96 protein-coding genes and 2 pseudogenes (2 of these 98 cut by a window edge) are annotated in these 115,343 nt (G+C 54.0%); 53 read left to right on the top strand and 45 right to left on the bottom strand.

Annotated elements, in window-relative coordinates; translation table 11 throughout:
• The 5 genes from dhaL to CSC3H3_RS24130 all read right to left on the bottom strand — a co-directional run.
• Positions 1-25 carry the 5' end (the start) of a dihydroxyacetone kinase subunit DhaL gene (gene dhaL, locus CSC3H3_RS24150; RefSeq protein ID WP_245881419.1) on the bottom strand. 1,760 nt of this gene lie to the left of the window's left edge, so the window shows 25 of its 1,785 coding nt (coding positions 1-25); its start codon is at positions 23-25; its stop codon lies beyond the left edge, outside the window.
• Entirely contained in the window at positions 25-783 is a 759-nt protein-coding gene (locus tag CSC3H3_RS24145; protein WP_101286838.1) for a GolD/DthD family dehydrogenase, read from the bottom strand. Before CSC3H3_RS24145 ends, dhaL begins: the two co-directional genes overlap by 1 nt.
• 92 nt (positions 784-875) lie before the next feature.
• Positions 876-1,874: a substrate-binding domain-containing protein gene (locus CSC3H3_RS24140; protein WP_101286837.1), complete on the bottom strand. Its 999-nt coding sequence runs from the start codon at positions 1,872-1,874 to the stop codon at positions 876-878.
• A 96-nt stretch (positions 1,875-1,970) separates the two neighbouring features.
• Positions 1,971-2,990: an ABC transporter permease gene (locus tag CSC3H3_RS24135; protein ID WP_245881418.1), complete on the bottom strand. Its 1,020-nt coding sequence runs from the start codon at positions 2,988-2,990 to the stop codon at positions 1,971-1,973.
• Between the two features lie 67 nt (positions 2,991-3,057).
• A complete protein-coding gene (locus tag CSC3H3_RS24130) occupies positions 3,058-4,539 on the bottom strand; it encodes a sugar ABC transporter ATP-binding protein (protein ID WP_101266749.1) in 1,482 nt (493 codons plus the stop codon).
• Positions 4,540-4,777: 238 nt separating this feature from the next.
• Between CSC3H3_RS24130 and CSC3H3_RS24125 the strand changes: the two genes are divergently transcribed.
• Positions 4,778-5,545 (top strand): triose-phosphate isomerase, encoded by a 768-nt coding sequence (locus tag CSC3H3_RS24125; RefSeq protein WP_101286836.1) that lies wholly within the window; start codon positions 4,778-4,780, stop codon positions 5,543-5,545.
• A gap of 319 nt (positions 5,546-5,864) precedes the next feature.
• Here the strand turns inward: CSC3H3_RS24125 and CSC3H3_RS24115 are convergent, their stop codons facing one another.
• The 3 genes from CSC3H3_RS24115 to CSC3H3_RS24105 are packed head-to-tail and all read right to left on the bottom strand — an operon-like array spanning position 5,865 to position 9,099.
• Positions 5,865-6,815 (bottom strand): efflux RND transporter periplasmic adaptor subunit, encoded by a 951-nt coding sequence (locus tag CSC3H3_RS24115; protein WP_101286834.1) that lies wholly within the window; start codon positions 6,813-6,815, stop codon positions 5,865-5,867.
• On the bottom strand, positions 6,812-7,027 hold the full coding sequence (locus tag CSC3H3_RS24110; RefSeq protein ID WP_101286833.1) for a DUF1656 domain-containing protein: 216 nt from the start codon (positions 7,025-7,027) through the stop codon (positions 6,812-6,814). Before CSC3H3_RS24110 ends, CSC3H3_RS24115 begins: the two co-directional genes overlap by 4 nt.
• On the bottom strand, positions 7,024-9,099 hold the full coding sequence (locus CSC3H3_RS24105) for an FUSC family protein (protein ID WP_281262547.1): 2,076 nt from the start codon (positions 9,097-9,099) through the stop codon (positions 7,024-7,026). Before CSC3H3_RS24105 ends, CSC3H3_RS24110 begins: the two co-directional genes overlap by 4 nt.
• Before the next feature lie 108 nt (positions 9,100-9,207).
• Here CSC3H3_RS24105 and CSC3H3_RS24100 point away from each other — a divergent pair, with 108 nt between their 5' ends.
• From CSC3H3_RS24100 to CSC3H3_RS24040, 13 genes are all read left to right on the top strand, one after another.
• A complete protein-coding gene (locus CSC3H3_RS24100; RefSeq protein ID WP_101286832.1) occupies positions 9,208-9,999 on the top strand; it encodes an AraC family transcriptional regulator in 792 nt (263 codons plus the stop codon).
• A 217-nt stretch (positions 10,000-10,216) separates the two neighbouring features.
• Entirely contained in the window at positions 10,217-11,257 is a 1,041-nt protein-coding gene (locus CSC3H3_RS24095; RefSeq protein WP_101286831.1) for a LacI family DNA-binding transcriptional regulator, read from the top strand.
• A 30-nt stretch (positions 11,258-11,287) separates the two neighbouring features.
• The gene (locus CSC3H3_RS24090; RefSeq protein WP_245881417.1) at positions 11,288-12,547 is read left to right on the top strand and encodes an ABC transporter substrate-binding protein; all 1,260 of its coding nucleotides are present in this window, start codon (positions 11,288-11,290) and stop codon (positions 12,545-12,547) included.
• 103 nt (positions 12,548-12,650) lie between these two features.
• Positions 12,651-13,550, top strand: a complete 900-nt coding sequence (locus CSC3H3_RS24085; RefSeq protein ID WP_101266764.1) for a carbohydrate ABC transporter permease — start codon at positions 12,651-12,653, stop codon at positions 13,548-13,550.
• Complete coding sequence (locus CSC3H3_RS24080) at positions 13,547-14,389, top strand: carbohydrate ABC transporter permease (protein ID WP_101286830.1); 843 nt, start codon at positions 13,547-13,549, stop codon at positions 14,387-14,389. The genes CSC3H3_RS24085 and CSC3H3_RS24080 overlap by 4 nt, the downstream gene beginning before the upstream one ends.
• Before the next feature lie 2 nt (positions 14,390-14,391).
• Complete coding sequence (locus CSC3H3_RS24075) at positions 14,392-16,011, top strand: FAD-dependent oxidoreductase (protein ID WP_101286829.1); 1,620 nt, start codon at positions 14,392-14,394, stop codon at positions 16,009-16,011.
• Between the two features lie 3 nt (positions 16,012-16,014).
• Entirely contained in the window at positions 16,015-17,046 is a 1,032-nt protein-coding gene (locus tag CSC3H3_RS24070; protein ID WP_101286828.1) for an ABC transporter ATP-binding protein, read from the top strand.
• A 284-nt stretch (positions 17,047-17,330) separates the two neighbouring features.
• A complete protein-coding gene (locus tag CSC3H3_RS24065) occupies positions 17,331-17,774 on the top strand; it encodes an RrF2 family transcriptional regulator (RefSeq protein ID WP_101266773.1) in 444 nt (147 codons plus the stop codon).
• Positions 17,775-17,906: 132 nt separating this feature from the next.
• Entirely contained in the window at positions 17,907-18,941 is a 1,035-nt protein-coding gene (locus CSC3H3_RS24060; protein ID WP_101266775.1) for a sulfate ABC transporter substrate-binding protein, read from the top strand.
• A gap of 2 nt (positions 18,942-18,943) precedes the next feature.
• The gene (gene cysT, locus CSC3H3_RS24055; protein WP_101286827.1) at positions 18,944-19,786 is read left to right on the top strand and encodes a sulfate ABC transporter permease subunit CysT; all 843 of its coding nucleotides are present in this window, start codon (positions 18,944-18,946) and stop codon (positions 19,784-19,786) included.
• A 16-nt stretch (positions 19,787-19,802) separates the two neighbouring features.
• The gene (gene cysW, locus CSC3H3_RS24050) at positions 19,803-20,660 is read left to right on the top strand and encodes a sulfate ABC transporter permease subunit CysW (RefSeq protein WP_245881415.1); all 858 of its coding nucleotides are present in this window, start codon (positions 19,803-19,805) and stop codon (positions 20,658-20,660) included.
• A gap of 14 nt (positions 20,661-20,674) precedes the next feature.
• Positions 20,675-21,727, top strand: a complete 1,053-nt coding sequence (locus CSC3H3_RS24045) for a sulfate/molybdate ABC transporter ATP-binding protein (protein ID WP_101286825.1) — start codon at positions 20,675-20,677, stop codon at positions 21,725-21,727.
• Positions 21,728-21,748: 21 nt separating this feature from the next.
• Positions 21,749-23,494, top strand: a complete 1,746-nt coding sequence (locus CSC3H3_RS24040; RefSeq protein ID WP_101286824.1) for an SLC13 family permease — start codon at positions 21,749-21,751, stop codon at positions 23,492-23,494.
• A 196-nt stretch (positions 23,495-23,690) separates the two neighbouring features.
• On the opposite strand, the pseudogene CSC3H3_RS25195 reads toward CSC3H3_RS24040, so the two are convergent.
• Both CSC3H3_RS25195 and CSC3H3_RS24030 read right to left on the bottom strand, forming a co-directional pair.
• Positions 23,691-23,822: pseudogene (locus CSC3H3_RS25195) on the bottom strand (IS5/IS1182 family transposase); the annotation flags it as partial.
• Positions 23,823-23,849: 27 nt separating this feature from the next.
• Positions 23,850-24,797, bottom strand: a complete 948-nt coding sequence (locus CSC3H3_RS24030; RefSeq protein WP_101286822.1) for a LysR family transcriptional regulator — start codon at positions 24,795-24,797, stop codon at positions 23,850-23,852.
• A gap of 183 nt (positions 24,798-24,980) precedes the next feature.
• Here CSC3H3_RS24030 and CSC3H3_RS24025 point away from each other — a divergent pair, with 183 nt between their 5' ends.
• From CSC3H3_RS24025 to CSC3H3_RS24010, 4 genes are all read left to right on the top strand, one after another.
• Positions 24,981-26,027: a TRAP transporter substrate-binding protein gene (locus CSC3H3_RS24025; protein WP_101267177.1), complete on the top strand. Its 1,047-nt coding sequence runs from the start codon at positions 24,981-24,983 to the stop codon at positions 26,025-26,027.
• A 97-nt stretch (positions 26,028-26,124) separates the two neighbouring features.
• Positions 26,125-28,197 (top strand): TRAP transporter large permease subunit, encoded by a 2,073-nt coding sequence (locus CSC3H3_RS24020; RefSeq protein WP_101286821.1) that lies wholly within the window; start codon positions 26,125-26,127, stop codon positions 28,195-28,197.
• Between the two features lie 221 nt (positions 28,198-28,418).
• Positions 28,419-29,393 (top strand): alpha/beta fold hydrolase, encoded by a 975-nt coding sequence (locus CSC3H3_RS24015; protein ID WP_101286820.1) that lies wholly within the window; start codon positions 28,419-28,421, stop codon positions 29,391-29,393.
• Between the two features lie 255 nt (positions 29,394-29,648).
• Complete coding sequence (locus CSC3H3_RS24010) at positions 29,649-30,581, top strand: 3-hydroxyacyl-CoA dehydrogenase NAD-binding domain-containing protein (protein WP_101286907.1); 933 nt, start codon at positions 29,649-29,651, stop codon at positions 30,579-30,581.
• A gap of 95 nt (positions 30,582-30,676) precedes the next feature.
• Here CSC3H3_RS24010 and kce read toward each other — a convergent pair whose 3' ends face one another.
• The 7 genes from kce to CSC3H3_RS23975 all read right to left on the bottom strand — a co-directional run bounded on the left by kce (position 30,677) and on the right by CSC3H3_RS23975 (position 37,494).
• The gene (kce, locus tag CSC3H3_RS24005; RefSeq protein ID WP_101286819.1) at positions 30,677-31,612 is read right to left on the bottom strand and encodes a 3,5-dioxohexanoate:acetyl-CoA acetone transferase; all 936 of its coding nucleotides are present in this window, start codon (positions 31,610-31,612) and stop codon (positions 30,677-30,679) included.
• 22 nt (positions 31,613-31,634) lie between these two features.
• Entirely contained in the window at positions 31,635-32,423 is a 789-nt protein-coding gene (locus CSC3H3_RS24000) for an SDR family oxidoreductase (protein WP_101286906.1), read from the bottom strand.
• A gap of 33 nt (positions 32,424-32,456) precedes the next feature.
• Entirely contained in the window at positions 32,457-33,167 is a 711-nt protein-coding gene (locus CSC3H3_RS23995; RefSeq protein ID WP_101286818.1) for an ABC transporter ATP-binding protein, read from the bottom strand.
• Complete coding sequence (locus CSC3H3_RS23990) at positions 33,164-33,931, bottom strand: ABC transporter ATP-binding protein (protein WP_101286817.1); 768 nt, start codon at positions 33,929-33,931, stop codon at positions 33,164-33,166. Before CSC3H3_RS23990 ends, CSC3H3_RS23995 begins: the two co-directional genes overlap by 4 nt.
• Entirely contained in the window at positions 33,928-35,226 is a 1,299-nt protein-coding gene (locus CSC3H3_RS23985; RefSeq protein WP_101286816.1) for a branched-chain amino acid ABC transporter permease, read from the bottom strand. The genes CSC3H3_RS23990 and CSC3H3_RS23985 overlap by 4 nt, the downstream gene beginning before the upstream one ends.
• Position 35,227: 1 nt before the next feature.
• Positions 35,228-36,169: a branched-chain amino acid ABC transporter permease gene (locus CSC3H3_RS23980; RefSeq protein WP_101286815.1), complete on the bottom strand. Its 942-nt coding sequence runs from the start codon at positions 36,167-36,169 to the stop codon at positions 35,228-35,230.
• A 74-nt stretch (positions 36,170-36,243) separates the two neighbouring features.
• Positions 36,244-37,494 (bottom strand): branched-chain amino acid ABC transporter substrate-binding protein, encoded by a 1,251-nt coding sequence (locus CSC3H3_RS23975; protein WP_217351138.1) that lies wholly within the window; start codon positions 37,492-37,494, stop codon positions 36,244-36,246.
• A 321-nt stretch (positions 37,495-37,815) separates the two neighbouring features.
• Between CSC3H3_RS23975 and CSC3H3_RS23970 the strand changes: the two genes are divergently transcribed.
• The 7 genes from CSC3H3_RS23970 (at position 37,816) to CSC3H3_RS23940 (ending at position 46,321) form a co-directional block, all read left to right on the top strand.
• A complete protein-coding gene (locus tag CSC3H3_RS23970) occupies positions 37,816-38,550 on the top strand; it encodes a GntR family transcriptional regulator (RefSeq protein ID WP_101286814.1) in 735 nt (244 codons plus the stop codon).
• 301 nt (positions 38,551-38,851) lie between these two features.
• Positions 38,852-40,453, top strand: coding sequence for a nickel ABC transporter substrate-binding protein (gene nikA, locus CSC3H3_RS23965; protein WP_101286813.1), 1,602 nt, complete (start codon positions 38,852-38,854; stop codon positions 40,451-40,453).
• 2 nt (positions 40,454-40,455) lie between these two features.
• Positions 40,456-41,400: a nickel ABC transporter permease subunit NikB gene (nikB, locus tag CSC3H3_RS23960; protein ID WP_101286905.1), complete on the top strand. Its 945-nt coding sequence runs from the start codon at positions 40,456-40,458 to the stop codon at positions 41,398-41,400.
• A 38-nt stretch (positions 41,401-41,438) separates the two neighbouring features.
• Positions 41,439-42,272, top strand: coding sequence for a nickel ABC transporter permease subunit NikC (gene nikC, locus CSC3H3_RS23955; protein WP_425444990.1), 834 nt, complete (start codon positions 41,439-41,441; stop codon positions 42,270-42,272).
• Positions 42,272-43,057, top strand: a complete 786-nt coding sequence (locus CSC3H3_RS23950) for an ATP-binding cassette domain-containing protein (protein ID WP_101286811.1) — start codon at positions 42,272-42,274, stop codon at positions 43,055-43,057. The genes nikC and CSC3H3_RS23950 overlap by 1 nt, the downstream gene beginning before the upstream one ends.
• Positions 43,057-43,905, top strand: a complete 849-nt coding sequence (gene nikE / locus CSC3H3_RS23945) for a nickel import ATP-binding protein NikE (protein WP_101286810.1) — start codon at positions 43,057-43,059, stop codon at positions 43,903-43,905. Before CSC3H3_RS23950 ends, nikE begins: the two co-directional genes overlap by 1 nt.
• Positions 43,906-44,161: 256 nt before the next feature.
• Complete coding sequence (locus CSC3H3_RS23940) at positions 44,162-46,321, top strand: TonB-dependent receptor (RefSeq protein ID WP_245881414.1); 2,160 nt, start codon at positions 44,162-44,164, stop codon at positions 46,319-46,321.
• Between the two features lie 103 nt (positions 46,322-46,424).
• Here the strand turns inward: CSC3H3_RS23940 and CSC3H3_RS23935 are convergent, their stop codons facing one another.
• The 16 genes and pseudogenes from CSC3H3_RS23935 to CSC3H3_RS23865 form a co-directional block, all read right to left on the bottom strand.
• Positions 46,425-47,042 (bottom strand): RraA family protein, encoded by a 618-nt coding sequence (locus CSC3H3_RS23935; RefSeq protein WP_101286809.1) that lies wholly within the window; start codon positions 47,040-47,042, stop codon positions 46,425-46,427.
• Complete coding sequence (locus CSC3H3_RS23930; protein ID WP_157832005.1) at positions 47,035-47,841, bottom strand: IucA/IucC family C-terminal-domain containing protein; 807 nt, start codon at positions 47,839-47,841, stop codon at positions 47,035-47,037. Before CSC3H3_RS23930 ends, CSC3H3_RS23935 begins: the two co-directional genes overlap by 8 nt.
• Complete coding sequence (locus tag CSC3H3_RS23925) at positions 47,828-48,670, bottom strand: ABC transporter ATP-binding protein (protein WP_101286902.1); 843 nt, start codon at positions 48,668-48,670, stop codon at positions 47,828-47,830. The genes CSC3H3_RS23930 and CSC3H3_RS23925 overlap by 14 nt, the downstream gene beginning before the upstream one ends.
• A gap of 11 nt (positions 48,671-48,681) precedes the next feature.
• Positions 48,682-49,719: a FecCD family ABC transporter permease gene (locus CSC3H3_RS23920; RefSeq protein WP_101286808.1), complete on the bottom strand. Its 1,038-nt coding sequence runs from the start codon at positions 49,717-49,719 to the stop codon at positions 48,682-48,684.
• Entirely contained in the window at positions 49,712-50,740 is a 1,029-nt protein-coding gene (locus CSC3H3_RS23915; RefSeq protein WP_101286807.1) for a FecCD family ABC transporter permease, read from the bottom strand. Before CSC3H3_RS23915 ends, CSC3H3_RS23920 begins: the two co-directional genes overlap by 8 nt.
• Positions 50,741-51,790 (bottom strand): ABC transporter substrate-binding protein, encoded by a 1,050-nt coding sequence (locus tag CSC3H3_RS23910; RefSeq protein ID WP_245881413.1) that lies wholly within the window; start codon positions 51,788-51,790, stop codon positions 50,741-50,743.
• Positions 51,791-51,813: 23 nt separating this feature from the next.
• Positions 51,814-53,685 carry an IucA/IucC family protein gene (locus CSC3H3_RS23905; protein WP_101286806.1) on the bottom strand — a complete coding sequence of 624 codons (1,872 nt, stop codon included), beginning with the start codon at positions 53,683-53,685 and terminating at the stop codon, positions 51,814-51,816.
• A gap of 1 nt (position 53,686) precedes the next feature.
• Positions 53,687-54,463, bottom strand: coding sequence for an HpcH/HpaI aldolase family protein (locus CSC3H3_RS23900; protein WP_101286805.1), 777 nt, complete (start codon positions 54,461-54,463; stop codon positions 53,687-53,689).
• On the bottom strand, positions 54,453-56,309 hold the full coding sequence (locus tag CSC3H3_RS23895) for an IucA/IucC family protein (RefSeq protein ID WP_101286900.1): 1,857 nt from the start codon (positions 56,307-56,309) through the stop codon (positions 54,453-54,455). Before CSC3H3_RS23895 ends, CSC3H3_RS23900 begins: the two co-directional genes overlap by 11 nt.
• A gap of 44 nt (positions 56,310-56,353) precedes the next feature.
• Positions 56,354-57,772, bottom strand: coding sequence for a DHA2 family efflux MFS transporter permease subunit (locus CSC3H3_RS23890; protein WP_101286804.1), 1,419 nt, complete (start codon positions 57,770-57,772; stop codon positions 56,354-56,356).
• On the bottom strand, positions 57,759-59,207 hold the full coding sequence (locus CSC3H3_RS25070; protein ID WP_281262550.1) for a diaminobutyrate--2-oxoglutarate transaminase: 1,449 nt from the start codon (positions 59,205-59,207) through the stop codon (positions 57,759-57,761). The genes CSC3H3_RS23890 and CSC3H3_RS25070 overlap by 14 nt, the downstream gene beginning before the upstream one ends.
• Positions 59,208-59,282: 75 nt before the next feature.
• A pseudogene (locus CSC3H3_RS25065) lies at positions 59,283-60,422 on the bottom strand (type III PLP-dependent enzyme); the annotation flags it as partial.
• Positions 60,415-62,235, bottom strand: coding sequence for an IucA/IucC family protein (locus CSC3H3_RS23880; RefSeq protein WP_101286802.1), 1,821 nt, complete (start codon positions 62,233-62,235; stop codon positions 60,415-60,417). The gene CSC3H3_RS23880 and the pseudogene CSC3H3_RS25065, both read right to left, overlap by 8 nt.
• Before the next feature lie 430 nt (positions 62,236-62,665).
• A complete protein-coding gene (locus CSC3H3_RS23875; protein WP_101286801.1) occupies positions 62,666-63,898 on the bottom strand; it encodes a metallochaperone AztD in 1,233 nt (410 codons plus the stop codon).
• A 202-nt stretch (positions 63,899-64,100) separates the two neighbouring features.
• Positions 64,101-65,174 carry an HPP family protein gene (locus CSC3H3_RS23870; RefSeq protein WP_101286899.1) on the bottom strand — a complete coding sequence of 358 codons (1,074 nt, stop codon included), beginning with the start codon at positions 65,172-65,174 and terminating at the stop codon, positions 64,101-64,103.
• Between the two features lie 193 nt (positions 65,175-65,367).
• Positions 65,368-66,303 carry a LysR family transcriptional regulator gene (locus CSC3H3_RS23865; protein WP_101286800.1) on the bottom strand — a complete coding sequence of 312 codons (936 nt, stop codon included), beginning with the start codon at positions 66,301-66,303 and terminating at the stop codon, positions 65,368-65,370.
• Between the two features lie 195 nt (positions 66,304-66,498).
• Between CSC3H3_RS23865 and CSC3H3_RS23860 the strand changes: the two genes are divergently transcribed.
• From CSC3H3_RS23860 to CSC3H3_RS23820, 8 genes are all read left to right on the top strand, one after another.
• A complete protein-coding gene (locus tag CSC3H3_RS23860; RefSeq protein WP_101266824.1) occupies positions 66,499-67,548 on the top strand; it encodes an amino acid ABC transporter substrate-binding protein in 1,050 nt (349 codons plus the stop codon).
• A 74-nt stretch (positions 67,549-67,622) separates the two neighbouring features.
• On the top strand, positions 67,623-68,855 hold the full coding sequence (locus CSC3H3_RS23855; RefSeq protein WP_245881411.1) for an amino acid ABC transporter permease: 1,233 nt from the start codon (positions 67,623-67,625) through the stop codon (positions 68,853-68,855).
• The gene (locus tag CSC3H3_RS23850; RefSeq protein WP_101286799.1) at positions 68,856-70,199 is read left to right on the top strand and encodes an amino acid ABC transporter permease; all 1,344 of its coding nucleotides are present in this window, start codon (positions 68,856-68,858) and stop codon (positions 70,197-70,199) included.
• Positions 70,199-70,969 carry an amino acid ABC transporter ATP-binding protein gene (locus CSC3H3_RS23845; RefSeq protein WP_101286798.1) on the top strand — a complete coding sequence of 257 codons (771 nt, stop codon included), beginning with the start codon at positions 70,199-70,201 and terminating at the stop codon, positions 70,967-70,969. Before CSC3H3_RS23850 ends, CSC3H3_RS23845 begins: the two co-directional genes overlap by 1 nt.
• A gap of 48 nt (positions 70,970-71,017) precedes the next feature.
• Positions 71,018-72,328: an NAD(P)/FAD-dependent oxidoreductase gene (locus tag CSC3H3_RS23840; RefSeq protein WP_101286797.1), complete on the top strand. Its 1,311-nt coding sequence runs from the start codon at positions 71,018-71,020 to the stop codon at positions 72,326-72,328.
• 241 nt (positions 72,329-72,569) lie between these two features.
• The gene (locus tag CSC3H3_RS23835; RefSeq protein WP_101286796.1) at positions 72,570-73,934 is read left to right on the top strand and encodes an MmgE/PrpD family protein; all 1,365 of its coding nucleotides are present in this window, start codon (positions 72,570-72,572) and stop codon (positions 73,932-73,934) included.
• A gap of 208 nt (positions 73,935-74,142) precedes the next feature.
• Positions 74,143-75,228: an NAD/NADP octopine/nopaline dehydrogenase family protein gene (locus CSC3H3_RS23830; RefSeq protein ID WP_245881410.1), complete on the top strand. Its 1,086-nt coding sequence runs from the start codon at positions 74,143-74,145 to the stop codon at positions 75,226-75,228.
• A 490-nt stretch (positions 75,229-75,718) separates the two neighbouring features.
• Positions 75,719-77,278 carry an ABC transporter substrate-binding protein gene (locus CSC3H3_RS23820; RefSeq protein WP_101286794.1) on the top strand — a complete coding sequence of 520 codons (1,560 nt, stop codon included), beginning with the start codon at positions 75,719-75,721 and terminating at the stop codon, positions 77,276-77,278.
• A 142-nt stretch (positions 77,279-77,420) separates the two neighbouring features.
• Here CSC3H3_RS23820 and CSC3H3_RS23815 read toward each other — a convergent pair whose 3' ends face one another.
• Positions 77,421-78,323, bottom strand: coding sequence for a LysR substrate-binding domain-containing protein (locus CSC3H3_RS23815; protein ID WP_101286793.1), 903 nt, complete (start codon positions 78,321-78,323; stop codon positions 77,421-77,423).
• 94 nt (positions 78,324-78,417) lie between these two features.
• On the opposite strand from CSC3H3_RS23815, the gene CSC3H3_RS23810 reads away from it, so the two are divergent.
• From CSC3H3_RS23810 to CSC3H3_RS23775, 8 genes are all read left to right on the top strand, one after another.
• Positions 78,418-79,515 carry an NAD(P)/FAD-dependent oxidoreductase gene (locus CSC3H3_RS23810; protein ID WP_101286792.1) on the top strand — a complete coding sequence of 366 codons (1,098 nt, stop codon included), beginning with the start codon at positions 78,418-78,420 and terminating at the stop codon, positions 79,513-79,515.
• Positions 79,508-79,807 (top strand): (2Fe-2S)-binding protein, encoded by a 300-nt coding sequence (locus tag CSC3H3_RS23805; RefSeq protein WP_101266840.1) that lies wholly within the window; start codon positions 79,508-79,510, stop codon positions 79,805-79,807. Before CSC3H3_RS23810 ends, CSC3H3_RS23805 begins: the two co-directional genes overlap by 8 nt.
• Positions 79,804-81,177: an FAD/NAD(P)-dependent oxidoreductase gene (locus tag CSC3H3_RS23800; protein ID WP_101286791.1), complete on the top strand. Its 1,374-nt coding sequence runs from the start codon at positions 79,804-79,806 to the stop codon at positions 81,175-81,177. The genes CSC3H3_RS23805 and CSC3H3_RS23800 overlap by 4 nt, the downstream gene beginning before the upstream one ends.
• 2 nt (positions 81,178-81,179) lie before the next feature.
• On the top strand, positions 81,180-82,304 hold the full coding sequence (locus tag CSC3H3_RS23795) for an NAD(P)/FAD-dependent oxidoreductase (RefSeq protein WP_101286790.1): 1,125 nt from the start codon (positions 81,180-81,182) through the stop codon (positions 82,302-82,304).
• Positions 82,298-83,239, top strand: a complete 942-nt coding sequence (locus CSC3H3_RS23790; RefSeq protein ID WP_101266845.1) for an ABC transporter permease — start codon at positions 82,298-82,300, stop codon at positions 83,237-83,239. The genes CSC3H3_RS23795 and CSC3H3_RS23790 overlap by 7 nt, the downstream gene beginning before the upstream one ends.
• The gene (locus tag CSC3H3_RS23785; protein WP_101266847.1) at positions 83,236-84,114 is read left to right on the top strand and encodes an ABC transporter permease; all 879 of its coding nucleotides are present in this window, start codon (positions 83,236-83,238) and stop codon (positions 84,112-84,114) included. Before CSC3H3_RS23790 ends, CSC3H3_RS23785 begins: the two co-directional genes overlap by 4 nt.
• Before the next feature lie 84 nt (positions 84,115-84,198).
• Positions 84,199-86,046 carry an ABC transporter ATP-binding protein gene (locus tag CSC3H3_RS23780; RefSeq protein ID WP_101286789.1) on the top strand — a complete coding sequence of 616 codons (1,848 nt, stop codon included), beginning with the start codon at positions 84,199-84,201 and terminating at the stop codon, positions 86,044-86,046.
• A 425-nt stretch (positions 86,047-86,471) separates the two neighbouring features.
• On the top strand, positions 86,472-87,404 hold the full coding sequence (locus CSC3H3_RS23775; RefSeq protein ID WP_101286788.1) for an AraC family transcriptional regulator: 933 nt from the start codon (positions 86,472-86,474) through the stop codon (positions 87,402-87,404).
• A gap of 80 nt (positions 87,405-87,484) precedes the next feature.
• On the opposite strand, the gene CSC3H3_RS23770 is transcribed toward CSC3H3_RS23775, so the two are convergent.
• From CSC3H3_RS23770 to CSC3H3_RS23760, 3 genes are read right to left on the bottom strand one after another with little or no spacing between them, the layout of a single operon-like run.
• On the bottom strand, positions 87,485-89,704 hold the full coding sequence (locus CSC3H3_RS23770; RefSeq protein WP_101286787.1) for a xanthine dehydrogenase family protein molybdopterin-binding subunit: 2,220 nt from the start codon (positions 89,702-89,704) through the stop codon (positions 87,485-87,487).
• Between the two features lie 3 nt (positions 89,705-89,707).
• Positions 89,708-90,160: a (2Fe-2S)-binding protein gene (locus tag CSC3H3_RS23765; protein WP_101286786.1), complete on the bottom strand. Its 453-nt coding sequence runs from the start codon at positions 90,158-90,160 to the stop codon at positions 89,708-89,710.
• 29 nt (positions 90,161-90,189) lie between these two features.
• Complete coding sequence (locus tag CSC3H3_RS23760; protein WP_245881409.1) at positions 90,190-90,615, bottom strand: c-type cytochrome; 426 nt, start codon at positions 90,613-90,615, stop codon at positions 90,190-90,192.
• A 137-nt stretch (positions 90,616-90,752) separates the two neighbouring features.
• Here CSC3H3_RS23760 and CSC3H3_RS24760 point away from each other — a divergent pair, with 137 nt between their 5' ends.
• The 6 genes from CSC3H3_RS24760 to glyA all read left to right on the top strand — a co-directional run bounded on the left by CSC3H3_RS24760 (position 90,753) and on the right by glyA (position 97,581).
• Positions 90,753-90,911, top strand: coding sequence for a hypothetical protein (locus CSC3H3_RS24760; protein ID WP_157832004.1), 159 nt, complete (start codon positions 90,753-90,755; stop codon positions 90,909-90,911).
• A gap of 252 nt (positions 90,912-91,163) precedes the next feature.
• Positions 91,164-92,417: a sarcosine oxidase subunit beta family protein gene (locus CSC3H3_RS23755; protein WP_101267200.1), complete on the top strand. Its 1,254-nt coding sequence runs from the start codon at positions 91,164-91,166 to the stop codon at positions 92,415-92,417.
• An 11-nt stretch (positions 92,418-92,428) separates the two neighbouring features.
• On the top strand, positions 92,429-92,731 hold the full coding sequence (locus CSC3H3_RS23750; RefSeq protein WP_101266858.1) for a sarcosine oxidase subunit delta: 303 nt from the start codon (positions 92,429-92,431) through the stop codon (positions 92,729-92,731).
• The gene (locus tag CSC3H3_RS23745) at positions 92,728-95,721 is read left to right on the top strand and encodes a sarcosine oxidase subunit alpha (protein ID WP_101286784.1); all 2,994 of its coding nucleotides are present in this window, start codon (positions 92,728-92,730) and stop codon (positions 95,719-95,721) included. Before CSC3H3_RS23750 ends, CSC3H3_RS23745 begins: the two co-directional genes overlap by 4 nt.
• Positions 95,722-95,736: 15 nt before the next feature.
• Positions 95,737-96,285 (top strand): sarcosine oxidase subunit gamma family protein, encoded by a 549-nt coding sequence (locus tag CSC3H3_RS23740; protein ID WP_101286783.1) that lies wholly within the window; start codon positions 95,737-95,739, stop codon positions 96,283-96,285.
• A gap of 27 nt (positions 96,286-96,312) precedes the next feature.
• A complete protein-coding gene (gene glyA, locus CSC3H3_RS23735; protein ID WP_101286782.1) occupies positions 96,313-97,581 on the top strand; it encodes a serine hydroxymethyltransferase in 1,269 nt (422 codons plus the stop codon).
• Between the two features lie 162 nt (positions 97,582-97,743).
• Here the strand turns inward: glyA and CSC3H3_RS23730 are convergent, their stop codons facing one another.
• The 4 genes from CSC3H3_RS23730 to CSC3H3_RS23715 form a co-directional block, all read right to left on the bottom strand.
• Positions 97,744-100,305 carry a GcvT family protein gene (locus tag CSC3H3_RS23730; RefSeq protein ID WP_101286781.1) on the bottom strand — a complete coding sequence of 854 codons (2,562 nt, stop codon included), beginning with the start codon at positions 100,303-100,305 and terminating at the stop codon, positions 97,744-97,746.
• A gap of 187 nt (positions 100,306-100,492) precedes the next feature.
• Complete coding sequence (purU, locus tag CSC3H3_RS23725; RefSeq protein ID WP_101266867.1) at positions 100,493-101,350, bottom strand: formyltetrahydrofolate deformylase; 858 nt, start codon at positions 101,348-101,350, stop codon at positions 100,493-100,495.
• A gap of 35 nt (positions 101,351-101,385) precedes the next feature.
• The gene (locus CSC3H3_RS23720) at positions 101,386-102,321 is read right to left on the bottom strand and encodes an electron transfer flavoprotein subunit alpha/FixB family protein (RefSeq protein WP_101286780.1); all 936 of its coding nucleotides are present in this window, start codon (positions 102,319-102,321) and stop codon (positions 101,386-101,388) included.
• Between the two features lie 24 nt (positions 102,322-102,345).
• The gene (locus tag CSC3H3_RS23715; RefSeq protein WP_101286779.1) at positions 102,346-103,095 is read right to left on the bottom strand and encodes an electron transfer flavoprotein subunit beta/FixA family protein; all 750 of its coding nucleotides are present in this window, start codon (positions 103,093-103,095) and stop codon (positions 102,346-102,348) included.
• A gap of 443 nt (positions 103,096-103,538) precedes the next feature.
• Here CSC3H3_RS23715 and CSC3H3_RS23710 point away from each other — a divergent pair, with 443 nt between their 5' ends.
• Positions 103,539-104,549, top strand: a complete 1,011-nt coding sequence (locus tag CSC3H3_RS23710) for a GlxA family transcriptional regulator (RefSeq protein WP_101267201.1) — start codon at positions 103,539-103,541, stop codon at positions 104,547-104,549.
• A gap of 191 nt (positions 104,550-104,740) precedes the next feature.
• On the opposite strand, the gene CSC3H3_RS23705 is transcribed toward CSC3H3_RS23710, so the two are convergent.
• The 4 genes from CSC3H3_RS23705 to CSC3H3_RS23690 form a co-directional block, all read right to left on the bottom strand.
• Entirely contained in the window at positions 104,741-106,393 is a 1,653-nt protein-coding gene (locus CSC3H3_RS23705) for a BCCT family transporter (RefSeq protein WP_172963492.1), read from the bottom strand.
• A 147-nt stretch (positions 106,394-106,540) separates the two neighbouring features.
• A complete protein-coding gene (locus tag CSC3H3_RS23700; protein WP_101266873.1) occupies positions 106,541-107,629 on the bottom strand; it encodes an FAD-binding oxidoreductase in 1,089 nt (362 codons plus the stop codon).
• Between the two features lie 39 nt (positions 107,630-107,668).
• Positions 107,669-108,943, bottom strand: coding sequence for an aromatic ring-hydroxylating oxygenase subunit alpha (locus CSC3H3_RS23695; RefSeq protein ID WP_172963491.1), 1,275 nt, complete (start codon positions 108,941-108,943; stop codon positions 107,669-107,671).
• A gap of 992 nt (positions 108,944-109,935) precedes the next feature.
• On the bottom strand, positions 109,936-110,646 hold the full coding sequence (locus tag CSC3H3_RS23690) for a TetR/AcrR family transcriptional regulator (protein WP_101267205.1): 711 nt from the start codon (positions 110,644-110,646) through the stop codon (positions 109,936-109,938).
• Between the two features lie 82 nt (positions 110,647-110,728).
• Here CSC3H3_RS23690 and CSC3H3_RS23685 point away from each other — a divergent pair, with 82 nt between their 5' ends.
• The 5 genes in view from CSC3H3_RS23685 to CSC3H3_RS23665 are tightly spaced (at most 16 nt apart) and all read left to right on the top strand, a layout consistent with a single transcriptional unit that may run on beyond the window.
• Positions 110,729-111,793, top strand: coding sequence for a C4-dicarboxylate TRAP transporter substrate-binding protein (locus CSC3H3_RS23685; RefSeq protein WP_157832003.1), 1,065 nt, complete (start codon positions 110,729-110,731; stop codon positions 111,791-111,793).
• On the top strand, positions 111,790-112,353 hold the full coding sequence (locus CSC3H3_RS23680; protein ID WP_101266879.1) for a TRAP transporter small permease subunit: 564 nt from the start codon (positions 111,790-111,792) through the stop codon (positions 112,351-112,353). The genes CSC3H3_RS23685 and CSC3H3_RS23680 overlap by 4 nt, the downstream gene beginning before the upstream one ends.
• Positions 112,350-113,675: a TRAP transporter large permease gene (locus CSC3H3_RS23675; RefSeq protein ID WP_342751411.1), complete on the top strand. Its 1,326-nt coding sequence runs from the start codon at positions 112,350-112,352 to the stop codon at positions 113,673-113,675. The genes CSC3H3_RS23680 and CSC3H3_RS23675 overlap by 4 nt, the downstream gene beginning before the upstream one ends.
• A 16-nt stretch (positions 113,676-113,691) precedes the next feature.
• A complete protein-coding gene (locus CSC3H3_RS23670) occupies positions 113,692-114,462 on the top strand; it encodes a cyclase family protein (protein WP_172963490.1) in 771 nt (256 codons plus the stop codon).
• Positions 114,463-114,473: 11 nt separating this feature from the next.
• A protein-coding gene (locus CSC3H3_RS23665; RefSeq protein ID WP_101286774.1) for a fumarylacetoacetate hydrolase family protein crosses the window boundary here: on the top strand, positions 114,474-115,343 show its 5' portion. 69 nt of this gene lie beyond the right edge of the window; only the first 870 of its 939 coding nucleotides appear in the window; its start codon is at positions 114,474-114,476; its stop codon lies beyond the right edge, outside the window.

Below are 115,343 nucleotides of genomic sequence, written 5' to 3'. Positions count from 1 at the left end.
CTTTCAAATCATTCTGATCGTTCATTATTTTACAGTATATCCGCCATCTACAAGCAGATCGGCACCGTTAATCATTGCTGCGGCATCTGATGCGAGAAAGACGGCCGCGGCAGCAATTTCCTCGGGTTCGGCAAACCGACCGGAAGGAATTTGTGCTTTCATTGCATCGCCTTTCGGGCCATCCCAAGCCTTGCGGCCGAGTTCGGTCAGAACTACAGTTGGAGAGATCGAGTTTACGGTAATGCCGTGTTTGCCCCATTCCAGTGCAAGGGTCTTGGTCACGCCGATAATGGCAAATTTGGACGCACAATATGCGACGTGCCCATCAATCGCGACGGAGCCTGCCTGTGAGGCCAGATTGATAATGCGCCCTCCACGGGCGGCCTTGATCATGATGTTGCCAACGGCCTGCGCGATCAGAAAACTTCCTGTAAGGTTCACATCAAGTGTGCGTTGCCAGGCAGGCAGCGAAAGTGTTTCGGCCGGGGCCAAATCCACAATTCCGGCAGAATTTACAAGAATATCGATGTTACCGAAGCTGTCATTCACGGCCTGGATAGCGGCATTGATGCTGTCGGATTCAGTAACGTTGCATTCAAAAGCTCTGGCGCCCTTTCCAAGGGCTTTGGCTTTCGCCGTTGCCGCCTCGACATTCATGTCCAGCAATGCCACGCGTGCTCCTTTAGCAGCGTAGGCTTCTGCGATGGCAGCGCCAATACCGGATGCAGCACCTGTGACAATAGCAGTCTTGCCTGCTAGCGAAAAATCCAGGGGGTCAGCCATAACTGCTCCTTTCGTTCAGGGGGAGTAACATATGTTGCTTTCTGGGTGCTTGGGCGCGCTATGTGTCCAGGCACCCAGATGTCAAATCAGTGTCATTTGCGCTTGGCGAGCAGCGCATCGACATTTTCGAGTGTTACCGGTGTCCAAGGCACGTTGTATTCCGTCTTTTTGCCGTCTTCCCAGGTCATTTGCGGGTATTGTTTCCAAATTTCGGACATGGGCTCGTAATCCGGCTTGACCGCTTTGATTGCAACATCGATCGCACCCTGTGCCTGGGCTGCGCCATCCTGCAGGATAGACGCCATAGAGCCTTCCTTGACCGCGTTTAACGCATCGGTCACGCCATCAACACCGGCAATGGCAAAGTCACTTACGTTGAGACCGGCAGATTTGATTGCTTCAATTGCGCCCAGCGCCATTTCATCATTCTGCCCGATTACGCCGTTGATTTCCTTGTCGTGTGCTGTCAGCCAGTTTTCCATCAGGCTTTGTGCTTCTGCCCGTGACCAGTTGGCGGTTTGCTGTTCGAGAACTTTGACATCGGGGCATTCGGCAAGTGCTTTTTTGTTGCCCTCGCCGCGCTGGATTTGGGCGGACTGACCAATTGGGCCCTCGAGAATGACGACATTGCCCTTGCAGCCCATTTTATCCAAAACGGACTTGGCTTCCATGTAACCCGCCTGGACATCATCCGAGCCAACATAGGACGTTAGCAGCTTGCTGTTTACCATTGTGTTGGACCCAACTACCGGGATGCCTGCCTCGTGGGCAAGTTCAACGGCAGTTGCACCAGCGTCGATGTCAATCGGCACAAAAACAATGGCGTCGTAGCCCTGGGTGATCATGGTTTCAAACTGGTCTTGCTGGACCAGCGCGTCATAGCGGCCGTCAAATACGGTCAGATCGACGAGGCCGGATTTCACCGCCGGATGATTTTCGGCGGCATCGGCCCAAAGTTGCATGAATTCGGCATTCAGCCCGTAAACGGCAGCGCCAATTTTGATCGCCCCGTCCTTTGCGCTGGCCGCAGTGGCAAGCGACAGGCCGATCACAAGGGCACTTACAGTTGTGGAAAGTTTACGAAATGTCATGTTAGTTCCTCCCTGATTGACATTATTTTAGGAAATAAGACTTCCGGCTGATTGGAACAGTTTTTGTCGGAAGCCATTGAGGTAAGAGCGTTGTAATCAGCTCTCGGTTCGGCGCGAGCGGTCGAGCATCACCGCAGCGACGATTAGTCCGCCTTTGATCACTTGCTGGTAGTATGATTCGACACCCAGCAGATCGAGGCCGTTATTCATCACGCCAATTAAAAGCGCGCCGATCACCGTACCGCTGACCCGCCCGACGCCACCGGCAAGGCTGGTTCCACCAATCACAACTGCAGCAATCGCATCCAGTTCATAGGCAACGCCGGCTTGCGGCAATGCAGAACCCGTACGGGCTGCCAAAACTATGCCGGCAATGCCTGCCAGGGCACCTGAAATCAGGTAAACGCAAAACCGGATGCGGTTGACAGACAATCCCGAGACTTTGGCCGCATGCGGGTTTCCGCCAACGGCATAGATATGCCGACCAAAACGGGTACGGGTCAGGACGAAATGGGAGACGATAAAGACCAGAGCAAACAAAATGATGGGAACCGGGATATTGGCGATATCACCTGTACCCATCCACCGGTAGCCATCAGTCAGGGCGGGAATTGGGCGACCATCGGCGTAAATCAGTGTCAGGCCACGCGCCGCCGAGAGCATGCCGAGTGTTGCAACAAATGCCGGCACGCCATAGCGAGCAACAGCAAGACCCGACAGCGCCCCCATGGCAATACCCGTCAATACGCCAATGACCACTGGAATTAACGGCATGTATGGGGTGCCGGGAATAAAACCCGAAGCAGACGTTGTTGCAAAACTTGCCGAAACGACACCGGTCAGCGCAACGACGGAGCCGACCGACAGGTCTATGCCCCGTGTGAGAATGACAAAAGTCATCCCGATTGCCAGAATCCCGTTAATCGAAGTTTGCCGCAATACATTGATAATATTACGTGAACTTAGAAAATTGTCGCTGACAACCGACAGAACAACACAGAGCGCGACAAGCGCAATCAGAATACCATATCGCTGGGCCTGTGATCCGAGGCGATCCGATAGGGTGTATTTTTGCGCCGCACCTGCGGGTGCGTTGCCCTTGATTTGCCGTTCCAAGATATTCCTCCCATTTGTGCATCAGGACTGTTGGCATTTTCAATGCCTTAACGGGTGCTTGGAGCACCTACGCAGCCAGATGCAATAATTTTTCAGCCGACATTTCTGTCCGATTAACCTCGCCTGCGACGCGGCCATCGCGCATGACGATAACCCGGTCGGCCATCCCCAAAACCTCGTCTGTTTCCGATGAAATCATGATGATGCTGCCGCCTTGCCGGGCGAAATCAGACATGACCCGATAAATTTCGCGTTTTGCGCCGACATCGACGCCGCGGGTTGGCTCATCAAGTAATAGGATTGTGGGGGCCGTCAGAAACCATTTACCAAGCACCACCTTTTGCTGGTTGCCGCCTGAAAGGTTCGATACGCCCAGTCTGTCCGATGCGGTTTTGATCTTCAGCATGTCAATCATACCGTCTGCCGCCTGGCTTTCGGCCCGGATATTCATCATGCCGCCAGGGGACATTTTATCGAGCGTCGCCAGGCACAGGTTTTCCCGTACGTCACCGGTTAACACGAGGCCGGATCCCTTGCGGTCCTCGGTTACATATGCCAGACCCGACTGGATTGCGCCTTTGGGATCGATGATAGTTGCTGGTTTTCCGTCAAGCAGGATGTGCCCGGCAGTTTCTTTCGATAAACCAAAAAGGCGATCAAAAATTTCAGAACGTCCCGAACCCATAAGTCCGTATAACGCAAGAATTTCACCCTTGCGCAGGAAGAAGTTTACGTCGCGTACATCTCGGTCAGCCCGAAGTTCTTCAACGCGTAATACCTCGTGATCCTGGGGGTGATTTTCCTTGACGAATTCTTCGGCCAGGGGGCGACCGACGATAAGATTGATCAGCCGTTCCTTATCAATAGCCTCTAGCGCGCCAGCTTCGATAAACGATCCGTCTCTAAGGACTGTATAACTATCGCAAATCGTAAAAATCTCGGATAAGCGATGGCTTACATAAATCACACCTTTGTTGTGAGATTTAAGTGTCTCGATAGCGGCAAAAAGCTGATCTGCTTCTGCTTCGCCCAACGCCGAGGTCGGTTCATCCATGATGATGACTTCGGCATTGTAGCTCAGGGCCTTGGCGATTTCGACAAGCTGGATTTGTGCTACGGTCAAATCCATCATCAGAGTGTCGGCACGGATTCCGAAGTTGAAGCCATCCAGCAAACTCTGTGCCTTGGCATTCATTGCCTTAAAATCAATCAGTCCAAGAATGCCGGTAGGTTCACGCCCCAGGTAAATGTTCTCCGCAACTGACATCGAGGGAACGGGGCTAAGCTCCTGTTCGATAATTGATATGCCATTTGCGAGCGCAACCGCAGGGTCATCAAATACGACCTCTTTGCCATTGCGTTTAAGTACGCCTGCATCCCGGCGGTAGATCCCCATTAGAATTTTAAGAAAGGTGGATTTTCCAGCTCCGTTGCCGCCGCAAAGTGCGTGAACTGATCCGGCTTTCAAGCAAAACCGCCCGTCTTTAAGCGCAGGGACGCCATTAAACGCTTTTTGGAAGCCTTCGGCTTCGAGCAAAGGTTGACTCATATTTTCCTCCCATCTCGACTCTTCTTTTTATGAGTCTCATTTGGTCTGACATTTGTTAGTATGTGTCTGACAAATGAAAATTCACAGAATGACTGACTTTTGTCAAGGTAAAGGTGTCAAAAATAAAATGACGTATTTTTTATATTTTTTCTCAATATGTTACGATTATAAGTGACGAGCTTCTGAAGCTGGAGTTGCTGTTTCAGGTTGTGGTCAAACGGTTGCGAAGGACATTTTGATGCCTGAAGTTCTGATCGGCACCAGTTGGAAAATGAACAAGACATTGGCCGAGGCGCTTGCCTGGGCCGAAGGGATTGCGAAGGCAGACCTGTCTGAGCGCATTCAAAGTTTTGTGATTCCGCCCTTTACCGCGGCACGGCAGGTCAAGGATGCCCTGAGCGATAGCCCGGTTCTGGTCGGTGCACAGAATATGCACTGGGCGGACCAGGGCGCATGGACCGGCGAAATTTCCGCGCCGATGCTGGTGGATTGTGGTCTTGATATTGTTGAACTTGGCCATTCGGAACGGCGTGAACATTTTGGCGAAACAGACGAAGCCGTTGGTTTGAAAACCGAAGCCGCCGTCCGCCACGGGTTGATCCCGCTGATTTGCATTGGTGAAACCCTGCAGGACCACGAACAAGGCCGGGCCGCCGAGATATTGGCACACCAGGTGCGCGGTGCCCTTGCAAAATTAAGCGATCCGCAAAAGCAGGCTGAAATCTGGCTGGCATACGAACCGGTATGGGCGATTGGCGAAAACGGTATTCCCGCCACGGCGGATTATGCCGATGCTCGGCAGGCTGAAATCATTGCCGTCGCACAGGAGGTTCTTGGTCGGCGCGTGCCCTGCCTTTATGGCGGGTCGGTTAACCTGGGCAACTGTGCGGAGCTGGTGACCTGCCCGCATATCGATGGCCTGTTCATTGGCCGGTCCGCCTGGGATGTGACGGGATATCTCGACATTTTAACGCGCTGCTGCGCCGCGTTGAATGCGCAAGCCTGAAACGCCAAAACGGAGGAGCTGACATGAAAATCGCAGTGGCCGGCCATGGCCGGGCGGTTGATTTTCTTGTGCAGCTTTGAAGTTTTTTCGCTGTCGTTTTTTACCGTCAGGTCCTGTCTGTCAGTGCCTGACGGAATGGGTTTTGGCCAGGTAAGCGTCGTCGGGGGAATTGAAATCTTAAGACTATGTCCCGTCTTTTGGCGCATTGCGTATGTTAAACATGATGCAGATGGCGAATGAGTGGACGGTAAACCAAACAGGAATTTGCGAACCAACCGGCAATTTATTGCCGGTTGGTTCGCTGGGGAGCTTGGTTGTATCAGTGTTCGCTATGTTTGAGGTGATATAGGCCGTAAAAATCGGGGAATGCAGATGATGCTTTGCTGTCGGTGTTTGTAGTTCTGTCTTGACCCATGACTTCGACAGTTGCGGTCATGCCTGCTACCAGTTCTATGCTGGCAGGGATTTTGTCAATTTTGATGCGAACGGGGATCCGTTGGGCAAGACGAACCCAGGAAAATGTTGTAGCGACATTGGGAAGGCCGAGATGCCCCGGAGTGTCATTGATATTTTCTATGCCACGGCCAATGCTTTCAACATGCCCAAATGCCGGTTGGTCAAAACCCATCAGTTGGATCGATATGGGCGCGCCAATATTAATCCGGCCTATTTTCGTTTCTTCAAAATAACCGGTTACCCAGAAGCTGGAGGCATCGATGACAGAAATTTTTGTTATACCTGCCGTCGCATAATCGCCTGGGCGGAGCTTGAGATTGGTTACATAGCCGTCAACGGTTGAACGGATTGTCGAGCGGGCAAGGTTGAGCTTGGCCAGATCAAGAGAGGCCAGTGCCGATTGATAGGCCGCGGAGGCAACTGCTGCGGCACCATTTGATTGCTGGATGGCTTCCCGGGATGCGAAATCCTTTAATTGGCGTTGGCGCCGGGCGGTTGCCTGCCGGACAATCATATCTTGTTGTTTTGCTTCCACATCTGCTTTGGCCAGGGCTACAGCCAGTTCAAGGCGTTCTGGCTCGATCTGATATAGAACGTCGCCCTGTTTTACATATTGGTTGTCCGCAACGAAAACGGAATGGATTGTACCGGAAACTTCCGGGGCGATCTGCACGACATCAACACCAACGCGGGCGTCCCGGGTCCAGAGTGTTTTGTCATAATGGCTCCAGGCCTTGAACGCCACAAAGGCCGATGCGGTGACCAGAAAAAGGGTAACGATGTAACGGCCGGCGAGGGAAATAACAGTTTTCACGGTAAAAGTCCGTTTGATGGCAGGTATAGCGTGAGCAGACCATAAATGGTGATGAAGAGGGTGAGTTCGACGAGCGGTCTGTACGCAAAGATGCGCGATAAGCCGGTGGCGAAGAGCAAGCGTATGGTTGCGATGGTTCCGACCAGCGCCACAGCAGCAAGCACCACCAAACCGGGAACCAGAACTCCCCAGAAATTGACATCCTGGATCATGATTTGGGTTTTCCCACCTGCGGGAGGGGCGCTGTACCCAGGGCAAAGTATAGGTCAATCAGCAGGTCGCGTATTTGTGCCCGGTTTTTGCACGGGCTTTGTGTGCTGATCGCCATCACAGTCGCGATGTGCTGGTTAAGTGGCACGTTAGTAAGATTTTGTGCTGGCTTTCTGGGATTTACATAGTTTGCCATTGCTAAAAGAAGGTCTTTTATCGGCGCTCTTGCCTCGAGCGGAAGCAGGGGAACCATTTTATGGAGCTGACCTGCGACATGGCCGATGCGAAGATGATGCATCGTGTCCTCCAGGACAGAGCTGTAGGCCTTGCCGGATGCTCGAATTTTGGGCTGTAATAAGGCTGTCCGGTCTATCATCAGGCTGATCCAGCGTGCTTCGTTGGGGGCATGGCCCAGCGCGCGACGTCCGATATCCCGTCGGCTAAGGGCGAGCAGTCTTTTGATCGCAGTGTCAGCGCGAACTGTTTGAAATATGGACATGCTTAGCGCCCCGAAGCTTACAGCGACCAAGACTGCGATCGAAATATTGAGCGAAGCGGCGAAGTCACCTGAATAATTGGTGCCGAGGCCTGACAGGATTGGAATGGTCAGGGTAATACCAAGGGCGGTCATCATGGTGGGCAAACGTGCCTGAAGGGAACCCGCGAGCAGGAAAACCGGTGCGAGAACCGCAACAAGAACAGCGAAATCCGTAACTTGCGGCAGGATGAAGAAACTGTAAAACAGGCTGAAGACGATGCCATACAACGTGCCAATGGTGTATTTGACAACAAAGGGCACCGGTGTATCGAAATTGCCAAACAGGCTGCAACAGACACCGAGTACGGAAACGGCAGTTCCCCCTTCCGGCCAGCCTGACCATATCCAGAATGCACAGCCGCACAAAATGCCTGTAATGGCGCCAAGTGCAGCACGAGCGGCCAGCCGGGGATCCCGGTGATAAACATAACCCCCGGCATGTTTGGAACCATGCAGCAATCTTGTGTTCCGAAGAGGATTGATAAGGGTAACGCTGAACTTTAATTGCTTGCAGTCGTGCAGTAGGCCGATCATCTCTGCAAGATGGCCGGCAAGGTTTGCGCCAACCAATTCAGCCGAAGATGCCGTTTCTCTCGCCAATTGTTTTTGTACGGCTCGTGCGTACGCGATCAGATCAAACGGTGTGTCGCCCTCATCGGCCTCATCGGTGAGTGTACACCATGTTCTGGCATCGTGGATCAGGCGGGTAAGTTCGGCAGGGGTAATATTGCCATTATGATGCAGAAAATGAATACGTTCTTCAATTTCTGCCGTAAGCAGGAGCAACCGCGCCAGGCGATCATGAATAAGACGCAGAATTCTGCGATGGGGTATGACAGGGGCCGGATCATAGGGTAGATGGGTGGCCAGATCCTGAAGCGCCAGCAGGTCAAGCGAGAGCTGTTTGCGGTCGTTTCGGTTTTCTTCTGGCGTGCCATTTAGCGCATCCCGCGCCAATCGATGCGCGCTCTGCATTGTTGTTGCAAGTTTAGCGGTAAAGACGCCCGTCATACGTTTTGGCAGGACATAACGATGGATCAGGACAGCACAGAGAATACCGATGGAAATTTCCTGTACGCGCAAGGAGGCAATGTCGAAAACCGCACCGGGATCAAGTACGCTGGGAAAGCCGATCAGGCTTGCGGTGTAGCCTGCAAGAACGAAGGCATAGGCGCGGGGTGTGCGATCAAGGAGCGAAAAGAACAGGCACAAACCAATCCAGCCAGCGAGGATTAGGCTGCATAACATCGGTTCATTCACAAAATTCGGGACGATGGCTACGGTTGCGATGGCCCCGATGAAGGTGCCTGCAAAACGATACACACCCCGGCTAAGGGATGCACCGGCAGAGGTTTGTGAAACGATATACACCGATATGATCGCCCATGACGGTCGGGGCAGCCCGACCCGGAGCGAAATGTAATAGGCCAGCATCGCCGCAATAAAGGTTTTGGCGGAAAAGAGGATTGCGTTTGCATCAATCTTCAGGGTGGGAGAGCAAAAGAAGTTTAATCCAATTTTTATGGCCTGGGTCAAAAGGGGCCTCCTGGAGCGTGTTGTCCTCAATGCTCGCGATTGTGAATGATTTGCAAAAACTAATAAATTCGATATTATGACATAAAATCACTAAAAACTGCCATTCTCATGACGGAATTACGATCTGCTGTTTCTGTTTTTGATCCTGACCTCATGCTTGTGCCTGCGGTCGCCTATAAGCTGGATTTTTCGGACCACGCTGGTGAAGTACCTTTGCATGTGCATCGCAAAGGGCAGTTGATTTTGGCCTTGCGCGGGGCGGTTACCTGTCGCGCAGGTAATGAGCTTTGGGTGGTGCCACCCAATTGCGGGGTTTGGATTCCCGGCGATGTTCCGCATAGCGCGCGTGCCACGGCGAACGCATGCCTTAATTATCTGTTTGTTGCACCAGGGGCGGCTGATTTGCCTGATACCTGTTGTACGTTGTCGATCTCGCCTTTGATCCGCGAAATGATTGATCGGCTGGCCCGGGATTGCTGCGCGTATCCGCCCGATAGCCATGTGGGGCGGCTTGTGCGTGTCATGCTTGATGAATTGGCTTGTATGCCACGAGAGCGTTTTAATCTGCCAATTTCCAGCCATCCGAAAATCAAGCTGATGGCAGATGCCTTAACGCTTGACCCTGCGGATCGAACCACGCTGAAAGATTGGGCCAGACATGTTGCGATGAGCGAGCGGTCGCTCGCCCGTCTAATTGTACTGGAAACCGGGCTTACCTTTGGGCGTTGGCGACAGCAGCTGCATCTTGTTGTTGCTCTGCGGGAACTGGCCAGCGGAGAGGCGGTGCAGAATGTTGCAGCTGCGCTGGGATATGAGTCCGTGAATGCCTTTATCACAATGTTTAAAAAAGCCCTGGGTAGCACGCCAGCCCAGTATTTTGCTCAAAACAGGGATGTCTAGCAATTGAGGCAGAAAAAGTAAGTTCGGTTTTGAGGTGGCCGGTTTTCAGGGGCGCGTCACTAAGCCGGTTTTTCGCCATTAAATGCCTTTTATGGTCCTTCCCCCTAGCGGAATTGATCCCACGGTTGATCATTGTCGTTGACAGTAGCCTGCAACATGATTATACGCATAATCATGTTGATTAAGCGCTTAATTAAATTATCCTTGGGGATCGGTTGTGACGAAAAGCCTGAAACGCGTTAAACGCGCCACACAAAGCGATGTTGCTGCACTGGCCGGTGTATCTACCGCTGTTGTGTCCGCTGTTATTTCGTCAAAGCCGGGTAAAACAATCCGGGTTGGTAAAGATGCGGAAAAACGCGTGCGCGAAGCAATGGAAACGTTGGGTTATGCACCCAATGTCGTTGCCCAGTCATTGGCAGGCGGCAAGCGCAACATCATTGGCGTGTTTACTTACGAGGCAATATTTCCATCTGATAGCGAAAACTTTTTCTATCCCTTCCTTTTGGGAATTGAGCGCGGCGCCATGCAACTGGGACAGGATTTGTTGCTGTTTACCTCTTCGTCATTTGAACGCGGGCCGCGCAGCATTTTCCCAAACGGGGCCAGCCGCATGGGAGTTGCCGACGGTGCAATCCTGTTAGGGGAAGAACCTGACAAGAGAGAGCTTAAGCAGCTTCATGATACAGGGTTTCCGTTTGTTACTATTGGCCGGCGGGATATGCCGGATGCCGACCTTAGTTGGGTCGCAGCTGATTACACGGCCGCTGTTTCCGATGTGGTCGACCGATGTGCCCGATATGGCCATCGCAAACTGAAGTTTGTTGGTGCACCCCAGGTTCGTGAGCAAAATATGGATCGCGAAGCGGGTTTTCTTCAGAAGCAGGGGAGCAGTTTGACCCTTGCAGTTGAACGACTGCCTGCCGAGGATATTGATGCCGACTGGCTGCATAAATGTCTGGAAGATGGCAATACTGTTGTTTTGACTGAAACCTTCAAGCATGCAGTAGCACTGGAGCGGCAGGTTGCCGCACAGAATGGAACTATTCCTGGCACCATCTCCATCGTTGCACTTGCTGCACCTTTGAACCGTTCTGCTGATGTGGATCGCTGGACTCGTATCTCGGTTCCCCGTGAAGAGATGGGCGAACTTGCTGTCCGAAACCTGATTTCACGGATCAGGACGCCAGATCAGGGTCCACTTAAAGCCACCCTTCCATGTGGCTTTGTTCCGGGCACGACGCTCAGAAAAATCTGAATCCAATTATAATTAGGGAGGAAGCAGGATATGTCTGACTTGTTGATTAAGCGCTTAATTTATTCCGCAGCAACTATGGCGGCGCTTGGATTTGGCGCAAATTCCGTAAGTGCGGAGGAATTGCGCTTTACGGTTTGGACAGGTAGCGAAGCCCATTTGAAGATGCTTGGCGAAATCGCGGATAGTTTCACAGCCACCCATCCCGATGTAACTGTACGATATGACACGATTCCGTTTGGTGATTACGTTCAGAAAATCACGTTGCAAATGGCGGGCGGAAACCCTCCTGATCTTGGCTGGCTTCTGGAAAATTCCGCGCCTGCATTTGTGGATGCTGGTGCCCTGGCGGATGTTTCGGAAACGCTCAAGTCAACAAACGGTTACGATTATGGGGACTTTTCTCAGTCTGCCATGGGTCTTTGGGAAACAGACGGTGCGATTTACGGTATTCCGTTCTCAACGTCGCCATTCCTGGTTTATTTCAATAAATCCCTTTATGAGTCCGCAGGCCTTGAAACACCCGATGCGCGCGTAAAAGACGGTACCTGGACGTGGGAACAGCTTAAATCCGACGCCAAGGCACTTCGTGATGCATCATCGGGCGTTTGGGGTTTTGAAACGGTTGATGGCCAGGGGTATGGAAGCCGTGTCTGGCATACCCTCGTGCCGATCATTCGCGCATATGGGGGTGCAGCGTGGGACGGTGATACCTGTAAGCTTGACAGCCCTGAAACGGTTAAGGCCGTTCAGCTTTTCCATGACATGGTTTATGCAGATGGTTCGACTGTTCCCCCTGGTGAGCAGGGAGACTTCTTTTCGGGCAAGGCTGCATTGACCGTGACCCAGATCTCCCGTGTTTCAAAGTTGTCGGATGCGACTTTTGACTGGGGAATCGCACCTCTTCCTGCAGGGACGGCCGGTAGTGGCGCAACCGTTGGGCAGGCTGCTGTTGTTGCTTTTGCCGAGGGCAAACACAAGGAACTGGCTGCCGAATTCCTTGCCCATATGACCAGTAAGGAAAATGTTGCCAAAATGGCGGCTTTTTTCCCACCCGCCCGCAAATCTGTTCTCGAAGCTGATCGTTTTCTGACCAGCAATGCCGCAGTTACCCCGGAAAAGATGGCATTCGTCGCACAGGGAATTAAAAACGGTTCGGTCCTGCCAAGTCACAAGCGGTTCCCGCAGATCGAGGCCGCAGCACGCTCGAATTTTGATGCTCTTTGGTCAAAGAACGCTGACATTGCCGCGATTATGAAGAAGCTTTGCGGCAGCATTCAACCGCTGCTTTGATGTCAGGCTTCTTCTGAAAATTTTCCTTTAAACTGCCATCACTGCGGATATTTCGGCGGTGATGGCAGGATGAACACCCAATCTCCCTTCGAAGGAAGCGCTCATGTCCGCTCTCCGCAAAGGGCCGTCCCTCTCGCTTAAAACCAGAGAGGCCGTAACCGGATGGCTCTTCGTAAGTCCGATCCTGACGGGATTTCTGATTTTCTTCATCGGCCCGTTGATTGCAGTATTTTACTACAGCACAACCGAATGGAACCTGCTTAGCCAGCAGTCGCGGTTTGTCGGGATGGCAAACTATGTTGATGCCCTGAGCCGTAATGAAACCTTCTGGGATGTTCTGATCAATTCCCTGGTGTTTGCTGCGGGTTTGGTGCCTTTGAACATGGCACTGGCATTGGGGCTCGCTCTTGCCTTGTCAAAATCAAGGCCCGGTGCAGTGTTCTTTCGCACTGTCTTTTTTGCCCCGGTCATTACCTCAGCTGTGGCCTGGGCCATCATCTGGACCTTTTTGCTGCAGCATGAAAGCGGGGCGGTTAATCAGGGGCTGTCATTGTTTGGTATTGATGGTCCCAACTGGCTGCATGAACCCGACTGGGCAATGGTTTCAGTCATTGTTACCCGTGTTCTCAAGACGGTCGGGCTGAACATGATCCTTTATATTGCGGCCCTGCAATCCATTCCACGCGATTACGCGGAAGCAGCGAGGCTCGAAGGAGCCAGCGGCTGGGAAATTTTTCGCCGGGTTACCTGGCCTCTCCTGGCGCCTACGACACTTGTGATCATGGTGATTACGGTTGTCGGTTCTCTGAAAGTGTTTGACCACATTTATCTGATGACAGGGGGCGGGCCACAGAACGGCACAATGGTTCTGGCTTTTTATATCTACGAACAGGGTTTCAAGTTTTTTAACACCGGTTATGCCGCGGCCCTCGCCGTTGTCCTGTTTGGTCTGATTTTGATGCTAACGATCGCACAAATGGTACTAAAGGCATCTCGTAAATGAACTACAGAACACAGCAGAAAATCACGCGCATATGCTGGATTGTTGGCCTTTGCGCACTGGCGGTTCCTTTTGTATTTCCGTTTTTATGGATGTTGTCAGGTGCGCTTAAGGGGCAGGCCGATGTCTTTGCATCTTCGTCCCTTATTCCGGTCAAAGTGCATTGGTCAAACTTCACCGAGGTTTTTGCCTATCAGCCTTTTGCCCGGCAATATTTCAATTCGCTCTATATTGCGATTGTCGTGACCATCGCAACCCTGTTGATTTCCTCGATGGCGGGATACGCACTGGCGCGTCTGCGTTTTGGTGGCAGTGCCTTCATATTGCTGGTGCTGATATCGGCCTTGATGATGCCTGAGGAGGTCACAATCATCCCTAACTTCTTTCTGATGAAAGAACTGGGTTTGATGAACACGCATATGCCACTGATCCTGTTGCCGTTATTTGGCTCCCAGGGGGTGATGGCAACGTTTCTGATGCGCCAGTATTTTCTGGCGCTGCCCAGTGAACTTGAAGAAGCGGGGCGCATGGATGGCCTTTCGCGGTTTGGGGTTTATTTCAAAATCGCTTTGCCGCTTTCAAAGCCCGCGCTTTCTGCCGTTGGTATCATCACCTTCCTGTTTTCCTGGAATCTGTTCCTCGAACCATTGGTTTTCGTGAACGATATCGAATTGTTTACGCTGCCGTTGGCGCTCGCAAATTTTACCGACACATACGGCCTGCCGCTTTGGCATCTGCAACTTGCAGCAACCGCGCTTGCCGTCATTCCAATGCTTATTGTCTACATTTTGGCCCAACGCCAAATCGTCGAGAGTTTCGCCATGTCTGGCGTGAAAGGTTGAAAATGAAAGAACTTCACTCTGATATCGTTATCATCGGGGGCGGACTTGGCGGTGTTGCTGCCGCGCTTTCAGCGCTGAAGATGGGGTACGGCGTTATCCTGACCGAAGAATTCAAATGGCTTGGCGGTCAATTGACAACGCAGGCTGTTCCGCCCGATGAAAACCCCTGGATAGAAACAGTCGGCTCTACCGCCAGCTATAAGCAGCTTCGTCAGGAAATCCGTGCATATTATCGCCGAAACTATCCTTTGACGGACAAGGCACGTGCATCTGAAAACCTTAATCCCGGAAGCGGCAATGTTTCGCCAATCTGTGCCGAACCTCGCGCGGGTGTTGCGGCGATTGACGCCCTGCTTGCACCCTGGTTTGCAACGGACCGTCTAACGGTTCTTCTTAATACCAAGGCAATTGCGGTCGAAAGCAAAGACGACAGTTTTGCATCTGTTACTGTGATGTCAGCTGAATATGGTGAAATGCTTCTGACCGGGAAATATTTCATCGATGCAACCGAACTCGGTGACCTGCTTGAACTTGGTGACGTTGAACATGTGACTGGTGCGGAAAGCCGGGCCGAGACCGGTGAACCATCCGCGCTTGAGGGCGAAGCAGATCCCAACGATCAGCAGGCCGTAAGCTGGTGTTTTGCCATGAGCTATCACCCCGATGAAGATCATACGATTGATCGCCCGCGTGATTACGACTACTGGCGTAATTACAAGCTCGACTTCTGGCCTGATCAGCAACTGTCCTTTGTGGGGCCGAACCCGGTAACACTTGAGCCTGACAACCGGCCGCTTTTTGTTGGCGACAGTGACGCGGAATTTGCCCCGGATAACTGGCACTATCGCCGGATTTTCTATCGCCGCAATCACACCGGTGACCAGTACAGTTCCGATATTTGCCTGGTCAACTGGCCACAGATTGACTATTGCGATGGCCCGATTGTTGGTGTTTCCCCGGAAGAGGCAAAGAAGCATCTGGAAGGTGCACGCCAACTTTCACTATCGATGCTGTACTGGATGCAAACCGAGGCACCACGTCATGACGGGGGTTACGGTTATCGTGGTTTGAAGCCAGCCGGCAACGTAATGGGTACCCTGGATGGTCTGACAATTGCGCCATATATCCGCGAAAGCCGCCGTATCAAGGCGCTGTTCACGGTTACGGAAAACCATGTGGGGATCGATGCCCGTGACGGCCTGGTCGGTGCGGAACAATTCGATGATTCTGTTGGTGTTGGCAGCTATCGTATCGATCTGCATCCATCCACTGCGCCGCGCAATTATGTTGATATTGCAAACTGGCCGTTCCAGATTCCACTCGGAAGCCTGATTCCCCAGCGGGTTAAAAATCTGCTGCCAGCATGTAAAAACATCGGCACTACGCACCTTACCAATGGTTGTTATCGCCTGCACCCGGTTGAATGGAACATCGGGGAAAGCGTTGGTGCGCTTGCGGCTTATTGCCTGGAACATAGCCTGGAGCCGCGTACAGTGCGTGAAACGCCACAGACGCTGGAAAATTTCCAGGGCCTTTTATCCAACCGCTTTGGCATTCCACTTTCCTGGCCCAAAGAAATCCGGGAAACGCCAAGGCTCGAACTGTTCGGGCGTGTGGAGTGAGGCATGGCAAAACTTGAACTAAAGGGGCTTAAAAAGGCTTATGGTTCGGTCGATGTGATCAAGGGTATCGATTTGACCATCGAAGATGGCGAATTCTGTGTCTTTGTCGGGCCGTCTGGATGCGGGAAGTCGACTTTATTGCGCATGATTGCCGGCCTTGAAGATATCACGGATGGCACCTTTGCAATTGATGGCGAGCGAATGAATGACATTGCACCGGCAAAGCGCGGTATCGCGATGGTGTTTCAGTCCTATGCGCTTTATCCGCATCTAAGTGTTCGCGAAAATATCGCCTTTGGCCTGAAGGTTCGCAAAACGCCGAAGGCAGAAATTGATAGCCTCGTGAACCAGGCAGTAACCATGTTGCAACTGGAAAAGCTTACTGAACGTTTTCCCCGCGAGCTTTCTGGTGGTCAGCGGCAAAGGGTGGCAATTGGCCGTGCGATTGTCGGGCAGCCAGAGACGTTTCTGTTCGATGAACCACTGTCGAACCTCGATGCTGAACTGCGTGTTCATATGCGGACGCAGATATCAGAACTTCATAGCCGACTAAAGCGTACGATGATTTATGTGACGCATGATCAGGTTGAGGCGATGACGCTGGCCGATAAAATCGTTTTGTTGCGCGGCGGAAAAATAGAGCAGGTTGGCTCCCCGCGTGATCTGTATGAAAGACCGCAAAACATTTTCGCAGCGCAGTTCATTGGCACACCAAAGATGAATATTTTTGATCTGGAGAACGATTTTTCTGAACTTCGGGGCAGACTGAATTTTCCGGCCCAAGCGCACTATTGTGGCGTTCGCCCCGATAGCTTCGAGATTGTTCCCAAGGACGAAGGTCTGCTTGCCGCAAGCGTCCGGCTGGTAGAGTATCTTGGTAACGCCACGTTGGTACATGCACAGATTGACGGTCACGAACCGATCATTATTGAGCAGCCAGTGGATACCCAGCTTAAATCCGGCGATACCGTTTATTTAAGCGTCCGCCCATCTCAAATGCACATTTTTGGGCCGGATGGGAACCGGCTACCGTAACCTCACCTTTACCATACCCATTTTGGTTTCAGCGGCGATTACAGAGTCTCATGTAATCGCCACTGTTTCTTTCTGGGAGAAATTTCACGGTTTTAACCAGGTGGGGTGATATCGGATATATTTCAGCATCCTTTTAAAATTCGCGCCACAGGCGTGTTTATAAGGCATTGCTTTGTTGGTGGCCGGTAGGGGCACGCAAGATGACCATTTATCCTGCGCCATTGAACGTCATTGCAGATTTGTGTTATATCTCTACCTATTAGGTAGAGTATCGGTGTAAGAACATGTTGGCACAAAAAACAAAATACGCTGTTAAGGCGATGATTGCATTGGCGGAAATCGGTGTTGGCGAAGCCATGCAAATTGCCGATCTGGCAAAGCAGGAAGCGATCCCGAAGAAGTTTTTGGAGCAGATCCTGCTGGATTTGAAGCATCAGGGATTGATCAACAGTCGCCGGGGAAAGCTGGGTGGCTATACGCTGATAAAAGCGCCAGAAGAAATTTCGATTGGCCGGATTGTCCGGCTTATTGAAGGGCCAATTGCCCCATTATCCTGCCTGAGCAAAATGGCCTACCAGCGCTGTGATGACTGCCGTGACGAGACCAATTGTCGTGTTCGTCGTGTCTTTGCTGAATCCTATGAGGCAACTGTTGCCATTCTTGAACGGACGACGTTGAAGGATGCCCTTGCCGACAGTGGCGACGAAAAAACATCCACCGTCGCCTGAATTAAAGGCAAAATGCTTTAATACCCAAAATCACTGTGAATACGTATTCACCACAGTTTTGTCATTTTTATGTTGATTAAGTCTACCTAATAGATAGAGATAAAGAGCTAACGGCAAAAATGGAGAAGCATGATGCTTGATAGTTCGATCAAATCTGTGCGGGGAGGCCTCCTTGGTGTGGCGCTTTTTGCCGTATCGACAATCGTTTCAGTGGCACCAGGCAATGCGGCCGATGTGACCCTGCTTAATGTAAGTTACGATCCCACCCGTGAGCTGTATCGCGAATTCAACAAGGCTTTTGCCGAGCACTGGTTGACCGAAAAGGGCCAATCCGTTGAAATTCGCATGTCCCATGGCGGGTCGGGAAAACAGGCGCGTTCGGTCATCGACGGTTTGGAAGCCGATATTGTTACACTGGCCCTTTCTGCCGATATTGATGCCATTGCTGAAAACACCGGTTGGATTAATCCTGGCTGGCGTGAACGGCTACCGCTCGGGGCTGCACCTTATACCTCGACCATCGTGTTTCTGGTGCGCAACGGTAACCCAAAGAATATTCGGGATTGGGGCGATCTGGTCCGTGATGATGTGCAGGTTATAACGCCCAATCCCAAAACCTCAGGTGGGGCACGCTGGAACTATCTGGCGGCTTGGGCTTTTGCAGAAGACAATTTTGGCGGTGATGAACAGAAGGTGCGGGAATTTATTGCCAAGCTTTATAAAAACGTACCTGTTCTTGATACGGGTGCGCGTGGATCAACCAACACGTTTATCAAGACCGGCATTGGTGATGTTCTGCTTGCGTGGGAAAACGAGGCCTTTCTCGCGCTTGAAAAACTTGGTGACGAGTTTGAGATCGTTGTGCCGTCAGAGTCCGTTCTGGCCCAGCCACCTGTATCTGTCGTTGACAAGGTCGTGGATGATCATGGGACACGTGACATTGCAACAGCCTATCTTGAATACCTTTATTCGCCGACAGGTCAGAAAATTGCGGCCAAATATTATTACCGGCCGGTCAATCCGGAGGACGCCGACCCCGAGGATTTAAAGCGTTTCCCCCCATTAAAGCTGTTTACCGTTGAAGATCGCTTTGGTGGTTGGACCAAGGCACAAAAAGATCATTTTGCCGATGGCGGCACATTTGATCAGCTCTATCAGAGCAACTAAAAATGACTGTCACCATTCGTAAACGTGGCAGGAAGCGCGTGATCCCGGGTTTCGGGATCACGCTTGGCTTCACACTGTCCTATCTGGGTGTCATTGTGTTGGTGCCGCTGGCTGCAATTGTTGCCAGATCAGTCGGTATGGAATGGGGCGATTTTCTTTCAATTATCCGCTCAACACGGACATTGCACGCGCTTTGGCTTAGTTTTGGTGCTGCTTTTGTCGCAGCAGTGATTGATGCCATTTTTGGGTTCCTGATTGCGTGGGTTCTGGTGCGCTATCGCTTTCCCGGACGGAAAATCGTCGATGCTTTGATTGATCTTCCATTCGCCCTGCCCACTGCCGTTGCGGGCATTGCGCTTGTTACAATTTATTCTCCTAACGGTCCCATCGGCCAGGTTCTGGCGATGGCAGGCCTGCGGGTTGCCTATAGCCCTGTTGGCGTCGTTATTGCGATGATGTTTATCGGCCTGCCGTTTGTCGTGCGGTCGGTTCAGCCTGTGCTTGAACAGTTTGATCACCGTCTGGAAGAAGCTGCGGCTTCTTTGGGTGCGGGGCGTCTGTTCACGTTCAGAAAGGTGATCTTTCCGGTGTTGTTCCCGGCCCTGATGACGGGGTTTGCGCTGGCGCTGGCGCGCGGGATTGGAGAATACGGATCCATTATTTTTATCGCGGGCAATATTCCGAATGTTTCCGAGATCGCGCCGTTGCTGATCATCATTCGCCTTGAAGAATTCAATTATGATGGCGCAACAGTGATCGCAACCACCATGCTGGTGATGTCGTTTGCCATGTTGCTTATCGTCAATCTGCTGCAGGCCTGGAGCCGCAAACGCAGTGGCAATTAACCCAATGAGCAAAAATATGTTTTCTTCCGGATCCTACAAGCAGGGAAGAGGGGAGCCCGCCATCGTCAAATGGTTGCTGATTTTCGCGGCCCTTTCGTTCCTGGCGATATTTCTTGTTCTTCCACTTGTGATTGTTTTTTCCGAGGCACTGGCCGCTGGCTGGCGAACCTATCTTGCTGCACTGGTCGAGCCCGATGCCCTTGCGGCTTTGCAGCTGACAATTACCGTTGTCATCTTCGCCGTTCCATTAAACATTTTATTTGGCCTTGCGGCGGCATGGGCAATTGCCAAACACGATTTTCGCGGCAAGAGCCTGCTGGTGACCTTTATCGATTTGCCGTTTTCGGTATCGCCAGTCGTTGCCGGGCTTTCCTTTGTCATGCTGTTTGGCAATCACGGCTGGTTTGGCGGGATTTTGGACCGGGCTGATATCGACATCATTTTCGCAACGCCAGGCATCATTCTGGCTACAATTTTTGTAACCTTTCCGTTCGTTGCGAGAGAGTTGATCCCCCTGATGGAAAGCCAGGGCAACAGCCTTGAAGAGGCCGCGTTATCGCTTGGCGCAAGTGGCTGGCGGACGTTTTTCAAGGTAACCCTTCCCAATGTGAAATGGGCACTATTTTACGGCGTATTGTTATGTAGTGCGCGTGCCATGGGGGATTTTGGCGCGGTTTCGGTTGTGTCCGGGCATATTCGAGGTGTCACCAATACGCTGCCGCTCCATGTTGAAGTTCTGTACAACGAATATTCATTTTCAGCTTCGTTTGCCGTGGCTTCGCTTTTGGCGGTTATCGCGCTTTTTACCCTTATTTTGAAATCCATACTTGAATGGCGCCATGGCGACGACCTTGCCCCTGGTCACCGTTCATAAGGAGTTATGTGGTCATGCAAATCGATATTCGGAATGTATCAAAGGACTATGGCCGGCAAACTGCCCTGCACAATATCGACCTGAATATACAATCTGGCGAACTGGTTGCCCTGTTGGGGCCGTCCGGATCAGGCAAAACGACGTTGTTGCGGCTGATTGCAGGGTTGGAATTTCCCAATAGCGGGCAGATCATGTTTGATGTCAGTGATGCATCAAAATTGTCGGTCGGGGAACGCAATGTTGGTTTTGTGTTTCAGAATTATGCTTTGTTCAAGCATATGCGGGTGATTGACAATATTGCGTTTGGTTTGCGGGCCCGTCCTAAAAACAGCCGGCCAGATGATCATGAAATCGTTGCCCGTTCGCGGGACCTTTTATCCCTCGTGAAATTGTCAGGGTACGAGGATCGCTTCCCTTCACAGTTATCCGGCGGCCAGCAACAGCGCGTTGCCCTGGCGCGGGCCCTTGCTATCGAACCATCGGTATTGTTGTTGGACGAGCCGTTTGGGGCGCTTGATGCAAAAGTCCGGCAGGATTTGCGCAAGTGGCTGCGCGAACTGCATGACGAAACGGGTCACACAACCGTTTTTGTGACGCATGACCAGGAAGAGGCCCTGGACCTGGCGGATCGGGTTGTTGTGGTCGAGGAGGGGCGAATTGCCCAGGTTGGCGTGCCAAACGATGTTTATGACGCGCCGGTGTCTCCGTTTGTTTACGAGTTTATTGGCGATGTGAACAAGCTGTCTGTCATTGTGACGGACGGGCAGATTCTTCTGCCCGGACGCCCCATCGCGCTTGATACCACAATTGAACAGGATGGTGCCTATCGCCTGTATGTCCGGCCGCATGACATTCGTGTTGCTGCAAAGGAAAATGGCCAGGCCCTGACCGGTTTGGTCAGGGATATAAGGGCGACAGGCCCGGCTGTTGTCATGGATGTAGCCCTTGATAGCTGGAATGCCCGGCTTGATATCGCATTGTCGCACAATGACGATAACTGGCGTAATCTGACGACTGGCGCACGGGTCGAAATCCAGTTGCGCAAATATGCCCTGTTTCCCGAATAAAGGCATGTCACGGAGCGGCAATTGAATTTTGAGCAACTGGCGCTTGTCGCCATCATTGTGATAGCGATAGCCGCAATGGCAAGCGATCGTTTCAGATATGATCTGGTTGCCGTTTTGGCCCTGCTTGCGGCCATTGTTTTAGGGGTTGTCCCGCAGGACAATGCCTTTGCCGGTTTTTCCAATGGTGCGGTTGTGACAGTGGCAGGTGTTTTGATCATCACGCGCACCATTATTGCCACCGGGGCGATGGAACCCGTAAGCCAGTTGCTTTCAAAAAGGTTTGAAAGCCGTTGGTCCCTTGTTGCGATATTTTGTGCGACGGGCGCAGTTCTTTCGGCCTTTATGAATAATATCGGTGCACTGGCCCTGTTGATGCCCGTTGCCCTTGCCGCAACGGCGCGGCGGGGCGAGCATCCCGGATATTTGCTGATGCCGTTATCATTTGCGACCCTTCTTGGCGGGATGACGACCCTGATCGGGACCCCGGCCAATCTGATTATTTCGCAAATCCGGGATAAAGCTGTCAGCCAGCCTTTTGACATGTTCGATTTTTGGCCCGTAGGCAGTGTTATTGCGGTTTCCGGGGTAAGTTTCCTTGTTGCTGCGGGATGGCGGATGATACCGGGGCGTGATCTTAATGATGGTGAAACCCGGGAAGCCGTCAGGTTTCTGACGGAATTGCGTGTCGGTGCAAACGGCATATCCGAATACGGGTCGGTGCTGGAGCTTGAGGGCGCATTCTGCATCAGAATTCACGGAATTGTGCGTGATAACCGGCGTGTCTTTGCCCCGAAAAACCGGCAAACATTCGAAATTGATGATTTGGTGATTATCGAAGCCGATCTTGACGTGCTGGAAGTGTTATGTGACCGCTATGGATTTCGTTTGCCTGGCCAGATTGGCGTTTTATCCGATGATGATGAAATGGTCGAAGCTGTTGTGCCGGCTGACAGTATCGTGCAGGGCAGTAACCTTCATACGCTTGAACCAAAGGATCGCTGGCAGGTCGATATTGTGGCACTGGCGCGTCAAAGCAAACGATTTGATGGCCGGCTTGCCGATGCAACGCTGATGCCTGGTGATATCCTGATATTTCGGGGTAATTCATCCCGGGTTGATACGGCAATTTCCGACCTGGGATTATTGCCTTTGGCCGCAAGAACAATTCGGTTGCGTCCACGGGCTGCTTTGTGGGCTGTCGGGATTTTTGCTTTTGCGATTATTCTGGCCGCCAGCGGCATAACCACCCCGGCGATATCTTTTGTCGCTGCCGTGACGTTGATGCTGTTAACCCGGGTGACCAGTGCCCGTGATCTATACCGCCGTGTCGAAGGCCCGGTTCTGGTTCTGCTGGCAGCGCTGATTCCGATTGGCGAGGCATTGCGAACAACAGGCACGGCCGAACTTGTGGCGGGGTATCTTTTGCAAATTGCGGGCAGTGCTGGTCCGATGTGGCTGTTGGCTTTTAGCCTTGTGCTGGCGATGGCAATAACACCAATTCTGAATAATGTTACGGCGGTTATTGTATTGGCCCCTATTGTAATGGCACTGGCATACCGTGCCGGGCTGGCACCCGATGCATTTCTGATGGCTGTCGCGATAGGGGCTTCGACCGATTTTCTGACACCGATTGGCCATCATAACAATACGATCATTATGGGGCCGGGGGGATATCGTTTCCGGGATTACTGGCGCTGTGGTTTGCCTGTCAGCATTGTTGTTTTTATCGTGTCGATGATTTTGCTGCCGGTCATTTTCCCGATCTGATCCGGTGGGTTTAACGGGGAATGGTCAGTCTTTATTGCGAAACAGGGGTTAGGCTGACCATTCCTCAAATAATTTGACCTGAAATCTGTGTGCCATGTTGTTTTCAGATAGAAAACAGGGCCTCGCCAGCCGCGTCGTGGCTGTTAACAGACTTCTGGCGAAGGTGTTAGTCTTCCAGGTTTTTTGGAGTCTGGACTCAATTGCACCAACATCTGATGGCGAACAGGTAGGCCATGTTGAGAAAGTTTTCAGCATACTTTTCGTATCGGACGGTCAGTCGTCTCATGTCTTTCATACGGTAGAAGAAGCGTTCAACCAGATTGCGTCTGGCATAGAGGCGTTCGTTAAACTGGTTTTATCGGGTGCCAGTATTGGTAACTTCTTGTGCGGTCACTTCCTTCAGCAGGGTGATAACCCAGTTTACCAGCGGGTCGCTTTCAAGGCGCCGGGGCCAGATCATATAGAAGGTGACGGGTTGAAGGGCCGGGGGTAACTGGCGATGGATCAGGTTGAAATGGCGGATATGGGCCTGTGCGGCGACATACGGCATGGTGGTGACATAGTCGCTTTCTTCAAGTACGTAGCCGGTAATGCCAAATCCCGAAAGATAGGCCGAAAATGGAAGCTGAAAGCCAGTACGCTTCAAAGCCTCGTCAAAATTGGTGCGTTGCTGGAACATGTTGGAAAAGGCGAAAAAGCGATATTCCATCAAATGTTGCAATTCAATTTCGGCACGGTGGGCCAGCGGATGGTTTTTTGACATCACGGCAACGCGGGTGTCGGAAAAAAGCACCTCGGCATTGATCCGTTTGGGGATATTGCGAAAAAGACCAATCGCGATATCAAGCTGTTTGTTATCGATCTGGTCAGGGTCAAAGGCCCCATGAACCGGGTGCAAACGCGGGATAACATCGGGTGCCTTTTGCGCGAGAATTCGCAATAGCGGCCCCGCCAGGACCGTTTCCAAATGTGCGCCAAGCCCGATATTGACCACCCCGGATGCATGGGCGGGGTTGAAGCTTTCGGGTGGGCGAAAGGCGGCTTCAAGGGTGCTGAGCGCTTCGCGAACGGTTGGGTGTAATTCCAGCGCGCGTTCGGTGGGCTGAAAATGGCCGTGATTCCAGACCAGAAGAGGATCGGAAAAAATTTCGCGCAGGCGCGATAGATCCCGGCTGACACCTGGTTGCGTTTTATTAAGCAACTGTGCGGCTTCGGTTGCGGATCCCGTGCGCATCAGTACGTCAAAAGTAACCAGCAAGTTTAAATCCATACGGCGCAGAAAGGGCATCAAGTCGGCATTCATTGCGGCCTCCTAGTGTGTGCTGGAGGAACTATATCATTTTCGGTATAGTTCGTATTTGAAATATTTATTCGCTATGACCTGGCCCATCTGCCACGGTTCCCCTGTCGAAAAGAGAAACCTGTTCAGGGAAAATGGATGTATCGGCAAGCTGGTTTGCTTGTGGGCATCCTGTCGGGAGGAACGATGAAAAAGCATTCAAGAATTTTGGCTGCCCTTTGCACGACCGTTTCGGTCATGGGGCTGGCAACACTGGCACAGGCCGCAGAAGGCCTGCATTTGAAAATTCAGACCGCCGCAACCGCAAGCCATTTCAGCCTGCGTTATCTGAACGAAAAATGGATCCCCAAACTGGCGGAAATGACGGATGGCCGCATTAATATCGAGCTTTTGCCAAATGGTGCCGTTGTGCCGCACCGTGATACGCCCGATGCCGTATCCATGGGTATTCTGGATGGTGATTATACATCGGTAATGTATTTCGCTGGTCGCGATCCGGCCTTTGCCCTGATGGGTGATTTGACGGCAGGTTATGACAGTGCCGATCAGACCCAGGCATTTTGTTCGATCGGGGGTGGTCGCGAAATGCTGCAGAAGATTTATGATGAAGAAGGCCTGGATGTTCACGTTGTGGGCTGTGGCGCCTATTCCCGTGAAGCCTTTGTTTCCAAGGTGCCGATCCGTGGGGTGGCAGACCTGAAGGGCAAAAAAATTCGCGCACCCGAAGGTTTGGCATCGGCTGTTTTCAAGGCCGCAGGGGCCACCCCGGTCGCCATTCCAGGGTCCGAGGTTTATACCTCGCTTGAAAAGGGCATCATTGATGCGGCGGATAATTCGGCCTATTCAAACGACAAAGCCAATGGCATGCATGACATTGCCAAATACCCGATTTTCCCCGGTATCCATTCCACCCCGTTCCAGCAGTTTACACTGTCGCAAAGCGTTTGGGATGACCTGTCCAAGGCCGACCAGGATATTTTGACGGTTTGGTACGAAGCAGCAACCAATGATTTGCGCCGCGCAGTTGACCAGCAGGATCGCGAGCTTGTGGCGGCAGATAAAGCCGGCAGCGATATTGAAGTGATCGACTGGTCGCAAAAGGACCGTGATGCCTTCCGCGAAATTGCGATGGGCGAATGGAAAAAATTTGCGGAAAGTTCAAAGCTGGCTGGTGAAGCCTATGAAACGCATGTGAAATTTCTGAAAAGCATTGGTCTTCTGGCGAATGACTGACCCTTTGGCCCGGATGGTTCCAGAAACCATATGTGCCATTCGGGCCTGATATGCTGCCTTGCCCCAAACCGGGGCCGCCAACAGGATAATTTCAGAAATGAGTGATGCACCCGCTTCACAAATACCGGACTATGAAGAACAGGGGTTTGATGGCCAGGAAATTGCGGCCCAGACCCGTGGGGGGATTGTCGCCCATATCAGCCGATTTAGCGGTATTGCCACATCGCTGACCATTCTGGTGGCGGCATTGGCAACCCTTTGGGAAGTCGGATCGCGTTATATCCTTCATGCGCCGACCGACTGGGCCTTTGAAGTTGTGATGACGCTGATTGCGGCATCCTGGATGTTTTCTGCCGGTTATATTACGTTAAATAATGGCCATATCCGCATTACGGTTTTAAGCGATATCGTTGCTAAACCGGTGCGTCATGGCCTTGAGATATTTGGCATGATTGTGGGCATTATTGCCCTGTTCCTGCTGTTAAGTGATGCCACCGGCCATGCCTATGGCGCCATTGCCAAGGTTGAACGTACCGGGAGTGCGTTTAACTCGCCGTTGCCGACATTAACCAGCGTTTTTCTGGCGCTGGGTGCCGGGCTTTATTTGCTGCAACTGGTGGCAAACCTGCATGATGGGGTGAAATCGGCACTGGCGAAAATGCTGGTCAAGGTTTTGGCAATTTGCCTGGCGGTCTATTTCATTGCCGGGCTGGGTGTGGCCCTGTTTGGCGATGCCAGCCCCTTTGCCATTATCACCGATTTTGTCACCCATCTGGGCAAGATGCTTGATCCGTCCAAGGCACTGGCTTTGCGTAAGGTGGACCTTGGGACTTTGTCCATCATCATGGTGGTTTTGCTGATCGCGCTGATGATGACGGGTATGCCGCTGGGTGTTGTTACCCTTTCGGTTTCGGTGCTGATCGCGATTGGCTTTTTCGGGCCGCGCGGGCTTTATCTGGTGTCGACCAATGCCGCTGGCATGCTGGAACACTATACCCTTGTTGCGGTGCCGTTTTTTGTGTTGATGGCGGCCATTCTGGAACGTGCCGGCGTTGCCGAAGACCTGTTTGATGCCATGTCGGTTTTTGCCGGGAATTTGCGGGGTGGCGTGGCCATTCAAACCGTAGTGGTGGCAATAATCCTTGCTGCCATGTCCGGTGTGATGGGCGGCGAGATCGTGATGCTGGGCCTAGTGGCCCTGCCGCAGATGATGCGCCTTGGCTATGATCAGAAACTGTCAATCGGGCTGATTTGCGCATCCGGTGCGCTGGCAACGCTTATTCCGCCATCAATCATCATGATCGTTTATGGCTTGTCGGCCGAAGTGGGCATTGGGCAGCTTTTTATTGGCGGCATTGTGCCCGGTGTTTTGCTGGCTGTGTGTTATGCGGGTTATGTCCTGGTACGGGTTAATCTTAACCCCGCACTGGCACCAACCGCCGAAGAAGCCGCACGGGATGGAAAGGCACCGGTAAAGCGCCTTGAACGCAAAAAGCTGATTTCCGTTGCCATGGCGGTCACCCTGATTTTTTGTGTCATGGGGTCCATTTATGGTGGCATTGCTTCGGTAACCGAAAGTGCGGCTGTCGGGGTTATTGGCGCGCTGGTGATCGCCTTTTTGCGCGGGCGGCTCTTTCGAACCAGCCTTTTGGGCGATACGCTTGTTTCAACCATGTCGATGGTTGGCACTATCATGTGGCTGATTTTAGGGGCAATTTCCTTTGTCGGTATCTTCAACCTGGTTGGTGGTGGCGATTATCTGCGCGAAATGTTCCTTGATCTTGGCTTGCCGGCACTGGGCATTGTGATTGCCATGATGGCGGTGTTGCTGGTTCTTGGCACTTTCATGGAATGGATCGCGATTGTGTTGATCACGGTGCCGGTTTTTGCCCCGGTTGTGGTTGCACTGGCACCTGATCTTGGCCTGACACCAACAGAAGCAAAGCTTTGGTTTGGCATTCTGTTTGTTCTCAATATCCAGATCTATTTTCTCTCACCACCTTTCGGGCCAGCGTGTTTCTGGCTGAAATCCGTCGCGCCAAAGGAAATCACGCTTCAGCAGATATTTGCATCCGTGCTGCCCTTTATCGGCATCCAGTTTGTGGTTCTGTGCCTGTTTATCGCCTTTCCCGATCTGGTTCTGTGGCTGCCAGACCTGTTGTCCCAGTAACGGCCGTGCTTTTATGACTGGAAAGAGCCAAGGAATTTAAAAAATGAGCAACCCCAATAACAAACATACCTATCAGCCCTATGGCATCTGGCCATGGGTTGCGGGTATCGGGCTGGCCGTTGGGCTGATTGTCATTCTTTTTTGTGGTGCCAGGGGCATTTGATGTGGCCCGCACCCGCGATGGCATCGCGGGTGCGGGGTATTAAGGCCCAAAAGATAAAATGCAAAATTCATCAACGAAAAATCGTGACATTCCATTGAAACTGCGCGGTATGGGGTCTTTCCATATTGGCGGAAACGTTATCGAATTAACCGATGGCGAACCGCGTATGGTGCAGCTAACACGCACTGGTCGCCCTGCTGCGATTGACCCGAACGGGTCCTACATTGTCGGGCAGATGTATGTGCAATATTTCCTGCCAGACCCGGCACAACGTAAAACCCCGTTATTATTGTGGCATGGCGGCGGTTTGACCGGCGCCTGTTGGGAAACCACACCGGATGGCCGGGTCGGATTTCGCGACATGTTCCTGAATTTCGGCTGGGATGTTTATGTCAGCGACGCGGTTGAACGCGGGCGCGCTGGTTTTGCCCCCATCCCCGATGTGTGGGAACCGCCCATTTCACAAACCCTGGAAACGGTGTTTGAACGTTTCCGGTTTGGCAAACATTTGCCCAATGGTGAAACGGCACGGGCGCAGAATTTCGCGTTTGAAGATATTGCCTTTCCAATGGCATCGCTGGAAAAATTCGCCGCCCAAATGGTGCCACGATGGACGCAGACAGACGATATTATAATATCTGCCTATATTGAAGAATTGCGACAAACCGGCCCCGCCATTGTGATGGCACATTCGCAGGGATGTGTCTTTGCCCTGGAGGCTGCGGCCCGCCACCCGGAGCTGATATCGGCACTTGTGTTGCTGGAACCAGCGGCAATTTCGCAATTTGCCATTGCGGCGGCGGAATGGCCTGTACCAACCCTGATTGTCTTGGGTGACCTGATCGAGGAAAATGCCCGCTGGGTAAAAATGCGCGAAGATATTCGCAATTTTGCCGGAAATTTCCCGCTGATCGAAGTGCTTTCTTTGCCCGATCATGGCATTTACGGTAACAGCCACATGCTGATGATGGATACAAATTCAGCCGAAGTTGCCGAAATTATCCAGTCCTGGATGGCACGTTTGCCTGCCTGATTTTTGGACCAGCATTTGATGCATTAAAATAGGGCGAAATCTGCGAAAAATCGCAAATTTTTCAATATTTTACCCAAGGCAAAAATTCCTTTTTTCCGGCAAATAAGTTAAAATCAGACCAGATCAAAAAGCGCAAATTTTCATCTGGTTCTGATTTTAATTTTGCAGCCCGTTTCATGCCTGGCCGTAACCCAACGGCGTGCTGCAAAACCCGATGACATGGCGCAAAAACATGTCAGGGAGGATTTGGCAATCATGCAGGAAATAGGGAACATCACCGTTGTTGGCACCGGTATTATCGGGGCCAGTTGGACATGCCTGTTTTTGGCCCACGGCCATGATGTGGTGGCAACCGATATTCGCCCCGGTGCCGGGCCGGACCTGTTTGATGCGGTAGAACGGTTTTGGCCTTCATTACCAGAAGCCGTACTTGCCCTTGGCAAGCGGGGGAAGCTGGAATTTTCCGATGATTTGGAACGGGCCTGCCAAAATGCGGATTTTGTGCAGGAAAATGCGGTCGAGCGGGTAGATGCCAAAATCGAGCTGATGCGCCGTATCGATGCTGCAACCCGGCCCGATGTGGTGATTGCATCAAGTTCGTCGGCCATATCGGTAACGGATATGCAATCGGCATGTGCCCATCCTGAAAGGGTGATATTGGGGCACCCGTTTAACCCGCCGCATCTGGTGCCGCTGGTTGAAATTGCCGGGGGTGAACAAACGGCGGAATCCGTGTTGGTGCAGGCAGAAAAATTTTATGCAGGCATTGGCAAAGTCCCGGTGCGACTGAACCGCGAGATTTATGGCCATATCGCCAATCGCATGCAGGCAGCAATTTTTCGCGAGGCCATCCATTTGCTGGAAAGCGGTGTTGCCTCGGCCGAGGATATTGACCGCGCGGTAAGCGAAGGCCCGGGCGCGCGTTGGGCATTGATGGGGCCGTTTTTAACCTATCGCCTGGCTGGTGGCGAAAAGGGCATGCCAGGTTTTTGGGATATGTTTGCTGGTATGCAGGAAAAATTATGGGCCGATCTGGGAACGCCAATGCCAGATAAAGACCTGCAAATCCGGGTTAGCGAAGCTGTTGAAAAATCCTATGCCGGTCGACCAACACAGGATCTGATCCGCGAACGCGATACCCGCCTGCGGCAGGTTTTGGCGATTAAGGCCCGCCGCAACGAAGGTTAGTGTTGCGGTTCGATGAAAAAGGCACGGTGTGATGGTAACCGTGCCTTTTTCGTTATCATGTAATTGCCCAACCGATAGCTGGCGGACAGGGGGCGTTAGAAATTGACCTGATCACCGCCCTTAAGCGAAAGGATGTTCCGTGCATCATCGGGGGTGGCAATTTCAAGACCCAGCCCTTCAAGAACCTGGCGGATGCGGCGAACCTGCGCGGCGTTCGATTGTGCCAATTGTCCCGGGCCATCCCACAGGGAATCTTCCAGGCCAACCCGCACATTCCCCCCCATGGATGCCGCCATTGTTGTAATCGGCATTTGATAACGCCCGGCACCCAGCACCGACCAGACATAATCATCGCCAAAAAGGCGATCAGCGGTGCGTTTCATATGCGCGACATCTTCGGGGTGGGTGCCAATACCGCCCAGAATGCCAAACACGGTTTGAACAAAAAGCGGCCCCTTGACCAAGCCGCGATCACGGAAATGCGCCAGCGTGTAAAGATGGCTGGTATCGTAACATTCAAATTCAAACCGGGTGCCATTGCCCGAGCATGAATGCAGGATGTATTCGATATCCTTGAAGGTGTTGCGAAAAACAACATCGCGGGATTTTTCCAGATATTCCGGTTCCCAGTCATGCTGGAATTTTTCATAGCGGCCCAGCATCGGATAAAGGCCGAAATTCATTGACCCCATATTTAGCGATGCGACCTCCGGCCCAAATTTAAGGGCAGGTTGCAGGCGTTCTTCGACCTGCATGGTCGGGCTGCCACCGGTGGTCAGGTTCAGGACCGCATCGGTGGATTGTTTCAGGCGCGGTAAAAATCGGGCAAAGGCGGCGGGGTCCTGGGTCGGTCGGCCATCTTCGGGGTTGCGCGCGTGCAAATGCAGGATCGCGGCACCGGCCTCGGCGGCCTCGATCGCCTGCTGGGCAATTTCATCGGCGGTGACGGGCAGATAGGGGGACATGCTGGGGGTGTGAATGCCCCCGGTAATGGCGCAGGTAACAATAACCTTGCGTGAAGCCTTTGCCATGTCAGTTTTCCTTTATGATCGTTCAGATTGTTTCGACATTGCCGCAGACACTGATTGCCTGACCGGAGATATTGGCCCCGGCGGGCGAACACAAAAACAGGGCCGTACCGGCCACATCTTCGGGTTCGACCATGCGTCGCAGGGAAATAAGGGAAAGGTACTGTGCTTCCATCTCGGCATAGCTGATGCCAAGGGATTCCGCCCGCGCGCGAATGACATTTTCAATCCGCGCCCCGCGCACAACACCGGGCAGGATCGCATTAACGCGAATGCCATCCGGGCCAACTTCCTTGGCCAGGCTTTGTGTCAGGCCGACAATGCCCCATTTCGCGGCCGAATAAGGCGTGCGCAGCGCATATCCCAACCGTCCGGCAACCGATGAAATATTGATAATGGCGCCATCGCCACTTTGGCGCAGCATCGGCACTGCCCGGCGCAGCACCAGGAACTGCCCCATCAAATCGATATCAAGGGTCTTGCGGATTTCATCGATGGAAAGCGCGTCAATCGGGCCGGTCGGGCCGGAAATACCGGCATTATTGACCAGAATATCAAGCCCGCCCAGCGTTGCTGCTGCGTGTTCAAGCAGGGCATCGACCTGCGTTTCATCGGACACATCAGCGGGCAGGGTAAAGACAGTGGAGTTTTGCGCGGCAAAATCGGCAAGGACGTCTTTATCGATATCGCAAATCAAAACCGATGCGTCGGTTTCCAGAAACGCACGGGCAATTGCTGCCCCGATCCCCGATGCACCGGCCGTAACCAGAACACGCAGGCCGGGGCGCGGTTTCAAACGTTCGATCATATTCATTTTATGTTCAATCATGATGGGAATGCATCCTGCCTAGGCAACTTCAAGCCAGTTGCGCCGGACATCGGGGGATGCTTCAAGTTCGTCAGGGGTGCCGCTATAGACAAGTTCGCCGTGGCCCATGACCATCACCTTCTGGGCGACCTTAAGGGCGATGGTCAGTTTCTGTTCAACCAGCACAACTGCAACACCGCGCCGGCCGATATCCAGGATGACTTCCATCACCACATCGACAATTTTCGGGGCCAGCCCTTCGGTTGGTTCATCAATCAGCAGCACACGCGGATTGCCAAGCAGCGAGCGGCAAATGGTCAGCATTTGCTGTTCCCCGCCCGAAAGGTAACCCGCCCGAATGGCATTGCGTTCTTTAAGGCGCGGGAAATAGTCATACATCTCGTCGATGGACCATTTATGTGCGCCCGGTGCGCCTTTCTGGCCGCCCATTGCCAGGTTTTCCGCCACCGTAAGGTTCGGAAAAACCAGCCTTTCTTCGGGCACGTAACCCAGGCCCTGCCTGCAAATATCAAACGGGCGCTTGCCGGTAATGGCCTGCCCGGCAAGGGTGATGGTGCCTGCCGTTGGCGGCACCAGGCCCATCATTGCCTTTAACAGGGTAGACCGGCCCGAACCGTTCCGCCCCAGTAGCGAAACGATGCTGGCTTCTTCGACCTGCATATCAATGCCATGCAGGATATGGCTTTTGCCATAATGGGCGTGAAGCCCCTGAATTTCGAGCAGGCTCATGCTTCCTCCTGTCCCAAATAGGCTTCCTGAACGTCACGGTTCTGGCTGATGCCATGTGGGGTATCGGTGGCAAGGATGCTGCCGTAAACCAGCACCGAAACCCGGTCACACAGGCTGAAAACGACGCTCATGTCGTGTTCAACCATCAGAAGGGTCTTACCCTCTGTCACCTTGCGGATCAGATCGGCAGCCTTTGCCGTTTCCTCGCGCGACATGCCTGCGGTTGGCTCATCAAGCAGGATCACATCCGCCCCGGTTGACAGGGTCATGCCGATTTCAAGGGCGCGCTGTTCGGAATAGGTCAGATCACCGGCAAGATTATCCGCCCTTGCCTGCAGGCCGACACGTTCAAGGATTTCGGCGGTTTCATCATTTATCCGGCGCATCCGCCCGACTGATCGAAACAGCCCGAAACGCACATTGTGACGGGCCAAAACACCGATGCGCAGATTTTCAAAAACGCTTAGCCGGTGAAAAATATTCGTGATTTGAAAGGACCGTGCCAGCCCGGCCCGGTTGATTTTATGCGGTGCCAACCCGGCAATGCTGTTTCCCGCCAGGCTGATATCGCCTGACGTGGGCGCAAACATACCCGATATCAGATTAAACAGCGTCGATTTACCCGCGCCATTCGGGCCAATGACCGCGTGGCGTTCGCCGGGGCGGATATCAAGGTTTAGTCCCTGCAAAACCTTGATCGGGCCAAATGACTTGCTGACATTGGCCAGTTTCAGGGCGGATTGCTGCGAATTTTGCTGTGTCATTTTGCACCCCCGGCAATGGTGGCGTCGGTTGCGCTATTGGCTGTTTCATCACCGTTTTTACCGGCCTGCGCCCAAAGGTGGTCGATCTGGCGGCGCGCACGGGTCAGGATGAAACACCCACCGGCAAGGGCGATGGCAGGCAACAGCCATGTCAAAATACCTGCGGGTTGCCAGGCAACACCAAACAGTTCAAACGCCGGAAACCCCATATCGGCGGTTTGCCGGGCCATTGCATATTCCTGCCCGAACAGAATACCGACCGTTTCGGTTAAAAATACCGTGCCTGCGGCAATCAGAAGCCCACCAAAAATTGCAACCCCGTAAGGTGCCGCCATTTTTGACCAGTCGATCTGGTGACGATGACGCAGATGATGGTAAACAACCCCGCCAATGCCGGTGGGGGCATAAAGCATGATCAGAACAAAAATCAGCCCCTGATAAAAAACCCAGGACCGCGTCAGATCGGACACCAGAAATGAAAACAGCGTGAAAATCGTTGCGCCAATGACGGGGCCAAAAAACACGGTAGAACCACCGACAAAGGTTTGCAAAACAACCTGTGCGGAAACGCCGCTGGCAAACAGGGAATAGTTTGTTGTTTCGTAGGAAATTGCCTGCAATGCCCCGGCCACGCCAGAAACCATCGCCGATACGGCAAAGACAATAACCTTGGCCGAATGGGCGTTATAGCCCAGGAAACGCACGCGCTGTTCATTGTCGCGCAATGCCAGGGTCAGGCGGCCAAAAGGTGTGCGGGTATAGGCCCACAGGCCCAGCCCGCACACAACAACCCAGGCCAGCGTCAGATAATAAACTTCCAGGATGGAACCAAAGGTAAAACCGGTCCAGGGCATGCGCATGGATGAAACACCGGCTTCGCCGCCAAAAATGCCTTCCAGATGCGGTGCCAGCGAATGAAACAGCTCGGCAATTGCCAATGTGACCAGGGCAAAATAAACGCCCGATCGCATGGTGGAAAAATAACCGGCAATCAGCCCTACAACCAGCCCGGCCAGTGCCCCGGCAAGGGGCAGAAGCGGGGTTGGAAAAACCAGCCCGTCTTCAATGGCCAGCATCAGATGCAGGGTGGCAAAGGCACCAACCCCGAAATAGGCCGCATGACCAAATGACAGTAAACCGGCCTGGCCGATCAGCAAATTGAAGGCAAGGGCAAACAGGCTGGCAATCAGGACATTGACCAGCGCATTCTGCCAGCCAAGACCCAGAAAGGGCGGTATGGCAACCAGCAGCGCCAGGATCACCGCAATAATGAAAATGTTCCGCATGGATGTCATCTCAGTTACGTTCCCCCAGAAGGCCCGCAGGGCGCACCAGCAGGATTACCAGCATCAGGGCAAAGGGAATGGTGGCGCTGACAGACGACAGCTCCAGCGTCATAAGGCCGCCAATGGACCGTGCCCAGTCCCCCAGCCCGACAATGTCCAGCGCACCGGCCAGCGACCAGTCCAGCCCCACGGCAAAGGATGAAAACAGCCCGATCAGAAGGGAGGCAACAAGCGACCCCTTAAGTGATCCAAGGCCACCGACAACCACCACGACAAAGACGATGACGCCAAGTTCAAGGCCCATATTGGGGTTGGTCGGGTAAAACGCCCCGGCAACGGCCCCGGCCAGCCCGGCAAGGGCCGCACCCGTGCCAAAAACAAACATGAATACGACGGGAATGTTATGACCCAGTGCTTCGGCCATGTTGGGCAGGCGTTCGGCGGCGCGCACCACAATGCCTGTGCGTGTGCGCGTCAGCAGCAGCCATAGAACCGTAAACATGATGATGGCAACCGCGCCAATCAGCATCCGGTAAAACGGGTAGCCCGTGCCAAAAATATGAAAGGCTGAAAAGCGCAGGGCGTCGGGCATCTGGTAATTGACGGGGAAATCGCCAAAAAACAGTTTGATCAGTTCTTCAATGATCAGCGCCAGACCAAAGGTCAGCAACAATTCGTGAGCATGGCCATGGGCATGGACGCGCGGCAATAAAAACCGTTCCACCAGCATGCCGATGATGCCGACAACAATGGGGGCCACGATAATGCCGGTCCAGAAACCGAAAAGCGATGACACGGCATAGGCGATATAGGCGCCCAGCATGTAAAATGATGCGTGCGCAAAGTTCAGAACGCCCATCATGCCGAAAATCAGGGTCAGACCAGCCGAGACCATAAACAGCAACAGGCCATAGGTCACGCCATTCAGCGTGGAAATGATCGCGAATTCCATGGAGTATCCAGGATGTTTGATGCTGGGAAAGCCTGGCTGGTCATAGTGCCAGCCAGGCACCGGTAAGGTCGGTTTTATTCAGACGGGCGCTGCATTTTGCAGCTGTCCTGAACCGGATAGATTGCCTTTTCACCGGGAATGACTTCCACGGTCTGAAAGCCCATATCGGTGTCATCAGCCGGGTATTTCGGGTTTTTGACAACCTTGGAAACAACCACCGGGCGGATGGTCTGGTGGTCTTCCTTGCGCACCGAAATCGGCCCGACCGGGGAATCATAAACACTGTTTTCCAGCGCCAGCGCGATTTTGGTGACGTTTATATCACCGCCCTTGAAATCAAGGGTGCCAAGGGCCTGTTGCAATTGCGCAATGGCAAAGGCGGAATGGCCTTCAACAAAAATCGGGTAATGGCCCGTCGCGGCTTTATAGGCTTCGGGGAATTCATCGCTGGATGCGGCGGCATTGTCATAGTTATTGGCAATGTAATGGCCCAGTGCGGTGGCACCCGCATTGGCGATATTGCCCGGCTGGTCCAGATAGGCGGTAGCAAAGGTTACCTTCAACCCGGCATCACCCGTGGCCTTCATAAGCAGCAGCAGGTCGTTTGACCAGTTGCCGGTAAAGACGGTATCGGGGTTGGCCGATTTGATGCGGGCGACAAAGGGTGCAAAATCCTGGATTTTGTTCACATCATGCAGGACTTCGCCAACAATGTCATAGCCGCCAGCGGGGGCTGCTGCCTCGACTGCGGCCTGCACATCCTTGCCCCAGGAATAATTCTGGTTGATGGAATAAACCTTGTCACCCAGATCCCCGGCATTTTTCAGGGCATTGACCAGCGCGTTGACGCGCATGGGGGCCGTTGTGGTAAAGCGGAAATGATAAAACTGGCATTTATCGCCGGTCAGTTCGGTTGCTTCACCACCAAGATTGATGAACATCACTTCCTTGCCAGGATGGCGGATATTGTATTTGCGCACATTTTCCGTCAATTGCCCGGCAATGGCCGAGGATGCCCCCTGAATAACAATATCCACACCATCGGCAACCGCCTGGCGGAATTTGTCGGCGGCTTCAGGTGCGCCACCGGCATTGTCATATTCGGTAACCTGAACGGGTTCGCCATTAAAGCCGCCAGCAGCGTTGATTTTATCCACGCCGTATTTCACGGCATTGGCATAAAGGCGGCCCGTGGATGTTTGCGATCCTGACAGGCTTTCGATGATTCCGATTTTAAGGGGTTCGGCGTGAAGGGTTTGGGCGCCAAGGGCAAAGGTGCCCAACAGGGCTGCGGTGCTGGCCGCAAGCTTGGTAAAGCGTTTCAATTTGTATCCTCCCAGATGACACTTGTTTTGGTGCCTGTTTTGCCGGTTTGCGTCGGTTTTTCCCCGGCGTCTTGGTCGGCACTGATCTCACTATAGGCATATCAGCTTCAAGCTGTAAAGATATTAGATATGTGATCACACTTGGGGGGAAGTTTTTGCCCGAACGCGGCAACGCATTGCTTTGGCTTGTCCACTCGACATACAATGCCCGCGTCAGTACAGTTTTTCATGACCTGTCAAACCCTGCGCAGGGCCTGTTAATGGGGCTACGTAGCGGGTTTAACGGGTTGAATTTGCGCAGTCCTGTGAGGCGTCGACCACGTGAATACGTTTGAACTACCCAAAACTTCAAAACCGGTGCTTGCGCCGGTCGATGTCACGACTGTTCAGGAGCGTGTCTATCAAAGTCTGCGTCTGGGGCTGCTGCGCGGTGAATTTTTGCCCGGCGAACAGGTATCGATCCGTGCGCTTGCCAATATGCTGGGTACCAGTGCCATGCCAGTCCGCGAGGCCATCGCGCGCCTGATTGCCGAACGCGCCATCGAACAGGCTGGCCCGCGCACCCTGCGTGTTGCACCCTATCTTTTTTCCGAACACGAAGCCTATATTCGCATTCGCATGCAACTGGAAGGCTATGCCGCCGAACGGGCCGCTGGTGCGGCCAATAATGCACAACTGGTTGCTGCCCTGAATGACCATAACAGCCGGATGGAAGATGCCCTTGCCGCGCGCGATTTTGATACGGCCCTAAGCGGAAACCAGGCCTTTCATTTCGAGCTTTACCGCGCCAGCGGCTATCCGCAACTCATGGATCTGATTTCAACATTGTGGCTGCGTACCGGGCCAATTGTGGCCTCTGCCCGTAAGGATGTATCCCTGTTCGAGCGGATATTTACCAGTGGTGTGCGTATTCATGCCGATATCATTGATGCCGTCAAACAGCGCGACCGTGCTGCGGCGCGCTGGGCGGTTAATCTTGATATCCGCGCGTCGCATTTATCCATCCGCCGCTTTTACAAAAGCCTGGAAAAGGGCGTGAATAATCCTGCCGAATGATGGTTGAGAATTTTTTCAACCGGGCAAAAACATTTTCTGATTAGGCAGTTTTTCTGAGCAACACCAAAATCCGGCGCATGTTTATGCTGCGCCAAGAAGCATGCCTGTTTCGCGCTGCTTGCTGTTTGCCCTGGCTTCGCTGAAGGACACGCCATTCGTTAATTCCGGTTTGTCCAACTGCGTTTGCGAAACAGGTTCCCCCATAATTGCGAAAGAAAATTAATTGCGGCAATCGCTTGACCTTGTTGCACACCCAGCTGTATGAAGTTTTTTTAAAACTTCATACAGCTGGGGAAATAGGATGCGTGTGCGGTCCGGGTTAAGACGGGTATTGGTTTTGATGTTTGCGCTGCTGGCCGGAATGATGGGTGGGATTGCCTTTACGGCTGCTGCGCAGGCAAAACAGGTGTTGAATTTTTCCTGGCCGGTCAATGTCGGGCCGTTAAACCCGCATCTTTATTCGCCCAACCAGATGTTTGCGCAAAACATGGTTTACGAACCGCTGCTGCATTACCAGGCCGACGGCACCGTCGTGCCTTGGCTTGCCAAAAGCTGGCAGGTTTCGGCCGATGGCCGGGTATATGTTTTCACGCTGCGCGATGATGTTACTTTTTCAAATGGCGAAGTATTCAACGCCGCTGCTGTCGTGGCTAATTTCAACGCCATTCTTGAAAACCGCGAACGCCATAGCTGGCTTGAACTTGCCAACCAGATTGTCGCGGTAACGCAGGTTGGTCCGTATCGCGTCCGTCTGGAACTTAAAAACACCTATTATCCAATCCTGCAGGAACTTGCCCTGCCACGACCGTTTCGTTTTATTGCGCCGTCCCAGTTTGTTGAAGGTGGTACGAAAAACGGCATTCTTGCGCCCATTGGTACCGGCCCCTGGATATTGAAAGAAAGCCACCCGGGCGAGGAAGACGTTTTTGTTAGAAATGACCATTATTGGGGGCAAAAACCGGCCCTTGAACAGATCAATGTCAACGTCATCCCCGATCCGAACAGCAGGGCGGTCGCCTTTGAAACCGGTACAATCGATCTGATTTACGGCATCGATGGCCCGGTCTCCCCCGATACATTTGAACGTTTTCGCGCAATGGGCATTTATAAAACCCTGCTTTCGCAACCGCTTGAAACCAGCATGCTGGCGTTAAACACCAATCGTGGTGCAACGCGTGACCTTGCGGTTCGCCTTGCGATCAACCATGCAATTGACAAGGACCTGATTATTAAAACGGTCCTGTATGGCACGCAAAAACGGGCCGATACCCTTTTTGCCCCCAATATTCCCTATGCCGATATCGGCCTTGCACCCTATGAATATGACCCCAAACTGGCGCAGGATATTTTAACGCAGGATGGCTGGGTTCGCTCGGGCAATGATGAAATCCGCCAAAAAAATGCGCGGCCTTTGCGGGTTGAACTGGCCTTTGTCGGCACAGATGCGGTTGCCAAATCAATTGCCGAAATTATCCAGGCACAGCTGGCAACCATCGGGTTTGACGTCATTCTGGTCGGCGAAGAAGAAAGCAGCATTTATGCCCGCCAGCGCGATGGCCGCTTTGGCATGATTTTCAACAGTACCTGGGGCGCACCTTATGACCCGCATGCATTTTTAAGTTCGATGCGTGTGCCATCCCACGCCGATTATCAGGCGCAGCTTGGCCTGCCCGACAAGGCAAAGATCGATGCCGAAATCAGCCAGACCCTGACATCAACCGATGAAGGCGAACGCAAACGCCTGTATCGCGATATTTTAACCCGCCTGCACCGCGAGGCCGTTTATCTGCCGCTGACCTATGTCAGTGCGATATCGGTTAGCACACCGCCATTGGGCGACATTCCCTTTGGCGCAATGTCGAGCGAAATCCCCTTCGATAAAATCACACCGGTAGCGCCATGATCATGCTTCGGTTCGTAATCCGGCGCTTGCTGCTGCTGGTTCCCATGTTGCTGCTGGCATCGCTGGTTATTTTTCTGATGTTACGGCTGGGGGCCGGTGACCCGGCAATGGATTATCTGCGACTTTCGCGGGTGCCGCCAACCCCGCAGGCGCTTGAATCCGCCCGTCAGATGCTGGGCCTGGATCAGCCCCTGTGGCAGCAATATTTTCACTGGCTGGCGAATGCCTTGCAGTTTGATTTTGGCATTTCCTATGCCCTGCAACGCCCGGTTTTGCCTGATATCCTTTATTACCTGCCTGCAACCCTGCAACTGGCCGGGGTCGCACTTTTGCTGACCCTGGGTATTTCCATTCCCCTTGGTATGTGGGCGGCGCGACATCGAAATGGCGTCCCCGACCAGATCGTTCGTTTAATTGCATTTCTGGGTGTATCAATGCCCAATTTCTGGCTCGGGTTTTTGCTGGTCTGGCTGCTTTCCATTCAACTGGGCTGGTTGCCGCCCATGGGGCGTGGGGGCTGGCAGCATTTTGTTATGCCCGCTTTTGCCATCGCGCTGATGTCGCTTTCCATTAATGCCAGGCTGCTGCGTGCCAGCATGCTGGAGGTGGCAGGTCAGCGGCATGTCTTTTACGCACGGTTACGGGGCCTTGGCCCCCGGCGTATCGAACATGCCCATATCCTGCGCAATGCCCTTTTGCCCATCGTAACGGCGACCGGCATGCATATTGGTGAATTGCTGGGAGGTACTTTGATTATCGAAAGCATCTTTGGCTGGCCCGGTGTGGGCCGCTATGCCGTCTCGGCAATTTTTAATCGGGATTATCCGGTTATCCAGTGCTTTACGCTGGTTATGGTGCTGGTTTTTGTGCTGTGCAATTTGCTGGTTGATATCATTTATGCCTGGCTTGACCCGCGCATTCGTCTTGGGGCAGGGGACGTGGCATGATGGCAGGTCAGGTTTTAGTACGCAGGGCCTTGCCACTTGTGGACTTCTGGCAAACATCAAATTTTCTGGTGCGCATTTCCCTTTTGCTGGTGGCGGGTTTGGCGTTTTTGGCTTTATTTGGCCCTGTCGTTACGTTGCAGCATCCCAATACGGTTGATCTGACCCAGCGGTTATTGGCTCCGAACGCCAGCCACTGGCTGGGGACGGACCATTTGGGACGCGATATTCTCGCCCGGTTGATCGGCGGGGTGCGGGTATCTCTTGGTTCTGTCGCTGTTGCCCTTGCTGGCATTATTGCGCTGGGCATTGTCATTGGTGGTGCGGCCGGGTTTATCGGTGGGCGTGTTGATCAGGTGCTTATGCGCATCACCGATATTTTCATGACATTCCCAACACTGGTGCTGGCATTGTTCATGATTGGCATGCTGGGGACGGGGCTTGTGAATGTCATTGTCGCCATCGTCCTGTCACACTGGGCCTGGTATGCGCGCATTGTGCGCAGCATCGTGATATCGGCGGTAAGGCGCGATTATATTCTGGCATCACGGCTTGCCGGTGCAGGCCCCATTCGGGTTTTTATCGACCATTTACTGCCAGCAACCCTGTCGCAATTACTGGTTCTTGCGACCCTTGATGTCGGGCACATCATGCTGCATGTAGCGGGGCTGTCGTTTCTGGGCCTTGGTGTTGCACCGCCAACGGCGGAATGGGGTGTCATGATCAATGATGCTAGGCAGTTCATCTGGACCAACCCGTTATTAATGCTATGGCCTGGCCTTGCCCTGTTTCTTAGTGTCATGGCCTTTAACGTGCTGGGCGACAAAATCCGCGACCAGCTTGATCCCTTCCTTGATCAGGAGCACGCCCATTAATGCCGGTATCAACTTTAACCCTGTCGGATTTACGCATCACGACCCATCAGGGCGGGAAACTGCGAACCCTGGTGGATGGTCTCTCGCTTTCGGTTCAGGCCGGGCGTGTGCTTGCCTTGGTTGGTGCCAGCGGGTCGGGAAAATCGATAAGCTGTGCGGGCTGGCTTGATGTTTTGCCCTCGGGGGTGAAGCGTGAAATGGGTCAGGCCCGTCTGGGTGACAAAGCAATATCCTTTGCAGCACTTCGTGGCAGGGTGGTGGGTTCCATCATGCAAAATCCGCGCAGTGCATTTAACCCGGTGATGACGATGCGGGCCCATGCGCGTGAAACCCTGAAGGCGTTGGGGGTGGAATATGCATCGCTTGATGATGCCGTTATCGCGGCCTTTGCCGATGTCGGGCTGGATGACCCGGCAGGTATGTTGGGGTTACATCCATTTGAGCTTAGCGGCGGTATGCTTCAGCGCGTAATGATCGCTCTTGCCCTGCTGGGCAATCCGCCATTCCTGTTTGCGGATGAACCCACAACCGATCTTGATCTGGTGGTGCAAAAACACATTCTTGATCTGCTGGAAACCCTTGTGACCCGTCGGAATATGGGAATTTTGCTGGTAACCCACGATATGGGGGGGGTGGCGCGCCTGGCCGATGATGTTGCGGTCATGGATCAGGGACGGATCGTCGAAATGGCGCCGGTTGCGCAGATATTTGCCGCACCAGAACATGTCATAACCCGCAATCTGGTGGCTGCCCATTTGTCACTGTATGGGCAGGAGGTCGCCTGATGACCATTTTATCCATTCAAAACGTTTTGCATGGCTATCAAGCCGCAACACTTTTGCGTTCCGGGCCCTATAAACCGGTTCTATGCGATGTTTCGTTGACGGTGGCCAAGGGCGAAACATTGGCCCTTTTGGGGCGCAGCGGATGTGGCAAAAGCACGCTTGCCCGCCTGATGATGGGGCTGGAGACACCGCGAAAAGGCAATATTCAGTTTGCTGGAAAACCTGTGTGTGGCCTGAACACTGCCGACACCCGCGATTTTCGCCGGTCGGTGCAAATGGTGTTTCAGGATTCCATTTCAGCAGTGAACCCGCGCAAGGCAATTGGCGATATCATCGGCGAACCGTTGCGTCATCTAACCGATTTGTCGGCCCGTGACCGGCAAAACAGGATGCGGGAATTGCTGGCAATGGTTGAACTGGATGAAAATACCCTCACCAAACGCCCACCAGAATTAAGCGGTGGTCAACTGCAGCGGGTCTGTATTGCACGCGCATTGGCACCTGGTCCCCGCCTGGTCATTCTTGATGAAGCCGTTTCCAACCTGGATTTGCTTTTGCAAATTCAGGTATTGGCGCTTTTGCGCCGCCTGCAGGAAAGAGAAGGCTTGTCATTCCTGTTTATCACCCACGATTTGCGGCTGGTGGAACGGTTCTGTTCGCGCGTTTTGGTGATGGCTGATGGCAAAATCGTCGAAGAATGCGCCGTCAATGAGCAGCTTCTTTTTACCCACCCGGCCAGCCTGGCATTGCAAAACGCCATTCTGCCTGCCTGGCCCCTTGGGCTTGTGGCACCTCCGAGTTTTAATTCGGGGCATAAGATAGACATCGGGCATCCTGCTCATGCATAGAAGCATTTTTCAGCACCCGGCTTGTGCCGGGTGTTTTGATGTTGCCGAAAAATGATGGCGAGATCAGCTATTCAACATTCAAATAACTGTGGATTTCTGCCGGTTTTAGGGAATTCGGGCGGGCAGGGATCGGGCGTTTTTGCAGTTTGGTGTCATTTCAAAATTAAATGCGAAAGATTCTCATAATTATTTGCAATGCTATTGGGGAGTGTGTAGGTTGCTGCAGATTCTACAGGGATTTGCATAGGGGGTTCTTTTGAAGAAGCTTGGTTTGACATCCGCTTTGGCGATTGGCTGTTCACTGTTGGCAATGCAGCAGGCCTTCGCACAATCTGAAAGCGAGAAACCAAAAGTCGAGGATGAAGAAGCGGCTGAAGTCGAACAGTTGCACGAGGCAACCACGCTTTCGCCGGTCATCATCTCGTCGAGCCGGACAAATTCGGACATAAAATCCTCACCGCAAAAGGTGACGGTGATAACCCGGGAACAGATCGAACAGCAGCTGGCCATTTCAACGGATTCATCCAAGGCATTGGCAAATCTTCTGCCGTCCTACACCCCGGCGCGTGAAAAACTGACGGGCAGTGGCGAAACATTTCGCGGTCGTACGCCGCTTTTCATGATTGACGGTGTTCCGCAATCCAACCCGCTGCGCCCCACGGGCCGTTCAGCCCACACCATTGACCTTTCGATGGTTGACCGGATCGAGGTGATCCACGGGGCCAATGCCATTCACGGGCTGGGCGCGACGGGCGGTATCATCAACTATATTACCAAACGGCCGGAGCCGGGCACCTTTAACCAGCACCTGAATGTGCAAACAACGACCCCAACCAGCCAGATTGATAATGAAACCGAAAACTACAAACTGGGTTACGGTTTTAACGGCGGGACGGAAAAGTTTGATTATCTGATGTCGGCCACGGTCGAGGATCAGGGCCTTTATCTTGATGCCAATGGCGACCCGGTGGGCGTGGATAACACCCAGGGCGATCTTATGGATTCACGCAGCTACGACGTGCTGACCAAAGGCACCTACTGGATCGATGATGACCAGTCGATTGGTGTTGAATTCAACTATTTCCTGTCCGAAGGCAAAATGAATTACGTCAGCGTGATGGGCGACCGTGATGCGGGTATTCCGACCACATCGGCCAAGGGCACGCCATTGGGTGAAGCCCCGCGCAACCAGGTTTTCACCACCAGCCTTGATTACGAAAACAGCGATTTTCTGGGAATGGACCTGAAAATCCAGGCCTATCACCAGGATTTTGAAGGCCGTTTTGGTGTCACCAAATCCTCGACCTTTGTCGATCCAACATTATCGCCGGACGGCACCGATCAGTCCCAGGCGGATTCAACCAAGCTGGGCAGCAAGGTGACACTGATTAAGGATGGCCTGTTTAATGACCATCTTAAAGTCACGACCGGCTTTGACGTATTAAGCGATACCACCGATCAAAAACTGATCATGACCAACCGGGACTGGGTGCCGGAAACCACCTATTACAATTATGCGCCTTTTGTGCAGGGCCAGTTGAAGGTGACCGACAAGCTAAGCTTCCATTCCGGTGTACGCTATGAAGTCGCTGAACTGGATGTACCGACATTCCAGACTGTCGCATCGGCCAATGGCGTAACGGTGGATGGTGGTAACCCGTCCTTTAAGGAAACCCTTTATAATTTTGGCATTACCTATAGCCCGGTTGAAACCGTGTCGCTGTTTGCCAACTATTCTGAAGGTTTTGGCATGCCTGATGTGGGCCGTGTTCTGCGTGGTATCAACACCACCGGGCAGGATGTGGACACCTTCCTTAATCTCGAACCGATCGTGACCGATAACCGTGAAATCGGTGTGCGGTATGATGATTCCGTTTGGGATGGTGAAATCAGCGTTTATGAATCCAATGCCGAACTGGGTTCACGCCTGCGTCGTCAGGGCGATGATTTCTTTGTCGAACGGCAGAAAACCCGTATTCGCGGGCTTGAAGCATCGGTTGGGTACTGGGTGAATACCGACAATAAAGTCGGGCTGAGCTACGCCTATTCGCAGGGCAAATATGACAGCGATGAAAATGGGTCGCTTGATTCCAATCTTGACGGTCTCAATGTGTCGCCAAACCGCCTGATCGCAAGCTGGAACAGCATCTGGACGGAAAAATTCTCGACCTTCTTCCAGGTACAGCACAACTTCTCGAAGAAGTTCGACAATGCGGACATGGATTTCGACGGCTATACCATTGCTGACCTTTCCGCTGTGTACCGCCTGCCGGCGGGCCGTGTCAGCATGTCGGTCGAAAACCTGTTTAACGAAGATTACATCACCTATTATTCGCAAAGTGCATTGGCGAATGATGAACGCTACTTCAAGGGTCGTGGCCGGACTTTGACGGTCGGTTACTCGATTGATTTTTAATCAGACCCCGCCCCGATAAGTAAACGAAAACGCCCCGCGATCCTGATATCGCGGGGCGTTTTTATTGCCGGGTGTTTTATGATTGGGACGGCGTAGGTGGGAATCAACCAGCACGCAGCTTTGCCAGCAATTCATCGCGCTTCGCCGCGTCGCGTTTTTGCTTCTCCAGCGCCGGTTGCATAATTTCGGCGGCTTTGGCAGGGGATAGAATAAAAAGTCCGTCTTCATCACCAATGGCCAATGAACCCGGCAAAACCTCCTGTCCGGCAAGGGTGATGGGCGCATTGATGGTTCCCGCCAGGTCCTGCTTGCAGGTGGTAATCGGGCTGATGCCGGTGGCAAACACCGGGAAGGGGAGTACGCGAAGGGCCGCGATATCGGTTACGCATCCATCGGTTATCATGCCAGCAACATTTTTGATCAGGGCGGCAATTGTGCGCAATTCACCCCAGCAGGCATAGTTTGTATGTTCCGGCATTGAAACGACGATAACATCGCCCGGTCTGCTTTTTACCAGGGCATGATAAAGCACACCGCCATCGGTTTTGGGCAGCGATACCGTCATCACCCGGCCAATCAGGCGGGCCGTGCCTGTCTGCGCCGAAATCCCCGGGATGTAACCATCGGTGGTTAAATGGCCGATGGTGGACGTATCGATATGGCGGAAAAATTCAATTATCTCGTCCGATATTTCATCGGTAATATTATTAATTTCATGCATGTTTTTTCACCCGCGGTTTTAACAGCAGCGGACAGGTCGAACAATATTCCTTGGGTGGGGTCAGATAATAATAACAGCAGGTACGGCGATATCTGATTTCCGCATCCGCCGTTTTTGTTTTATCGAAATAAAACGACCCCAGCGGGTTTTTGGGTGTGCCAAAAATGCTGCTATCGGCCTGACGCAACAGAAAATCAAAATCCGCACGGATCTGCGCCAGTTTTTGTGCATCCGGTTCGCGCATCATCCGCCGTTCATATAGCGAAAAAATACGAACAGCGGTGTTTTCCCACAAAATCGAAAGGCTGACCCCAGATGCCTCATGCAGCGCCTGCCAGATAGGCGCAAGGTTGCCGGAAAATAATGTTTTACACGTGTGTTCGCGCCAGGCATCGCGATCATTGGCTGGGGCCGATATGCCATCAAGCGTGCGTAACAGCAGGGCGGATTGCCAGCGATGGCCGTCATGGCGGTAATCAACCACGCAATTACCAAGTGACATATCAAACGCCTGATCATGCATACTTACTGGGTAAAGCCCGCCTGCGGTAAACAGAAAGGCAATACGTTTTGACAGCAGCGACGCCGTTATCTTGCGAGAGCGCGAACCGATAACCGGGCCCAATGCATCAAGCAGTTTGCGGCAATTATCGCCATCAAGAAGGTCGGCTGCAGCGCGTGTATTTTCCGGTAACGGACCGGGCAGCGTTTGTAAGCCACAAAGGGCCTCAAGCGCCTGTTGCGCCTTAAATGCTGGTGATGGTGCCGCATTTGGGGCGGATTTATCAGGGCGCGTCATGGGCGGTATCCTGACCATCCTGCACATTATGTTCCGGGCGGGCATTTTGAATATGGCCCAGCGGAATACAAATCGGCGTGCCGGTTAGCGGGTCCTGGAATATCTGGCATTCAAGGTCAAATACGGCACGGACAAGGTCTGTGGTGACAATGTCCTGTGGGGTGCCCTGTGCATATATTTTGCCGTCCCGAAGCGTGATCAAATGGTCGGCATAGCGGCTGGCGAGGTAAAGGTCATGGAGCACCATGACAATGGTTTTGCCAGCCTTGCGGTTCTGGCTGTGCAGCAGTTCCAGAATATCCACCTGATGGGACATATCAAGATAGGTGGTGGGTTCATCAAGCAGGATGATATCGGTATTTTGTGCCAGCGTCAGCGCAATCCAGGCGCGCTGGCGCTGCCCGCCCGAAAGTTTCTGTAACGGGCGGTGGCGCAGGTCGCCTAACCCTGTGGCCTGCATCGCCTGTTCAACCATGGCTTCGTCCTCGGCCGACCAGCCGCGCAACCACTTTTGATAGGGATATCGTCCCTGCCGGATCAGTTGATAAACGGTCAGTTCTTCCGGGGCATCCGGCCCTTGCGGCAGGATCGACAGCTTTTTGGCAATGTCGGACCCGGCCATTCTGGCAATTGGGCTATCGCCCAGGAAAATTTCGCCATCAAGGGGCTTTAGCAACCGTGCCAGCGCACGCAGCAATGTGGATTTACCACAGCCATTGGCACCAACCAGAACCGTGATTTTGCCTTCGGGAATGGCAAGATCAAGGTCGCGAATAATGATGTTGTTTTCATAGCCAAGGGTAACGGCCTGGCTTTCAAGTGAGGGCATGGAAACTGTTTTCATTTTTGGCGATAAAGAAGATAGATGAAAAAAGGTGTGCCAATTGCGGACACAAAAATTCCCGCAGGCAGGTCCAGCGCGCCAAAAAGGCTGCGCCCGACCGTATCGGCGACCAAAACCAGCAAACCGCCCATCAGGGCTGTTGCCGGTATTTGCAGGGAAATGCTGCCTTTGACAAAGCGGCGCGTCATATGCGGGGCAAGAAGGCCGACAAAGCCGATGCCGCCTGCATGGGCCACCGCCGCACTGGCCAGGATGACACAGCCACCCAGGCATAGCAGCCGCACCATTTGCACCGGAATACCCAGGCTGATGGCAACATCCTGCCCCAATAACAGGGTATTTAACGTACGCCCCATCATGACAAGCGGGATCAGCGGTACAATAACCCAGGGGGTAATTTGCCAAACATCATTCCAGTTGGCGCCATAAACACTGCCGGTCAGCCAGATATAGGCCGAAAGATTGGTCATATCCGAGCTAAACACCATCAACAATGTCGTTAATGCCCCGGCAGTCGCCGATATGCCAATACCGATCAGGATAAGGCGGGCCGGTTCGATGGTGCCACGCCAGGCCAAAAACAGGATCAACCCCGCCGTAATTGCCGACCCGCAAGATGCGATAAGCGGCAGCCATACGACACTGATGCTTGATGCCAGCCAGCCAAAATACACCACAACCGCAACCGATGCCCCGCCGGTAATGCCGATGATATCGGGCGATGCCAGCGGGTTGCGCACCAATGATTGCAAAATCAGCCCGGAAACGGCAAGACCCGCCCCCACCAGCAGCGCCATGGCAATACGCGGCAGGCGCAAATCATGAATGATAAAACCTGCCGGGCCGCTTTGTGTGCCCATTAGTGTGTTAAAAACATCGCCAATGGTAACACTTTCCGGCCCGATCAGGCAGGCAAGCAGGGCCGCAAACAGGGTGATGATGGCAATTGTTGCCACGGCCGGGCCATTGCCCCGGGCGGGATTGGTAATTTGCGATGGTGCCGGTGGCGTTTGGGAAATGGAAAAATCAGCCATAGGCAAAATTCCGTCGTGCCAGCAAAACAAACAGCGGGGCACCCAAAATGGCGGTCATCGCGCCAATGGGCAATTCTTCTGGCATGATGATCTGGCGGGCGATGATATCGGAAACCAGCAGCAATACCGCACCGGCAAGCCCGCTTAGCGGGATTAACCAGCGATGATCACCGGTTACCGAAAGGCGCACGATATGGGGTACAATCAGCCCCAAAAAGGCGATATTGCCAACTGCCGAAACCGAACTGCCCGCCAGCAGAATAACCAGGCCCGCAATCGTGATTTTCAAAATGGCAGTGTTTTGCCCCAACCCCTTGGCAATATCATCACCCGACATCAGGATATTGACATGCCTGCCGATAAACAGGCTGGCGATTATACCCGCCGCGATATAGGGCATAACCGGAAGGAAACTATCAAGATCCCGCCCGGCCAGCGACCCCGCCAGCCAGAATAAAATACGATCCAACCCATCCTGATTGACCACCAGAACCGCCTGGGTAAAGGATACAAAAAGTGCCGTGAGCGCCGCACCACCCAGCACCAGTCGCGTCGGCGTCAGCCCGCCGCTGCCCAGACTGCCCAGCAGATAAACAATGCCACCCGCCAGGGCGGCACCAGCCATCCCGACCCAGATCAGCCCGTGAATGGAAAGGTGTGGTGCCAGCGTGGATGCCAGCACAATCAGGAAAATCGCACCACTATTGATGCCCAAAATGCTGGGCGATGCCAGCGGGTTGCGGGTCACGGCCTGCATCAACACACCCGAAATGCCCAATGCCGCACCGACAAAACACGCCATGATGGTGCGGGGCAGGCGGCTGGTGATGACAATGATCTGTTCCACGACATTTTCATCAAAATGAAAAAGCGCATTGAACGCATCATGCAGCGAAACCGGGTATTGCCCCATCGTCAGGCTGGCGAAAAACGCTGCAGCAAACAGCAAAACCAGCAGCCCAAGGGCCGTGGTTTCGCGGGTGAGGGTGCTGGTGGTTGATGGCTGTTGGGTTTGTGTCATTTAGCCATCCAGTGCCGAAACATCATAGATCCGGTATAAATCATCCAGGATCATGTTTGCGCCCATGATGCCGCCCGAAAGGCTCCAGGTGATTTCATCCACTTCGTAAATCTGCTGGTTGCGGCTGGCCTTTAAGGCTTTCCACAGCGGGTGGCTGCGCCAGGCATCATAATTTTCGCGAACGGCCGGGTTTTCAGCGCGCAGAAACACAAAAAACGTATCGGCATTGATAATCGGCAGGGCTTCCTTGCTGGTCAGCTTTTTGTAAATCCAGTTATTGGTATCGGCCATGGATGATTGTTCGAACCCCAGTTCGTTCATGATCAGGCCGGAAAAACTGCGATGCGATAGCAAACGTAAATGATCGGCGCGAAAATTCAAAAGCGATACCGTCATGGGCCATTTTATATTATCGCGTTGTGACATTTCTTTTTTGAAATGTGCAACCCGTGCATTCCACTGGTTCAAAAGCTGGTTGGCTTTCTCCGTGCGGTTCAATGCCGCGCCCATCAGGGTCAGGGTGTGTTTGAAATCGAAAATCTCGTCCAGGAACACCACCGGCGCAATTGCTGAAAGCTGCGGATACAGCGTTTCATGCCGGAATTTGGATGCAATGATCAGGTCAGGTTTCAGGGCAACCAGTTTTTCTAGGTTGGGCTGGGTTTCCAGGCCCACATATTCGGTGCCTTCAAGTGCGTTGCGCAAATAGGGATAGGCCGGTTTGCTGACCCAGGATTCAACAACACCCACCGGTTTTACGCCAAGGGCAATGGCGGTGTCCGTTGCGCCTTGAAACAGGGTGATAATGCGTTTGGGCGTGCCTTTGATGTCGGTTGTGCCCATGTCATGGGTGATGGTGCGAATTTGCCCGGCAGGTGCGGTATCGGCAAAGGCGGGCCGTGATGGCAATGTGCATAAAAATGCCATACCCGTTGCCAGTAAAAGCAACGGGGTGCGTGCATATTTGCGGTCTTTTCGGGGGCGGGGGCCGATCAGGACATTACAAAGTAATGTCCATAAACCGGCATGTCCCGATAAACGTTGTGTCATGGCGTATGTCGTTTTTGCTTTAATCAGGTGTTGTCAGGTGTGTGAAACGGGTTTTGAATTTCGCCTTTGCCCCAGGGCATGCTGCCGGGGCCACCGGCACGGGCAATAATTGGCCGCACCAGTTGTTTATAGGGCCAATTTGGTGTGTCAAACAGGTGATGTGCAATCATGGCGCGATCATCAGCGGCAAAGCCCACACGATCAAGGGCCTGCATCGCGGCCTTTTTCATGGTTGCCCACATCGTGCGTACCGGTATGTCGTAAATCCCGGCCAGTGTTTCGGCAATCGCCCGTAAATTGACCTGAATGCCCAATGTTTGCAGGTAAAATAGTAAATCTTCCGGGCGGTCGTGATACAGGGTGTTGGCATAACCTTTTTTGATGCGATATTCGGGGTCGGCCAACCCGTTGCGTTCCAGCCAGGGCACAAAAATGCGCAGTGAATCATGATCACGCAGCAACAACCCCTGTGCCTGCCCGTTTTGCCAGACAAGAACGGTATTCTGCCCGTGAATTTCGGCCAGCATGCCAATGCGGAACATGCGGAAATTGATGTCAAAAAACGTGTCGCACAGCTCGGCAAACAGCAATTGCACATTTTCCGCTGTTGCTGGCAGGTCGCGGGCCTTCAGCCATTCGTCAAAGAAATGCGCTTTGCTGCCAGGAAGGGGCGTGCCAAGGGCCGCCATCGGAATCAACCGGCAAGTTTCATCACCCAAAACGGCTGGGTAAGTGCGCACCATTGCCGATAAATGCCGGGGTCGTTCATCAAACAGGCTGGTGCCTTCGGGGAAATAGGCCCACCAGCTATATTCATCGCAAACATGAACACGCTTTTGCAATTTGGCATCCTGTTTCAGACCCTTGCGCAAAAGCGTTTCGCTAAGATTGCCATTAATCATTTTCACCGCGGGCAGGTAGCGCGATGCTGCCAGCGAAAAAATATGCATGGGCAGTTTCAGGTAATGCTGCCCGTCATGGCGCGGCGCCATTGATCGCAACGAAGACGTCGCCTTAACCACATATCCCCGGAAATCAAGGATATGGCAGGTGCCATTGGCCAGTTCGGCGGCATAATGCGGTTTGATGTAATTTTCCAGCTGCCAGGGGTGGACCGGCAACGCCATATGCGTTTGGGCAAGGCCCTTTGCCTGCAATTCAGCATCCAGATCGGCCTTTTCACCATCGGTCAAAAGGTAATCGGAAATGGCTGGTTTGGCGTTATTATTCAATTCTTCTCCCAGCATTAAAGTCATGCTTTCCACCGCAATCCAGACCATGGGAATATCCTGGTCAAATTCGGCCATGAAGGTTGCATAATCGCTGGTCGTAAGGCCCATTTTGGCCTTTGCTACCGGGTGATAGGGGCGGTCACGAAATGATGCCCACTGTTCCATATTCTGGAAAAAATCGTGCGGGGCCTGCACCAACAGGTCGCCTGTATTGATGCGATGCGAAAGCGATAATGCCATTTGCGCAATGCTGGTTGATAGCATATCGCGAAATACGGCAACGCCTTCGGCGCAATCGGGTTGTGTTGCAATCAGGTGCGCGCCGATCTGGTCAAAAAATGTAAGGCAACCCAGTACCTGCAGGCCATTTTCATTAACCAGTACAACCTGGCTTTCCGGCACAAGCAGATAGGGATAAAGAACTGCCGGGGTGATCACGGCGAAAATATCGACCCCATCTGCCACATGCCATTGCCAGATTTGCCCATCTTCCGGGGTATCGTCGCCTGTTAACGGGGCGATAATGCCGGTTTTGGTGGCATCTTCGATAGGGCGTATCGTGATGTTAAGGTCGGTAAAATAATCTTCGGCCACCAGGCTTTCAAACAGATCCTGCAGGATCAAACGGTCGGCCTTTGCCTTTAAATCGGTAATTGCGTTCATGTCAGTGTCCTGCGTTTTCTTTGGTCGTGTCGATTTTGTTTTTGATCGCGCGAAAGGCGATGCCGCGTTCGTCGCCCAAAACAAAGGTGGAAACACCCCTGTTCAACCAGTTCTGGTGTTCGTCGGCTTCGCGGGGGATGGCACAAAACGGAATGCCGGCACTTTGGCATTTGCGTTGCAAATCATGCAGGTGCGCCTGAATTTCAGGATCACTGATTTGCCAGGGTTTCCCAAGCGACTGGCTAAGGTCGGCGGCCCCTTCCAAAACCATATCAAGGCCCCGCACGGTCAAAATCTCGTCGATATTTTCAAGCCCGGCGAGGCTTTCAATCATGGCAATCACCATGATTTCACCGTTAGCGAAATCCATGTAATCGGCCAGGCTTTGTTTGCCGAATGCGCCCGCCCGCCCGCCATTTAGGCTGCGTTTGCCATAGGGATGATAACGGGCCGCCGTAATGGCATGGCGCAACTGGCTGGCACTTTCGACCATTGGCACAACAATGCCCTTTGCCCCGGCATCAAGGACGCGCAGAATAAACTTTGCATCCTTATCGGGCACACGGACAAGGGCCGTCAGGCCAATCGCATCGGCCGCGCGGATCATATTTTCAAGGGTTTCGGGGTTCACCAGCACATGTTCGGTATCGATAATGACAAAATCGAAACCGGCTTCGCCCACCAGTTCAACCGCGCTGGGTGACGGGATGGAACAAAACAGGCCATAGGCCCGCTGTCCGCTATCAATCGCGGCTTTTAAGGCGTTTTTAGTCAGCATCGCGTGCCCCATAAACATGAAGCGGGTTTTCCACCTGCATGAACCGGGCTTCACCATCGCCAAACAGGCGGCGTTTGGTCAGTTCCTCGACCTGGATGGTGGGTGCGAAAACATCAAATTTTGCAAACCGGGTTTCATGTTCGGGATGCTGGTTTTGATAATCCTTTATGATCCCGGCGGTGGTTTGCCAGAACCAGCTTTCGGCCAGCCCGTATTCCCGGTTCAGGAAAATGGCGATTTCAGCCAAGGCGATAAAGAAAAACGCATCGCAGGTAAAATCGCGCACGGCATTGACATCATCGGTGATGATGAAGGAATTGCGGTTTAACTTCAAATGACTGGCGGGTGCGGCATGCAGGCTGGGTGCCTTTTGCGGCCGCGCCAGATCGGCTGGGGAATAACGGACACCGTCATGAAAATCCTTCAGGGCAATGCGTTCCGGCCAACCGTTTTTATGGATCAGAACAATATTTTGCCCATGCGATTCAAGGCCGATGCCTTCGGCATATAGCAAATGCAGGATCGGCAGGACTGACACCCGAATCAATTGTGCCGTCCATTCCTGCAGGCCATGCTGTTTGATCCAGCCATCAATAACGGGTTTGCCGTTTTGCTGCATGTGGGGCAACCCGTTAAACGGAAAGGCCACTTCGCCGTTACGCAGATATTTGGTGACATTTTCGCGCCAAACCGCCCCAAGCGACCCATAGGCACTGGCACGCCGATGTTCGGGCAGGCTTTCATAATTGAAGCTGGCGCCCAAAAATTCGCGCAAAATAACGAAATCCGGCGTTTTTTCCGCGCCACTTTCGGCCAGCAATCCCGCCAGCCAGTCGGTAATTACCGGGCCGTTGCGCACCGTATGGTTTGCCAGAATGCGCGTGCTTGACGTGTTGGTAAGGTTCATCGCCACCTTCAAATAGGGGCGGCTGGCATTGTCGTTGTTGGCCAGTGTGCGAATGGATTGTTGTGCACGGTAGGCTTCTTCGCCAATGCCCAGATAAATGATCGTCCCATCGCGGATTTCGCGGTGAAATGTCGGTGCGATTTTGTGGTGCCATTGCCAGGGGTGAACCGGCAGTAATCTGACATCGGCAAAATCCAGCCCGGCTTGTGCAAGGGTACGGCCAAACCGGCTTTGGTCATTTTCGGTCAGCTGGTTGTCAATCGCGCGCTGATAATCATAATCGCCAGAAACGCCAATATCGGCCCGGTCGTTTTTGATGGCAACCCACACCAATTCGATATCGCGGCGAAATTCCGGGCCGAAGGCTTCGTTGTCATTCAACGTAAAGCCGATGCGCGATTTATAACAGGCATGGTAGGAATGGGCGTCCATGATCAACCCTTCCAACGCGTTATAATCGCTCAAATACCTCGATAAATCCTGTGCCAGCGGTTGCGAAAGGCTTTGCACATCCTTGATCAGGGTTTGTTCAAGTTCTTCGATGAACGGGGTCAAATTGATGGTGCCGGGAATATGGCGCAGCACTTCGTCGATAAAGCTGCTCAGGCTGGCGGGGGCGCCGTCGTTGTCGGCTGCCCATCGCATCGGCTGGCCGGTTAGCTTCACCTGGCCAAAGCTTTTCATGCGTTGCCCGGCGAAGATATAGGTTACATCGCGATTAAGGGCTGTTTTGCCCGATACGCTAAACTGGCTGGCATTAGTGGTTTCGTCGTAACGGGCCGGAATGATTTTTTCAAAAATCAGGGTCTGGACAAGCTGGCGCAACACCCGGTTTTCAACCGCCTGAAAGCAGGCATCATTTTGGCTGTTGATCCACGCCGTAAGGGGTGCCTGTTCGGTGCTAATGCCCGTTTGTGCGGGGCTTGTATGAATATTCATCGGCTCGTTTCCCGAATTTGAATTTGTTATTGGTGCGCTTAAGGTCATGCTGCGCCCCCGGTTGCGATTTGCCGGAATGCCTTGGATGGCAGGCGGCTTGCGACGGGTAAAAGGCAGGCGATCATGCCACCCGTGACCCAGAAAACCTGGCCGATGGCCTCAAGCGTTTGTGCAGGATTTGCGGGGGTGCCCTGGCGGTGCCATTCCAGATAGGCCGATGCCGCAACAATTCCGGCCGATGACACCACCCGGCGCGAAATGTTGTTCATCGCCGTTGCCTGGGTCAGCAGGTTTTCAGGAATGCCATTAAGGCCTGCCGTTGTTGCCGGAATATAGGAAAGGCCCAGCCCGACCCCGCGCAATGCCATGAGCCCGAACAGGGCAGGAAGGGATGTTTGCCCGTCACAAAAACCAAGGGCAAGGGTGGCAAAACAGGTGATGATAAGGCCGCTTAAAATGGTGGGGCGGGGCCCCTGCCAATCCAGCCAGCGCCCACCAAGATTGACCGATATACTGGCAAAAATCGCAGTGCATACCAGCGCCGACCCGGTCCAGATCGCATTCAGACCCAAAATCGTGTGCATCAAAAGCGGCACCAGAACAACCGTGACAAACATGCCAACCGATTGCACGGTGACGATGATGATGCAGGTACGATAGGTCGAATGCGTAAACAGTGCCGGGCTTAAAAGCGGGTTTTGTCCCCGCATTTCCACCAGGATAAATGCGCCCAACGATAGTGCCGCAATAACCGGCAGCAGCCACAACATCGCATCGGGCAAAATGCCCTGTGGTGCCAGGTTCAGCCATAACATTGTCGTGCCAATTGCCAGTGTCGCCAAAACAAAGCCGGTGCCATCAAATGGCAGGTTGTTTTGCAAGCCATCGCCGGTTTTGGGCAGGGCGGTGGCGGCAATGCCAAAGGCCACCAGCCCGACAGGAATGTTCATGACAAACAAAACCGGCCAGCTTGAAAGTTCCAGCACCACGCCGCCAATAAACGGGCCAATGGCGGGTGCCAGCATTACGGCGGTGCCCCAAATGCCGGTAATACGGCCACGTTTTTCCTTGCCATAGGCAGCAAAAATCAGCGGCAGGGAAAGGGGGATGATCAATCCCCCCGCAACGCCCTGCAGGGCCCGTGCCGTCAGCACGCCATAAATATCGCCTGCCAGTGCCCCGGCCAGCGACCCGCAAATGAACAGGGCCAGGCCAATCAGGTAAATCCGCCTTTTGCCGTATCGCGCGCTGAGATAGCCGGTTAAGGGCATGGTCAGGCCCATCGCCATCATAAACCCGGCCACAATCCAGCTTGCCAGAAGCGGGCCGGTCCCGAATATCGTCATGAATTCGGGAATGGCCGGGTTTAAGGCACTGTTATTCAGGCTGACGGTCAATGTGCCAAGCAACACCGTCACCATAACCACATAAGGCGGGATGGTTGGGGATTTACTCTGCAACATGTAACGTCCGTTCGCGGCAGTTTTCGCTAACGGCCTGGCTGAAAATGCCGATCACATCGCGTAATTCGCCGTCGCTAATGATCAGCGGTGGTAAAAACCGCAAGACTGCCGAATGCCGCCCGCCAACCTCAAGGATCAGGCCCTTGGCAAAACAGGTTTTCTGAATGGCGCTGGCAAGGGCCGGGCTGGCTTTTGGGTGTCCCTGATGGTCGGTAATGGCGCCATATTCGACCATTTCCACCCCCATCATCAGGCCACGTCCGCGTACATCGCCAATTTCAGGGAAGCTTGCCTGCAGATTGCAAAGTGCGCTTTCAAGGATTTGGCCTTTGCGCGCGGCTTCGTCGGCAAGGTTGTTTTCGCGAATATGGCGCAGGGTTTTTATCCCGGCGGCCATCGCCAACTGGTTGCCGCGGAAGGTGCCGATATGTGCGCCGGGGCGCCATTTGTCGTATTTCCCGTGATAGGCAATGACCGATAGGGGCAAACCACCCCCAATCGCTTTTGACATCACCACAATATCAGGTGTGATGCCGGCATGCTCAAAGGCAAACAGTTTTCCGGTGCGGCCAAAACCGGTTTGCACCTCGTCAATGATCAGCAAAACGTCGTTTTCGGCGGTGATCTGGCGTAATTCGCGCAACCACGCATCCGGTGCGGGAATGGCGCCGCCTTCGCCCTGCACGGCTTCCAGGATAATCGCGGCAGGCTTTGCCACACCGCTTTCCGGGTCGCTCAGCACGGATCGGATAAAGTTTAATCCGGCCTTTTGCCCGGCCTCACCCCCCAAGCCAAATGGGCAGCGATACCCATACGGATACGGCATGAAATGGACATTGGGCATTAACCCTTCAAGCGCGGATTTCTGGTGCCAGTTGCCGCTCAAACTCATGGTGGCGTGGGTTGACCCGTGATATCCTCCCTGAAAGGCCAGTACATTGCTGCGCCCGGTGGCGATTTTGGCAAGTTTGATTGCTGCTTCAACCCCGTCCGCCCCGGTTGGCCCGCAAAAATGCACGCGGGCATGTGCGGCAAATTCACCAGGCAGGCAGGTTAAAAGCTCGTCAATAAAGGCTTCTTTGGTGGGTGTGGTGATATCAAGGGTATGAAGGGGGGCTCCGGCCTCGATCAGGTCGCGAATGGCCGATGTTACCGTTTCATGGTTGTGGCCCAGCGCCAGGGTGCCAGCACCGGCAAGGCAATCAATATATTCCCTGCCATCCATATCGGTCACGCGAACGCCCTGTGCCTTTGCAATGGCAATGGGAAAACGGCGCGGATAGGTGCGCGCGCTTGATTCACGCTTTTCCTGCTGTGCCAGCAGGGTAACGTTGTTGCCATCTGCGTTTGCGGGTGTTGGTGCGTGGGTCGTTGTAACCGGGGCTGATGCAGGTTGTGCTGCTACCGGGTTCTCGCTGGCCTTGGCCTCCCCGATAAAATCGATGGTCGGGCGGGGATGGCACAGGAAATCCACATGCGAAATATTAAACCCATAGGCACCTGCCATCGGTAAAACCAGCAGGCTGCCAACAGCAACATCCTGTAGTTCCTGATTGCGGCTTAAAACATCCTTGGGGGTGCAAAGCTGGCCGACAATATCAAAACTGCCAGAATGGCGTTTTGCATTAATGGTATCTTTCACACCTGTTAGCGCATCCGGAATATGGATCACCGGGTGATCATGGCTTTGCGCGGCGGGCAGGCGGAACTGGTGGGTGCCGCCCCGGCAAACCACAAAATGCCGTTTATGGCTTTCCTTGATATCAAGGACTTCAATGCCGTAATAACCGCAAAACGCAGTTATAAACCGGCCTGGCTCCAGGCGGATGACGGGCGGGTTGGCAGTTTTGGCCAGGCTTTTGCCCAGATGGGCGCAAAAACCCGGCCAGTCAAACTGTTCATCACCCAGATAATTCACACCAATGCCACCCCCGACATTTAAATGCGTCAGGGTGTCGGGCGCTGCACAAAGGGCTGACCATTCCGCCCATTTTTGCAGGTAAAAATCGATCAGGGCCTGATGGCGTTTACCATCATTCTGATGCGACATCGCATGGATATGAAACCCCTTCAGGCGCAGGTTTTTGCTGCTTTCCACCTGCCTGATGGCATCAGGAAGGGCGGCTTCTTCAATGCCAAAGGGGGTTGCAGTACCCGCCATGGAAAGTTTGGTGCGCATATTTTCCGGCAGGGCCGGGTTAATGCGGATCAAAACATCCTGGACCTGGCCCATGTCGCGGGCAACAGCATCGAGCAGGTCAATTTCATGTTGGCTTTCAACATGGATGAATTCCACATTTGCCGCCATGGCGGCGCGCAGGTCGGATGCCAGCTTGCCCGGCCCGGAAAAGATAAAAGGTTTGGTTGCGCTAAACCCGGCAATACGGGCGATTTCACCACCCGATGAAATTTCAAATCCGTTTACCAGCGGTGCAATCGTTTCAAGGATCGGCGCTTCGCTATTGGCCTTGATGGCGTAATAAAGCTCCACTCCATCTGGCAGGGCATCCATAACCTTTGTGACATGGCCTTTCAGGGCATCAAGGTCGTAAATAAAGGCGGCGAGCGGGTCGTTCTGCCCTTTTGCCAGGGTCTTGAAGCGCGCGATGATATGGCTGTCGATACTGTGATTTTGGCTGGCTTCACGCATTTTGGGTTTCCTCGCAGGACCAGGGGGCAACAAGGGTGACGTAACCGGCTTTCCGGTCGGCCTCGGCGGCCAGTCGCACCTTGAAATTGGTTTTACAGGCGACCATTCCATCCTCGATCAACTGATCAAGCTCCGGTGTTGGCACCTGCAATTCGCGGGAAATTTGCTTAAGTTTCTGTCGGGTGACATGCCACATGGCCTGCGCCAGTGCGGGGGCATTTTCGCTCATCGCAAGGATGGCTTCCCCCAGATTATTGACAAACAGACAATAGCTGATGCGTGCCCAGCCCGCCTTGCGGTCATATTCCATCGACTGGCGAATTTTCGGGTGGATATCGGCGGGCAGGAAATTAACGCCCTTATCCGACGTCAGTTTGACACCTTCATAATCACGCAGCAGGACCTGCACCGGATGGCCGCCTTCATGGGCGATCACGGTGTTTTGCAAATGCGGTTCCAAAACAATGCCGTGATTGTAAAACAGGTACAAAACCGGTTTTACCAGCGCCTCAAGATAGGTTTCAAACCATGCCAGTTTTGCGCCGTCCGATGGTTTGAAATCAAACCGGCCTAAAAAGCGGTCAAAGTTCGATTGCATATCAAGGTCGCGGGCAAACAGGGTTGCCGCAACGATATGGCGGTCACGTTTCTGCCCCTGGCAGAAATTGCGCCGCAAAATGGCGCCGGTTTGTTCGGTAAACCAGATGGCGTCTTCTTCATTGGCATCATCAGGGTGCCAGCTGATGCTGGCGGGTTCTTCAATCAGGTTAAGGCCGCCGGTGGATGCCATGTCTGTTTGTGCCAGTTCGCCCAAAATCGCATTGATCAGAACCGCACTTTCCAGTTCGTACCAGGCGTTTTTGCGCACGCAATTGGTGATGCGCACATTAAGCGACCCTTTGATAAAATAATCATGCCCGTCAACATACATCGTGCGAATGGATGCCGTTGGCTGCGCCGTAAAACCGGTTTCGCCAAGGTCGGTTATGTTGCCATTGGCAAGCAGGGCCTGTGTGCGCGGGTCAGCTAAAAACTGCTTGGCCTGCACCGGGTGCAAACTGATGCGCGCATAACCCGCACGGCACCCGGTCTGGTCGGCAACACCAGCCAGCATGTCCTGCGGGCGGGCATGGTCGGTTGTGATTTTCAGGCCCGAAACCGGCACTTCCAATACATGCATTTGAATGGCGGGCGCAAATTCCGGCGAATATTTTTTAATCGCGGCACTGGCGGGCCATAACCGGGCCTTGGGGGCCGGGTGGCTTGGGTGGCCAAACCACAAATTTTGCTCGCTTGCGGCATAATCGGCAAACGGGTCAGGCTGTGTGGCATCAATATGGGCGGCGATATCTTCGCTAAGGGTAATGCTGGCCTGGATCTGCTTTAAAAGCTCGCCATTCACCGGCGTTCCAGGCTGTGCGCAGCTTGAAAGCAGCCGTGCTGCCAGCAATTCGGCATCCAGTTGTTTCCAGCGACCGGCAGGCAGTTTGCCATAAATGTGCGACAGATAATAATGGGTGCCAATGCTGCTTTGACGGTCCACCAGAACAAAAAATTCGGCAGCGTCCGGCATCGTGACATGCAGCGGCACCACATGTGATGACGCATGGGTAATTTCAACGGGCAGGCGGTCACGGTCATTGGGCCAGCAATATTGCACCAGCCCCTGCGGCAGGGCGAATTCCTTGATCAGGCAATTAAACAACGCATGCGATGACGCCTGCTGCGCCGCTGTTTCGGGCAGTTTTGCGTTGGTTTTCTGGGGGTGAAGGGCAATGGTCTCTTCTTCTTTAAAGATCGTATTTCCAACCATGTCGTATTTCCTGGTTTCTATTTCAGAATAGAAAAGGGCGTACTTTTGTTTTGTTGTTGTCGTTTCGATACTTGGTTCGGGAGACCAGTTGTTACTTAAGAAAATCGTTATTTAGGGTTGTTCGCCTGTTTGGGTGCTCAGTCTTTGCGCGAACGCTAGTGATAATAATAATGATTGTCAATTGCAGAATTTGCGATGGTGATTTTTTCATAAAACCGGCATCAAAATGCCCCGAAAACCGGTCTTTTTGCCTGTGCTTCGGGGGTGGGCAGCGACCAATGGTTTGGGCGTCTTATGCTTTGTCCGCTAACTGGCTTATGCGGTTGCAAAACTGTTTTGGGTTCCGATGCGATGCGAACCGGAAGTCCATGAAAAAGGCCGGGCGCAATTTCGGCCCGGCCTTGTGTATTCGTGTTATCGCGCTGCCGGTTTAATGCACCAGCCCGGACCCGCCAATAGCAACGATGTTAAAGGGCAATCCACCGGTTTTGATGGTTTTACGCTCTTTGAAGCTTTCGGCATCAAGCAGCCTGATCAACCCGTTTTTCGGGTCGGTTATTGCGATGGTGTCGTTCATCACGGCAAGGCGCGGGCGCGGGTCGCGCCAGTGACCATCTTTGCTATAGGGTTCTGTAACCCGGGTGGACTGGATAATCTTGCCGCTTAAAACATCCAGTGCGTGAAGTTTGCCATCCTCGGTAAAGACATAGGCGATCTTGACCCGAACCGGATCAAGAATGAAATGAACATGGCGCACCGGCAGCTCAACAACGCTAAACGGTTTGTCGCTGGAAGGATCAATAACAACCAGCTTGTCTGCGCCATAATCCCCCAGGAAAAATTGCATCGCCTTACCCCCGGCCAAATGGCCAACTTTGCCTTCCGGCATATCATCGCCATAAGGTAACAGGTGCAATTGCGGGGCATCGCCATGGTTGGCTTCGGCGATCAAAACGCCTTCTTCACAGCCAAAGGCGACCAATCCGGCCGAATAGGCTTCGCCATGCAGGCCGGTGCAGGTGGCAATGTCGCCAACTTGCTGGCCGTTATGATCGATCACCTTTGCCCCTTTGCGCGGGGGCAATTCGCCTTCTTTCACGGGGGTGGCAAGGTTTGGTTCCGAAACAACAAAATAGTCCCCCATCGGCACCACCACGCCATGGTGTGGCGCGGCGGTTTTCACGGTTTGATAATCCACTTTGCCATCAAGAAGGCCCCGTTCGGAAAACACATGCCCTTCGCCCTGCTGGTCATAGAATTGAATGATCTTGTCCCCATGGGGCACGGCATGCACCGGTCGTTGACCGTCAAGCTGCGCGGGTAACAGGGCAGCATCAGTAACCTTCAGGTCGCTATGGTCGCCATGGCTGGAAAGGGTAATGCCGCTGCTGATCACATTGACCATGTCATGATCCATCTGCACGGCAAACAGGGTTTTTCCGCTGTCACTGGCAACCAGATGGGTAACATACCCTGTTGTTGGAAATGTATTCTCAACCGTGCCGCTATCGGGGTTTATAACGCTGACCTCGGCTTTGGTCTGGTCGGTTACAAACAGGCGCCAGCTTTCGCGTGTCTCATCGCTGGCAAAGGCGGGTTCGGCAAATGACAGGGCGGATATCGACATTAAACCGGCGGCAAGGCCGGTTAATCCGGGGCGCATAAACACAAAAATCCTCCAAATGTTATGTTATAACATAACATTATTAGGGCGAATTTCTGGTTGTGTCCATCGAAATACCGGGGAGTTAAGCGCAATCAGGAATGTAATCCCGATTGTATATCCGGCTCAGCCCCTCAGTTTAGGGGATCTGGTAGCAATGATCATTGTCTGCCATGGCATCTGAAATGCACGACGATCCCGGTTAAGATGCCTGCTGCCCAATACCTGAGGCCAGCGCCCCGATAATGTCGGTTCGGGTCACAATCCCTATGATTTTATGGTTGTCCGTAACAGGAATAGCTTCATATCCACCTTCCGCCATTAGGGGCAACAAGGCTGAAAGGGGAGTGGTTTCTGAAACGCAGGGTTCACTAACCGACATGATATTGATGGCTTTTTGCGGGTGTGGTGCCGGTTTCAGAAACTGGCGTACAAGGTGGATTTGGAAAATAATACCCACAAACCGCCCATCTTCGCGGACAACCGGCAGCGTTGTGAAATGATGGCGTGCAAACAGGTCAGCAACGAATGGCAGTGAAGAATCTGGCAAAACCGTTACCAGGTTGCGCGACATGATATCCCGCGCGGTTACAGGTCCCGTGTGATGGGCTGCTATCTGTACTTCTGCCGCACCAATCAGGCGTGAAAGGTCTTCCACCCCCAGATTCAATGTTTGCCGGTACTTTTGCAGAATTTGCGAAAGTTCCTGTTCCGTCAGGCCAGTCCGTTCAATTGGTGGGCGATCCGCCGTCCGGTAGGGACCGGGATCATCAAATTGCCGGTATGGATATTTTCTGCCTGTCAGGCGGGCATGAAGTATCGCAGCGAGAACCAGAAAAATGGTTCCGGCCGCAACCGGGGCCAGGACAAAGCGAAAACCCGTTTCGGTTATCAGGTCTGGTTGTATGGCGGCAACCATGGCAACGGCTCCGCCGGGCGGGTGCACCGCGCGGATCATAATCATCGCGCCGATCGCCATACCAACCGCAAGACTGATCCGGGCCGTATCGTTATCAACAAGATAACAAAGCGTAACACCAATAACCGCTGAAATGACGTTCCCCATGATCGCCGACCAGGGTTGTGCAAGCGGGCTATTGGGTACTGCAAATAAAAGCACGCTTGATGCGCCAAATGGCGCAATCAGATATAGGCCCCAATCAGCGGGCAATAGCACTGCCGACAAAAAACCGGCAAGACCCAGCCCCCAAAACGCACCGATACCGGCACGGATGGCTTCTTTTCGATCTGCCCTGGGAATGGCCGGACCCAGCATCAACAGAAACGGCAGCAAAGGGGGAAGACGGAAACGCAAATTTAAACACCAATTAACTGTTGATTACGAATGATAACAAATAATTCATGTTTAATATCCTTGTGCCTGAACCTGGTCAAACGATACTATTTTTGGTGTACCCGTGGTGCGATGGCGGCTGGCGGTTTCCGCTGCATCAACAGTTTCGGGGTCGTTAGTTTGCCCGTACCGTTTGTTCCCGCTTTTCTGCCTCGCCAATGCAGGCGTTTAATTCTTCCAGCAGCCTGTCGTAAAATTCCCGCGCCATTCCTGAAAGCGGGTGGACGTTCGATGTAATGACCTCAAGGGGTTCAAGGATACGCGGGCGAAAAGGGCGCAGGCGCACATTTTCCATGCGGAAAATATCATTGAAATGTCGGCAATTCAGGGCATCGACCAGCGTAACACCCATGCCCAGCTCGACAAATGACAGGGCATGTACGGTTGTATGGACTTCGATGATCCGGTTGAAATCCAGATTGCGGTTTTCATAATGCATTTTAAGCGATTTTGTTGTGACGTTCTCGGAATCAAGAGTTACCCACGGGCTATTCCCAATGTCCTCTGGCGTCACGATATCCAGCTTTGCCGCCGGGTGGTCCTTATGTACGGCAATCTGGCAGGGCATATCGAGCGCAACGGATTCATGGCTGAACGAACTTTGCGATTTATCGACAAGGCCGATCTGATATTGCCCCGATGAAACCCCCTGGCGAATTCCCGAACAGCCGGAATGATGCATGCTGATCTGAACGCCGGGATATTTATCGACATATTTCGCAATCAGTTCGGGCAGGAAACGGTATGTCGGGCCAAAAATACTGCAAATGCGCAGGCGGCCCGCCCGGTTATTACGTGCCGTTTTCAGGCTGTCTTCCAGATGGTTCAGGCTGTGTAACAGCGAATAAACTTCATCATGCAGGAAATGGGCTTCGTCCGTGGGGATCAGTTTGCCATTGCTGCGCACAAACAGCTTATAGCCAATTTCCGCTTCAAAATTGGTCAGCATCTTGCTGGCGGCAGGCTGGCTGACAAAGCTGCGCTCGGCGGCGCGGGTGATGCTGCCGGTGACAAAAACCTCGTGAAATATGCGCAGGCGCTTCACATTCATTGTCATAACCCAAAGTTATCGAACCATCATAAACATTCAATACCATTATTATTCTGATTAAACTAGGATCATGACGTCAACTGGCTCTGGGCGTGCATAAACAAAAAAAGTGCAATGCGTCACGGCGTCGCCAGCTACCCGAAAAAGGGGCTGTTGCGGGGACAAAAGAACAAAAGCTTTATACAGGGAATAATGATGAACAAATTGATGACAGTTGTGGCAGCCGGTGCTGCCGTTGTTCTGATGCAGGCGGCTGGTGTTTCGTCCGCCATGGCGCAGGAAAAGGCTTCGACGCTCGATCAGGTAAAACAGCGCGGCTATCTTAGCTGCGTTATCGGTAATTCCTTCCCCGGTTTTTACAGCCTGAACAAGGACGGCGAATGGCAGGGCATGGATGTGGACATGTGCCGTGGCGTTGCCGCTGCCGTGTTTGGTGATGCCAGCAAGGTTAAATTCATGCCCGTTCAGTGGGCACAAAGCTTCACCACCATCAAAAGCGGTGAAGGCGATATGATGTCCAAGGGCATGACCTGGACGCTTTCGCGTGACACCAGCCAGGGTGTGGACTTCCTTGATACCTATTTCTATGACGGCCAGGGTTTCATGGTTCGCAAGGATCTGGGTGTGAAATCCGTCAAGGACCTTAAAGGCGCGACTGTTTGCGTTCTGACCGGCACGTCCAGCGAACTGAACCTTGCCGATTACAGCCGCACCCACGGCCTGGATCTGAAAACCGTTGTTTTTGATGATTCCGCTGTGCGTAACACTGCGTTCTTCAATGACAATTGCGATGCGCTGACCAACGATAAATCCGGTCTGGCTGCACAGCGCTCGGCGGCACCGAACCCCGATGATTACATCGTCCTGCCCGAAACCATTTCCAAAGAAGCCCTGTCCTTTGCCGTTACGCAAAATGACAGCGCCTGGGCCAATATCGTGAAATGGACCTTCCAGGCGATGGTTGCAGCCGAAGAAAACGGCATCACCTCGGCCAATGTCGATGATATGCGCGCCAATTCCGAAAGCCCGGTTGTCCGCCGTATTCTTGGCGTTGAAGGTGATCTGAATGTCGGTCTCGGCCTGTCGAAAGACTGGGCATATAACGTGATCAAATCGGTTGGCAATTACGGCGAAATCTACGAACGCAATGTCGGCCCGAACAGCGTTCTGGGTCTGGAACGCGAAGGCACGCTGAATGCCCTTTGGCAGAATGGTGGCATGATGTATGCCAAATCATTCCGGTAATTTGCCGGTAACGGTTCAGGCAGGCCCGGTTTGTGGCCTGCCTGGTCTTTCCATTCTTTTACTGGTTTGCGGGCATGGCTGATTATTCCACGCAGCAGCGGGTCATGAATGAGGCATCGGCACCCCCGGTGCGGCAGCGTGGCTGGGCTGGTCTGACATCATTCCTTAATCGCGATTCAACGCGCGGCAATGTCATTCAGGGGCTGACACTTCTGTTTGTCCTGTGCCTGATTGTCTATCTAGGCTCCAACGCGGCATATAATCTTGATCGCCTGGGCATGATGTTCGGGTTTGATTTTCTAAGCTCGACTTCCGGCTTTGATATCAGCTGGTCGCTGATCCCCTATGATCCCTCCATGACCTATTGGCGGGTCTTTATGGTGGGTATCGTCAATACGCTGGTATTGTCTTTTAATGTTATTTTATTTGGCACCATCATTGGCACGATTGTCGGTATTCTGCGTCTGTCGTCCAACCCGCTGGTGGCCCAGCTTGCCCGCTGTTATGTCGAAGTGGTGCGAAATGTGCCGCTGCTGATCCAGATTATTTTCTGGTTTACCGCCGTATTTTCCGCGCTGCCGCCGCCCCGGCGCGGCTATATGCTCGGTGATCTGTTCTTTTTGAATAATCGCGGGTTTTATTTTCCTTCCCCGCAAGGCGACATTTCGTTTTTCTGGTTTTTGGGCGCATTTGTTTTATTCGCCGCCGCTGCCTGGCTTTTGCGTCGCAAGGCCCAGCAGGCCCGCATTAACCAAACCGGTAACCACAAGGCCCTTCGCACCGGCTGGCTTGTCTGGGGTGTGGCCCTTGTGCTGGCATGTGTCATCGGCAACGGGTTTATCGAATGGTCGGTTCCTGCCCTTGACGGGTTCAACCTTGAAGGCGGCCAATATGTGCCAGTTGCCTTTGGTGCTGCCTTTGTTGCGATGACGGTTTATCGCTCTGCTGCCATTGCCGAAAGTGTCCGTGCCGGTATGGAATCCATTGATCGGGGCCAGCATGAAGCCGCACGGACCATTGGTTTTTCGCGCTTTCAAACCCTGCGCCTGATCCTGATCCCGCAGGCGATCCGCGCGATTATTCCGCCGTTGGCAAATTCGTGGCTGGTTGCGGTAAAGGATTCCTCGCTGGCGGTTGCCATCGGTTTTCCCGAACTGGTGTCGGTCTTTATGCAGACATCGATCAACCAGACCGGCCGGGCCATTGAAATCATCAGCATGGTGATGGGTTTCTATATCTTCGTCAGCCTGACCATTTCCTATCTGCTCAACAAATATAATGCCCGCGTGCAATACAAGGTCATGTAAATGAACACGGATGCACAATTAAAACGGTTCGTACCAAGCCCGGCGCGCAAGCCCAAATCCAGCGACATGACAATTCTGCGCTGGATCCGCAGTCGCTGTTTCAATTCCATTGGGAACAGCATCCTCACCGTTCTGGTGCTGGGCCTTGCCTTCTACGTGATCGACTATGCCCTGAACTGGGCTGTGTTTGATGCGGTATGGCACGCGGCCAACCGCCGTGAATGCATGGATATCAGCCCGGAAGGGGCCTGCTGGGCCGGTGTGATTGACTGGTTTAACGGCCTTATGTATGGCCGCTACCCGCATGAAGAACAGTGGCGCGTCAATCTTGGGGTTATTCTGGCGGTTGCGTGGCTATTGCCGCTATCCTGCCGGTCGATCGCGCATCGCAGCCTGGTTCTTATTTCCTGGGTGGGGCTTTATCCCTTCTTAGGCGCGTGGCTGTTTTTGGGCGGCGCATTTGGTGTCGAAACCGGCCTGCTTCATACCGTGTTTACCAGCCTTGCGGCCGGTTTCATGGTCATGATTTATCTGAACTGGGTTCTGGCACTGTTAAACCGCCCCAGCCTGACCGATCTTGCCTATCCGCTCGCCGCGCGCTTTACGGCCCGCCAGACCCATATTTACAGCCTGCTGATTGTCTGGCTGGTTCTTGCCGTCATTTCCGGGGCGGTGCTTTCGCAGGTTGCCTTGCCGCCGGTCGCAATTGAACGCTGGGGGGGGCTGTTCCTGACCCTGATTATCGCCAGCTTCGCCATTACCATGTCGATCCCGATTGGTGTTTTGCTGGCCTTGGGGCGGCGCTCGAAACTGCCGGTCATTCACTGGCTCTGCCTGCTGATTATCGAACTGGCCCGCGCCGTGCCGCTGATTACGGTTCTGTTCATGGCCGTAACCCTGCTGCCTATCTTCCTGCCCAGCGATATGGAACTGAACAAACTTTCGCAGGTTTTGTGTGCGGTTTGCCTGTTTTCCGGTGCCTATATGGCCGAAAATATCCGTGGTGGCCTGCAGGCCATTCCGCGTGGGCAATACGAGGCCGCACAAACCCTTGGCCTTGGATACTGGATGACCATGTTGCTGATCATTCTGCCCCAGGCATTGCGCCTGATGATCCCCAATATCATGACATCCTTTATCAGCATCCTGAAGGATACCACGCTGGTATCGATCATCGGCCTGTTCGACATCATGCTGATGGCGCGCAACATCGCCAATGACAAGGACTGGGTCGGTTTGCATACCGAACCGCTTGCCATGATTTCGATCCTGTTTTTTGTGCTGTGCTATGGCATGTCCCAATACAGCATCAATCTTGAAAAACGCCTGAAGGTGAACCGCTAATGAGCCAGTCCAGCCCAGCGGCCGTCTCTGCCGCGCCGTCGCGCCCCGCGATCCGGATTGACGGCCTGAATAAATGGTATGGTGCCCATCACGTATTGCGTGATGTGTCGCTGACCATCGCGGAAAAGGAAATCATGGTGGTGTGCGGCCCGTCCGGGTCGGGTAAATCCACCCTGATCCGTTGCCTTAACCATCTTGAAGAATATCAGGAAGGCAATGTTTCCGTTTTTGGCCACGAATTGCAGCGCGACAAGCAAACCGAAAAGTTTATTCATCAAACAATGGGCATGGTGTTTCAGAACTTTAATCTGTTTCCCCATCTGACCGTGCTTGAAAACTGTACGCTGGGTTTGACCTGGCTTCGCAAAAAGCCCGAGGCCGAAGCCCGCGATATTGCCATGACCCTGCTTGAACGTGTGGGTATCGCGCAACTGGCAAGCCGCTTTCCCGGTCAGCTTTCCGGTGGACAGCAGCAGCGCGTGGCAATTTCACGGTCGCTGGCGATGGAACCGAAAATCATGCTGTTTGACGAACCCACATCCGCCCTTGACCCCGAAATGGTCAAGGAAGTGCTTGATGTGATGGTCAACCTTGCCCAAACCGGGATGACAATGGTGTGCGTCACCCACGAAATGCAGTTTGCCCGCCAGGTGGCTGATCGCGTCGTCTTTATGGAGGACGGCGAAATCGTCGAAGTCGGCCCGCCCGAACAGGTATTGCTCAACCCGCAATGGGACCGGACCAAGGTCTTCCTGGATCACATCCTTTAAGTCCTGATCTTCCCGCCCAGACACGTCCAAAAAACGGAAATAATCGAGATGTTGGCAAAACATTCATCGACATACGCAAACGCGCCCTATTGGCTGGCTGACAAAACATTGGCCAGTGCTGCAAAACCCTTTGATCGCGCACAATTGCCCGCATCGGTTGATGTTGCCATTGTTGGTGGCGGGTTTACCGGCCTTTCGGCGGCGATTACGCTGGTGCGTGCCGGTTTGTCTGTCGCCGTGTTTGAGGCAGGCGAACTGGGTAGCGGGGCCAGCACACGCACGGGCGGCATGCTGGGACCAAGTTTCAGCAAACTGGGTGTTAACGGGCTGGAACGGCAATATGGCCGCGATCAGGTCCATGCCAGCATCCGCGAAAGCCTGGTTGCCTTTGACTGGCTGGTGAATTTCATTCGCGAAGAACAAATTGATTGCGACCTTAAAATATGTGGTCGTTTTCGCGGTGCCAGCCACCCCGACCATTATGCCGGACTTGTCGAACAGGCCGAGGAAATCAGCAAAATTGTTGATTTTCCTGCCGTCGAAGTCAGCCGCGAACGCCAGCGCGAAGAAGCCGGGACCGATGCCTATTATGGCGGTATCGTTTATCCGACCGATGGTGTCGTGCAACCGGCAAAACTGTTTCGGGGTCTGTGTGAAATCGCCACGCGCGAAGGTGCCATGCTGGTTGAAAAATGCCCGGTAACGGCGGTGGACCGGGTAAATGGCCGCTTTGATGTTGGTTTTGCGGGCGGCAAAGTTTCTGCCGGGCACGTTATTGTTGCGACCAATGGTTATACCGGCGGGCCGTTTGGCAAATTCAAACGCCGGCTTATTCCCATCCGGTCCGCCATGATCGCGACCGAGGAACTGCCCGAAGACCTGGTGCGCGACGTAACGCCGAATTTACGCTGTCATGGCGGGACGGAACGGCTGGTGGCCTATTATCGCCCGTCGCCCGATGGTCGTCGTATCATGTTTGGTGGTCGTGCCTTTGGCCGGGGGGACCAGCCGCGTCTTTATGTCCCCTATCTGCAGGATTTCATGACGCGCCTGTTCCCGCAAATTGCCAGCGCCAAAATCGACTACGCCTGGTCAGGCATGATTGCATATACCTTTGACCATGTGCCCCATATTGGCGAGCTGGATGGCATGCATTACGCCCTGGGTTATTGTGGATCAGGCGTTGGCCGGTCAAATTATTTTGGCCGTAAAATTGCGCAAAAGGTTCTGGGCCTTGCCGAAGGCAAAACCATTTTTGATGAATTCCCCTTCAACAGCCGCCCGTTTTACACCGGCAAACCCTGGTTCCTGCCTGCCATCATGAAATGGCACGAATTCGCCGACCGGCGCGGCTGGTAAATTGCCAGGTGCAATAGCGCAGGTGGGCAATTTCCGACCATCTTACCATGGTTGGTTATAACCCCGGCGAATACGTCGCCGAAGAAAACGACTTTGACAGCAATGCTGTCTGAACATCTTGATGGGGGTTGTTCTGCACTGGCGGGACGGCCCCCAATCATGTTTGGCCGGTTTGCGGCAAATGGGTGCGTGAAACCAGTGCTTTTTCTGACTGGCCCCTGCAACCAAAGAGTTCGCCGACATGGAAAGCCCCCAAAACCCTGATGCCTTGCAACACGCTATGGTTGGTAAAATTGCCGATTATATCGAACACTTGCGGGGGAAACCCTCGTCCGCACCTGCGCGTGATGCCGCCCTTATGTGTATTTTTGATCTGTTGGGTGCGGCGGCGGTTGGTATTGGCAATATCGGCCCACGGGCCATTCGCGATGTTATCCCCGCTGTTTATGGCGATGGGACAAATCCTGTCTGGTTTACGGGCAAGGGCAGTTCCCTGATCGGCGCGGCATGGGCAAACAGTGCTGCAGCGGCAGCCCTTGACCTGGATGATGGTAACCGCTTTGCGCGCGGGCATCCGGGGGCGGCGATTATTCCTGTGGCATTCGCCGTTGCCCACGAAACCGGCGCAACACTGGAAGATGTCATCACGGCAATTGTGATTGGATATGAAGTTGGTATTTCCGTTGGTGCGGCAAAAACCAGTTATGGAAGTTCCGGCACATGGACGCCTTATGGCGTTGTTGCAACGGCGGCTGCACTGCGGGGAACACCGCGCGGGGTTATTGAACATGCCCTGGCAATTGCAGGCGAAAGCGCGCCAAGCCAGGCCTTTGCCAGCGCCCCCATCCCGCGCATTCCCGCACCAGAAGGATCAGCCGTCAAGGAAGGCATTCCCTGGTCGGTGGTAACAGGCCTGACCGCGCTTTACCTGGCAGAGGCAGGTCACACCGGGCCAAGGAATATTCTTGAAAGCCAGCGGCATTACCAGTTTCCCGCAGACCAAGTGCTTGGCGAGATACCGCATATTTGCGCAACTTATTTCAAGCCCTATGCCTGCTGTCGCCATATTCACGCCCCGCTTATCGCGCTTGAACGGTTGCTGGCTGAACATGATATCGTGCCGGGTGGGATAGATGGCATTGATGTTGAAATTCATTCGGCAGGTTTACGCATTTCCAATCGGCCGGCGCCGGAAAATATCGTTGATATTCAATATAGCATTCCTTATTGCCTGGCGCTGGTCAGCCTTTATGGCCGCGAAAGTTTGTTGCCTTTAACCGCAGATGCCCTTGGTCGTGCGGATGTTCTGGCACTGGCAGGCAAAGTTACCTTATCGCTTAGTCCGGCCCTGGATGCTGTTTATCCACAGGATATTCTGGCATGTGTCACCATTCGCGTCGGGGATCAGCACTTTTCATCTGGCCCGACGGCACCAGAAGGTGAGCCATTGATGAGCTGGGACGCACTGGAAGAAAAATTCAAAACAGCAACCCGTTTTGTCGCCACCCCATCCCGGATAGAGGAGATGCTTGGTGCGATAAGGTCGTTAAGGTCAGGTGACGCGGCACCACTTGAACATGTGCTGGCTGACCTGAAGCTTGGTTAAGAAAAGGAGGGCAGGGCGAATGTACAGCCATTCATCGCGATATTTGTTTGATTGTTCCTGCCGGTTTTTCCTCGGTTCGCGGCCAAACGCCGGCGGTATAACAACATGTATAACCCTGGCGAATAGGCATCAGAATTTATCGACTTTGACTTCATGATTGGACTTTCACCAATTTATGGGCCGTTTCCAATTGATGTGAAAGTTCGTGATGATGGATGTTGGTATTGCCGGTGCCGGGTTAATCGCCCGGGGTTATTTTGCGCATTTGACCCAGCGTGGAATGCAGCCGAAATTATGGTCCCCCACGGGTAAAAGCGCGCGCGATGTGCCATCGGGCACTGTCCTGAATGTGATGGGGGCCATCGAGGGGCAATTTGACCTGGTTTATTGCGCAAATGCTGCTGAACTTGCGCAAAGTGATGTGATAATCCTCGCCATGCCGGCCAACGGGCACCGTTTGGTGCTTGATGCCCTGATCCCCCATCTTGAAGTCCGCCATACTGTAATCATCAGTGGGCATTTATCCTTTGCGGCCCTTTATCTTTCCAAAATGGTGGCCGCGCGCGGCACGCAAATACCCATCGTCGCCTGGAGCACCACGGCCCTAACCGCCAAATCCCCCAATGCACCGCATGAATTGCGCATTGGTCAGTTGCGCGGCAATATCGACATAGCGGTTTTACCCGCCGGGCAGGGGGCGACGGCCAAGGCAACCTGTATTGAACTTTTCGGGCCGCACTTCACCCTGCGCGACGACCTTTTGACCATCGCGCTCAGTAACCTGAACCCGCAAAGCCACCTTGCCATTGCCCTGTGCAATTTAACCCGCATCGAAAACGGCGAACACTGGCAGCAAAACAGCAATATGACGCCAAAGGTCGGCAACTTCCTTGAATCCCTGGATCAGGAACGTGTTGAAATAGCCCGTGCCTGTGGCAAAAAAGTGCACACACAGCTTGAAAATTTCCGTCAGTCCTCTGGTCAGGAAATTACCAACACCCATGAACTTTATCAGCTACAGGTCGCCCGCGGGACGGACCCGATTGGGCCCAAAGACATCAACACCCGCTATGTAACCGAAGATGTGCCCTACGGCCTGGTGGCAACCCTGTTTCTGGCGCGCCTTGCCGGTGTGGAAGCCCCCTTGCATCAGGCGGGTGCAGCCATTCTTTCAGCCTGTTATCAGCGTGATTTTGCTGCTGACAATGACATACTTGGCGCGCTTGAAATTACCGATATCGCCAGTCTGAAACAACTCGTGCGCGATGGGTTTGCCACGGAACGGGTATCATAATGGCTGCGTAATGGTGCCCATCTGGCGCATCGCACGAATTTTTTGCAGGCAAAAATAGCCTGCATCAAGCTGTTAAACTGTCGTCGTGCCGCCCCGCGTCCCTGCCGGGCGGCACGATTTTTTGGTGTGGCGTGCCTGTTTTCATGCCTTGGGGTGGATGTGAACTTCTGGGCGCTGGTTATGCGTGTGCTGATTGCCAGCTATTCGCCAAAGTGCGCGGAAAATAACCGGTTTTCAGGCGAATTTGCCCCACCACGATATTGTTTTTGCTATAGCAGAAAGGATGCAAATTCTGGCGGCGGGGCGTGCCGGTTGATCCGTGCAAATTGATGATTTGCCATCAGGGTGTTAGGGCGGATTTATGGACAATCAGGCAATAATCGGTTCCGATGGGGTATAACCTGACGTGATACAATACCCAAAATATCGACTTTGACACTTATATGTGTTGGCTTTCTAATCCGCGGGGATAAAAAATCAGGAGGCAAATATGCGAAAAACATTTGGGGTAAAACTTGTCGCCGCGGCAGCACTTTCACTGGCATCACTTGGTGCCGTGTCACATGCCGCCATGGCAGAAACGTTGCGGATCGGACTTGAGGCAGCGGATTATTCCACCCTTGACCCGGACCGCGCCACCGCAACACAGGATGTGGCGCTGGTTTCATGGATGTTTAACGGCCTTGTCCGTTTTGCACCGGGCAGTGCCGACCCGGCCCGGATCGAACCGGACCTGGCATCAAGCTGGGAAACGTCAAAGGATGGTCTGGTCTGGACCTTCCATCTGAAGGACAATGTCAAATTCCACGAGGATTACGGCACGCTAAGTGCTGATGACGTTGTCTTCTCGTTTGAACGGGCAAAGAACCCGGAAACCTCTTCTTACGCCAGCGATTATGCCGCGTTTGATAAAATCGAAGCCCTGGATGCAAAAACCGTTCGCATCACACTGCGCGAACCGGTGCCGGGTTTCCTGGGGCTGGTTGCCAATTATCATGGTGGTAACATCATCAGCAAAAAGGCCGTTGAAAAACTGGGGGCCGATTTTCAGCGTCATCCCATTGGTACGGGGCCTTTCAAATTTGACGAAGCCATCACCCAGCAATCGGTCAGCCTGACGGCCTTTGCCGATTATTTCCGCGGTGCGCCGCATATTGATGGCATCCGTGCGGATTTCATCCCCTCTGATTCCAGCCGCGAACTGGCGTTCCGCTCTGGCGAACTGGACCTGATTTATGGCCAGCGCGAACGTCACTGGGTGGATCAGGCGATGTTCTGGGATAACACCACGGTTGATATTTTTGCGCCCGGTGAATTCCGCACCCTGTTTATTAACCGCGCCCACGCACCGTTGGATAATATCAAGGTTCGGCAGGCAATTGCCGATGCAATCGATGTTGACCAGATTGTGCAGTTTGTTGGTTCCGGTATTGCGCGCAAGGGCTGTTCGGTCGTTCCCGTGGGCTATATGGGCGAAGATTGCAGCTGGGCCTATAGCTATAACCCGGAAAAGGCCAAACAGTTGCTGGCAGAAGCAGGCTTTGAAAACGGCCTTAACCTGACAGCGGTTGTGTCATCCAGCTCGGCGCAAAAGCCGATTATGGAAGTGATCCAGGCCCAACTGGCAAAGGTTGGCATCAATCTGCAAATGAATGTCGTGGATCATCCGACCTATCATCAGCAGATCCGCAAAGACCTTAGTGATCTGGTCTTTTACGGTGCGGCACGCTACCCGGTGGCAGACAGCTATCTTAGCCAGTTTTACCATTCGGATGCCGCGATCGGTAAACCCACCGCCGTTACCAATTTTGGCCATTGTGACGCCGGTGACGCCGATATCACCGCCGCCAAAAAAGCCGCAACCGACGAAGAACGCCTGAAATACTGGTCAGCCGCCCAGCAGAAAATATCCGAACAGGTTTGTTCTGTGCCACTTTTCAGCCTGATGCAGGTTTGGGCACGTAATAACGCCCTTGATTACGGGGTGGAGCTTAAAGGCTCCCTTAACCTGGCACCGCCAATTACTGAATTGACCACGCTTAGCCGTTAATCAACCGGTTTTCGCTTTCAATTTGTGCTGCCCCGGCTGCTGGATACCTTGTAATGCAAGGGGTTCATGGCCGGGGCAGTTGCGTTTTGGTATCGGGTGATGGTGGGGTGTGGCCCGCATTTTTTGGGCCACACCCCCTTATTTAAACGATCATGCGGGCCTTGAGTGCTGCGGCATGGACTTCCTCGACAAAGGCGGAAACCAGGCTGCTGTTGCGCGCCCGAACCGGGCGAATGATGTGGTAATCATAAATCTGGGTAGGGCGAAATGGCCGTGCCGTTACGCGGTCTGCGGCAAATTCCAGCGACAAAGGGTCCGCAATTGTCAGGCCCAGTCCCGCGGCAACCAGTTCGCCAACGTTTAAAATCGTGGTGGATTCAATCACCACCTTTGGCTGCAGGTTATAGCGGCGAAAGGCCCCGTCAACCAGGTTGCGGGTCCTGCTGGATTCCCCAAGGGCGATAAACGGTTCGTCCTTCAAATCGTCTGGTGTGATTTCCGATTTTTCCGCCAGTCTGTGCCCGTGGGGCATAATCACCACCATGGGCGGTGCCTGCAAATGTTCCACCATAACCGACGGGTGTTCGTGGCTGTTAACCACCAGTGCCAGGTCAAGCCGGCGTAGCAAAACCGCTTCGCTTAAAAACTGCGAACTGCGGGTTTCAACGGAAATGAAAACATCGGGATAACGTGCGAGAAACCCCGCCAATACACGGCTTAAAAACATACCTGAAAGGGCCGGCATCGCCCCGATAACCAGATGCCCGCGTTCTTCGCGGCGAATGGCCTCTACCGCGCGGGTCAACTGGTGCACACCGCCAAATATGCGCTGCACTTCCTCGTAAAGGCGCATACCACGCCCTGTTGGCACCAGACGCCCGCTTTCGCGCTCAAAAAGCTCAAGCCCGGTATCGGCCTCCAGGTCGCGGATCAGCTTGCTGGCGGCGGGTTGCGATATCCGCATGATCTCGGCAGCACGGCTGACAGTCCCGCCCTCGATCACGGCCATTAATGCTTCAAGTTGCCTCAGGCTCGGTGCGCGCATGGGTATAACCTTTTTGAATATATCCCCGAACAAAACGACTTTGACTTTCTACCCCCACTATTTAGTTTGAAGCAAGAAAAAGAACGAGGAACACATGGACGCTGACATCATCGTTATCGGCGCAGGCGTAGTGGGGGCTGCTTTGGCCTTCGGCCTTGCCCGTGATGGTTACAAGGTCAAAGTGCTTGACGGAAAAAACAGGGATCTTCGTGCCGCCCGTGCCAATTTCGGGCTGGTCTGGGTTCAGGGCAAAGGGGTGGATGCACCGGCTTATAGCCGGTTGACCCATCAAAGTGCCGAGCTGTGGCCGCGCTTTCGCGATGAACTTGCCAACACCACCGGGACACAGATCGATTACACAAATCCCGGCGGGTTTCATTACTGCCTGGGTGAAGCCGAATTTGAACATCGCGCCGCCATTGCCGCCCGCATCAACAAGGCGGCGGCCACCCCGGAAATTGATATGCTCAGCCGCCGGGAACTGGAAAAAATGGTGCCAGCAGCCCGGTTTGGCCCGGACGTAACCGGTGCCAGCTATGGCCGCGTTGACGGGCATGTTAACCCGCTTCAATTGCTTGATGCCCTGCATAACGGGATCGCGGCACATGGCGGTTCGGTGGTTTTTCGTCACCCGGTAACTGAAGTGAAACCGCTTTCATCGGGCTTTGCTGTTCATGGTCCTGTTGGCACGCTGCAGGCCCGATACGTGATTATCGCGGCCGGGCTTGGTACGGCGGAACTGGCAAATCGCTGTGACATGAATGTCGAAATCGGCACCACGCGCGGGCAAATTCTGGTGACCGAACGTCTTGACCCGTTCTTGCCTTTTCCTGGCAGTGGCTTGCGCCAAACGGTGGAGGGAACGGTCATGATTGGGGCGACGCAGGAACATACATCGGATCGTGGTGTAAGCGTTGATTCCGCCACCACGCTGGCCCGTCGTGCCACCCGGATCATCCCGGCGCTGGAATCGGTGCGCCTTGTCCGGCAATGGAGCGGTTTTCGCATTTTGCCAGCCGATGGATCACCGATTTACGCGCAGTCAAAATCCGCGCCCGGCCTGTTTGCCGCTGTGTGCCATTCGGGTGTGACACTGGCCGCCGCCCATGCCGGCATTGTTGGCCCGGCCATGATTAATGGACGGCTTGATAGCGAATTGTCTGAATTTTCTGATGGAAGATTTCATGTTTAGAAGTGTGACGGCTCGCTGGAAAGAGCAAGCAGATATGATTGTTTATGTAAACGGGGTCGAAACACCGGCCTGGAATGGCGAAACCGTTGCCAGCATCCTGTTGCGGGTGCCTGATATTGGCAGGCAAACCCCGGTAAGCGGCGAAACCCGCCTGCCATATTGCCAGATGGGTGTGTGTTTTGAATGCCTGGCCGTTGTTGATGGTGTGCCATCGGTGCAGGGATGTTTAACCCCCCTGAAAAACGGTATGCGTATTGATCGCCAGCGCGGCCGCCGGGAGGTAAGCCAATGACCTATGATGTTGTTATAATTGGTGCTGGCCCGGCTGGCATGGCCGCTGCGGTAAAACTGGCAGCCCTTGGCACATCTGTTTGCGTGATCGATGAACAGCCTGCACCGGGTGGCCAGATTTGGCGGGGTGTGGAACGCAATGCCACCAGCCCGGTTTTCAAGGCACTTGGCGAAGATTACCAGAAGGGCACATCGGCAACCGAGGCATTCCATGCCGCCGGTATTGATTACCTGCCATCCGCCCAGGTCTGGCAGATCGAAGATGGCTGGAAAGTTTTCCTGACCATCGATGGCAAAAGCCGCTGTGTGCTGGCAAAGGCCGTTTTGCTGGCAAATGGCGCACAGGAACGCCCCGTACCCTTTGCCGGTTGGACCCTGCCCGGTGTGATGACGGTGGGCGCTGCGCAAATTTTGCTGAAATCCGGCGGGATGCTGCCGGAAGGCAATGTCTGGATTGCGGGTGCCGGGCCGTTACCGCTGCTATACAGCACCCAGTTGCTGGAACTGGGCGGCCGGGTTGCCGGATATATCGACACATCGAAAAAACCGACAGTGAAAGCGCTTTCACACCTGCCCGCTGCATGGCGTGATTTCCCGGGATTGATGAAAGGGCTACGCTGGATCTGGAAGTTGCGGCGCAGTGGCAAACTGGTGCGTGATATTTGCAATCTGCAAGCCAATGGCGAGGGCAAGCTTGCGCAAATTTCATGGGAAAGCAAGGGGCAGATCCATAAACGTGATGCCGGTGTTTTGCTGGTTCACGAGGGGGTTGTTCCACGTATTCATGAAACCCTGGCGCTGGGTTGTGACCATATCTGGAATGACCAGCAAAAATATTTTGCCCCGCGCACCGACCAATGGGGTGAAACCACGCGCAAGGGCATTTTCATTGCAGGCGATGCCGGTGGCATTGGCGGCTGGAAGGCGGCCACAATTTCGGGTGAAATTGCTGCACTGGGCATTGCCCGGTCATTAAATATCGGCATTGACGCCGATAAACTGCGCCGTGATGCCAGCCTGGATGACCGCCGGAAAAAGGCATTGGCCCTGCGCCCGTTGCTTGATGCCCTTTATGCGCCCCCCCAACAGCCCATTGCCGATGATGTTGTTGTATGCCGGTGCGAGGAAGTCACCGCTGGCCGCATTCGCGAGGCAGCGCGTGCATCCGCACCCGATGTTGGCGCGGTCAAGGCGGCCACCCGTTGTGGCATGGGGCCATGCCAGGGGCGGCAATGCGGTTATTCGGTTCAGGCCCTGGTGGCCGAGGTCAATGACCTGCCGGTGGGCGATGTGCGGTTTTTTAACATTCGCCCGCCCCTCAAGCCGGTGACACTTGGCGAAATTGCCACATTGCAGGATGTGGAAGCGTGAATATGAACCCCGATATTCTTGTAATTGGTGGCGGCCTTCATGGACTTTCGGCTGCCTTACAGGCGGCCCGGCGCGGGGCATCAATTTTGGTGCTGGAACGGCATTTTCTGGGGCGGCATGCATCAGGGTCTACTGCGGCGGGGGTGCGAACCCTTGGCCGCGATCCGGCTGAATTGCCCCTAAGCCTTGAAGCAGCGCAAACCTGGCACAAAATGACCGATCTGGTGGGTGATGATTGCGGCTTTAAAGCCTGCGGCCAGCTACAGGTCGCCGAGGATGAGGCCGCACTGGCATCCATTACGGCGCGGATCGACCGGTTGGCAAAACAGGGCATGCACCATGAAAAGCTGATTGGCGCGGATGAATTGCGCGATCTGGTGCCAAAAATTTCGCCCCACTGCGTGGGGGCTGCTTGGGTGCCCGGTGATGGTTCGGCCGATCCACACCGTGCCATTCGTGCCTTTCGCGATGCCGCCAAACGGGCCGGGGTTGATATTATTGAACAATGCCAGGTCACCAGCCTGAAGCGCGTTGGGCAAAGCTGGCAGGTGAAAACCAGCAAAGGTGATTTTAATGCTGCTGTTATTATCAATGCTGCTGGTGCCTGGGCCGATAAAATTGCCGAAATGGTGGGCGAACCCGTCCGTCATGCCATTCGTACATCGATGATGGTTGTGACAGAAAGAACAGGTGACGTTGTCCACCCGGTGATAAGTTCTTTTGGGCGCAAACTCTCGTTCAAACAAACGGCCGAAGGCACGCTTTTGATTGGTGGTGGCGCACAGGGGCGACTGGCAGAAGACCGGCAATCCGCCAGTGTCGATGTGCAGGCGCTTTCCGTTGCGGTACAGGCAGCCGTGCGGTTGTTCCCATCCATGGTAGGCACACGTATGGTGCGTGCCTGGGCCGGGATGGAGGCCATGACCGAAGACCATATCCCCGTCATCGGCTTTTCTGCAAAGGTCGAGGGGCTTATTCATGCATTCGGCTTTTCCGGGCATGGATTTCAGCTTGTCCCATCCGTGGGGCGGGTGGTTGCCGAACTGGCAACAGAAGGAAAAACAAATCAACAACTGGACGCATTCAACGTCAAACGCGTCTCAGAAAAAGGGGTGGCCTCATGTTAGGCTATATTATTCGCAGGCTGCTTTTGGCGATCCCAACCTTGTTGGTGATGCTAACAGTGGTTTTTATTCTGGTTCGCCTGGTGCCGGGCGATCCTGCTGTTGCCATGCTGGGTGATCGCGCCAGCGAGGCAACATTGCAGTCGCTGCGCGAACAGCTTGGCCTTAACCAGCCAGTTGCCGTGCAATATGTTGAATTTCTGGGAAATATGGTGACCGGGGATTTCGGCAAATCCATGGTCACGGGCCGCACCGTGCTGGAAGAAGTCGCATCCGTTCTGCCCTATACCCTGGAACTGACCTTTTCCGCCATGGTGCTGGGCACCCTGTTTGGGTTGCCTTTGGGGGTTATTGCCGCGGTTCGGCGCAATAAATGGCCTGACTATGTCAGTCGTATTGTTTCGCTGATCGGGCTTTCCTTTCCGGGGTTTGTGTCGGCCATTTTGCTGTTGCTGTGTTTTGCCGTCTGGCAGCACTGGCTGCCAGTGATGAGCCGCGCGTCATCCGACCCGGTAACCCATATCCGCAATCTGATTTTGCCGGCCCTTAATCTGGGTCTGATCATGATGGCCTATATCGCGCGGGTTACGCGGTCGTCGATGCTTGATGTGCTGGGCGAAGATTACATCCGCACAGCACAAGCCAAGGGGGTGAAGGCACGAACCCTGGTGATGCGCCATGCACTGGGCAATGCCCTGATCCCGATTGTCACGGTGGTTGGCCTTTATTTTGGGACCCTGATTGGCAATTCCGTTCTGGCTGAAATCGTTTTTACCCGCCCCGGTCTGGGCAAATTGATCCTGGGTGCCTTGCAATCGCGTGATTACACGATGTTACAGGGGTTGATGGTTGTGTTTGCGATTTTCGTCATTCTGGTAAATACCGCGACCGACGTCATCTATGGCCTGGTCGATCCGCGAGTGAGTTATAAAAAATGACCAGCGCAGCAATTTCCAATTCATCCAAACCCGCAAAATCCAGCCCGGTTTTAACCGCGTTGAAACGCAATCGCATGGCGTGGCTGGGCGGTGGCGTGCTGTTCATCATTGTCATGGTTGCCATTTTCGCCCCGCTGATTGCCCCGCATGACCCGCTGGAACAGAATATTCTATCGCGTTTAAGGGGGCCATCGGCCGAATACTGGCTGGGAACCGACAGTTACGGGCGCGATGTTTTATCGCGGCTGCTATATGGCGCGCGTATTTCGCTTTCGATTGGTTTTCTATCGGTTTTAACCGCGATGGTCGTTGGCTCCACACTGGGGATGCTGGCAGGTTATATCGGTGGCGTGTTTGACCAGATCGTTATGGGCCTGGTCGATGTGCTGCTGTCTTTCCCGACCCTGCTGTTGGGGTTGATGATTGCGGCCATGCTGGGTGCCAGTTTTGAAAACCTGATCATTGCGATTGCCATCACCGAAATGGCGCCCTTTGCCCGGGTGGCCCGTGCGCCGACCATTGCGGTAAAGCGGCGCGATTTTGTCGATGCCGGGCGGTCCCTTGGCCTGTCCCCGGTGCGGATTTTGGGTGTGCATATCCTGCCCAATATCCTGTCTGATGTGGTTGTGGTCGGTTCGCTCTGGATGGCATCTGCCATCCGTACCGAGGCATCGTTGGCTTTTATCGGCCTTGGCGTTTTGCCACCTACTGCAACCTGGGGCGGTATGATCCGCGAGGGGTTTGATAACATTCTGACCGCCTGGTGGCTGGTTGTTTTCCCGTCGGTTGCAATCTTGTTGACGGTGCTGGCACTGAACATCCTTGGCGATGCCCTGCGCGATGCGATTGACCCGAAAACACGGAGCGGACAGTGAAAACCACATCGATATTTTCATGTGCCGGTTTGATCCAAACCGCGTTTTCCACCGCCCTTGATTTGAAACGAAAAGGGGAAAGCCGTGCATCTTTCCAGTCCTAATTCCGCACTGGCCCCTGAAGGCCAAACGCCCGTTCTTTCGGTGGCAAATCTGACAACATCCTTTCGTGTATATGACGAATGGAAACCGGTTATCCGCGATATCAGCTTTGAGGTTGGCCCACGCGAAACCGTTGCCATTGTTGGTGAATCCGGCTCGGGAAAAAGCGTTACGTCGCTTTCGATCATGCGGCTTTTGCGGCCCGACAGCAGCCGCATCGATGGCAAAATCCTGCTGGAAGGGCGCGACCTTCTGGCGTTAAGCGAAGCCGAAATGCGCAAAGTGCGCGGCAATGATGTGTCGATGATCTTTCAGGAACCGATGACATCCCTGAACCCGATTTTCCCGATCGGCGATCAAATTGCCGAAGCCCTGATGGTGCATCAGAAAATATCAAAGGCCGATGCCCGCGCCGAGGTTTTGCGCCTGCTGGAAAAGGTACGTATTCCCAATGCCGCCCGACGGTTCAAGGAATATCCCCACCAGTTTTCCGGCGGCATGCGCCAGCGCGTCATGATCGCGATGGCTTTGGCTTCACGCCCCCGATTGCTGATTGCCGATGAACCGACTACCGCCCTTGATGTGACCATCCAAAGCCAGATTCTGGACCTGATCAAACAGCTACAGGAAGAAGAAGGCATGTCGGTGCTGTTTATCACCCACGATATGGGGGTGGTGGCCGAGGTGGCGGACCGTACTGTGGTTATGTATCGCGGGGATACGGTTGAAATGGGCAATACCGCCGATATTTTTGTGCGCGGCCAGCATCCCTATACCCGCGCATTGCTGTCGGCTGTGCCGCAACTGGGGTCCATGCACCAGCAATCCCTGCCATTGCGGTTTCCGATCATTGATGTCTCGACGGGGGTAAACCAGCCGGTGCCGGAAACGGCCAATACGGTTGCCAGCGAAAAACAGCCGATGCTTGAAGTTCGCAACCTGACAACCCGTTTTCCCATTCAGGGGGGCTGGTTTGGCGGCAAGACAGGGGCTGTGCATGCGGTCGAGGATTTGTCCTTTAAAATCCAGAAGGGCGAAACTCTGTCGCTGGTTGGGGAATCCGGTTGTGGTAAATCGACCACCGGGCGGTCCATTATGCGGCTGACGCAGCCGCAAAGCGGGCAAATCCTGCTGGAAGGGCAGGATATTCTCACCCTGGGCGCGGCGGAACTGCGCAAGGTCCGCTGTTCGATCCAGATGATTTTTCAGGACCCCTATGCCTCGCTTAACCCGCGCATCAGTGTTGGTTCGGCATTGATGGAACCTTTCCGCCAGCATGAGCTGGGATCACGCACGGATGCGCGCGACAAGGCTGTCATGCTGCTGGAAAAGGTTGGTTTGCAGGCCGATATGATGATGCGCTATCCCCATGAGTTTTCCGGGGGCCAGCGCCAGCGTATTGCCATCGCCCGCGCCCTGATGCTTGATCCCAAGGTAATCGTCGCGGACGAGGCGGTTTCGGCCCTTGATGTGTCGGTCAAGGCGCAGGTATGCAACCTGTTGCTGGATTTGCAGGAAAGCCTTGATCTGTCATTTCTGTTTATTTCGCACGATATGGCGGTGGTGGAACGGGTCAGTCACCGGGTGGCGGTAATGTATCTGGGGGAAATTGTTGAAATTGGCCCGCGCGCAGCGGTGTTTGAAAACCCACAACACCCCTATACCAAAAAGCTGCTATCTGCCGTGCCCATTCCCGACCCGTCACGTCGTGTCATGCGCCATGAACTGGTCACCGATGAATTGCGCAGCCCCATTCGCCCGGTGGGGTATGAAGTGCCCAAACGGCAGTATCAGCAGGTATCACCCGATCATTTTTATCAGGTGTCTTAACCGGCACCTGATATGGCCCGACCATATTTTAAATATAGTCGGTAAATTTCAAATATAGCACAACTGCGCCTGATATGTCTCTCCCGGCATTGGAATTCAGGTGGAATACCAGCCCCGATTACCTGTTGTTATCGCCGCTCCCTGATAACAGCAGGGGGCTGGTATTTTTTTGTCTGATCGGTGCACGATTATTCTGGACGATCGCCAAAGTATTCCGGACGCAGCAGAATGGCCCGCGCGTTTGATTGTTTTATATGGTTTGGGAATATGTGGCATTTGCCTGCGCCATGATGTGCGCGACCGGGGCAAGGGAACGAACAGTATAACAGGCACAAATCACGCACGGGCATGACCCGGCATTTGTAACCTGGCCCGGATGGCGAATGTTGCAAAACTGGTATCCTTAACCATGACCGGATTTGTGAATGGATCCACTTTCTGATGTTTTAGCGCTGCTAAAACCCAAAAGTTATGTCTCGGCCGGGTTTGACGCGGGCGGGAACTGGGCCATCAGGTTTAACAACCTGCGTGATCGTATCAAATGTTATGCGGTAATTTCGGGCAATGCCTGGCTTCGGGTGGATGATATGTCAGGGCCGGTATTTTTAAACAAGGGCGACTGTTTTGTATTGCCCAGTGGCCGGTCGTTTGAACTGGCAAGTGACCCCGCCATTCCACCGGTAAGTTCCAGCACGTTATTTCCGCCGCCCCGCGATGGCAGCATTATTACGCATAATGGCGGAGGTGATTTTTTTATTGTTGGCAGCCGGTTTGGCGTAAGCGGCGGTGGGGCCAGCACGATTATGAAAATGCTGCCGCCGATTGTGCATATCAAACATGAAAGCGATCGTGCCGCCTTGCGATTTGCCGTGGAACGCATGATGCAGGAACTGCATGACGAACAACCGGGCAGCTTTTTGATTGCGCAACATCTGGCCCATATGATGCTGGTGCAGGCATTGCGATTGCATCTTGGTGAAACGGGCAGGGGGGATGTTGGCTGGTTTTCAGCACTGGCCGATAAAAACCTGGCGCTCGCCATTTATGCCATGCATGCGCAGCCAGACCGGCGATGGACCCTGTTAGAACTGGCCGAACATGCCGGTATGTCCCGGTCGATTTTTGCCCAGAAATTCAAAGAAAAGGTTGGGGAATCCCCGATTGAATATTTAACGCGCTGGCGCATGCTGCTCGCCGGTGACAGGCTGGAAAATTCGACCGATCCGGTGTCGGTCATTGCCCTTTCGGTGGGGTATGAAACCGAAAGTTCGTTTAGTACCGCGTTTAAACGGGTTATGGGCAGTTCCCCACGCCAATATATTGGCCGTCCCGCATTGGACGCCATGACAATGGGCTAGGCGGGACAACCCCACAGATAATATTAAGACCCGGTTTGCCAAAGAAGCAAACCGGGTCTTAATTATTTCAGGCACCGTTATCAGGCATCAAGTGCCGCCAGGACCCGTTCTGGCAGGAAGGGGTAATGACGCAGGCGGGTGCCATTGGTTAAGCGGGCAACCGCATTGGCAATGGCAGGGCCAATTGGTGGCAGGCCAACTTCGCCAATACCGGATGGTTTGTTTTCCGGTGTGGCATGAATGGAAATATCAATTTCGGGCATTTCCGACATACGCAGCACACGGTAGGTATCAAAATTACCTTCCTGGACTTCGCCCCTGACCACATTGATCTGTTCAAACAAGGCGTGACTAATGCCGTGATTGATGGCACCGACCATTTGCGCATCAATATTGCGCGGCTGGATGGCAACACCGGGATCAACAACACCCCAAACATTGATTACGCGGATCGTACCATTTTCCCGGTTAAGGGCAATTTCGGCAACCAGGGCGCAATGGGCGCCAAAACTGTCGGAATAGGCCAGGCCAAGGGCGGTATTTTCGCGTTTTTCTTGCCAGCGGGCCTTTTGCGCCACCTGTTTGATGACTTCGCTGGCGCGTGGCACATCCTTTAGCATTTCAAGGCGTAAATCCACCGGGTCCTTGCCCTGGGCAGTCGCAATTTCATCGATCATGCATTCAATGGCAAATTTGGTGTAACCACTGCCGACCGCACGCCAGAACCCCACATCAAGGCCACGGTCCTGGCGGATATATTCAATATGATGTGCAGGTATGCCATATTTGAAATCGCTGCCTTCGGTTATCACATCGTCAAGGCCATTGGCGCCGCTAAATGCCTGCGGGAAGGTGCGGGCAAAAATTGAATCGGCGACAATGCGGTGATGCCAGGCAGCAATGCCGCCATCATCCGTCAGCCCGACTTCAAGGTGCTGGGCGGTAAGCGGACGATATTTACCATGCTGCACATCGTCTTCGCGGCTCCAGATCACTTTAACGGGTGTGCCTTTGACCTGCATGGCAAGGGATACGGCATCGATGATAAAATCATCCTCGGCACGGCGGCCAAATCCGCCGCCCAGCATGGTGGTATGAACCGTGACCTTGTCAGGTGTGGTGCCCGCAACATTGGCGGCAAAGCGCTGGGTAAAGGTTGGGCCCTGTGTTGGTGCCCAAAGTTCAACGGTGTCGCCCTTGACCAGCGCGGTCGCATTCATCGGTTCCATCGTCGCATGATAGACGTGATCGCTTAGATAATCGGCCGAAAGCACCTTGTTCGCCTGTTGGATTACGGCCTTTGCATTGCCTTCATTGTGGGCATCTACGCCGGGTTGATTAATGTCTGCGCCGACCTTGCGGTATTCCTCCAGCAACAGGGCACTGTCATAGTCGCGTACCCGGGAATTCGTGCTCCAGGTGACATCAAGCAGGTCTTTGGCTTTTTTGGTTGCTTCGACGGTTTTGCCAATAATGCCCACCCCATAAGAAAGCGGAAAAATATGACTGATGCCAGAAATTGCTTTGGCCTCGCGATCATTGATGTTTAAGGGTTTTTCACCCTGAACAGGGGCACGTAAAACCGCGCCAAACAGCATATCGGGTTGTTGCACATCAATGCCGAAAATGGCGGTGCCGTTGGTTTTTGATGGCACATCAATACGGGGAATGTCCTTGCGGCCAATGTAATGCCATTGATCGGGTGATTTAAGGTCGGTTTTTTCCGCCTGTGGCAGGGGATCAGGGATTTGGCCAAGGCGGGCAACATCACCGTAATCAAGCGATTTGCCCGATGCCTTGTGCATGATTTTGCCCGGTGATGTTGACAGTTCATCTACCGGCACTTTTAACATTTCCGCCGCACAGGCCAGCAGCACCTTACGGGTTTGCGCACCCGTCATGCGCAGCAATTCGTAATATCCACGTGTGGATTCACTGCCGCCGGTAAGCTGCATGCCATAAAAGCCGGGATTACCGTATCTTTCCGCATCGGACGGGGCCTGAATGATACGGGTTCGGTCCCAGTCTGCATCCATTTCCTCGGCAATCAGCAGGGGCAGGGTTGTCATGATGCCCTGTCCCATTTCGGATGCGGGCGATACGATGGTCACGGACCCGTCATCGGCAATGGTGACCCAGGCATTGGGTTGAAAACTGCCAGTGCTTTGGCCGGTGATGATTGCCCCGGCGGCCAGATTGGGAATACCGCCAAAAGCAACCGCAATACCCAGCCCGCCTGCGTGGATCATGAAACTGCGGCGGGAAATTTTGCTGGCGTGAAGCTGTTTTTGTATCTGCATGGCTTAACCCTCCCGTGCGGCGCGCTGAATGGCGCTGATGATGCGAGGATAGGTGCCGCACCGGCAGATATTGCCATCCATATGTTCAATGATCTGTTCGCGGGAGGGCGATGGTGTGGTCGCCAGAAGGGTGGCTGCCTGCATGATCTGCCCTGACTGGCAATACCCACATTGCGGGACCTGTTCGGCTACCCATGCCTTTTGCAGCGGGTGATCGGCATTGGGAGAAAGCCCTTCGATGGTGGTGACGCTGCGTCCTTCAACATCCTCCAGCCAGGTAACACAGGAACGGGTTGCTTCGCCGTCAATATGCACGGTGCAGGCCCCGCATTGCGCCATGCCACAGCCAAATTTGGTGCCGGTCAGTTTCAGATGTTCACGAATAACCCATAGCAGGGGCGTGTCAGGTTCGGCACTGACATCGACGGGTTTGCCATTCAGGGTAAATGCGGTCATGGAAGCCTCCTTGTTATGGTTATCAGTGGTCACTGGCGGTTGAGAAATTCGATAATCGCCCGGCGTTGCCCGGCATCGGGCAGGCGTACCGTCATGCGCGTACCGGGCACCTTCTTGCCGGGGTTGGTCAAAAACTGGTCAAGGCTGGCGTTGTTCCAAACCAGATCGGCGTTTTGCAGGGCTTTGGAATATCGTGCCCTTGCAACGGACCCGGCCTTGCGCCCTACAATACCGGCCAGTGATGGCCCCATTTTTGTTTGACCGGGTTTCAGGCTGTGGCAGGCGCTACAGCGCTGGGAAAACAGGGTTTCGCCTTTTTCCTGTTGCTGGGCCTGTACCGGGACTTTGAATGCAAACAGAAATGCAACTGAAAGCACGGCCAAAAGTGGTAGGCTGCTTTTGCTGGGCAGGCGAGTAGCTGCGGGTATTTGATCGGGTGAAAACAGCAATTTCACGGGATACCTTTCGGATCAAAACCATGGCGGGATGATCTTTTTTGAATGGCTCTAGAATAAAAACAGATGCCGGTTTCAGCTATGCCGGGGCGTCTGAATTTTCTTTGTGATCGTCCGGTAAAGCAGTGGATATTGACGTGACCCGCCTGCAAACATTTCGCGTGACGGGCGAAAAGTCCCGCAAGGGGATATTTGCGACCCCGAATTTTTGGCATCCGGCGGGCAGCAGCAGGCGATTTGCGACGGAAAAATGCGGTTTTGATTTTCCGCTCGCGGAAAATCAATTACCGTTTTAGGGCAATTGTGGGCGGTATTGGAAAGCTGTCAAAAACCGTTGGCTTCCCGGTATTTATCGGCGTTGGAAATAGCTGGCTTATGCGCCAACGGATGAGCCAAGGGAGGCTTTCGGCATGCTGGTGTTTCGTGCGTGTGCCAAAGAAACTGGATATATGCGCAATCATACAATGAAAGTGTCGCAAATTTTCAGTTCGCCGCTTCACGCACTTGATACAGTCGACAATCATAAAAATTTCAGGGACTGGCTTCTCATGACCCATTTTTCTGCGTTATCGCTTCTGAAAAATGCGCTGACCGGGCATAAAAACTGGGAACCGCAATGGCCCGATAGCCAGCCCAAGGCGGAATACGATGTGATCATCGTTGGTGCTGGCGGGCATGGCCTGGGGGCTGCCTATTATCTGGCCAAGGAACACGGCATTACCAATGTTGCCGTAATCGATAAAGGCTGGCTGGGTGGCGGTAATACCGGGCGTAACACCACCATTATCCGTTCTAACTACCTTTATGATGAAAGTGCGCGGTTATACGATCATGCGCTGGATCTGTGGGACGGGCTTAGCCAGGAGCTGAATTACAACGTCATGTATTCCCAGCGCGGTGTTCTGATGCTGGCGCATAATGTTCATGATGTTCAAAGTTTCAAGCGCCACATCCATGCCAACCGTTTGAATGGCGTTGACAACACCTGGTTGACCCCGCAGGAAGCTAAGGAATTTTGCCCGCCGCTGGATATTTCGGCATCGGCACGTTTTCCGGTGATGGGGGCCGCCCTGCAACGCCGTGCCGGGACAGCCCGCCACGATGCGGTGGCATGGGGTTATGCCCGCGGGGCATCCATGCGCGGGGTGGATATTATTCAAAACTGCCCGGTTACGGCCATTCGCCGTGGCCCGGATGGGCGGGTAACAGGTGTTGAAACGGCGCGCGGTTTTATTGGCGCAAAAAAGGTGGCGGTTTCGGCGGCGGGTCATACATCGGTCGTGATGGACAGTGCCGGGGTGCGTATGCCCCTTGAAAGTTATCCGTTGCAGGCGCTGGTGTCCGAACCGGTGAAGCCGATTTTCCCCTGTGTTGTCATGTCCAACACCGTTCACGCCTATATCAGCCAGTCGGACAAGGGCGAGCTTGTGATCGGGTCGGGCACGGACCAGTATACCAGTTATTCCCAGCGTGGCGGTTTGCCGTTGATCGAGCATACCGTGGCCGCGATTTGCGAAATTTTCCCGATTTTCAACCGCATGCGCATGTTGCGCAAATGGGGCGGCATTGTTGATGTAACCCCGGACCGTTCGGCCATTCTGGGCAAGACGCCGGTGCCGGGCCTTTATGTGAATTGTGGTTGGGGCACGGGTGGTTTCAAGGCAACGCCGGGTGCGGCCCATATGCTGGCCTGGACGGTGGCAAAGGATGAACCCCATGCCATCAACGCGCCTTTCACCCTTGAGCGTTTTGCCACCGGCCGTCTGATTGACGAAGCCGCGGCTGCCGCCGTTGCCCACTAAGGAGAGCGGACATGTTGCTGATCCATTGCCCTTATTGCCAGCAAACCCTGCCGGAACTGGAATTTACCTATGCCGGGCAGGCGCATGTGGCGCGGCCCGATGTGACCAAACCGGTAAGCGATGAAGAATGGCGGGATTTTCTGTTTATCCGCACGAATGTCAAAGGCCCGCATTATGAACGCTGGCGCCATGCCCATGGCTGTGGCCGGTTTTTCAATGCGGTGCGTGACACCGTAAGCGACCGTTTCCTGATTACCTATAAAGTTGGCGAAACCCGCCCTGAATTATCCGACCTGCTGGAGAAATCGGAATGAGCAGCTTTCGCGTTCCCGGACGTGGCCGGATTGACCACCAAAGCCAGGTTCAATTCAGTTTCGATGGCAAAACCATTACCGGCCTGAAGGGCGATACCATCGCATCGGCCCTGCTGGCCAATGGCATTCATTTGATGGGGCGGTCGTTTAAATATCACCGTCCGCGCGGCCCGGTTTCAGCCGGGTCAGAAGAACCCAATGCGCTGATGGGCACACGCCGTGGCCCCGGCCAGTTTGAACCCAATACCCGTGCAACGGTGCAGGAAATCTGGAACGGGTTGCAGGTGACCAGCCAAAACCGCTATCCCAGCCTTGAATTTGATATCGGGGCGGTCAATGACCGGGCCTATATGCTGTTTTCGGCCGGGTTTTATTACAAAACCTTTATGTGGCCGAAATCCTTTTGGGATAAGGTTTACGAACCATTCATCCGCTCGGCAGCGGGCCTTGGCGTTTCGCCCACCGAAAAGGACCCGGATAAATATGCATCGCGCTATTTGCATACCGATGTGCTGGTTATTGGTGCTGGCCCGGCGGGCCTGGCATCGGCACTGGCGGCGGCACGCGCCGGTTTGCGCGTAACGCTGGTTGATGAAAATGCCGAAGCAGGTGGAACGCTGCTTAGCGAACCGCAGGCAGTTATTGATGGATTGCCAGCATGTGACTGGGTTACCAAGGCGGTGGCCGAACTGATATCGCTGGGCGCACGGGTGATGACCCGCACCACCGCAATTGGCTATTACCACCAGAATATGTTGGGTCTGTGCGAAAAACTGACCGACCATTTACCGGCACCTGCTGCCAATATGCCGCGCGAACGCATGTGGCGTGTGCGCGCAGGCCAGGTGATTTTGGCACAGGGCGCGCTTGAAAAGCCGCTGGTATTTGATGGCAATGACCGCCCCGGTGTGATGCTGGCCGGGTCCGCGCAAACATACCTGAACAAGTATGGTGTGCGCGTGGGCGATTGTGCCGTTATCCTGACCTGCCATGACAGTGCCTGGTATGCGGCCTTTGACCTGGCCGATGCGGGCACGAAAATTCGGGCGATTGTCGATACCCGTGCCAACCCCGATGCTGCCCTGCTGGAAGGGGCAAAATCGCGATCCATCCGTGTTCTCGCCGGTTATACGGCAACGGGCACCGAAGGCCGCTTGCGGGTGAAATCGGTGCGTGTGAACCCGGTTTCAAATGGCAAGGTTGGCGCGCCCGAAACCCTGACCTGTGACTGTTTGCTGATGTCGGGTGGCTGGACACCGTCACTGCATCTGTTTTCGCATACCAAAGGTTCGCTTGCCTGGGATGATGAGAAACAGACCTTCCTGCCGGACCGCAAAACCGAAGCCTGCGAAATTGCCGGTGCCGGGCGTGGTTTGTGGGGCATTGGTGCCGCCATTACCGATGGTGCCGAAATGGGCGCGCTGGTGGCACGCAATGCGGGCCGCGACGTCGTTGTTGCAACCTATGACGTGGCATCGGATCGCCCCGGAACCGGGGTTAGCCATAAGGAACTGCCGACCGACCTTAACCCCGGCAAGGCACGCGCCTTTGTTGATTATCAGAATGATGTGACGGCCAAGGATTTGCGCCTGGCGGTTCGCGAAGGCATGCATTCGATTGAACATGTCAAACGCTATACCACCAACGGCATGGCGACCGACCAGGGCAAAATGTCCAATATCAACGGGTTGAATATTGCGGCCGATGCCCTTGGCAAACCGCAGCCCAAGGTTGGTTTGACGACATTTCGCCCGCCTTACACCCCAACCACCTTTGGCGCATTTGTTGGTTATCATCGCGGGGATCATTTTGATGTAACCCGCAAAACCCCGATTGATAGCTGGGCCGAAGAAAATGGCGCAGTGTTTGAACCGGTCAGCATGTGGCGCCGGGCATGGTATTTTCCGAAAGACGGCGAGGATATGGACGCCGCCGTGTCGCGTGAATGCCGGGCAACGCGCGCCAGCCTTGGTATTTTCGATGCATCGACGCTGGGCAAGATCGAGGTGGTTGGCCCTGATGCGGTTGAATTCATGAACCGCATGTATACCAACCCCTGGACCAAGCTGGCACCGGGCCGCACGCGATATGGCCTGTTGCTGGGCGATGATGGTTTTATTCGCGATGACGGCGTTATTGGCCGCCTAAGTGACGATCGCTTCCATGTTACCACCACAACGGGCGGTGCGGCCCGTGTGCTGAACATGATGGAAGATTACCTGCAAACTGAATGGCCTGATCTTGATGTCTGGCTGACATCAACCACCGAACAATGGGCGACCATTGCCCTTAACGGGCCAAATGCACGCAAGCTTCTGGAACCCTTTGTTGAAGGGCAGGACATTTCCGATGCCGCCTTCCCGCATATGTCGATTGTGGAATGCAAGGTTGCCGGTTTCCCGGCGCGGTTGTTCCGCGTCAGCTTTACCGGCGAGCTGGGATTTGAAGTAAACGTGCCTGCCGCGCATGGCCGCGAACTTTGGGAAATTTTGTGGGAAGCTGGCCAGCAATATGACATTTGCCCCTATGGCACCGAAACCATGCACGTTTTGCGCGCCGAAAAGGGCTATATCATTGTGGGGCAGGATACCGATGGTACGGTAACCCCGCATGATGCCGGTATTTCCTGGGCGATTGGCAAAGCCAAGCCGGACTTTGTTGGCAAGCGCGGGCTGGAACGCCCTGACCTAGTGGCAAAGGGCCGCCGCCAACTTGTCGGTCTTTTGACCCGCGATGGGAAAACCAAGCTGGAAGAAGGGGCGCAGATTGTACTGGACCCCAACCAGCCCATTCCGATGACAATGGTTGGGCATGTGACATCGTCCTATCACAGTGATGCGATTGGCAGGCCGATTGCCTTTGGCCTGCTGGAAGGCGGACATGATCGCATGGGTGAAACCATTTATATCCCCATGCCCGAAGGCACAATCGAAGCCGAAGTTACCGGGATGGTCTTTTATGATCCCGAAGGCGCACGGCTGAAACTTTAAGGCGGAGACGACAGGATGACAGTATTGACGCATGCATTCACGCCGGGTCCGCTTGTTACCGGTGGGGTGGTTTCGGTTAGTTTGATGGGCCCGATCGGGCGGTTTTCATTGCGGTTGCGCGAAGCCGGGCTTGGCGCAATGGGGGCGGCCATTGGCCTGGAAATTCCCACCCGCATTGGCGCACGGGCGAAAAATGGCAATCGTGAAATCATTTGCCTGGGGCCGGATGAATGGCTGTTGCAAACCAGTGCGCTTGAAAGTGCACTGGTGGTTGCGGAATGTGCCGGCATTTATGGCACCATTTCGCATAGCCTGACCGATATTTCCGCCCGTGAAATTACGGTTTTGATCGAGGGGCCGGCGGCAACCGACCTTTTGACAATTGGCTGCCCGCGCGACATTGACCAGATCGCCATTGGCGATGGGTGCCGCACGGTGGTTGACGGTATTTCCGTTGTGTTGTGGCGCGATGGCGAAAACCGTTTCCGGCTTGATGTGTGGCGGTCTTTTGCGCCGCATCTGATCGGGCTGCTGGAAACGGGTTCGGCAGAACTGTCCGCGTAAAAACTGCCTTCCAGAAAGGAATGTATAATGTCTGACTCCATGGTCACGGCAACCATTTCGGATGCCGAAATCGCACATGCAATTGCCCATGAACTTGACCGCCAGCAAAACCAGATCGAACTGATCGCATCGGAAAATATCGTATCGCGCGATGTGCTGGTGGCACAGGGTTCGGTCCTGACCAACAAATATGCCGAAGGGTATCCGGGCCGCCGGTATTATGGCGGATGTGAACATGTTGATGTGGTCGAAACCATTGCCATTGACCGCATCAAACAGCTTTTTGGGGCCGAATTTGCCAATGTGCAGCCCCATTCTGGCGCGCAGGCCAACCAGGCGGTTTTTCTGGCATTGTTGCAGCCCGGCGACCGGGTGATGGGCATGTCGCTGGCCCATGGCGGGCATTTGACCCACGGGTCGCCAGTGACCATGTCGGGCAAATGGTTTGATGTTGTTTCCTATGAGGTCGATGAAACCACGCATCTGATTGATATGGATGCGGTGCGCAAGGTGGCCTTGGAAACGAAACCAAAATTGATTGTCGCCGGGGCATCGGCCTATCCGCGCCATATCGATTTTGCCGCGTTTCGCGCCATTGCCGATGAAATTGGTGCCTATCTGATGGTCGATATGGCTCATTATGCCGGGCTGATTGCGGCAGGCGTTTACCCCAACCCGGTGCCGCATGCCCATGTGGTCACATCGACTACGCATAAAACCCTGCGCGGCCCGCGCGGCGGCTTTATCCTGACCAATGACGAGGCGCTGGCCAAAAAATTCAATTCCGCCGTTTTCCCGGGAAATCAGGGTGGGCCGTTGATGCATGTAATTGCCGCCAAGGCCGTTGCCTTTGGCGAGGCGTTGCAGCCATCCTTTGGCGATTACGCCAAACAGGTTGTTGATAATGCCCGTGCCCTGTCTGCTGTTTTGCAGCAGGGTGGGGTTGATATCGTTTCGGGCGGGACGGATTGCCACATGGTCCTGGTCGATCTGCGGCCCAAGGGTGTAACCGGCAAAGCAACCGAAGCCGCCCTGGAACGTGCGGGCCTGACCTGCAATAAAAACGCCATTCCGTTTGACCCGGAAAAGCCGTTTGTGACATCGGGTGTCCGGTTGGGAACATCGGCAGGCACCACGCGCGGCTTTGGCGAGGTGGAATTTCGCAAAATTGGCGAGCTGATTCTTCAGGTCATCAATGCGCTTTCAGCCAACCCCGAAGGCGACGTTGCAACCGAACAGGCCGTTTTGGCCGAGGTGCAGGGCCTTTGTGCCGCTTTCCCGATCTATAAGGATTAAGGTTTAAGGCGTTGGCCAAGTGACGAGGCCAGCTTGTTCAAAACCCCGCACGGCCCCTATGCCGCGCGGGGTTTTTGTTTGGCTGAAATACGCCTTACGCACAAAAAAACGGGGCGGTTGATGGGCCGCCCCGTTTTAATTTAAAGGTATTTCTGAAAGGCGTTAGCTGCGCGGTTTCAGGTTTTCCGGGTCATAAAGCGGTTTGTAGCCGATGCCGACCACTTCAACCGGATAGATTTCGTCGAAATACGAAATGTTGAGCTTGCGCCCTTCCTGGCAATAGGCCTGCGGCAGGTAGGCCAGCGCAATGTTTTTGCCAATGCTGGGTCCATAGGCAATGGAGGTGGTGTAGGACCGGCGACCCAATTCGTCGATCAGGGTTTCACCGGTTTCCGGGTCCATGACCGGAAGTGATCCCAGCGGGTAACGTGCAACGCCCTGGCTGTCGATATTGTCCGTTACAACAAGGGTGCAAAGCATGGCCGGTTGATGTTCGCGTTCACGATATTCGCTATGTTTGGCCTTGCCGCGGAAATCGGCTTCCTTGACCTTGGGCCGGGCCAGGTTGGCTTCATAAAGGTTATATTGCGTGATCAGATCGGCGTTTTGCAAACGCAGTGATTTTTCCAGACGGCGTGAATTGGCATAGGTTTCAACACCCACGGCAATCACACCGGTTGAACGCAGCGCATCCCAAACATCCAGGCCGTCTTCGTAGCGCATATGCAGTTCCCAACCCTGTTCACCAACATAGGAAATGCGGAACGCGGTAACGGTTTTACCGGCAATTTTGATTTGGCGAATGGCGGCGAAGGGGAAGTTTTCAAGGCTGAGCGCATCGGGGTCTTCGACAACTTTTTGCAGGTTTTCGCGCGCATTCGGGCCCCAGATGCCAACGGTTGTGAATTTTTCGGTGACATCGGTGATGGTCACGTCAAAACCCATATCCTCGGCAATGCGGCGCAGATAGGTGAAGTCACGCGGGCCGGCATCGGCCCCATTGACCAGACGGCAGCGGTCTTCCATGCGGAATACGGTAAAGTCGGCACGGACATTGCCTTCGTCATCGAGCATATGGGTATAAATACCCTTGCCGATATTGTTGTCCCCGCCAACCTTGGCAACACACAGCCATTCCATCAGGTCCATGTGATCGGGGCCTTCGATGTCGGTCATGTGGAAATGCGACAGGTTGATGATGCCGCAATCTGCACTCATTTCAAGTTGTTCGGCATTGGAAACCCGCCAGAAATGGCGGTTGTCCCATTCGCTTTCGCGGACAGGCACCTGATCGGCGTATTTTTCCAGCAGATGTTCGTTGGCGGCATAGCCATGCGCGCGTTCCCAGCCGCCCAGTTCCATGAAATAACCACCCAGTTCGACTTCGCGTTCGTAAAACGGTGAACGGCGAATACCACGCGCATTGGCAAACGGTTCGCGCGGGTGAACCGGCGGGTTGTAGATCTTTTTCGCGGTTTCCCAGCAGCGGTCATAAATATATTGCTCGCCCAACTGGAAATCGTTGAAGCGGCTGTAATCAATGGCGTGATGGTCAATATGGGTGCGGTCATGGGTCATCCAGTCCGCCAGCAACTTGCCCATACCCGGCCCGTCCTTGATCCAGATGCCGACCGAATACCAAAGACCGCGCAGCTTGCGGCTTTCGCCCATGGAAGGGCCGCCATCAATCGATGTCTGCAACAGGCCATTAAACGAATGGCTTTCGTTAAAGCCCAGTTCGGTCAGGATCGGGGTCAGTTCCATGGCGCGTTCAAGCGGTTCGATTACGTCTTCAAGTTCCAGATCGCGCTGGGACGGGGAAAGACGTGCCTGATGTTTTTCAAGAATTTCGCGCGGATGCACCAGACGCGGGTTTTCTTCGTAATAGTAACCCCATTCGATCTGGCCGCCTTCGGTGCTTTTGGGGTCGCCGGTATCGCGCATATAGGCCGAATTGCCCTGGTCACGCAAAAGCGGCATGCCGATTTCAACACCCGTACCTTCAAATGCGTTATACGGTCCGAAAAAGGTCAGCGGGTGGTCAACGGGCATAACCGGCAGGTCTTCGCCCGCCAGTTCGGCAATCAGACGGCCCCAAAGGCCGGCACAAACTACCACATAATCGGCCATGATGGTGCCGCGTTCGGTGCGAACACCGGTGATGCGGCCATTCTCGCTAAGCAGTTCCAGCGCTGATGTATTACCAAACGCCTGAAGTTTTCCTGTTGCAATCGCCTGATCCACAAGCTTGCCTGCCACGGTTTGCGAACGTGGGGTGACAAGGCCGGCATCGGGGTCCCACATCGCACCCTGGATCTGGTCTTCTTCGAGCAGCGGGAATTTTTCCTTGGCTTCGGCAGCGCTGATGATTTTGACATTGGTGCCAAATGCCTTGCCGGAATCCACACGGCGTTTGAGTTCGGCCATGCGTTCATCATCGCCAACACGGGCCACTTCCAGGCCGCCAATGCGCGCGTAATGCCCCATCTTTTCGTAAAAATCGATGGAATACATGGTCGTCCAGCACGAAAGAAGGTCATGGCTGGTCGCAAAGCAGAAATCCGATGCATGCGCCGTCGAGCCAATGTCGGTCGGGATGCCGGATTTGTCGATGCCGACAATATCATCCCAGCCATTTTCGATAAGGTGATGCACCACCGAGGCACCAACGATGCCGCCGAGGCCAACGATTACGACTTTTGCCCTGTTGGGAAATGCGGCCATTTATCTCAGTCCTTCTTTTCGAGATGATTATCTGTTTTTCGATATATCCGGGGCCCCTGATGCAATGCCCCGTGCCGACGAATGTTTTGTTTTGATCTTCTGGTGCGTTTTGCAGGTAGCAGGGAAAAGACAAACCACCCTGAAACGACCAATGGGGACCGGCTGACCGGCCCCCTTTTCGGGAAGATCACGAGGTGAAAACCACCGTTCGTGTATTGTTGAGCATGACGCGCCCTTCGAGGTGATATTTGACCCCCCGGGCAAGGACACGCGCCTCGATATCCCGGCCGGTTGCCACAAAATCCTCGGCCGACATGGCGTGGCTGACGCGTTCGGTTTCCTGTTCAATGATCGGCCCTTCATCCAGGTCCGGGGTCACGTAATGGGCGGTTGCGCCAATCAGTTTCACACCGCGTTCATGCGCCTGGTGATAGGGCTTTGCCCCTTTGAAGGATGGCAGGAACGAATGGTGGATATTGATGATCATGCCAAAGAATTTGTTGGAAAATTCGTTGGTCAGAACCTGCATATAGCGGGCGAGGATCACCAGTTCGGCATTGGTTTCCTTGACCAGATCGGCAAGGGCGGCTTCCTGTTCGATCTTGTTTTCCTTGTTGACCGGCATGTAATGGAAGGGAATGCCTTCCTGCTCGGCGATTTTACGGGCCGCTTCGTGGTTCGAAACAATCGCTGCCACGTCGGCTTCCAGCCAGCCCACCTTGATTTGATAAAGAAGATGCAGCATCGCATGGTCGAATTTCGATACCATGATGATAATTTTCGGCCGGCGCGACAGGTCCTGGACCTTCAGCTTCATGTTAAAGCGGTCAACCGCCGGGCTTAACATCAGTTCGACCTGCGATTTATCAAGATCGGCAGGGGTACTGACCGCGATGCGCAGAAAGAACTGGTTCGTCTGGCGGTCAAGGAACTGGTTGGATTCAATGATATTGGCGTTGCGCGATGCCAGGGCCGAGGTTACCGCCGCAACAATGCCGGGGCGGTCGTCACAGGCGATGCGCAGAATGTATGAAGTGTCGCTCACTGGAGTTGCTCCGTTTCAAATGTCTGACTGCGTTCTCAGAGCTGACGCTCCAGTTCGGGAAGGACTTCAAACAGGTCACCAACAATGCCGTAATCGGCAACCTGAAAGATCGGCGCGTCTTCATCGGTGTTGATCGCAACGATGACTTTTGAATCCTTCATCCCTGCAAGGTGCTGGATGGCACCGGAAATACCGCAGGCGATATAAAGATCCGGGGCAACAACCTTGCCGGTCTGGCCGACCTGCAGATCATTCGGCGCATATCCGGCATCGACCGCAGCGCGCGATGCGCCAATGGCGGCACCCAGCTTATCGGCAACCGGGGTCATGACCGCCTGGAATTTTTCTGACGACCCCAATGCCCGGCCACCCGAAACAATGATCTTGGCAGAGTTCAGTTCCGGCCGGTCGCTTTCGGAAAGAATATTTTCAACAAAGCTGGAAAGCCCGGCATTTTCGCCGTTTGCCGCAATATTTTCAATTGGTGCCGTGGCATCGCCCGTACCGGTGGCGGCAAAGCTGGCGGTACGGATGGTCAAAACTTTTTTGGCATCCGTTGCCTGGACAATTTCAATGGCGTTGCCCGCATAAATCGGATGTTTGAAAGTGTCGGGTGAAACCACGGCTGTCACGTCGGATACCTGCATCACATCAAGCAGGGCGGCAACACGCGGCAAAATGTTTTTACCATTTGTGGTGGCCGGGGCGATGATGGTGTCATAGCCATCCGCCAATGACAGGATCAGTGATGCAGTCGGTTCGGCAAGCTGGTTGGCAAGGCTGGCATCATCGGTCAGCAAGACCTTGCGCACATTGGCAAGGGCTGCGGCGGCCTGGGCTGCCGGTGTTGCATTGTGACCCGCAATTAAAACATCCACATCGGTCCCGATCAGAAATGCCGCCGAAAGGGCCTTGGCGGTCTGTTCGGAAAGGGTTGCATTGTCATGCTCGGCAAAAACAAGAATAGCCATTTTTTATTTCTCCGCTTATGCCGCTTAGATGACGCCGGCTTCGGTTTTCAGTTTGCCGATCAGCTCGGCGGCATTGGCGACCTTGACACCGGCCTGGCGGGTCGAAGGTTCCTCAACCCGGATCACTTTAAGGCGTGCGGAAACGGAAACGCCGAAATCTTCGGGTGATTTTTTATCAAGCGGCTTTTTCTTTGCCTTCATGATATTGGGAAGGGAGGCATAGCGCGGTTCGTTCAGGCGCAAATCCGCCGTGACAATGGCAGGCAGTTTGACATTGATCGCCTGCAGGCCGCCATCGACCTCGCGGGTGACCTTTGCCTCGCCGGATCCGATTTCAAGTTTCGATGCAAAGGTTGCCTGTGACCAGCCCAGCAGGGCCGACAGCATTTGCCCGGTCTGGTTGGCGTCATCGTCAATGGCCTGTTTGCCGAGAATGACGATTTCGGGTTTTTCTTCCTCGACCACGGCCTTGAGCAGCTTTGCGACAGAAAGCGATTCAACGGTTTCTTCAACCGTGATCAGAATGGCGCGGTCCGCCCCCATGGCAAGGGCGGTGCGCAGCGTATCCTGTGCCTGGGCCGGGCCGATGGAAACAACAACAATCTCGCTTGCGGTGCCGGCTTCTTTTAAGCGAACGGCTTCTTCGACGGCGATTTCGTCAAAGGGGTTCATCGACATTTTGACATTGGCAAGATCAACGCCCGTACCATCCGCTTTGACGCGAATTTTCACGTTGTAATCGACCACCCGCTTAACAGGTACAAGTACCTTCATAATTTACCTCTCTGACGCAGGCCCGGGAAACGTGAAAGAAACCGGGCAGGCCGTGCCTTTTTGGCAGGGCCGTTATTTTTGTTGTGCAACAGGGGCGTTTTGCCAATGCAAGCCCCGGGGGCAGTCATGTCTGTTTACCAGCACGGGTTGGTTCATGCCGTAGGGAGGATTTGCCGCATGTGACGCGAATCTTCTGCCAAAACCAATTGACGGAGCGGGCAGGAAGTATTTTCGTATCCGCGACAGTTACCCTTGGCGTGACGGGCTGGGTTTCCGTATTCTGCGAAATAATCTGGCGACTTTTTGCGCCGAAAAATAGAATGTTTGCGTCAAAGTGAGATTATCGCTACGACAATTATAGAAACCTTTTAAAAATCGGGGGTCATATGGGCGCGAATAATGACTTTCAGGCCAGCAATTCATTGCCAAACCGGCCTTCCGTGATGCGACCGGCAAAACCCAAGGCCGAAGCCCCGCGTCTGTCTGTCGGGTTCATTCTGGCCAACCGGTTTACCCTTTGTGCCTTTGCCAATTTCGTCGATGTATTGCGCCTTGCCGCCGACGAAGGGGACCGCAGCCGCCCGATTCTATGCAAATGGACTGTCCTTTCCGATACCATGGACCCGGTGGCATCCAGTAGCGGCATCACCGTGCAGCCCAAGGAACGGTTGGGCGACCCCCGGCGGTTTAACTATATCGTCGTGGTTGGCGGCCTGATGGATGAAACCCCAAACCTTAGCCCGGCCTATCATCGCTTTTTGCATGAGGCGGTGGCAGCAGGCATTCCGCTGGTAGGGGTTTGCACGGGTGCGTTTTTGCTGCACCAGGCAGGGTTGCTTGATGGTTATCGCTGTTGTGTAAGCTGGTTTCACCATTCTGATTTTATGGAACAGTTTGAAGGCCTGGACCCGGTGGCCGACCAGATTTTTGTTGTCGACCGTGACCGCCTGACCTGTTCGGGCGGGGCCAGTTCGGCGCATCTGGCGGCCTATCTGGTTGATAAACATGTCGGGCGCGCGCAGGCCAATAAAAGCCTGCATATCATGATCATTGACGATGCCTTGCAGGCGGAAAAACCGCAGCCGGGCATTCCGCTGGATTTGAAAACCCGCGATCCGATTGTGCAGCGGGCGCTTTTGATCATGCAGCAGAACATTGATACGCCAATATCGGTGCAGGAAATTGCCCGGCGCATGGGTAACAGCAAGCGCCAGATTGAAAGGCATTTCAGGCTTAGCCTGGATACATCACCACAGGTGGCGTTTTTGAATATCCGCCTGGATCTGGCGCGCCATTTAATCGAACGCAGCCAGAAATCGGTCGCACAGGTGGCCGTTGATTGCGGCTTTTGTGATTCATCGCATCTTAGCCGTATGTTCCGCCGCCGCTATGGGGCGACCCCGCAGGCGCTGCGTCGCCCCGGATCGGTCGAGGAAGAGGCCGCACTGGCGTAGGCCGAACCGGCAATTCCGGTGCCGGGAGCATCCTTTTTACCGATCAGGACATCCTGTTTCCGCGGCAAAGTTGCCGCGCGCATTATGCTGCTTTGCGCGGGTTTATGAAAATTGACTAATAGTAGTTATTAAACAAAACCGCCAAACGTTCACACGTTTGGCGGCATGCAGTATGTTGATTTTAAAGGGAATTAGTCGCGTGGTTCACTGGCAAGTCCGCGCCAGATGGCAACGCACATGACCAGCAGAACAATCGTGAAGGGTAACCCGGTCGAGATCACCATGGATTGCAGTGATTTCAAACCGCCTGCCGAAAGCAGAAGCACGATTGCGACGATGCCTTCAAAGATGCACCAGAAGACACGCTGTGGAACCGGGGCATCGACCTTGCCGCCTGCGGCGATCGTATCGATCACCAGCGAACCTGAGTCAGACGATGTTACGAAGAACACGACGACCAGAATAATGCCGATGAAAGACGTGATCGAGGTCAGCGGCAGGGCATCAAGCATGGTGAAAAGCTGCAGCGGCAGGGCGGCTTCGGTAACGGCAGTGTAGCCGTCGCGAACGACCTGGCTGATGGCGGAACCACCAAACACGGACATCCAGATAACGCAGACCAGAGACGGGATCAGCAAAACGCTGATGATGAATTCACGAACGGTACGGCCGCGGCTGACACGCGCAATGAACATGCCAACAAACGGTGACCAGGAAATCCACCAGGCCCAGTAGAACGACGTCCAGCCCTGCATGAAGTTGACATCTTCGCGCCCGACCGGGCTTGAAAGTGCCGGCAGATACTGGAGATAAGCCCCAAGGAAGTTGCCGATATCGCCAATCAGAAGCAGGGTTGGCCCTGCAAGCAGAACGAAAACCAGCAACAGGAAGGCTACAACCATATTGATTTCGGAAAGCAGCTTCACGCCAGCTTCAAGGCCACGAATGACCGAGAACAGGGCGATGGACGTAATCCCGATAATCAGAACGACCTGCCAGTTTTCATTGATTGGCATGCCAAACAGTTTGTTAAAGCCCGAATTTGCCTGAACCGCGCCAAGACCAAGCGAGGTTGCAAGGCCAAACAGGGTGGCAAAAACCGCCAGGATATCAATGATATGCCCCGGCCAGCCCCAGACACGTTCCCCGAATACCGGGTAAAATGCCGAACGGATCGTCAGCGGCAGGCCCTTGTTGTAGCTGAATAATGCAAGGCTGAGCCCGACAATGGCATAAATCGCCCAGGGGTGAAGACCCCAGTGGAAAATCGATGCCGCCATGCCAAGGCGAATGGCTTCTTCCTGGCTTGTTGCTGCGCCAAGCGGTGCCCAGTCGGTACGGATGCCATCGGGCCCAACCGATGTTCCGCCCAGCGAGGAAGAGAAATGGCTAAGCGGTTCTGACACCCCGTAGAACATCAGGCCGATACCCATGCCTGCCGCAAACAGCATTGAAAACCAGCTTGTATAGGTAAAGTCAGGTTTTGCGTCCTTCCCGCCCAGCCGGATTTTGCCATAGGGGCTAAATACGACAACAAGGCACAGAATGACGAAAATATCAGCAGCCCCGATAAAGAAACTGTCGAAGCCTTTGGTAACACTAGAGAATAATAAACCGAAAATGCTTTCGGCCTGTGTGGGAAAAATCAATGTGTAGGCGACGAAGGCAATAACCGTCAGCGCGGAAATTAGAAATACGGGATTATGGATGTCAAACCCGATCGGGCCGAGTTTCCCCTCGATATTGTCCTGCCCGATATTGTAATCCGTATCAATCTGTCCCGGTGGCGGGGTTTCCGGTGGTGTATCCACCGTGTTCTGGTCGGAATGGCGCAAGTCAGTCATGAAGTTATTCTCCTGGGTTGGACCTGCGGAAAGATTCCGGTAGGAAAGTTCCTGTCGCTGAACCTTTCTTCTGGTTTTTGGCAATAACTGCCCGTTCCCACCGGACAGTCCCCGGTCGGCTGGTTCAGGCAGCGGGAGTTTAGGCCTTCAGATTTCGACTTCGATATCCGACAGTGGTGTCGAGCAACAGATCAGGATTTTGCCCTGGTCAATTTCGCGTTGCCGAATGCCACCGCCGTGTTGCATGTCGACTTCACCTGAAATCAGCTTCGATTTGCAGGTGCCGCAGATGCCACGCTGACAGGAAGACAAAGGCAAAAGCCCTGCTTCGCGTGCTGCGGAAAGAACAGTCATGCCTGGGCCGCATTCCACGACATGGCCTGTTTTGGAAAAACTTACGCGGAAAATCTGGTCGCTGATTTCGGGTGCGGCAGATGCGGGTTCCTCAAGGGTTCCGGCAGTTTCGGCACCGAAATCAAAACTTTCCTCGTAATATTTCTCCATGTTGAAACCAGCCTGCTGCAGCATGTTCCGAACCCCTTCCATAAACAGGGCCGGGCCACAGCAGAATATTTTGCGATCCAGAAAGTCCGGAGACATCAGGGAAAGCATCTGGAGATTGAGGCGTCCTGTGTAACCACTCCAACTATGGCTGGCCGAGGTGGTTTCGCAGGTAAAAGCAAGTTTCAGCGACGGGTTCTGGGCTGCGAGCAGGGCCAGTTCGTCGCGGAAAATGATGTCAGAGGGTGAACGGGCCGCATGGATAAAATGCAGGTCCGATGGTTCTGACAGGTCGCAGGCAGTACGTGTCATCGACATCATTGGCGTGATGCCGCTGCCCGCGGACAGAAACAGAAGTTTTTCTTCTGCGGTGGCGTCTGTTGTAAATTCGCCGCCCGGGCCGGAAACATTGACTTCCTTGCCGGGCATCATGTTGTCGTGCAGCCAGTTTGAACCAGGGCCACCTGGCACACGTTTGACTGTAATTTCAATGCGATAGGGCCGCGCGGCCGATGCCGAAATGGTGTAACTGCGCGTAACCATGCCCTCGACGGGAAGCTCAAAGGTCATATACTGGCCGGGATAGAACCGAAAGGCGCGGGGTTCACGGCCGGAAAAGACAAATGTCTTCACATCGTGGGTTTCCTGGCGGACCTGCCGGCACACCAGCACATCGTCCTGTTCAGGGTCCCACAGGGGAACACGGGTTACTTCTGTCAGTTTTTCGTCAGCCATTGCGGCATAATCCTTTTCTGCTCCGGGCCGGGGGCCGGCTTACTGGGCAGCGATCGCCGCCTGATCGGCAGCAAAATGGTCCTGTAACCGTTTGATATACCAGTCACAGAATGCTTCGACATGCGGTTCGGTAAAGGTGGAATAGGGGCCGGGTTCATAGGCCGGCTGTTCACTGCCAAGCTGGGCGAGGCGGACCAGCATCGCATCCTGCAGGTTGGTCATGGTCCAGACCTGGGTCAGGTTATCGAGCGAGTAATCCTCGCCCTCGATGGCGTCCTTGTGCACAAGCCAGGTGGTGCGTACCAGCGTGCGGTTGGGCGAAATCGGCAGGACCGAGAAGGTAACGATATGGTCACTCATGAAATGGTGCCAGGAATTCGGATGGGTCCAGAAGCTAAGACCGCCCAGTTTGGCATCGGTAAAGCTGCCCAGCAGTTTTTTCGAGGCAACCTTGGTATCAAGGGTGTGGGATTCCCCCTCCCAGCTAAGCGGCAGGCGCATGGTGCGAAAGCCGGTGACATTGGCAAGGTGTTCTTCCTCGGCCGATGGCAGGCCGCAGGCTTCCCAGCGTTGATGGTCGCGCTCGACCGATTCAAGGTATTTTTTCACATCACTTGAACGGCGTTCATCAAGTTCGTCCGGGGAAAAACCAAAACCGAATTCCGACAATGGCACGGTCAGTTGCGGATGGTTTCCTTCGCAATGGTAACATTCGCGGTTGTTTTCCATTGTCAGCTTCCAGTTGCCTTCCTCTATCAGTTCCGAGGAATGGGCGACCTTGCAATTGGCAATGTCGTGCGGTGCGATATAGGGTTCCATCGTGCGGGCCAGTTCGTCGATATCGGCCGGCGCATTTTCAGCCAGGCAGATAAAGATAAGACCGGCAATCGAACGCACATGAACGGTTTTAAGGCCGTGGCAGCTTTTATCGAAACCCGATCCCATATGTTCAGCCAGGATCAGGTCGCCATCTTCGTTATAGGTCCAGCCATGATAACGGCAGACGATATTGCCAATCGTGGTGGCGCGTTCGTCAATCAGTCGGGCGCCGCGATGGCGGCAGACATTGTGAAAGGCGCGCACTTCCATGTCGTCGCCGCGCAGGATCAGGATCGATGCGTTGCCAACTTCAACAGTGACACAGTCACCGGGTTCCGGCAGTTCCGGGTCGACGGCCACAAAAATCCAGTGCTTGCCGAAAATCGCCTTGATGTCGAGATCAAGGATCTCGGGCGAATTGTAAAACGGGGCTTCCAGGCTTTTGTTCTTCTCGCGACGATTGATGAGGGTTTGAATATCAGATGGGGAACGCATGTGCAGATACCTTGGCTGCTAGGGGATGCCTGGTGCGATGAATTTCGTTGCGCGATCGGGCCGAAACGGCAGATGACGTAACGACGGAACGCGCAATATTCATTGCGGTGGTATGCCTGCATGAAGCTGTGGCGGATGTCCCGTTTCGGCTTTGCACGGCGCGATGTTCAGCCATTGGCTGGCATTCCGTCAGGGTGCCAGGAAGGCAGATTTTGTTTTGGGCCTGCGGACGGGGTTTCACCCCCTTACCAACAGCAAACTCTGTGCCTGTCGAAAGACTTGCGCGCGCAAAACCGCACCCCGCACCAAACCGGCAACGGGACCGGACAGTATTTGAGGCATGCCCCAAATATATATGATCAGTCCCGCATAGCTTGCGGGCTGTATCATGGGCTGTCAGTCGCACCCGAAGTCTCCCTCTGTATAGCGGCAGGTTACCTGCTCTTGCTTCGCCATTGGTCTTTACCGGCGATTGGAAAATCTATTGCGGATTGAACCGCGTTTGGCAGAAATGTTAAGTCAAAAAGACAGTAGAAATGCGACGACAAAACAGAACAGCGCGAAACCGGCGCTCTGCAAGGCTTTCGTAGGTGTTTTGTCGGTCCGGTTTTGTATAATTATTACTTCAAAATCAGTATCAATGCGTAGGATTTGGGGATGTTTTTGCCTTCGCATGGCACCGAATCCTGATTGCCCGTGAAAAGGCGGTTTTTCGCCACTGTCGAACGACGTCGCAAATACGGGTACTTTATTGAAATTTAATATAAAATCCGGGCGCTGTTTTGGCGCATCCTGCTGCAGGGAAAACGCAGCATCTATTGTAAACCATAACGGATCGGAAGAATTGCGCCATTCGGCTTTGGTCGCACCTTTTCAACCGTACCGCACATTTACCAATATATCGGTGTGCGGTGTTGTTGGTGCAACAGGGGCGGGTATTTTGCCCTGACGCAGCAGCCAGATATGCTGCTGCGTGTGATGAGGTAAAAAATCTAGGCCGTGCCGGTTTCGCTGGCCATGGCGGCACGAATGCCCCCGGCACAAAAACTGACGATGGTATCACGATAGGTAATTGCCGCAGGTGGGCGGGTATTGGTCCCGGCCAACCCGGAAATTCGCCACCGGCTGGCAACAATCGACAGCAGGCTGGCGACACTTAAGGTCAGCAGGGTTGCCAGGGTTTCTCGGCTGACACCGGGGCACAATTTTTCCAGTGCATCCATAAATTCCAGGGCGACGGGGTCATACAGCTCGCGGATATGCGGGTAATAGCGATCATCGGATGAAACGCGCGCGATCAGCTTTGCATATGCGCGCCATTGCGGATCCCCGCCCGATGCATATTCCAGATAGGGGGTAATATAGGCATCAACGATGGCTTCTATCGTGATGGCATCGGGGGTTTCCTGCAGTGTTTTTAACCGCGCCCGGCGTGCGGCACTCAGGGCATCCACCCGGCGCGCCAGCACGGTTCTGAACAGTTCGTTTTTTGATCCACCATGAAATCCGACCACGCCAAGCGTGACCTCGGCCTCGGATGCAACCTGCCGGATCGAGATGCCGTCAAAGCCATCTTTGGCGAAGCATCTTTCCGCCGCGTCGAGAACCCTGTCACGTGTTGCTTCCCCGCGCAGCAACCTTCCATCAACCGTAGGCGAGGGTTTCTGCGGGGTTTCGGTGGGTTCTTCTGTTTTTCTTGACATTTTATACGTACGTCCAGATAGTTTTCTTGTCAGGGACAAGTTTGCCGAAACTTTCTTGCTGACGCAATGGGAGGAAAAAATAATGAAACGAATGTCTATGCGTGCCGCAATTGCGGCTCTTGCCTTTTCGGTCATGCCCGCAATGTCCCATGCCGAAGAAATCAGTGTCACGACGGTTGCCGGGCATCCCCCGGTATTTCTGTGGGTTAAAACCCTGTCGGAAACTTTCATTCCCTCGGTCAATGCCGCACTTGAAGGGACGGATTATAAAATCAACTGGAACGAAGCCTATGGCGGCACCCTTGCCAAACCGGGTGGCGCGCTTGAGGCCATTGAATTTGGCCTGGCACAGGTGGGTATTGTTTCAACCCTGTTTGAACCATCCAATCTGTCTTTGCAAAACGTTACCTATGTTACGCCGTTCGGGTCCGATGATGTCGACCTGGTATTAAAGACAGTGGACCAGATGCATGACGAAATCCCGGGCATGCGCAGCCTGTGGCATGACCATGACCTGGAATATCTGGGTGGGGCGTTTGGCCTGGAAGATTATCTGCTGATGACGAAATTTCCCGTCAATTCGCTAAAGGATCTTGAAGGCAAAAAGATCAACGCACCCGGTGCGGCTGTGAACTGGCTGGAAAATACCGGTGCGGTTGGCGTCGCAGGTGATTTGACGACTTATTATAACGATATCCAGACGGGTGTTGCCGACGGCGTTGTTGTTTTCCCAACAGCGGCGGCTGCGGCCAAGCTTTATGAAGTTGCCCCCTATGTGACGCGCGCGCATTTCGGTGCCCAATATGCCGGGGGCATTGCCGTTGGTAAAACCTGGTTTGAAGACCAGCCCGCCGAAATCCAGGATGCCTTTCGCAAGGGGGTAAAGGATTTTGCCGTTGCCTATCGTTCCGGGTTGGAAGAACGGGTGAAGAACGCCTTTAGTGCCATGGAAAAAGGCGGGGCGACCATTACCGAACTGCCCGCAGCCGAGCGAACCGCCTGGGCAAATGCCCTGCCGCCCATTGCCCTTAACTGGGCAAAGGAACAGGATGACCATGGCCTGCCGGGAACCGAGGTGATCGACACTTACATCCGCCATTTGAAAGACGCGGGTGTAACCCTGCCGCGTGACTGGTCGGCAAAATGACAGCCGCAGCCCAGGGTGCGGCAAACGGTGATAAAGACGGCGATGTGCCGCCGTCTTTACTGGTTCGTGTTGCCGACGGACTGATGATTGTTACCAATGTCATGGCAACGGCATGGATCCTGCTTTTGATGGTGTTGATCCTTGCCGATGTCGCCGGGCGCAATCTGTTTCTTGCGCCCATCGCCGGGGTGCCGGAAATGGTGAAATATTCCATTGTCGGCATTGTTTTCCTGCAAATTGCCCATACCCATCGCTGTGGCGAAATGGTCCGGTCAAACGGTGTCATGCTTATGATCGGCGAAAGTTTCCCGCGCATTTCCATTTTGATGGATATGTTCGCCCAGCTTTGCGGCATGGCGTTCAGCCTTAGCCTCGCCTGGGCGATCTGGCCAAAACTTGCCCGTTCCTGGCAGCGCGGCGAAATGGAAGGGGTTTCTGGCCACTTTCAAATCGCGGTTTGGCCGTTTTTGCTGATCATTACCGTTGGGGCCGTGCTTCTGGCGGTGTCGTTTGCCCTGTCTGCCGTGCTGGCCGCACGCCGTTTGCGTGGGGGGCAATGATGGATCATCTTTTAATTGGCTATCTGTCCCTGATCGGGATCGGCATTGCGATTTATGCCGGTATCCATGTTGCCATTGCCCTTGCCGGAATTTCGCTGTTTGGTGTGTGGGCCATTACAGGGCAGCTTAAACTGGCGCTTAATTTTGTTGCCCTGTCGGCAAGTGACAGCATTGCCGAATATACCTTTGGTGTGGTGCCGTTATTTGTGTTGATGGGTTTGACCGTGGCGGAATCCGGCCTCGGGCGCGATACCTTTGCCATTATCGCCCGAGCCTTGCGGCGCTGGCGGCCGGGGCTTGGCATTGCAACGGTTTTGTCCAATGCTGTTTTTGCGGCAATCACGGGTATTTCCATTGCATCGGCGGCTGTTTTTGCCCGTGTTGCCGTGCCTGAAATGGTGCGTGCAGGAACCGACCGATCACTTGCCGTTGGGCTTGTGGCGGGGTCTTCGGTTTTGGGTATGCTTATTCCGCCCTCGCTGCTGCTGATCCTGTTTGCGATTTTAACAGACAGTTCGGTGGGCGATCTGTTTATTGGCGGGGTGGGGCCGGGGCTTTTGCTCACACTGGCCTATATCATTTACCTTACGCTGCTAGGGCATTTTCGCCCCGATAAATTTACCCAGATTGTGCCAGATAAGGATGCCTTTGCCCCGGATGTGGAGACAGCCGAAATTTCGGGCTGGCAGATTGTGCCGGTTCTGTTTCTGGCAGGGGTTGTTCTGGCCGGTATTTACCTTGGTTTTTTCACACCGACCGAGGCCGGTGCCGTGGGTGCCTTTATGGCGCTGGCGATTGGTATTGCCATGCAGCGTATTGGTTTTCGGTCCGGCTGGAAAATTGCCCAGCAGACCGGGCATGTTACCGCCGCGGTCTGTTTTCTGATTGTCGGCGCATCGATTTATGGGCGGATGCTGGGCTTTTCCGGTGTGCCGCAATCCATCACACAATGGGCGATTGATGCTGGGATCGGCCCGTTGGGCTTCCTGTTTTTATACAGCCTGCTTCTGATGGCGATGGGCACCGTGCTTGATTCATCCTCGATCATGCTGGTGACCGTGCCGCTTGCCTTTCCAATCACCCAGCAGCTTGGCATTCATCCGGTCCATTTTGGGCTGGTGACGGTTCTGGCTGTTGAAATCGGTCTGCTAACGCCGCCGCTGGGGCTGTCGGTTTTCGTGGTTCAGGCAACCCTGCGCGACAAGGGTGTCAATCTGGGCCACGTGTTTCGCGGGGCGGCACCGTTTGCCGCGATCATGGCGCTTGTGCTGGTCATGGTCATTTTGCTGCCCGCCATCACGCTTGCCCTGCTTAAAATTTAAAATGTGAAAGACCATCATGCGTATTATTGATCTTGCCCGCCCCCTTGAAAACACAACCTATGCCGATCCGCCCGGTTTGGCCCCGAAAATTGACTATTTCGGCCACGATCAAACCGCAGATGACCTGCTGGCCTTTTTCCCTGGCATCGGGCGGGACCAGTTGCCTGGCGGCGAAGGCTGGGCGGTGGAAATGGCCCATATATCCACCCATAACGGTACGCATGTTGATGCGCCCTATCATTATCATTCGACAATGGATGGCGGGAAACGCGCCATCACCATTGATGAAGTGCCGCTGGAATGGTTCATGGGGCCGGGCGTGCGCCTGGATTTCCGGGAAAAGCCCGATGGGCATGTGATTTCGGCCGATGAAATCCGCACTGAACTGGACCGTATCGGCCATGACCTTTGCCCCGGTGACATCGTGCTGGTGAATACGGCGGCAGCAGCGGCCTGGGGCACACCCCAATATGTGCCAACTGGGTGTGGCATGGGGCGCGAGGCAACATTGTTCCTGACGGAAAAGGGTGTGCGTGTTTGCGGCACTGATGCCTGGAGCTGGGATGCCCCCTTTACCCATACCGCCAAACGGGTGGCGGAAACCGGCAATGCCGATCTGATCTGGGAAGGCCACCGCGCCGGGATGGAGCGCGCCTATTGCCAGATCGAGAAACTCGCCAATCTGGAGCTGCTGCCTGATAGCGGGTTCGAGGTGATTACCTTTCCGGTGAAAGTTGCGGGTGCCAGTGCGGGCTGGTGCCGCCCTGTGGCCCTTATTCGTGATTAAAGGAGACGGACATGAAACTTGCGACATTTGATGTGGGCGGTGGCCCGCAACTGGGCCTTTTGCAGGATGGCATCATGTATGACCTGACGGCGTCTGGTTCGCCGGCTTTGGCATCGATGCTGGATCTGATTGATGCGGGGGATGCGGGGCTTGCCCTGGCGCGCGATGCAGTTGCGACCGCCCCAAAGCATGATGCATCATCGGTGCGGTTTTTGGCACCTTTGCCGCAACCCCGGCAGATCCGTGATGCATCGTCTTTCCCGCGTCATATTGCCAATGCACCAAATGGAATGCATCGCCTTGCGGCCGTTCTGGCAGGCGAGGCCGACCCCGGTTATCAGGAAGGCACGGTAAACGAGGTTTATTACAAACAGCCGATTTTCTATATCACCAACCGGTTTTCCGTATTTGGCCATGAGGCGGATGTGATCTGGCCGCGTTACAGCCAGTTTATGGATTACGAACTGGAAGTTGCCGCCGTGATTGGCAAAGGGGGCCGGAATATCAGCAAGGCCGATGCCCTTGATCATGTTTTTGGCTATACCATTTTCAACGATTTTTCCGCGCGTGACGAACAATTGCGCGAAATGGCCGGGTGGCTTGGCCCGGCAAAGGGCAAAAGCTTTGACGGTGGCAACGTTTTTGGCCCGGTTATTGTGACGCGCGATGAAATTCCCGATCCTCACAAATTGCGGACCATTGCCCGCATTAACAACCGTGTGGTGACCGACACGACCACCGAACCCATTTTGCATGGTTTTGACGATATGATCGCCTTTATCTCGCGCGATGAAACCCTGCATCCCGGCGAGATTATCGGCTCTGGCACCGTAAATGACGGGTGTGGTCTGGAACGGTTTGAATTTCTTGAAGATGGCGAT

Origin of the sequence: Thalassospira marina, from assembly GCF_002844375.1 — a bacterium.
GTDB classification, from domain to species: domain Bacteria; phylum Pseudomonadota; class Alphaproteobacteria; order Rhodospirillales; family Thalassospiraceae; genus Thalassospira; species Thalassospira marina.
The sequence above is the reverse complement of the archived record's forward strand: the minus strand, read 5'-3'. Positions and strand labels throughout refer to the sequence as shown.

What these genes read in the sequence shown, in the direction of transcription:
- CSC3H3_RS24145 (WP_101286838.1), bottom strand. Translation starts at nt 783, where the DNA reads ATGGCTGACCCCCTGGATTTTTCGCTAGCAGGCAAGACTGCTATTGTC.
- CSC3H3_RS24140 (WP_101286837.1), bottom strand. Translation starts at nt 1,874, where the DNA reads ATGACATTTCGTAAACTTTCCACAACTGTAAGTGCCCTTGTGATCGGC.
- CSC3H3_RS24130 (WP_101266749.1), bottom strand. Translation starts at nt 4,539, where the DNA reads ATGAGTCAACCTTTGCTCGAAGCCGAAGGCTTCCAAAAAGCGTTTAAT.
- CSC3H3_RS24125 (WP_101286836.1), top strand. Translation starts at nt 4,778, where the DNA reads ATGCCTGAAGTTCTGATCGGCACCAGTTGGAAAATGAACAAGACATTG.
- CSC3H3_RS24110 (WP_101286833.1), bottom strand. Translation starts at nt 7,027, where the DNA reads ATGATCCAGGATGTCAATTTCTGGGGAGTTCTGGTTCCCGGTTTGGTG.
- CSC3H3_RS24100 (WP_101286832.1), top strand. Translation starts at nt 9,208, where the DNA reads ATGACGGAATTACGATCTGCTGTTTCTGTTTTTGATCCTGACCTCATG.
- CSC3H3_RS24090 (WP_245881417.1), top strand. Translation starts at nt 11,288, where the DNA reads ATGTCTGACTTGTTGATTAAGCGCTTAATTTATTCCGCAGCAACTATG.
- CSC3H3_RS24085 (WP_101266764.1), top strand. Translation starts at nt 12,651, where the DNA reads ATGTCCGCTCTCCGCAAAGGGCCGTCCCTCTCGCTTAAAACCAGAGAG.
- CSC3H3_RS24080 (WP_101286830.1), top strand. Translation starts at nt 13,547, where the DNA reads ATGAACTACAGAACACAGCAGAAAATCACGCGCATATGCTGGATTGTT.
- CSC3H3_RS24075 (WP_101286829.1), top strand. Translation starts at nt 14,392, where the DNA reads ATGAAAGAACTTCACTCTGATATCGTTATCATCGGGGGCGGACTTGGC.
- CSC3H3_RS24070 (WP_101286828.1), top strand. Translation starts at nt 16,015, where the DNA reads ATGGCAAAACTTGAACTAAAGGGGCTTAAAAAGGCTTATGGTTCGGTC.
- CSC3H3_RS24065 (WP_101266773.1), top strand. Translation starts at nt 17,331, where the DNA reads ATGTTGGCACAAAAAACAAAATACGCTGTTAAGGCGATGATTGCATTG.
- CSC3H3_RS24060 (WP_101266775.1), top strand. Translation starts at nt 17,907, where the DNA reads ATGCTTGATAGTTCGATCAAATCTGTGCGGGGAGGCCTCCTTGGTGTG.
- cysT (WP_101286827.1), top strand. Translation starts at nt 18,944, where the DNA reads ATGACTGTCACCATTCGTAAACGTGGCAGGAAGCGCGTGATCCCGGGT.
- cysW (WP_245881415.1), top strand. Translation starts at nt 19,803, where the DNA reads ATGTTTTCTTCCGGATCCTACAAGCAGGGAAGAGGGGAGCCCGCCATC.
- CSC3H3_RS24045 (WP_101286825.1), top strand. Translation starts at nt 20,675, where the DNA reads ATGCAAATCGATATTCGGAATGTATCAAAGGACTATGGCCGGCAAACT.
- CSC3H3_RS24030 (WP_101286822.1), bottom strand. Translation starts at nt 24,797, where the DNA reads ATGAATGCCGACTTGATGCCCTTTCTGCGCCGTATGGATTTAAACTTG.
- CSC3H3_RS24025 (WP_101267177.1), top strand. Translation starts at nt 24,981, where the DNA reads ATGAAAAAGCATTCAAGAATTTTGGCTGCCCTTTGCACGACCGTTTCG.
- CSC3H3_RS24020 (WP_101286821.1), top strand. Translation starts at nt 26,125, where the DNA reads ATGAGTGATGCACCCGCTTCACAAATACCGGACTATGAAGAACAGGGG.
- CSC3H3_RS24015 (WP_101286820.1), top strand. Translation starts at nt 28,419, where the DNA reads ATGCAAAATTCATCAACGAAAAATCGTGACATTCCATTGAAACTGCGC.
- CSC3H3_RS24010 (WP_101286907.1), top strand. Translation starts at nt 29,649, where the DNA reads ATGCAGGAAATAGGGAACATCACCGTTGTTGGCACCGGTATTATCGGG.
- kce (WP_101286819.1), bottom strand. Translation starts at nt 31,612, where the DNA reads ATGGCAAAGGCTTCACGCAAGGTTATTGTTACCTGCGCCATTACCGGG.
- CSC3H3_RS24000 (WP_101286906.1), bottom strand. Translation starts at nt 32,423, where the DNA reads ATGAATATGATCGAACGTTTGAAACCGCGCCCCGGCCTGCGTGTTCTG.
- CSC3H3_RS23995 (WP_101286818.1), bottom strand. Translation starts at nt 33,167, where the DNA reads ATGAGCCTGCTCGAAATTCAGGGGCTTCACGCCCATTATGGCAAAAGC.
- CSC3H3_RS23990 (WP_101286817.1), bottom strand. Translation starts at nt 33,931, where the DNA reads ATGACACAGCAAAATTCGCAGCAATCCGCCCTGAAACTGGCCAATGTC.
- CSC3H3_RS23985 (WP_101286816.1), bottom strand. Translation starts at nt 35,226, where the DNA reads ATGACATCCATGCGGAACATTTTCATTATTGCGGTGATCCTGGCGCTG.
- CSC3H3_RS23980 (WP_101286815.1), bottom strand. Translation starts at nt 36,169, where the DNA reads ATGGAATTCGCGATCATTTCCACGCTGAATGGCGTGACCTATGGCCTG.
- nikA (WP_101286813.1), top strand. Translation starts at nt 38,852, where the DNA reads ATGCGTGTGCGGTCCGGGTTAAGACGGGTATTGGTTTTGATGTTTGCG.
- nikB (WP_101286905.1), top strand. Translation starts at nt 40,456, where the DNA reads ATGCTTCGGTTCGTAATCCGGCGCTTGCTGCTGCTGGTTCCCATGTTG.
- CSC3H3_RS23950 (WP_101286811.1), top strand. Translation starts at nt 42,272, where the DNA reads ATGCCGGTATCAACTTTAACCCTGTCGGATTTACGCATCACGACCCAT.
- nikE (WP_101286810.1), top strand. Translation starts at nt 43,057, where the DNA reads ATGACCATTTTATCCATTCAAAACGTTTTGCATGGCTATCAAGCCGCA.
- CSC3H3_RS23935 (WP_101286809.1), bottom strand. Translation starts at nt 47,042, where the DNA reads ATGCATGAAATTAATAATATTACCGATGAAATATCGGACGAGATAATT.
- CSC3H3_RS23930 (WP_157832005.1), bottom strand. Translation starts at nt 47,841, where the DNA reads ATGACGCGCCCTGATAAATCCGCCCCAAATGCGGCACCATCACCAGCA.
- CSC3H3_RS23925 (WP_101286902.1), bottom strand. Translation starts at nt 48,670, where the DNA reads ATGCCCTCACTTGAAAGCCAGGCCGTTACCCTTGGCTATGAAAACAAC.
- CSC3H3_RS23920 (WP_101286808.1), bottom strand. Translation starts at nt 49,719, where the DNA reads ATGGCTGATTTTTCCATTTCCCAAACGCCACCGGCACCATCGCAAATT.
- CSC3H3_RS23915 (WP_101286807.1), bottom strand. Translation starts at nt 50,740, where the DNA reads ATGACACAAACCCAACAGCCATCAACCACCAGCACCCTCACCCGCGAA.
- CSC3H3_RS23910 (WP_245881413.1), bottom strand. Translation starts at nt 51,790, where the DNA reads ATGACACAACGTTTATCGGGACATGCCGGTTTATGGACATTACTTTGT.
- CSC3H3_RS23905 (WP_101286806.1), bottom strand. Translation starts at nt 53,685, where the DNA reads ATGAACGCAATTACCGATTTAAAGGCAAAGGCCGACCGTTTGATCCTG.
- CSC3H3_RS23900 (WP_101286805.1), bottom strand. Translation starts at nt 54,463, where the DNA reads ATGCTGACTAAAAACGCCTTAAAAGCCGCGATTGATAGCGGACAGCGG.
- CSC3H3_RS23895 (WP_101286900.1), bottom strand. Translation starts at nt 56,309, where the DNA reads ATGAATATTCATACAAGCCCCGCACAAACGGGCATTAGCACCGAACAG.
- CSC3H3_RS23890 (WP_101286804.1), bottom strand. Translation starts at nt 57,772, where the DNA reads ATGTTGCAGAGTAAATCCCCAACCATCCCGCCTTATGTGGTTATGGTG.
- CSC3H3_RS23880 (WP_101286802.1), bottom strand. Translation starts at nt 62,235, where the DNA reads ATGGTTGGAAATACGATCTTTAAAGAAGAAGAGACCATTGCCCTTCAC.
- CSC3H3_RS23875 (WP_101286801.1), bottom strand. Translation starts at nt 63,898, where the DNA reads ATGCGCCCCGGATTAACCGGCCTTGCCGCCGGTTTAATGTCGATATCC.
- CSC3H3_RS23870 (WP_101286899.1), bottom strand. Translation starts at nt 65,174, where the DNA reads ATGCTGGGTCCGGCCATTCCCAGGGCAGATCGAAAAGAAGCCATCCGT.
- CSC3H3_RS23865 (WP_101286800.1), bottom strand. Translation starts at nt 66,303, where the DNA reads ATGAATGTGAAGCGCCTGCGCATATTTCACGAGGTTTTTGTCACCGGC.
- CSC3H3_RS23860 (WP_101266824.1), top strand. Translation starts at nt 66,499, where the DNA reads ATGAACAAATTGATGACAGTTGTGGCAGCCGGTGCTGCCGTTGTTCTG.
- CSC3H3_RS23855 (WP_245881411.1), top strand. Translation starts at nt 67,623, where the DNA reads ATGGCTGATTATTCCACGCAGCAGCGGGTCATGAATGAGGCATCGGCA.
- CSC3H3_RS23850 (WP_101286799.1), top strand. Translation starts at nt 68,856, where the DNA reads ATGAACACGGATGCACAATTAAAACGGTTCGTACCAAGCCCGGCGCGC.
- CSC3H3_RS23845 (WP_101286798.1), top strand. Translation starts at nt 70,199, where the DNA reads ATGAGCCAGTCCAGCCCAGCGGCCGTCTCTGCCGCGCCGTCGCGCCCC.
- CSC3H3_RS23840 (WP_101286797.1), top strand. Translation starts at nt 71,018, where the DNA reads ATGTTGGCAAAACATTCATCGACATACGCAAACGCGCCCTATTGGCTG.
- CSC3H3_RS23835 (WP_101286796.1), top strand. Translation starts at nt 72,570, where the DNA reads ATGGAAAGCCCCCAAAACCCTGATGCCTTGCAACACGCTATGGTTGGT.
- CSC3H3_RS23830 (WP_245881410.1), top strand. Translation starts at nt 74,143, where the DNA reads ATGATGGATGTTGGTATTGCCGGTGCCGGGTTAATCGCCCGGGGTTAT.
- CSC3H3_RS23820 (WP_101286794.1), top strand. Translation starts at nt 75,719, where the DNA reads ATGCGAAAAACATTTGGGGTAAAACTTGTCGCCGCGGCAGCACTTTCA.
- CSC3H3_RS23815 (WP_101286793.1), bottom strand. Translation starts at nt 78,323, where the DNA reads ATGCGCGCACCGAGCCTGAGGCAACTTGAAGCATTAATGGCCGTGATC.
- CSC3H3_RS23810 (WP_101286792.1), top strand. Translation starts at nt 78,418, where the DNA reads ATGGACGCTGACATCATCGTTATCGGCGCAGGCGTAGTGGGGGCTGCT.
- CSC3H3_RS23805 (WP_101266840.1), top strand. Translation starts at nt 79,508, where the DNA reads ATGTTTAGAAGTGTGACGGCTCGCTGGAAAGAGCAAGCAGATATGATT.
- CSC3H3_RS23800 (WP_101286791.1), top strand. Translation starts at nt 79,804, where the DNA reads ATGACCTATGATGTTGTTATAATTGGTGCTGGCCCGGCTGGCATGGCC.
- CSC3H3_RS23795 (WP_101286790.1), top strand. Translation starts at nt 81,180, where the DNA reads ATGAACCCCGATATTCTTGTAATTGGTGGCGGCCTTCATGGACTTTCG.
- CSC3H3_RS23790 (WP_101266845.1), top strand. Translation starts at nt 82,298, where the DNA reads ATGTTAGGCTATATTATTCGCAGGCTGCTTTTGGCGATCCCAACCTTG.
- CSC3H3_RS23785 (WP_101266847.1), top strand. Translation starts at nt 83,236, where the DNA reads ATGACCAGCGCAGCAATTTCCAATTCATCCAAACCCGCAAAATCCAGC.
- CSC3H3_RS23775 (WP_101286788.1), top strand. Translation starts at nt 86,472, where the DNA reads ATGGATCCACTTTCTGATGTTTTAGCGCTGCTAAAACCCAAAAGTTAT.
- CSC3H3_RS23770 (WP_101286787.1), bottom strand. Translation starts at nt 89,704, where the DNA reads ATGCAGATACAAAAACAGCTTCACGCCAGCAAAATTTCCCGCCGCAGT.
- CSC3H3_RS23765 (WP_101286786.1), bottom strand. Translation starts at nt 90,160, where the DNA reads ATGACCGCATTTACCCTGAATGGCAAACCCGTCGATGTCAGTGCCGAA.
- CSC3H3_RS23755 (WP_101267200.1), top strand. Translation starts at nt 91,164, where the DNA reads ATGACCCATTTTTCTGCGTTATCGCTTCTGAAAAATGCGCTGACCGGG.
- CSC3H3_RS23750 (WP_101266858.1), top strand. Translation starts at nt 92,429, where the DNA reads ATGTTGCTGATCCATTGCCCTTATTGCCAGCAAACCCTGCCGGAACTG.
- CSC3H3_RS23745 (WP_101286784.1), top strand. Translation starts at nt 92,728, where the DNA reads ATGAGCAGCTTTCGCGTTCCCGGACGTGGCCGGATTGACCACCAAAGC.
- CSC3H3_RS23740 (WP_101286783.1), top strand. Translation starts at nt 95,737, where the DNA reads ATGACAGTATTGACGCATGCATTCACGCCGGGTCCGCTTGTTACCGGT.
- glyA (WP_101286782.1), top strand. Translation starts at nt 96,313, where the DNA reads ATGTCTGACTCCATGGTCACGGCAACCATTTCGGATGCCGAAATCGCA.
- CSC3H3_RS23730 (WP_101286781.1), bottom strand. Translation starts at nt 100,305, where the DNA reads ATGGCCGCATTTCCCAACAGGGCAAAAGTCGTAATCGTTGGCCTCGGC.
- CSC3H3_RS23720 (WP_101286780.1), bottom strand. Translation starts at nt 102,321, where the DNA reads ATGGCTATTCTTGTTTTTGCCGAGCATGACAATGCAACCCTTTCCGAA.
- CSC3H3_RS23715 (WP_101286779.1), bottom strand. Translation starts at nt 103,095, where the DNA reads ATGAAGGTACTTGTACCTGTTAAGCGGGTGGTCGATTACAACGTGAAA.
- CSC3H3_RS23710 (WP_101267201.1), top strand. Translation starts at nt 103,539, where the DNA reads ATGCGACCGGCAAAACCCAAGGCCGAAGCCCCGCGTCTGTCTGTCGGG.
- CSC3H3_RS23705 (WP_172963492.1), bottom strand. Translation starts at nt 106,393, where the DNA reads ATGACTGACTTGCGCCATTCCGACCAGAACACGGTGGATACACCACCG.
- CSC3H3_RS23700 (WP_101266873.1), bottom strand. Translation starts at nt 107,629, where the DNA reads ATGGCTGACGAAAAACTGACAGAAGTAACCCGTGTTCCCCTGTGGGAC.
- CSC3H3_RS23695 (WP_172963491.1), bottom strand. Translation starts at nt 108,943, where the DNA reads ATGCGTTCCCCATCTGATATTCAAACCCTCATCAATCGTCGCGAGAAG.
- CSC3H3_RS23690 (WP_101267205.1), bottom strand. Translation starts at nt 110,646, where the DNA reads ATGTCAAGAAAAACAGAAGAACCCACCGAAACCCCGCAGAAACCCTCG.
- CSC3H3_RS23685 (WP_157832003.1), top strand. Translation starts at nt 110,729, where the DNA reads ATGAAACGAATGTCTATGCGTGCCGCAATTGCGGCTCTTGCCTTTTCG.
- CSC3H3_RS23680 (WP_101266879.1), top strand. Translation starts at nt 111,790, where the DNA reads ATGACAGCCGCAGCCCAGGGTGCGGCAAACGGTGATAAAGACGGCGAT.
- CSC3H3_RS23675 (WP_342751411.1), top strand. Translation starts at nt 112,350, where the DNA reads ATGATGGATCATCTTTTAATTGGCTATCTGTCCCTGATCGGGATCGGC.
- CSC3H3_RS23670 (WP_172963490.1), top strand. Translation starts at nt 113,692, where the DNA reads ATGCGTATTATTGATCTTGCCCGCCCCCTTGAAAACACAACCTATGCC.